Annotated in this window: 104 protein-coding genes and 1 pseudogene (1 of these 105 only partly in view); 59 read left to right on the top strand and 46 right to left on the bottom strand. The window is 60.1% G+C overall.

Translation table 11 applies throughout. The features are described from left to right. Positions 1 to 447: 447 nt before the first annotated feature. Together gltP and GXB78_RS21090 are read left to right on the top strand one after the other, a co-directional pair. Entirely contained in the window at positions 448 to 1,779 is a 1,332-nt protein-coding gene (gene gltP, locus GXB78_RS21095; RefSeq protein ID WP_329516831.1) for a glutamate/aspartate:proton symporter GltP, read from the top strand. A gap of 201 nt (positions 1,780 to 1,980) precedes the next feature. After that, positions 1,981 to 3,210 (top strand): nucleoside recognition domain-containing protein, encoded by a 1,230-nt coding sequence (locus GXB78_RS21090; protein ID WP_329516830.1) that lies wholly within the window; start codon positions 1,981 to 1,983, stop codon positions 3,208 to 3,210. Between the two features lie 115 nt (positions 3,211 to 3,325). Here GXB78_RS21090 and GXB78_RS21085 read toward each other — a convergent pair. The 10 genes and pseudogenes from GXB78_RS21085 to GXB78_RS21040 form a co-directional block, all read right to left on the bottom strand. Beyond that, positions 3,326 to 3,442: pseudogene (locus GXB78_RS21085) on the bottom strand (ABC-type transport auxiliary lipoprotein family protein); the annotation flags it as partial. A 189-nt stretch (positions 3,443 to 3,631) separates the two neighbouring features. Continuing rightward, a complete protein-coding gene (locus GXB78_RS21080; RefSeq protein ID WP_329516829.1) occupies positions 3,632 to 4,258 on the bottom strand; it encodes an ABC-type transport auxiliary lipoprotein family protein in 627 nt (208 codons plus the stop codon). Beyond that, the gene (locus GXB78_RS21075; protein ID WP_253497548.1) at positions 4,255 to 5,193 is read right to left on the bottom strand and encodes an MlaD family protein; all 939 of its coding nucleotides are present in this window, start codon (positions 5,191 to 5,193) and stop codon (positions 4,255 to 4,257) included. Before GXB78_RS21075 ends, GXB78_RS21080 begins: the two co-directional genes overlap by 4 nt. A gap of 1 nt (position 5,194) precedes the next feature. Next, positions 5,195 to 5,998, bottom strand: a complete 804-nt coding sequence (locus GXB78_RS21070) for an ABC transporter ATP-binding protein (protein ID WP_329516828.1) — start codon at positions 5,996 to 5,998, stop codon at positions 5,195 to 5,197. Continuing rightward, positions 5,995 to 7,143 (bottom strand): ABC transporter permease, encoded by a 1,149-nt coding sequence (locus tag GXB78_RS21065; RefSeq protein ID WP_329516827.1) that lies wholly within the window; start codon positions 7,141 to 7,143, stop codon positions 5,995 to 5,997. Before GXB78_RS21065 ends, GXB78_RS21070 begins: the two co-directional genes overlap by 4 nt. Before the next feature lie 54 nt (positions 7,144 to 7,197). Continuing rightward, positions 7,198 to 8,226 (bottom strand): DUF5924 family protein, encoded by a 1,029-nt coding sequence (locus GXB78_RS21060; RefSeq protein WP_329516826.1) that lies wholly within the window; start codon positions 8,224 to 8,226, stop codon positions 7,198 to 7,200. A 233-nt stretch (positions 8,227 to 8,459) separates the two neighbouring features. Next, complete coding sequence (locus GXB78_RS21055; RefSeq protein ID WP_329516825.1) at positions 8,460 to 9,854, bottom strand: M16 family metallopeptidase; 1,395 nt, start codon at positions 9,852 to 9,854, stop codon at positions 8,460 to 8,462. Positions 9,855 to 10,009: 155 nt separating this feature from the next. Then, positions 10,010 to 11,668, bottom strand: a complete 1,659-nt coding sequence (locus tag GXB78_RS21050) for a Na/Pi cotransporter family protein (protein WP_042608278.1) — start codon at positions 11,666 to 11,668, stop codon at positions 10,010 to 10,012. Between the two features lie 431 nt (positions 11,669 to 12,099). Further along, positions 12,100 to 12,867: a TerC family protein gene (locus GXB78_RS21045; protein WP_042608270.1), complete on the bottom strand. Its 768-nt coding sequence runs from the start codon at positions 12,865 to 12,867 to the stop codon at positions 12,100 to 12,102. 85 nt (positions 12,868 to 12,952) lie between these two features. Then, positions 12,953 to 14,260, bottom strand: a complete 1,308-nt coding sequence (locus GXB78_RS21040; protein ID WP_042608269.1) for a CitMHS family transporter — start codon at positions 14,258 to 14,260, stop codon at positions 12,953 to 12,955. Positions 14,261 to 14,588: 328 nt separating this feature from the next. Between GXB78_RS21040 and GXB78_RS21035 the strand changes: the two genes are divergently transcribed. Continuing rightward, positions 14,589 to 14,999: a GFA family protein gene (locus GXB78_RS21035; RefSeq protein WP_329516824.1), complete on the top strand. Its 411-nt coding sequence runs from the start codon at positions 14,589 to 14,591 to the stop codon at positions 14,997 to 14,999. On the opposite strand, the gene GXB78_RS21030 is transcribed toward GXB78_RS21035, so the two are convergent. Continuing rightward, on the bottom strand, positions 14,996 to 15,322 hold the full coding sequence (locus GXB78_RS21030) for a DOPA 4,5-dioxygenase family protein (RefSeq protein ID WP_042608267.1): 327 nt from the start codon (positions 15,320 to 15,322) through the stop codon (positions 14,996 to 14,998). The genes GXB78_RS21035 and GXB78_RS21030 overlap by 4 nt on opposite strands. An 81-nt stretch (positions 15,323 to 15,403) precedes the next feature. On the opposite strand from GXB78_RS21030, the gene GXB78_RS21025 reads away from it, so the two are divergent. Then, complete coding sequence (locus GXB78_RS21025) at positions 15,404 to 16,069, top strand: NAD(P)-dependent oxidoreductase (protein ID WP_329516823.1); 666 nt, start codon at positions 15,404 to 15,406, stop codon at positions 16,067 to 16,069. A 46-nt stretch (positions 16,070 to 16,115) separates the two neighbouring features. On the opposite strand, the gene GXB78_RS21020 is transcribed toward GXB78_RS21025, so the two are convergent. Then, entirely contained in the window at positions 16,116 to 17,066 is a 951-nt protein-coding gene (locus GXB78_RS21020) for a choline sulfate utilization transcriptional regulator (RefSeq protein ID WP_329516822.1), read from the bottom strand. 114 nt (positions 17,067 to 17,180) lie between these two features. On the opposite strand from GXB78_RS21020, the gene betC reads away from it, so the two are divergent. The 3 genes from betC (at position 17,181) to GXB78_RS21005 (ending at position 21,457) form a co-directional block, all read left to right on the top strand. Further along, entirely contained in the window at positions 17,181 to 18,695 is a 1,515-nt protein-coding gene (betC, locus tag GXB78_RS21015; RefSeq protein ID WP_329516821.1) for a choline-sulfatase, read from the top strand. Positions 18,696 to 18,711: 16 nt separating this feature from the next. Further along, positions 18,712 to 19,632 (top strand): choline ABC transporter substrate-binding protein, encoded by a 921-nt coding sequence (choX, locus tag GXB78_RS21010; RefSeq protein ID WP_329516820.1) that lies wholly within the window; start codon positions 18,712 to 18,714, stop codon positions 19,630 to 19,632. Positions 19,633 to 19,888: 256 nt separating this feature from the next. Next, positions 19,889 to 21,457 (top strand): SulP family inorganic anion transporter, encoded by a 1,569-nt coding sequence (locus tag GXB78_RS21005; protein WP_329516819.1) that lies wholly within the window; start codon positions 19,889 to 19,891, stop codon positions 21,455 to 21,457. A gap of 74 nt (positions 21,458 to 21,531) precedes the next feature. Here GXB78_RS21005 and aroE read toward each other — a convergent pair whose 3' ends face one another. Further along, positions 21,532 to 22,353 (bottom strand): shikimate dehydrogenase, encoded by an 822-nt coding sequence (gene aroE / locus GXB78_RS21000; RefSeq protein ID WP_329516818.1) that lies wholly within the window; start codon positions 22,351 to 22,353, stop codon positions 21,532 to 21,534. 9 nt (positions 22,354 to 22,362) lie between these two features. Next, positions 22,363 to 23,277 (bottom strand): oxygen-dependent coproporphyrinogen oxidase, encoded by a 915-nt coding sequence (gene hemF, locus GXB78_RS20995; protein ID WP_329516817.1) that lies wholly within the window; start codon positions 23,275 to 23,277, stop codon positions 22,363 to 22,365. Between the two features lie 150 nt (positions 23,278 to 23,427). Between hemF and GXB78_RS20990 the strand changes: the two genes are divergently transcribed. Beyond that, entirely contained in the window at positions 23,428 to 24,405 is a 978-nt protein-coding gene (locus GXB78_RS20990) for a quinone oxidoreductase family protein (protein ID WP_329516816.1), read from the top strand. Between the two features lie 179 nt (positions 24,406 to 24,584). Here GXB78_RS20990 and GXB78_RS20985 read toward each other — a convergent pair whose 3' ends face one another. The 4 genes from GXB78_RS20985 to GXB78_RS20970 all read right to left on the bottom strand — a co-directional run bounded on the left by GXB78_RS20985 (position 24,585) and on the right by GXB78_RS20970 (position 28,334). Beyond that, positions 24,585 to 25,352 (bottom strand): hypothetical protein, encoded by a 768-nt coding sequence (locus GXB78_RS20985; RefSeq protein ID WP_329516815.1) that lies wholly within the window; start codon positions 25,350 to 25,352, stop codon positions 24,585 to 24,587. Positions 25,353 to 25,513: 161 nt separating this feature from the next. Next, positions 25,514 to 26,071: an L-threonylcarbamoyladenylate synthase gene (locus GXB78_RS20980; RefSeq protein ID WP_329516814.1), complete on the bottom strand. Its 558-nt coding sequence runs from the start codon at positions 26,069 to 26,071 to the stop codon at positions 25,514 to 25,516. A gap of 55 nt (positions 26,072 to 26,126) precedes the next feature. Continuing rightward, positions 26,127 to 27,224, bottom strand: coding sequence for a DNA-processing protein DprA (gene dprA, locus GXB78_RS20975; RefSeq protein WP_329516813.1), 1,098 nt, complete (start codon positions 27,222 to 27,224; stop codon positions 26,127 to 26,129). Positions 27,225 to 27,308: 84 nt separating this feature from the next. Further along, positions 27,309 to 28,334 (bottom strand): LysM peptidoglycan-binding domain-containing protein, encoded by a 1,026-nt coding sequence (locus GXB78_RS20970; RefSeq protein WP_329516812.1) that lies wholly within the window; start codon positions 28,332 to 28,334, stop codon positions 27,309 to 27,311. A 158-nt stretch (positions 28,335 to 28,492) separates the two neighbouring features. Between GXB78_RS20970 and def the strand changes: the two genes are divergently transcribed. The 5 genes from def to GXB78_RS20945 all read left to right on the top strand — a co-directional run bounded on the left by def (position 28,493) and on the right by GXB78_RS20945 (position 33,185). After that, a complete protein-coding gene (gene def, locus GXB78_RS20965; RefSeq protein WP_042608254.1) occupies positions 28,493 to 28,999 on the top strand; it encodes a peptide deformylase in 507 nt (168 codons plus the stop codon). Positions 29,000 to 29,056: 57 nt separating this feature from the next. After that, positions 29,057 to 30,016, top strand: a complete 960-nt coding sequence (gene fmt / locus GXB78_RS20960; RefSeq protein WP_329516811.1) for a methionyl-tRNA formyltransferase — start codon at positions 29,057 to 29,059, stop codon at positions 30,014 to 30,016. After that, positions 30,013 to 31,323: a 16S rRNA (cytosine(967)-C(5))-methyltransferase RsmB gene (gene rsmB, locus GXB78_RS20955; RefSeq protein WP_329516810.1), complete on the top strand. Its 1,311-nt coding sequence runs from the start codon at positions 30,013 to 30,015 to the stop codon at positions 31,321 to 31,323. The genes fmt and rsmB overlap by 4 nt, the downstream gene beginning before the upstream one ends. 21 nt (positions 31,324 to 31,344) lie before the next feature. Continuing rightward, a complete protein-coding gene (gene trkA, locus GXB78_RS20950; RefSeq protein WP_329516809.1) occupies positions 31,345 to 32,721 on the top strand; it encodes a Trk system potassium transporter TrkA in 1,377 nt (458 codons plus the stop codon). Positions 32,722 to 32,870: 149 nt separating this feature from the next. Beyond that, positions 32,871 to 33,185, top strand: coding sequence for a tetratricopeptide repeat protein (locus GXB78_RS20945; RefSeq protein WP_329516808.1), 315 nt, complete (start codon positions 32,871 to 32,873; stop codon positions 33,183 to 33,185). A gap of 51 nt (positions 33,186 to 33,236) precedes the next feature. Here the strand turns inward: GXB78_RS20945 and GXB78_RS20940 are convergent, their stop codons facing one another. Then, on the bottom strand, positions 33,237 to 34,124 hold the full coding sequence (locus GXB78_RS20940) for a lysophospholipid acyltransferase (protein ID WP_024014955.1): 888 nt from the start codon (positions 34,122 to 34,124) through the stop codon (positions 33,237 to 33,239). Positions 34,125 to 34,165: 41 nt separating this feature from the next. Next, positions 34,166 to 34,723, bottom strand: a complete 558-nt coding sequence (gene tag, locus GXB78_RS20935) for a DNA-3-methyladenine glycosylase I (RefSeq protein ID WP_329516807.1) — start codon at positions 34,721 to 34,723, stop codon at positions 34,166 to 34,168. A gap of 81 nt (positions 34,724 to 34,804) precedes the next feature. On the opposite strand from tag, the gene glyQ reads away from it, so the two are divergent. From glyQ to GXB78_RS20915, 4 genes are all read left to right on the top strand, one after another. After that, the gene (gene glyQ, locus GXB78_RS20930; RefSeq protein ID WP_003187265.1) at positions 34,805 to 35,758 is read left to right on the top strand and encodes a glycine--tRNA ligase subunit alpha; all 954 of its coding nucleotides are present in this window, start codon (positions 34,805 to 34,807) and stop codon (positions 35,756 to 35,758) included. Then, positions 35,755 to 37,809 (top strand): glycine--tRNA ligase subunit beta, encoded by a 2,055-nt coding sequence (gene glyS / locus GXB78_RS20925; protein ID WP_329516806.1) that lies wholly within the window; start codon positions 35,755 to 35,757, stop codon positions 37,807 to 37,809. The genes glyQ and glyS overlap by 4 nt, the downstream gene beginning before the upstream one ends. Before the next feature lie 4 nt (positions 37,810 to 37,813). Then, positions 37,814 to 38,353, top strand: a complete 540-nt coding sequence (gene gmhB / locus GXB78_RS20920) for a D-glycero-beta-D-manno-heptose 1,7-bisphosphate 7-phosphatase (RefSeq protein WP_164488352.1) — start codon at positions 37,814 to 37,816, stop codon at positions 38,351 to 38,353. 83 nt (positions 38,354 to 38,436) lie between these two features. Next, complete coding sequence (locus GXB78_RS20915; RefSeq protein WP_329516805.1) at positions 38,437 to 39,216, top strand: lysophospholipid acyltransferase family protein; 780 nt, start codon at positions 38,437 to 38,439, stop codon at positions 39,214 to 39,216. Positions 39,217 to 39,383: 167 nt separating this feature from the next. On the opposite strand, the gene GXB78_RS20910 is transcribed toward GXB78_RS20915, so the two are convergent. Continuing rightward, complete coding sequence (locus tag GXB78_RS20910; protein ID WP_329516804.1) at positions 39,384 to 40,919, bottom strand: sensor histidine kinase; 1,536 nt, start codon at positions 40,917 to 40,919, stop codon at positions 39,384 to 39,386. A gap of 164 nt (positions 40,920 to 41,083) precedes the next feature. Here GXB78_RS20910 and GXB78_RS20905 point away from each other — a divergent pair, with 164 nt between their 5' ends. After that, entirely contained in the window at positions 41,084 to 41,803 is a 720-nt protein-coding gene (locus tag GXB78_RS20905; protein WP_329516803.1) for a response regulator transcription factor, read from the top strand. Continuing rightward, positions 41,800 to 43,041 carry a CgeB family protein gene (locus GXB78_RS20900; protein WP_329516802.1) on the top strand — a complete coding sequence of 414 codons (1,242 nt, stop codon included), beginning with the start codon at positions 41,800 to 41,802 and terminating at the stop codon, positions 43,039 to 43,041. The genes GXB78_RS20905 and GXB78_RS20900 overlap by 4 nt, the downstream gene beginning before the upstream one ends. Positions 43,042 to 43,113: 72 nt before the next feature. On the opposite strand, the gene gyrB is transcribed toward GXB78_RS20900, so the two are convergent. From gyrB to dnaA, 4 genes are read right to left on the bottom strand one after another with little or no spacing between them, the layout of a single operon-like run. Beyond that, entirely contained in the window at positions 43,114 to 45,531 is a 2,418-nt protein-coding gene (gene gyrB, locus GXB78_RS20895) for a DNA topoisomerase (ATP-hydrolyzing) subunit B (RefSeq protein ID WP_024014948.1), read from the bottom strand. A 5-nt stretch (positions 45,532 to 45,536) separates the two neighbouring features. Further along, complete coding sequence (recF, locus tag GXB78_RS20890; RefSeq protein WP_016772389.1) at positions 45,537 to 46,640, bottom strand: DNA replication/repair protein RecF; 1,104 nt, start codon at positions 46,638 to 46,640, stop codon at positions 45,537 to 45,539. Positions 46,641 to 46,654: 14 nt separating this feature from the next. Beyond that, positions 46,655 to 47,758: a DNA polymerase III subunit beta gene (dnaN, locus tag GXB78_RS20885; RefSeq protein WP_007911887.1), complete on the bottom strand. Its 1,104-nt coding sequence runs from the start codon at positions 47,756 to 47,758 to the stop codon at positions 46,655 to 46,657. A 39-nt stretch (positions 47,759 to 47,797) separates the two neighbouring features. Continuing rightward, entirely contained in the window at positions 47,798 to 49,321 is a 1,524-nt protein-coding gene (gene dnaA / locus GXB78_RS20880) for a chromosomal replication initiator protein DnaA (protein ID WP_329516801.1), read from the bottom strand. Between the two features lie 566 nt (positions 49,322 to 49,887). On the opposite strand from dnaA, the gene rpmH reads away from it, so the two are divergent. The 5 genes from rpmH to mnmE all read left to right on the top strand — a co-directional run bounded on the left by rpmH (position 49,888) and on the right by mnmE (position 53,812). Then, entirely contained in the window at positions 49,888 to 50,022 is a 135-nt protein-coding gene (rpmH, locus tag GXB78_RS20875) for a 50S ribosomal protein L34 (protein WP_003213577.1), read from the top strand. Between the two features lie 16 nt (positions 50,023 to 50,038). Beyond that, positions 50,039 to 50,440, top strand: coding sequence for a ribonuclease P protein component (gene rnpA, locus GXB78_RS20870; protein WP_024014946.1), 402 nt, complete (start codon positions 50,039 to 50,041; stop codon positions 50,438 to 50,440). Beyond that, positions 50,433 to 50,678 carry a membrane protein insertion efficiency factor YidD gene (gene yidD, locus GXB78_RS20865; protein ID WP_027901580.1) on the top strand — a complete coding sequence of 82 codons (246 nt, stop codon included), beginning with the start codon at positions 50,433 to 50,435 and terminating at the stop codon, positions 50,676 to 50,678. Before rnpA ends, yidD begins: the two co-directional genes overlap by 8 nt. Before the next feature lie 2 nt (positions 50,679 to 50,680). Beyond that, complete coding sequence (yidC, locus tag GXB78_RS20860) at positions 50,681 to 52,363, top strand: membrane protein insertase YidC (RefSeq protein WP_329516800.1); 1,683 nt, start codon at positions 50,681 to 50,683, stop codon at positions 52,361 to 52,363. An 81-nt stretch (positions 52,364 to 52,444) separates the two neighbouring features. Continuing rightward, positions 52,445 to 53,812, top strand: a complete 1,368-nt coding sequence (mnmE, locus tag GXB78_RS20855) for a tRNA uridine-5-carboxymethylaminomethyl(34) synthesis GTPase MnmE (RefSeq protein WP_329516799.1) — start codon at positions 52,445 to 52,447, stop codon at positions 53,810 to 53,812. Between the two features lie 42 nt (positions 53,813 to 53,854). Here mnmE and GXB78_RS20850 read toward each other — a convergent pair whose 3' ends face one another. The 3 genes from GXB78_RS20850 to GXB78_RS20840 form a co-directional block, all read right to left on the bottom strand. Next, positions 53,855 to 56,290: a TonB-dependent siderophore receptor gene (locus tag GXB78_RS20850; protein ID WP_329516798.1), complete on the bottom strand. Its 2,436-nt coding sequence runs from the start codon at positions 56,288 to 56,290 to the stop codon at positions 53,855 to 53,857. A gap of 119 nt (positions 56,291 to 56,409) precedes the next feature. Beyond that, positions 56,410 to 57,357, bottom strand: coding sequence for a FecR domain-containing protein (locus GXB78_RS20845; protein WP_329516797.1), 948 nt, complete (start codon positions 57,355 to 57,357; stop codon positions 56,410 to 56,412). After that, positions 57,357 to 57,863: a sigma-70 family RNA polymerase sigma factor gene (locus GXB78_RS20840; RefSeq protein WP_329516796.1), complete on the bottom strand. Its 507-nt coding sequence runs from the start codon at positions 57,861 to 57,863 to the stop codon at positions 57,357 to 57,359. The genes GXB78_RS20845 and GXB78_RS20840 overlap by 1 nt, the downstream gene beginning before the upstream one ends. Positions 57,864 to 58,432: 569 nt before the next feature. Here GXB78_RS20840 and mnmG point away from each other — a divergent pair. The 18 genes from mnmG (at position 58,433) to GXB78_RS20750 (ending at position 75,974) form a co-directional block, all read left to right on the top strand. Further along, a complete protein-coding gene (mnmG, locus tag GXB78_RS20835; RefSeq protein WP_122603541.1) occupies positions 58,433 to 60,331 on the top strand; it encodes a tRNA uridine-5-carboxymethylaminomethyl(34) synthesis enzyme MnmG in 1,899 nt (632 codons plus the stop codon). Beyond that, the gene (gene rsmG / locus GXB78_RS20830; RefSeq protein WP_329516795.1) at positions 60,328 to 60,972 is read left to right on the top strand and encodes a 16S rRNA (guanine(527)-N(7))-methyltransferase RsmG; all 645 of its coding nucleotides are present in this window, start codon (positions 60,328 to 60,330) and stop codon (positions 60,970 to 60,972) included. Before mnmG ends, rsmG begins: the two co-directional genes overlap by 4 nt. Before the next feature lie 18 nt (positions 60,973 to 60,990). Then, on the top strand, positions 60,991 to 61,788 hold the full coding sequence (locus GXB78_RS20825) for a ParA family protein (protein WP_016772400.1): 798 nt from the start codon (positions 60,991 to 60,993) through the stop codon (positions 61,786 to 61,788). A 9-nt stretch (positions 61,789 to 61,797) separates the two neighbouring features. Continuing rightward, on the top strand, positions 61,798 to 62,670 hold the full coding sequence (locus GXB78_RS20820; RefSeq protein WP_007960777.1) for a ParB/RepB/Spo0J family partition protein: 873 nt from the start codon (positions 61,798 to 61,800) through the stop codon (positions 62,668 to 62,670). A gap of 148 nt (positions 62,671 to 62,818) precedes the next feature. Next, a complete protein-coding gene (locus GXB78_RS20815) occupies positions 62,819 to 63,226 on the top strand; it encodes a F0F1 ATP synthase subunit I (RefSeq protein ID WP_008084411.1) in 408 nt (135 codons plus the stop codon). A gap of 16 nt (positions 63,227 to 63,242) precedes the next feature. Beyond that, complete coding sequence (gene atpB, locus GXB78_RS20810) at positions 63,243 to 64,112, top strand: F0F1 ATP synthase subunit A (RefSeq protein ID WP_016772402.1); 870 nt, start codon at positions 63,243 to 63,245, stop codon at positions 64,110 to 64,112. A gap of 133 nt (positions 64,113 to 64,245) precedes the next feature. Beyond that, positions 64,246 to 64,503, top strand: a complete 258-nt coding sequence (gene atpE, locus GXB78_RS20805; RefSeq protein ID WP_003097235.1) for a F0F1 ATP synthase subunit C — start codon at positions 64,246 to 64,248, stop codon at positions 64,501 to 64,503. A 58-nt stretch (positions 64,504 to 64,561) separates the two neighbouring features. After that, positions 64,562 to 65,032 (top strand): F0F1 ATP synthase subunit B, encoded by a 471-nt coding sequence (locus tag GXB78_RS20800; RefSeq protein WP_016772403.1) that lies wholly within the window; start codon positions 64,562 to 64,564, stop codon positions 65,030 to 65,032. Between the two features lie 12 nt (positions 65,033 to 65,044). After that, complete coding sequence (locus tag GXB78_RS20795) at positions 65,045 to 65,581, top strand: F0F1 ATP synthase subunit delta (protein WP_329516794.1); 537 nt, start codon at positions 65,045 to 65,047, stop codon at positions 65,579 to 65,581. Between the two features lie 21 nt (positions 65,582 to 65,602). Beyond that, positions 65,603 to 67,147, top strand: coding sequence for a F0F1 ATP synthase subunit alpha (atpA, locus tag GXB78_RS20790; RefSeq protein ID WP_016772405.1), 1,545 nt, complete (start codon positions 65,603 to 65,605; stop codon positions 67,145 to 67,147). A 50-nt stretch (positions 67,148 to 67,197) separates the two neighbouring features. Beyond that, positions 67,198 to 68,058: a F0F1 ATP synthase subunit gamma gene (gene atpG / locus GXB78_RS20785; protein WP_007911960.1), complete on the top strand. Its 861-nt coding sequence runs from the start codon at positions 67,198 to 67,200 to the stop codon at positions 68,056 to 68,058. 27 nt (positions 68,059 to 68,085) lie between these two features. Further along, positions 68,086 to 69,465, top strand: coding sequence for a F0F1 ATP synthase subunit beta (gene atpD / locus GXB78_RS20780; RefSeq protein WP_027610292.1), 1,380 nt, complete (start codon positions 68,086 to 68,088; stop codon positions 69,463 to 69,465). 45 nt (positions 69,466 to 69,510) lie between these two features. Next, on the top strand, positions 69,511 to 69,936 hold the full coding sequence (locus GXB78_RS20775) for a F0F1 ATP synthase subunit epsilon (protein ID WP_016772407.1): 426 nt from the start codon (positions 69,511 to 69,513) through the stop codon (positions 69,934 to 69,936). Between the two features lie 118 nt (positions 69,937 to 70,054). Next, on the top strand, positions 70,055 to 71,422 hold the full coding sequence (glmU, locus tag GXB78_RS20770) for a bifunctional UDP-N-acetylglucosamine diphosphorylase/glucosamine-1-phosphate N-acetyltransferase GlmU (RefSeq protein WP_329516793.1): 1,368 nt from the start codon (positions 70,055 to 70,057) through the stop codon (positions 71,420 to 71,422). Positions 71,423 to 71,629: 207 nt separating this feature from the next. Continuing rightward, complete coding sequence (locus GXB78_RS20765) at positions 71,630 to 72,406, top strand: DeoR/GlpR family DNA-binding transcription regulator (protein ID WP_329516792.1); 777 nt, start codon at positions 71,630 to 71,632, stop codon at positions 72,404 to 72,406. Positions 72,407 to 72,408: 2 nt separating this feature from the next. Then, the gene (gene glmS, locus GXB78_RS20760; RefSeq protein ID WP_329516791.1) at positions 72,409 to 74,241 is read left to right on the top strand and encodes a glutamine--fructose-6-phosphate transaminase (isomerizing); all 1,833 of its coding nucleotides are present in this window, start codon (positions 72,409 to 72,411) and stop codon (positions 74,239 to 74,241) included. A 75-nt stretch (positions 74,242 to 74,316) separates the two neighbouring features. After that, positions 74,317 to 75,243 carry a LysR family transcriptional regulator gene (locus GXB78_RS20755; RefSeq protein ID WP_329516790.1) on the top strand — a complete coding sequence of 309 codons (927 nt, stop codon included), beginning with the start codon at positions 74,317 to 74,319 and terminating at the stop codon, positions 75,241 to 75,243. 104 nt (positions 75,244 to 75,347) lie between these two features. Then, entirely contained in the window at positions 75,348 to 75,974 is a 627-nt protein-coding gene (locus tag GXB78_RS20750; RefSeq protein WP_329516789.1) for a glutathione S-transferase family protein, read from the top strand. A 10-nt stretch (positions 75,975 to 75,984) separates the two neighbouring features. Here the strand turns inward: GXB78_RS20750 and GXB78_RS20745 are convergent, their stop codons facing one another. Genes GXB78_RS20745 through GXB78_RS20710 form a run of 8 tightly spaced genes read right to left on the bottom strand, consistent with a single transcriptional unit; the run spans position 75,985 to position 84,973 of the window. Further along, positions 75,985 to 77,115, bottom strand: coding sequence for a glycosyltransferase family 4 protein (locus GXB78_RS20745; RefSeq protein ID WP_329516788.1), 1,131 nt, complete (start codon positions 77,113 to 77,115; stop codon positions 75,985 to 75,987). Next, positions 77,116 to 78,246, bottom strand: a complete 1,131-nt coding sequence (locus GXB78_RS20740; RefSeq protein WP_329516787.1) for a glycosyltransferase family 4 protein — start codon at positions 78,244 to 78,246, stop codon at positions 77,116 to 77,118. It lies immediately after the preceding gene. Continuing rightward, the gene (locus GXB78_RS20735) at positions 78,230 to 79,597 is read right to left on the bottom strand and encodes a glycosyltransferase family 4 protein (RefSeq protein WP_329516786.1); all 1,368 of its coding nucleotides are present in this window, start codon (positions 79,595 to 79,597) and stop codon (positions 78,230 to 78,232) included. Before GXB78_RS20735 ends, GXB78_RS20740 begins: the two co-directional genes overlap by 17 nt. After that, the gene (locus tag GXB78_RS20730; RefSeq protein ID WP_329516785.1) at positions 79,594 to 80,847 is read right to left on the bottom strand and encodes an ABC transporter ATP-binding protein; all 1,254 of its coding nucleotides are present in this window, start codon (positions 80,845 to 80,847) and stop codon (positions 79,594 to 79,596) included. The genes GXB78_RS20735 and GXB78_RS20730 overlap by 4 nt, the downstream gene beginning before the upstream one ends. Further along, entirely contained in the window at positions 80,847 to 81,644 is a 798-nt protein-coding gene (locus GXB78_RS20725) for an ABC transporter permease (protein WP_329516784.1), read from the bottom strand. Before GXB78_RS20725 ends, GXB78_RS20730 begins: the two co-directional genes overlap by 1 nt. Continuing rightward, positions 81,645 to 83,087, bottom strand: coding sequence for a mannose-1-phosphate guanylyltransferase/mannose-6-phosphate isomerase (locus tag GXB78_RS20720; protein ID WP_329516783.1), 1,443 nt, complete (start codon positions 83,085 to 83,087; stop codon positions 81,645 to 81,647). It abuts the gene before it with no gap. Positions 83,088 to 83,090: 3 nt separating this feature from the next. Next, positions 83,091 to 84,062, bottom strand: coding sequence for a GDP-mannose 4,6-dehydratase (gene gmd, locus GXB78_RS20715; protein ID WP_056791064.1), 972 nt, complete (start codon positions 84,060 to 84,062; stop codon positions 83,091 to 83,093). Next, on the bottom strand, positions 84,059 to 84,973 hold the full coding sequence (locus tag GXB78_RS20710; RefSeq protein ID WP_329516782.1) for a GDP-mannose 4,6-dehydratase: 915 nt from the start codon (positions 84,971 to 84,973) through the stop codon (positions 84,059 to 84,061). Before GXB78_RS20710 ends, gmd begins: the two co-directional genes overlap by 4 nt. Before the next feature lie 418 nt (positions 84,974 to 85,391). Here GXB78_RS20710 and GXB78_RS20705 point away from each other — a divergent pair, with 418 nt between their 5' ends. The 6 genes from GXB78_RS20705 (at position 85,392) to GXB78_RS20680 (ending at position 93,716) form a co-directional block, all read left to right on the top strand. Next, positions 85,392 to 86,972 carry a glycosyltransferase gene (locus tag GXB78_RS20705; RefSeq protein WP_329516781.1) on the top strand — a complete coding sequence of 527 codons (1,581 nt, stop codon included), beginning with the start codon at positions 85,392 to 85,394 and terminating at the stop codon, positions 86,970 to 86,972. Beyond that, positions 86,966 to 88,270 (top strand): glycosyltransferase, encoded by a 1,305-nt coding sequence (locus tag GXB78_RS20700; protein ID WP_329516780.1) that lies wholly within the window; start codon positions 86,966 to 86,968, stop codon positions 88,268 to 88,270. The genes GXB78_RS20705 and GXB78_RS20700 overlap by 7 nt, the downstream gene beginning before the upstream one ends. Then, on the top strand, positions 88,267 to 89,205 hold the full coding sequence (locus GXB78_RS20695) for a class I SAM-dependent methyltransferase (RefSeq protein ID WP_329516779.1): 939 nt from the start codon (positions 88,267 to 88,269) through the stop codon (positions 89,203 to 89,205). Before GXB78_RS20700 ends, GXB78_RS20695 begins: the two co-directional genes overlap by 4 nt. Continuing rightward, the gene (locus GXB78_RS20690) at positions 89,195 to 90,346 is read left to right on the top strand and encodes an acyltransferase family protein (RefSeq protein ID WP_329516778.1); all 1,152 of its coding nucleotides are present in this window, start codon (positions 89,195 to 89,197) and stop codon (positions 90,344 to 90,346) included. The genes GXB78_RS20695 and GXB78_RS20690 overlap by 11 nt, the downstream gene beginning before the upstream one ends. Positions 90,347 to 90,409: 63 nt before the next feature. Then, positions 90,410 to 91,594: a DUF3142 domain-containing protein gene (locus tag GXB78_RS20685; RefSeq protein ID WP_329516777.1), complete on the top strand. Its 1,185-nt coding sequence runs from the start codon at positions 90,410 to 90,412 to the stop codon at positions 91,592 to 91,594. Next, positions 91,581 to 93,716, top strand: a complete 2,136-nt coding sequence (locus tag GXB78_RS20680; RefSeq protein ID WP_329516776.1) for a hypothetical protein — start codon at positions 91,581 to 91,583, stop codon at positions 93,714 to 93,716. Before GXB78_RS20685 ends, GXB78_RS20680 begins: the two co-directional genes overlap by 14 nt. On the opposite strand, the gene GXB78_RS20675 is transcribed toward GXB78_RS20680, so the two are convergent. Further along, positions 93,713 to 94,342, bottom strand: a complete 630-nt coding sequence (locus GXB78_RS20675) for a LysE family translocator (RefSeq protein WP_329516775.1) — start codon at positions 94,340 to 94,342, stop codon at positions 93,713 to 93,715. The genes GXB78_RS20680 and GXB78_RS20675 overlap by 4 nt on opposite strands. A 145-nt stretch (positions 94,343 to 94,487) precedes the next feature. Here GXB78_RS20675 and GXB78_RS20670 point away from each other — a divergent pair, with 145 nt between their 5' ends. After that, positions 94,488 to 94,961 carry an Lrp/AsnC family transcriptional regulator gene (locus GXB78_RS20670; protein WP_056791036.1) on the top strand — a complete coding sequence of 158 codons (474 nt, stop codon included), beginning with the start codon at positions 94,488 to 94,490 and terminating at the stop codon, positions 94,959 to 94,961. A gap of 100 nt (positions 94,962 to 95,061) precedes the next feature. Here GXB78_RS20670 and lpdA read toward each other — a convergent pair whose 3' ends face one another. Then, a complete protein-coding gene (lpdA, locus tag GXB78_RS20665; RefSeq protein WP_329516774.1) occupies positions 95,062 to 96,462 on the bottom strand; it encodes a dihydrolipoyl dehydrogenase in 1,401 nt (466 codons plus the stop codon). A gap of 211 nt (positions 96,463 to 96,673) precedes the next feature. On the opposite strand from lpdA, the gene hflK (GXB78_RS20660) reads away from it, so the two are divergent. From hflK (GXB78_RS20660) to cfaB, 5 genes are all read left to right on the top strand, one after another. Next, positions 96,674 to 98,635, top strand: a complete 1,962-nt coding sequence (hflK, locus tag GXB78_RS20660) for a protease modulator HflK (protein WP_329516773.1) — start codon at positions 96,674 to 96,676, stop codon at positions 98,633 to 98,635. Further along, complete coding sequence (gene hflC / locus GXB78_RS20655; RefSeq protein WP_329516772.1) at positions 98,632 to 99,675, top strand: protease modulator HflC; 1,044 nt, start codon at positions 98,632 to 98,634, stop codon at positions 99,673 to 99,675. Before hflK (GXB78_RS20660) ends, hflC begins: the two co-directional genes overlap by 4 nt. Beyond that, the gene (gene hflK, locus GXB78_RS20650) at positions 99,672 to 100,721 is read left to right on the top strand and encodes a protease modulator HflK (protein WP_329516771.1); all 1,050 of its coding nucleotides are present in this window, start codon (positions 99,672 to 99,674) and stop codon (positions 100,719 to 100,721) included. The genes hflC and hflK (GXB78_RS20650) overlap by 4 nt, the downstream gene beginning before the upstream one ends. Continuing rightward, positions 100,718 to 102,628, top strand: coding sequence for a heavy metal translocating P-type ATPase (locus GXB78_RS20645; RefSeq protein WP_329516770.1), 1,911 nt, complete (start codon positions 100,718 to 100,720; stop codon positions 102,626 to 102,628). The genes hflK (GXB78_RS20650) and GXB78_RS20645 overlap by 4 nt, the downstream gene beginning before the upstream one ends. Positions 102,629 to 102,804: 176 nt before the next feature. Beyond that, positions 102,805 to 103,992, top strand: coding sequence for a C17 cyclopropane fatty acid synthase CfaB (gene cfaB, locus GXB78_RS20640; protein WP_329516769.1), 1,188 nt, complete (start codon positions 102,805 to 102,807; stop codon positions 103,990 to 103,992). Between the two features lie 11 nt (positions 103,993 to 104,003). Here the strand turns inward: cfaB and cls are convergent, their stop codons facing one another. Next, positions 104,004 to 105,443 (bottom strand): cardiolipin synthase, encoded by a 1,440-nt coding sequence (gene cls / locus GXB78_RS20635; RefSeq protein ID WP_329516768.1) that lies wholly within the window; start codon positions 105,441 to 105,443, stop codon positions 104,004 to 104,006. Positions 105,444 to 105,574: 131 nt separating this feature from the next. Between cls and GXB78_RS20630 the strand changes: the two genes are divergently transcribed. Continuing rightward, positions 105,575 to 106,093: a DUF3617 domain-containing protein gene (locus GXB78_RS20630; RefSeq protein ID WP_329516767.1), complete on the top strand. Its 519-nt coding sequence runs from the start codon at positions 105,575 to 105,577 to the stop codon at positions 106,091 to 106,093. Positions 106,094 to 106,175: 82 nt separating this feature from the next. Here the strand turns inward: GXB78_RS20630 and GXB78_RS20625 are convergent, their stop codons facing one another. The 5 genes from GXB78_RS20625 to GXB78_RS20605 all read right to left on the bottom strand — a co-directional run bounded on the left by GXB78_RS20625 (position 106,176) and on the right by GXB78_RS20605 (position 109,952). Then, positions 106,176 to 107,051, bottom strand: a complete 876-nt coding sequence (locus GXB78_RS20625; RefSeq protein WP_329516766.1) for a metal ABC transporter substrate-binding protein — start codon at positions 107,049 to 107,051, stop codon at positions 106,176 to 106,178. Positions 107,052 to 107,062: 11 nt separating this feature from the next. After that, positions 107,063 to 107,932: a metal ABC transporter permease gene (locus tag GXB78_RS20620; RefSeq protein WP_329516765.1), complete on the bottom strand. Its 870-nt coding sequence runs from the start codon at positions 107,930 to 107,932 to the stop codon at positions 107,063 to 107,065. After that, positions 107,932 to 108,600: a metal ABC transporter ATP-binding protein gene (locus GXB78_RS20615; RefSeq protein ID WP_329516764.1), complete on the bottom strand. Its 669-nt coding sequence runs from the start codon at positions 108,598 to 108,600 to the stop codon at positions 107,932 to 107,934. The genes GXB78_RS20620 and GXB78_RS20615 overlap by 1 nt, the downstream gene beginning before the upstream one ends. Then, complete coding sequence (gene folE2 / locus GXB78_RS20610) at positions 108,597 to 109,493, bottom strand: GTP cyclohydrolase FolE2 (RefSeq protein WP_329516763.1); 897 nt, start codon at positions 109,491 to 109,493, stop codon at positions 108,597 to 108,599. Before folE2 ends, GXB78_RS20615 begins: the two co-directional genes overlap by 4 nt. Positions 109,494 to 109,577: 84 nt before the next feature. Then, on the bottom strand, positions 109,578 to 109,952 hold the full coding sequence (locus GXB78_RS20605) for a glutamine synthetase (protein WP_329516762.1): 375 nt from the start codon (positions 109,950 to 109,952) through the stop codon (positions 109,578 to 109,580). Positions 109,953 to 110,163: 211 nt separating this feature from the next. Here GXB78_RS20605 and zigA point away from each other — a divergent pair, with 211 nt between their 5' ends. Both zigA and GXB78_RS20595 read left to right on the top strand, forming a co-directional pair. Then, complete coding sequence (zigA, locus tag GXB78_RS20600; RefSeq protein WP_329516761.1) at positions 110,164 to 111,369, top strand: zinc metallochaperone GTPase ZigA; 1,206 nt, start codon at positions 110,164 to 110,166, stop codon at positions 111,367 to 111,369. Further along, complete coding sequence (locus GXB78_RS20595; protein WP_329516760.1) at positions 111,369 to 112,019, top strand: DUF1826 domain-containing protein; 651 nt, start codon at positions 111,369 to 111,371, stop codon at positions 112,017 to 112,019. Before zigA ends, GXB78_RS20595 begins: the two co-directional genes overlap by 1 nt. A 3-nt stretch (positions 112,020 to 112,022) precedes the next feature. On the opposite strand, the gene GXB78_RS20590 is transcribed toward GXB78_RS20595, so the two are convergent. Further along, positions 112,023 to 112,379 carry an NADH:ubiquinone oxidoreductase gene (locus GXB78_RS20590; protein WP_329516759.1) on the bottom strand — a complete coding sequence of 119 codons (357 nt, stop codon included), beginning with the start codon at positions 112,377 to 112,379 and terminating at the stop codon, positions 112,023 to 112,025. 41 nt (positions 112,380 to 112,420) lie between these two features. On the opposite strand from GXB78_RS20590, the gene GXB78_RS20585 reads away from it, so the two are divergent. Further along, positions 112,421 to 113,386: a CobW family GTP-binding protein gene (locus GXB78_RS20585; RefSeq protein ID WP_329516758.1), complete on the top strand. Its 966-nt coding sequence runs from the start codon at positions 112,421 to 112,423 to the stop codon at positions 113,384 to 113,386. A 66-nt stretch (positions 113,387 to 113,452) separates the two neighbouring features. On the opposite strand, the gene GXB78_RS20580 is transcribed toward GXB78_RS20585, so the two are convergent. Then, the gene (locus GXB78_RS20580) at positions 113,453 to 113,866 is read right to left on the bottom strand and encodes a DUF3301 domain-containing protein (protein ID WP_329516757.1); all 414 of its coding nucleotides are present in this window, start codon (positions 113,864 to 113,866) and stop codon (positions 113,453 to 113,455) included. Positions 113,867 to 113,983: 117 nt separating this feature from the next. On the opposite strand from GXB78_RS20580, the gene pdxY reads away from it, so the two are divergent. Continuing rightward, positions 113,984 to 114,089, top strand: partial view of a pyridoxal kinase PdxY gene (gene pdxY, locus GXB78_RS20575; RefSeq protein ID WP_329516756.1) — the 5' portion only. It continues 767 nt past the right edge of the window; only the first 106 of its 873 coding nucleotides appear in the window; the start codon lies at positions 113,984 to 113,986; its stop codon lies beyond the right edge, outside the window.

Below are 114,089 nucleotides of genomic sequence, written 5' to 3'. Positions count from 1 at the left end.
AATCGTTCACACTGCGAGGAAAACATTTCGCGGTGTTTCCTGGCGACCGTATATCGACAAAGATCGCGCTCCTTCTACATGACTTCTAGTCTTGCGCCTCAGACTTTTTCGGGAAAATTCCGTCGATTTTACCTGTGCAAAATTTAACCAGCCTACGCTGTAATGGCCGGTTCACGGCACTTATGCCGGCTGAAATGTCACAATCGAACCGCTTGGGACGCCAGTTTCAATTGAAAAAGCTCATGCCGATTCGGCATAGGGTAGGCGTTTACGGCATTAGACGGCGCCACCTTGCATCGGAATAGTTGCGCCTTTTTTCGCCTGCCGAAGAGCCGCAAACACGCGCTTCGGGGCACCTTATACGGAGGCAGATGCACAGACTTTTCCGCTGATGAGCGTTCCAGTTCCTGCATGTGCCTGAGTCAAACGCAAGTAAGGGTAAAGATAATGAAGAAGGCAAAAATCAGCCTCGCCTGGCAGATCCTCATCGGTCTGGTTCTGGGGATTGCACTGGGTGCGTTGCTCAATCACTTCAGCGCCGAGAAGGCCTGGTGGATCAGCAACGTCCTGCAACCGGCAGGCGATATCTTTATCCGTCTGATCAAGATGATCGTGATCCCGATCGTCATTTCCTCGCTGATCGTCGGCATCGCCGGCGTCGGCGACGCCAAGAAGCTCGGGCGTATCGGCCTGAAGACCATCATCTATTTCGAGATCGTCACCACCATCGCCATCGTGGTCGGTCTGGTGCTGGCCAACGTGTTCCATCCGGGCACCGGCATCGACATGAGCACCCTGGGCACTGTGGATATCTCCAAGTACCAGGCGACCGCCGCCGAAGTGCAGCATGAACATGCGTTCATCGAGACCATCCTCAACCTGATCCCGTCGAACATCTTCGCGGCCATGGCCCGCGGCGAAATGCTGCCGATCATCTTCTTCTCCGTGCTGTTCGGTCTCGGTCTGTCGAGCCTGCAGTCGGACCTGCGCGAGCCGCTGGTGAAGATGTTCCAGGGCGTCTCGGAAAGCATGTTCAAAGTCACCCACATGATCATGAACTACGCCCCGATCGGCGTATTCGCCCTGATCGCAGTGACCGTGGCCAACTTCGGCTTCGCTTCGCTGTTGCCGCTGGCGAAACTGGTGATCCTGGTTTACGTCGCCATCGCCTTCTTCGCCTTCGTCGTGCTGGGCCTGATCGCCAGGCTGTTCGGCTTCTCGGTCCTGAAGCTGATGCGCATCTTCAAGGATGAGCTGGTACTGGCCTACTCCACCGCCTCCTCGGAAACCGTGCTGCCACGGGTAATCGAGAAGATGGAAGCCTACGGCGCGCCGAAAGCCATCTGCAGCTTCGTGGTGCCGACCGGTTACTCGTTCAACCTCGACGGCTCGACCCTGTACCAGTCGATCGCAGCGATCTTCATTGCCCAGCTGTACGGCATCGACCTGTCGATCAGCCAGCAACTGCTGCTGGTGCTGACCCTGATGGTCACCTCCAAAGGCATCGCCGGCGTACCGGGCGTGTCCTTCGTGGTGCTGCTGGCGACTCTGGGCAGCGTCGGCATTCCGCTGGAAGGCCTGGCGTTCATCGCCGGTGTCGACCGCATCATGGACATGGCCCGTACCGCACTGAACGTGATCGGTAATGCTCTGGCGGTGCTGGTTATCGCGCGCTGGGAAGGCATGTACGACGACGCCAAGGGCGAGCGCTACTGGAACTCCCTGCCGCACTGGCGCAGCAAGGAAAAACTGCCGGCAGGCGAAATCTCCAAGCCGTAATGCAAAACCCTGTGGGAGCGAGCCTGCTCGCGAAGACGGTTTATCAATCTACAGAGATGTTGAATGTGCCGGCCTCTTCGCGAGCAGGCTCGCTCCCACAGTGATTGATGCCAGCCCACCAACAAACCCCGGAGCAATCCGGGGTTTGTCGTTTCTGGCGACCCCGCTATCATTCGCCGCATTCTTCGGGGGATTTGACTGATGCTTAATGGCCTGTGGCTTGGCTTCTTCATCGTGGCAGCCGTGTCGGCGCTGGCGCAGTGGCTGATCGGCGGCAATGCCGGAATCTTCGCGGCGATGGTGGAGAGCATTTTCGCCATGGCCAAGCTCTCGGTCGAAGTCATGGTGCTGCTGTTCGGCACCCTCACCTTGTGGCTGGGCTTTCTGCGCATTGCCGAGAAAGCCGGGATCGTCGAGTGGCTGGCCAGGGTGCTCGGCCCGCTGTTTCTGCGGCTGATGCCGGAAGTCCCGGCCGGCCACCCTGCCCTTGGCTTGATCACGCTGAACTTCGCCGCCAATGGCCTGGGCCTGGACAACGCCGCCACGCCGATCGGCCTGAAAGCCATGAAAGCGCTGCAGGAGCTCAACCCCAGCGCCACCATCGCCAGCAATGCGCAGATCCTGTTTCTGGTGCTCAACGCCTCCTCGCTGACCCTGCTGCCCGTGACGATCTTCATGTACCGCGCCCAGCAAGGCGCGCCGGATCCGACGCTGGTGTTCCTGCCGATTCTGCTGGCGACCAGTTGCTCGACCATCGTCGGTTTCCTCTCCGTGGCCTTCATGCAACGGCTACGGATCTGGGACCCGGTGGTGCTGGCCTATCTGGTGCCCGGCGCGCTGATCCTCGGCGGCTTCATGGCCCTGCTCGGCACACTATCTGCAACGGCGCTGGCGGGATTGTCGTCGATCCTCGGCAATCTCACGCTGTTCGGCTTGATCATGCTGTTCCTGCTGATCGGCGCTTTAAAGAATGTGAAAGTCTACGAAGCGTTCGTCGAAGGCGCGAAAGAAGGCTTCGATGTGGCGAAAAATCTTCTGCCGTATCTGGTCGCGATGCTCTGTGCGGTTGGCGTACTGCGCGCCTCTGGAGCGCTGGATTTCGGTCTGGACGGCATTCGGCATCTGGTCGAGTGGGCCGGTTGGGATACGCGCTTCGTCGACGCATTGCCGACGGCGATGGTCAAACCGTTTTCCGGCAGCGCCGCGCGGGCAATGCTCATTGAAACCATGAAGACCTCAGGCGTCGACAGCTTCCCGGCACTGGTCGCCGCAACGATTCAGGGCAGTACCGAGACCACGTTCTATGTGCTGGCGGTGTACTTCGGCGCGGTGGGGATTCAGCGCGCTAGGCATGCGGTGGGCTGCGCGTTGCTGGCGGAGTTTGCTGGTGTGGTGGGCGCCATCGGGGTCTGCTACTGGTTCTTCGGCTGAGCAAAATTCCCATGTGGGAGCGAGCCTGCTCGCGAAGACGGAGTGTCAGTCAACGCTTAAGTGACTGATACACCGCTTTCGCGAGCAGGCTCGCTCCCACAGAGGTTGTAGGGTGTCAGCGCGGTTGTGGGGCCAGTTTCTGGCCTTGCTCGACGGTCCAGGCCACAACCCTGGCCGTAAGGCGATCACTGGCTTGGCCGAACCCGGCAACCACCGCCGGCACCTGCACATCATGGCTGCGCGTTGCTGGCGGAGTTTGCCGGCGTGGTTGGCGCTATCGGGGTCTGCTACTGGTTCTTCGGCTGAGCAAAATTCCCATGTGGGAGCGAGCCTGCTCGCGAAGACGGAGTGTCAGTCAACGCTTAAGTGACTGATACACCGCTTTCGCGAGCAGGCTCGCTCCCACAGAGGTTGTAGGGTGTCAGCGCGGTTGTGGGGCCAGTTTCTGGCCTTGCTCGACGGTCCAGGCCACAACCCTGGCCGTAAGGCGATCACTGGCCTGGCCAAACCCGGCAACCACCGCCGGCACCTGCACATCATTCAACGTCTGGCGCTCTTCAAAACGGCGGCTGGCGAGAATGCGCTGGTCGTAGCCACGCACCAGCAACGCATCGACCCGCACCACGACGCCGGCCTGGGTGCCCTGATATTCGGTCTGGAAGGCCTGCAGACTGCCGCCCAGCTCCAGATCCGCCTGGAAATTGCTGTCGTCGGTGCTCAGCAGCGTCACCCGGCCATCCCGTGCAAAGCCGTCGAGCAAGCGATTGCGCAGCAGCACCGGCGCCGGATCGCTCCAGCGCGAAGCCTTGTAGCTGCTGATCACATCGCCCTGCGGGATCACGGCAATGCTCGGCCGGTTCAGTGCTTCGCTGGCCTGCAATTTATTCAAGCGCAGCGACCACGACTGCGTCGCCGGCGGGCTAGCCGAGGCGGGCGCCGGTGCGGCGGGCAGGCGATAGACATCCGACGGTTCCGATTCGGGCAGGATCGAGCACGCGCCGATCAGGGTCAGGCCAGCGCCGAGCAGGGCGATTCGAGTCAGCTTCATGGGGTGAATTCCTTGTTCTTGTCGCTGCCCAGCAGGTAACCGCTGGGGTTGGCCTCGAGGCGTTGGGAAATGGCGCGCAGCGAGGTCAGCGTCTCGCGCAGTTCGCGAATCGCCGGGGCCAGGCCGTTGAGGCCTTGCATGCCGTTATCCAGCGAATTCTGGTTTTTGCTGAGCAGGCCATTGATGGTCACGCTGCTTTGCTCCAGTGACTTCATCGCCTGTTCGGCGCTGCCCAGGGCCTGTTTGCCCTGATCGTTGAGCAGACCGTTGGCGTTGCGCATCAACAGCGAAGTCTGCTCGAGCATGCTGCCGGCCTGTTTGCCCACCGTCGCCAGTTGCTGCATGGCTTGCTTGATGTCGCCGCGCTGGTCGTTGATGGTGCCGGTGGTCTGTTCCAGATGGGCAAGGGTCTTGCTCACGCGCTCGACGTTTTCCGCGGAGAACATATGGTTGGCGTTCTGCAGCAGGGCGCTGATGCCGGTCATCAAGTCGCTGCTGTCGTTGAGCAGGCGTGAAATAGGCGAGGGCGAAGCGATCAGTGTCGGCAACTGGCCGTCATGGCCGCGCAGTTTCGGGCTCTCCGGGGTGCCGCCGCTGAGCTGGATGATCGAGGTGCCGGTGATCCCGGTCAGTGCCAGTTTGGCCTGGGTGTCTTCCTTGACCGGCGTGTCGCCCGCCAGACGAATCCGCGCCAGCACCCGGCGCGGGTCCTGTGGGTCGAGGCGCAGGCTGACCACGTCACCGACCTTGATCCCGCTGTACTGCACCGAGCTGCCCTTGGACAGACCGCTGACCGCCTCGTTGAACACCACTTCGTAGTCCTTGAACTCGGTGTCGACGCTGGATTTGGCCAGAAACAGGCCGAAGAGCAGGGCGCCGGCCACGACGATCACCGTGAACAGGCCGATCAACACATGATGGGCTCGGGTTTCCATATCAGACCTCGTTGAGCAGTTTGGCGGCGTCCAGCGCCGAGCGGCCGCGCGGGCCGTGGAAGTATTCGTGGATCCACGCGTCGTCGGTTTCCGAGACCACGTCTATGGGGCCGGCAACCAGCACTTTCTTCTGCGCCAGCACCGCCACCCGATCGGTGATGGTGTACAGCGTGTCGAGATCGTGGGTGACCAGAAACACGCTCAGACCCAACGCATCGCGCAGGGTCAGGATCAGTTGATCGAATTGCGCCGCGCCAATTGGATCGAGGCCGGCGGTGGGTTCGTCGAGAAACAGGATGTCCGGGTCCAGCGCCAGGGCCCGCGCCAGCGCCGCACGCTTGATCATGCCGCCGGACAGCGACGCCGGGTATTTGTCCGCCGCCGACAGCGGCAACCCGGCCAGCGCCAGCTTCACCGCCGCCAGGTGCTCGGCGTCGTGGCGGCTGAGACCGGCGTGTTCAATAAGGGGCAGGGCGACGTTCTCGGTGACGGTCAGTGACGAAAACAGCGCGCCTTTCTGGAACAGCACGCCGAAGCGCCGTTCGATCAGCGAGCGTTCATGCTCGGGCAGACTGGGCAGGTTCTGGCCGAAGACTTTGACCATGCCTTCGCTGGGCCGATTCAGCCCGACGATGCTGCGCAGCAGCACCGATTTGCCGGTGCCGGAGCCGCCGACCACGGCGAGGATTTCGCCTTTGTACACGTCCAGGTCAAGGTTCTCGTGCACGCTCTGGCTGCCAAAGCGATTGCACAGGCCCCGGACTTCGATGACCGCCTGGGAGGGCGCGCGGGGTAGACGACTCACCAGCCCATCTCCATGAAAAACAGCGCGGCCACCGCATCAAGCACGATCACCACGAAAATCGACTGGACCACGCTGGAGGTGGTGTGGGCGCCGACCGATTCGGCACTGCCGCTGACCTTGAAGCCTTCCAGGCAGCCAATCGCCGCAATCAGGAAGGCGAAGATCGGTGCCTTCACCAGCCCGACCAGAAAATGCTGGATGCCGATGTCCGATTGCAGCAGCGAGAGGAACATCGCCGGCGAAATGTCCAGCGACACCGCGCAGACCACGCCACCACCGACGATCCCCGAGAGCATCGCCAGAAACGTCAGCATCGGCAGCGCCACCAGCAACGCCAGCACCCGCGGCACCACCAGCAATTCGATCGGATCGAGGCCAAGAGTGCGGATCGCGTCGATCTCTTCGTTGGCCTTCATCGAGCCGATCTGCGCGGTGAAGGCACTGGCGGTGCGCCCGGCCATCAGGATCGCGGTGAGCAGCACGCCGAATTCGCGCAGGAACGAGAAGCCGACCAGATCCACGGTAAAAATCGTTGCGCCGAAACTGGCCAGCACCGTGGCGCCGAGAAACGCCACCACCGCGCCAACCAGGAACGTCAGCAAAGCCACGATCGGCGCCGCGTCGAGGCCGGTCTGCTCGATGTGCGCGATCATCGGCGTGATGCGCCAGCGCTTGGGCCGCAGCAGGCCACGGGCGATGACTTCGAGAATCAGCCCGACGAAGCCGAGCAGCTGCATCGTGTCGTTCCAGACCTTGTCCACCGCGCGGCCAATGCGCGTCAGCAGTTGCACGCTGACGCTGACTTCCGGCTCCTTGATCGGCACGCAGAAATCGTTCAGCGAGCAATACACGGTTTGCAGCAACGCGCGGTCGGCCGTAGAAAGGGTGCAATCGGGGTGTTCAGCGGTCTTGCCCAGGCGTTCCGACCCGAGCAGTTCGACCAGCAACGAGGCGCCAGCGGTGTCGAGGGCACCGAGGCCGTTGAGGTCGATCGGGGTATTGGCGTCGTACTGGCCGTGGAGCTTTTCGCTCAGGTGCTTGAGCGCCGTGTAGTGGGCAAGCGTCCAGTCACCGGTGACCCGCAGGCGGGCAGGGCTGAGCGCGGTGTCCAGGTGGGCACTGCCGGGGGTTGGGCTGCTGGTCATAAGCTCCGTGCTTGTACGGCCGTTACGAGATCCTACGTAATAGCACGAACCGGATTACTTTTCTTTGGCCGGTGTGCTGTCGGTAATTGCGAAACGCAGCACGCCGATCAACTGGCCATCCTCGGTCAGCACCCGCACCTGCCACTTGCCCGCCGGGTTGCCGGGGAAATTCTGCTTGTGCGTCCACGCCCGGTAGCCTTCCTTGCGCCCGCCATGGATATCGAGGGCGATGCGGTCGACCTCTTTGCCGTTGAAGGTCCACACGTGATAAATCCGCTCGTCGAGACCGCGCGGCGCGTTGATCGCGGTGTAGGCGTAGAGCCCGCCGCTGCGGATCTGCTCGGCGCTGACGGTATCGAGGCTGGCGCCGGGGGTGCGATCCTGCAACTGCGTGCTGATCGCCACGTCGGTCATCCACAGCGTCGCCGGTGGCACCCACGAACGCAGCGCCCAACCGACGCCACCGATGCCGAAGGTGATGAACAGGATCGCCAGGGCGTTGCGCACAGTGCGTATCGGGAAGATCGTCGCCAGGCTCGGGAACGACAACAGCACGGCAATCCCCAGCGCCCATTTGAAACTCTGCGCAGTGGTCAGGTGCATGATCACCGGCAACGCGGTGAGCAGGGCGGCGAACAGGGTCAGCGTGTGCAGCGCAAGAAATGCCCAACGCCGTGGCGCCAGCCATTTGTAGTACAGCGGATCGACGATGGAGATCAGTGCGGCGACGCTGAGCAAACCTGTGAAGACCAACTGGCCGCTGTTCCAGGTGGTGGTGATGAAGAAAAACGGCAGGACGAAAAACAGGCTTTCCTGATGGATCATCTGCGTCGCGTAGCGCAGCAGCGGCTGGGGAATTTCGCGCTTGAAGATCCGCGTGAACAGCCCGGTCAGGGTGTTTTCCAGCATCAGCCAGATCCAGCTGAGCAGCATGATCACCGTGATCCAGCTCGCCAGCCCCTGTTGGCGATCGACGAGGATGAAACTGCCGACCCCGGAAATGAAACCACCCGCCGCAATCACCCCGGGGTAGCGCTTCATCAGCTCGAGAATGCGCTGGACCAGAAGGGTTAGTTTCGACATGTGGGCGCTTCACTGCAGGGTAAGGAAATACCCCGACAGAGTAGCGTCCGCCGGGCGTTGTGGCGAGGTTCACGGTTCGCAAACCCTACGGAGAACCTGTGGCGAGGGAGCTTGCTCCCGCTCGACTGCGCAGCAGGCGCAGGATTTGCGAACACGGTGTCACTGGAATGTTGAGTCGCCTGAATCGGGGCTGCTTCGCACCCCAGCGGGAGCAAGCTCCCTCGCCACAGTGATCAGGTGTTTCCCGCTGGGTTGCGGTGGCGATGCAAGCGCCAGCCGATCACGATCAGCAGCAACACCCCGACACCTCCCGCGACCAGCCACAACACCTGATCATCACTGATCAACGGTTTCTCGATCCTGATATACCCCGGCTGCAACAGCAGCTCGCGCATGGCTTTGTTCGCCGCTTCCAGCGTCACGCCTTGCAACTCCCGCGCGGGATTGGCGAAGCGGCCATCCTGATAGTCGGCCAGGGCGCTCCAGTAATAGTCCGCCAGTGCGCTGTTGCCCTGCACGGCCCAGGCCTGGTGGGCGATGGCGGCTTGTTTGATGCGGGCGAAGGTGTCTGCATCGAGGCCGTTTTTCAGCAGGTCGGCCTTGAGGTCTTCAAGCACCTGAACGGCTTCGTCGACGTCATCGCGATCCAGATCAGCGTTGAGGCTCATGAAACCGACACCGCCGAACACTTCGCGCTCGGCCCACGGCCCGTACGACAAGCCGTGGTTGAGGCGAATCTGCCGGTACAGCGCCCAGTCGAGGTAATCCTTGAGAATGTCGAAAGTCTGATCGTACTGATCGTCGAGCACCGGTTCCGGCACCAGCCAGTGCAGCTTGGCGCTGTCGCCAATGAAGCCGCGGGTGAGGGTGCGCTCATGGGCGGCGCTGGTGCGGATGTCCGGCAGCGCCCGGTGTTCGCTCGGTTCGACCGGCTCCAGATCGCCCCAGGTACGCTCGAGATAGGCCGGCAGCAGTTTGTCGAGTTCGCCGACGACGATCAGGGTCATGTTGTTCGGTGCGTACCAGGCCTTGCGGACCTTCTCCAATTGCTCTTGGGTCAGATGGCCGACTTCAGCGCGCTGCGGGCATTTCAGACCCAACTCGACAGCCAACTGATTGCTTGCGGTATGGCCGAGGTCCTGACGGTCGAGGAAACGTTGCAGCTTGGTGTAATGCCCGCCGTCCTCACGCTCGACTACCCGTTTGGCGGCGTTGATCGCGTTGTCGTCGATGCGTGTCTGGGTCAGCAGCGCGAGCAGCAGGTCGAGCACCTTGCGCTGGTTTTTCGCCGGGGCTTCAATGACGAAAGTAGTGTCGGCATTGCTGGTGAACGCATTCCAGTCCCCACCCAACGCCTGCATGCGCTCTTCCAGTCCGCCTTCCCCGGTGGCGTCGATGCCGCTGAACAGCAGGTGTTCGAGCAAATGCGGCAGCTCTTTTTCGTTGCAGTCGAAGTCATCGAGACCGACGCCGACCACCAGCCGGATCGCCACATGCCCGCGCTCGGTGCCGGGTTTGAGCATCAGTTGCAAACCGTTGGGCAGCGCATAGCCTTCGACCTGGAACCGATCCAGGGCGAAGGCGGGCAGGGAACCGAGCAACAGACAGGCGAACAACAGGCAACGCATAACAGGCTTCCATACGGCTGATTTGGAGATCCGTGTCGCTCATTCGCGAGCAGGCTCGCTCCCACAGAGGAATGCATTTCAAATGTGGGAGCGAGCCTGCTCGCGAAGATCTAAAGGCTGAACCACTGTAACTGACTGACCCCAGCCCCAGACGTTCAAGGCGAATGCGTGATGTCCGCCATGTCATCCACCGCCAGCGCGCCGGTGTCCGCTGTTTCCAGCACCACATAGGCGCTGCTGCAGAACAGCGAATTGAGCCGTTTCATATCGGCGATCAACTCCAGGTGCAGCGAACTGGTCTCCAGACTCTGGACGATCTTGCGTTGCAAACGGCTGACGTGCGCGTGGGCCAGACGCCGCTCCTGTGCACGAAAGCGACGTTTCTCCCGCAGCAGCTGCCGGGCGCTTTCGCGGTCGCCACTGAGAAACACCGACAGGCCCAAGCGCAGGTTGGCGATCAGTTGCTGTTGCAGCCCGGCGAGGTCTTCCAGGCCTTCTTCGGAAAACGAACGGCGCTGCGAGGTCTTCTGCTGCTGGATCTTGCGCAGCATGCGCTCGATCAGGTCGGCGGCGAGTTTCAGGTTGATTGCCAGTTCGATGATCTCGGCCCAGCGCCGACTGTCCTGCTCGCCGAGGTCCTCGCGGGGCATCTGCGCCAGGTACAGCTTGATCGCGCTGTACAGCGCTTCGACGTCGTCGGTCAGTCGGCGCATTTCCTGAGTGACGGCGGTCTGCTTGCCGCGCAGCACATCAAGGGAGGCGTCGAGCATGTTGTCGAGCAGATCGCCCATGCGCAGGGTTTCGCGTGCGGCATTGGCCAGCGCCAGGCTCGGCGTGACCAGCGCGGTCGGGTCGAGATGCCGCGGTTTGGCGGTGCCGTTGACCTCCGGCCGCTCCGGCAGCAGCCACGCACAAAGCCGCGCCATCGGCCCGACGCTCGGCAGCAGGATCAGGCAGCGCGCTGTGTTGTAGAGCAGGTGGAAGCCGATGACCATTTCCTGCGGGCTGAAATCGAGGCTGTCGATCCAGTGCACCAGCGGGTCGAGCACCGGGATGATCAGCAGCAGGCCGATCAGTTTGTACAACAGACTGCCCAGCGCCACTTGGCGTCCGGCGGCGTTCTGCATGCTGGTGCTCATGAAGGCGAGGATGCCGCTGCCGATGTTCGCGCCGATCACCAGACCGATCGCCACTGGCAGGCTGATCACCGCCGCGCCGGCCAAGGTGGCGGTGAGCAGCACGGCGGCGAGGCTGGAGTAGGAAATCATCGCGAACAACGCGCCGACCAGGGCATCGAGGAGGATGTCGCCGGTCAGCGAGGCAAAAATCACTTTCACCCCCTGTGCGTGAGTGATCGGCGCAGCAGCCTCGACGATCAATTGCAGGGCGAGAATGATCAGCCCCAGCCCGATCGACACCCGACCCATCTGCCCGAGCCGCGTCTGTTTGCGCGACAGAAAGAAAATCACCCCGAGGAAAATCAGCAGCGGCGACAGCCACGACAAATCAAACGTCAGCACCCGCGCCATCAACGCGGTACCGACATCGGCGCCGAGCATGGTCGCCAGCGCCGGGGTCAGCGCCATCAGGCCTTGGCCGACAAACGAGGTGACCAGCATCGCCGTGGCGTTGCTGCTTTGCACCATCGCGGTAACGAGAATACCGGCGATGAACGCCAGCCATTTCCTCGACATGTTCTGGCCGATCACATGTCGTAGATTGGTGCCGTAAACCCGCAGGATGCCGGTTCGGACGATGTGCGTGCCCCAGATCAGCAGGGCTACGGCGGATAGCAGATTGAGCAGGGTGAGCATGCAGACCCCCTGTAGTAGCAGCGCCCCAGAGGGGCAAGTGGACGGCACCGCGCGGTTTCTACGTTTTTGATACTTAAGCTGTAGTTGGCTAACGGTCTCGGCGCCAGCATTGCACAGCTAAAGAGTGGATTGAAACAAAAGTGTCATGAAAAGCGCTTCATACACTCCCATTTAAATCAACGCCGCCCCTGTGGGAGCTGGCTTGCCAGCGATGGCGTCGGCACAACCAACATTGATGTCGCCTGACATTCCGCTATCGCTGGCAAGCCAGCTCCCACAGGGTCCGCGGTGCCTGAATGCTGCACAAACAAATGTGGGAGCGAGCCTGCTCGCGAAAGCGGGGGATCAGCCAACATGGTTGTCGACTGACACTCCGTTTTCGCGAGCAGGCTCGCTCCCACAGGGGTATTGCCTGCGTCTGGATTACCCGGTTACTGGCCCGGCACATCCTTGCGCAGTTTCACCGGGTCCTGCTGTTGTTTCTTCTTGGCCATCGCGCCGCGAAGCTTGATGTTGATCGCTTCCACCGCCAGCGAGAACGCCATGGCGAAGTAGACGTAGCCCTTTGGCACATGCACGTCGAACGATTCGGCGATCAGCACGGTGCCGACCACCAGCAGGAACGACAGGGCGAGCATTTTCAGCGACGGGTGCTTGTCGATGAATTCGCTGATCTTGCCCGAGGCCAGCATCATCACCAGCACCGCCACGATGATCGCCGCGACCATCACCGGCACGTGGGAAACCATGCCCACCGCAGTGATCACCGAGTCCAGCGAGAAGACGATATCGATGATCGCGATCTGGATGATGGTGTAGAGGAAGTTGCCGCCCTTGCCCGAAGGCGCGTCGTCGCTTTCGTCTTCGCCTTCCAGTGCGTGGTACATCTCCTGCGAGCTTTTCCACAGCAAGAACAGGCCACCAAAGAACAGGATCAGGTCGCGACCGGAGATGCCTTGGCCGAACACTTCGAAGAGGTCGGCAGTGAGGCGCATGACCCAGGTGATCGACAGCAGCAACAGGATCCGCGTGACCATGGCCAGGCCAAGACCGAAGATCCGGGTGCGCTGCTGCATGTGCTTGGGCATGCGGCTGACCAGGATCGAAATCATGATGATGTTATCGATACCGAGGACGATTTCCAGGGCGGTCAGGGTAAAGAAGGCAACCCAGATTTCGGGGTTGGTCAGCCAATCCATGTGTATTCCTTTGAGCAATTGTTGAACCGAAAAAGGTCCTGGCTTCAAACCGCGAAGCCAGGACCCGCAACGGTGAGTCTTGGGCTTATAGAGTGCTGAACACCGGGAAAGTCCCCAACAGCAGTGCAGCAATCAGAATGCAGATACACACCAGAATCGCCCATTTCAGGGTGAAACGCTGGTGATCACCGAAATCGATGCCGGCCAGCGCCACCAACAGATAGGTCGACGGCACCAACGGGCTCAGCAAGTGGACGGGCTGGCCGACGATCGAGGCACGGGCCATTTCCACTGCAGTGATCCCATAGTGACTGGCCGCTTCGGCCAGCACCGGCAACACCCCATAGTAGAACGCGTCGTTGGACATGAAGAAGGTGAACGGCATGCTCACCAGCGCCGTGATCACTGCCAGGTACGGGCCGAGGAACTCCGGAATCACCGCCAACAGGCTTTTCGACATCGCATCGACCATGCCGGTGCCCGACAGGATACCGGTGAAGATACCGGCCGCAAAGATCAGCCCGACCACTGCCAGCACGCTGCCGGAATGCGCGGCGACGCGATCCTTCTGCATTTGCAGGCATGGGTAGTTGACGATCATGGCAATACTGAACGCCACCATGAACAGCACCGGCAACGGCAGCAGGCCGCCGATCAGCGTGCACATCAGGCCGAAAGTCAGTGCGGCGTTGAACCAGATCAGCTTCGGACGGCGTGCGTCGGGGAATTGCGAAACGCTGATCTCACTGTGATCGATCTCATCGCCGACCAGATGCAGTTCGCCGAGACGGGCACGCTCACGCTTGCCGTAGAAGTAGGCAATCAGCAGGATCGCCACGACACCGGCGGCCATCGCCGGGATCATCGGTACGAAAATGTCCGACGGATCGACATGCAACGCACTCGCGGCGCGGGCGGTCGGGCCGCCCCACGGGGTCATGTTCATCACGCCGCCGGCGAGGATGATCAGACCGGCCATGATCCGCGGGCTCATGCCGATGCGGCTGTACAGCGGCAGCATCGCGGCCACACAGATCATGTAAGTGGTCGCGCCGTCACCATCGAGGGAAACGACGAGCGCCAGAACGGCGGTGCCGACCGAAACTTTCAGCGGATCGCCCTTGACCAGTTTGAGGATCTTGCGCACGGCCGGGTCGAAGAGGCCGGAGTCGATCATCAGGGCAAAATACAAAATGGCGAACATCAACATCACGCCGGTCGGCGCCAGTTTGGTAATGCCCTCGAGCATCATCGGACCGATCTTCGGCGCGAAACCGCCGAACAGGGCGAACAGAATCGGGATGATGATCAGAGCGATCAGCGCGGACAGGCGCTTGGTCATGATCAGGAACATGAACGTGATGACCATGGCGAAGCCAAGGAAAGTCAGCATGGGAATACTCCAGGCGTAGCGCGGCTAATGGAATGAGCGGATCGGGCGGGATCAGCGCAGAACGGGAAGCACGAGGCGGACGGGCGGAGTGACCAGCAGGAAGCGGGAGAAACGGCGGGTTGCAGAGGACATCAGAATCACCATTGTTGTTGTTAATTGGGCCGGGCCTGTGGAGAAAACACGGGTCTTGGGCCAACCGGTCTATTGCCGGGAGTGGGGCGATCCTAATCGGGGAAGCTTTCAGCTACCTTTCGCTGATGAAAGCGATGAATGAACGGTCAACCGGCGGTCGGATGCAGCGAGAGCCAGTAAATACGGGAGAAGAGCGTTGGAAACCAACCAGGCACATAACGGCGGCTGTCACTGCGGACACATCCGCTATCAGTTCAGCGCAGCGCTGCATGATATCGCTCACTGTCATTGTTCGATCTGCCGCAAGGTCAGCGGCGGCATCGTCACCACCTGGATAACCGTGCCAGCGGCGAGTTTCCAATGGCTGGCCGGGACGCCGGCACGCTATGACTCGTCGACCAGTTGCGCACGGTTCTTCTGCGCAAACTGCGGTGCGCAACTGGCGCTGGTGACTTCGCTCAGCCCAGACAGCATCGACGTGACCATCGCTACGCTGGATCACCCGGAAACCACGCCGGCCGAGCGGCATATCTGGACCGACAGCCGCTTACCCTGGCTGCATCTGGATGAGCATCTGCCGGGCGAAGCCGAAGAAACCCTCGATTAGAACACCGACAGATTCAGCGGCCGCACCGCGCCCATCCAGATCGCGTGTTCGGTGTGATCGAGCAAATCATCGCCAGTGTCCGGGTGCAGGAACACCACCAGGCCTTTGCGGTTGAGCGCCAGCCATGGCAGCACCTCGCCGATCAGCTCGGGGCCGAAGGCCAGTTGGCAGCTCCAGTCGGGGTGCGGTCCCACCGGGCGTTCGTGCACGCGGCCCATTTTCAGCGCAAACAACTGCGCGGCCTGTTCGCACAAGGCCCGCGCCTGGTCGATGGTTTTCGCGTCGAAATAGACATGGGCGTGATAGCCCTTGATCCCTTGCATCGTGTCGCCTCTCAATCGGTTCGAACCCTTGGCTGTTTCCACCGTCACAGGCCATATAGGACAACTATAAGGAAAACAGCCATGAAAAATGCCGAAACCCCAGTGGTGAAAGTGGTGCTCTATGGTGCCATGGCCAGCCTGGGCGGTGCGTTGATGGCTGAATTGCTGCGCCGCCAACACGAAGTCATCGCCATTCTCGACGATCTGACGGCGCTGGCGCCGCGTCCGGGGTTGCGCACCAAGACCGGCGATCTGTTCGATGCCGAGCGGGTCAATCAGAGCGTCGCCGGCAGTTCGGCGGTGATTTGTCTGCTGGATGCGCCGGGGCTACCGTTCAGCAGCGACCATGTCGAACGTTCGGTGACTCTCGGTCCGGTCGAGCAGGTGCTGGCAGTCGACGCACTGGTCGAAGGTTTGCAACTGGCCAGCGTGCCGCGCCTGTTTCTGGTCGGCAACTTCGGTGTGCTCGACGAGCCGGACAATGATGAGCGTCTGCAACGCCACGCCGCCGAAGAAATCCTCGAGGCAGTGCAAAGCAGCTCACTACGCTGGACCCTGGTCAATGCTCCGCATGGCGTTGCCGGGTTGACCATCGAGCACTTCAGTCAGGTTGGCGGCAATCTCGAGCCGGGGCTGGCCGAACCACTGGAGCGCTTGAATCGCGTGGCGGTTGGGATTGCCGATGAGCTGCGGCTGAATCTGCATGTCGGCGAGCATGTGAATTTTGTGGCGGCTTCAGATTCGTAAAAGATCGCACCTGTAGGAGCTGTCGAAGGCTGCGATCTTTTGCTCTTCATACCGCAATAGAAGGCAACGCCAACCCGTTCAACGATTGCGCACTGCTCGCCTGCTCGGCCATCAACCAGTCAACGAACTGTTGAATCAGCGCACCCCGGCGCTTGCGTTGCGGCAGCACCACGTAATACCCCAGTCGCGACAACGTGGTTTGCGCCAGTGGCCGGCACAGCAAACCTTGCACCAGCAAGTTATCCACAAGGTGCCGCCAACCGATCGCCACGCCTTGCCCGCCGATCGCCGCTTGAATCAACAAGGTGTAATTGTCGAAGCGCAACTGCCCCGGCGCTGGCGGCGTGGTCAGGCCCAGTTGGCGGAACAGCCCGCTCCAGTCGAACCAGTTGCTGCTGTTTTCGCCGCGCAAATGCAGCAGAGGAAATTCCAGCAGAGCCTGCGCGGGCAGCGGCGGTGAGCGGTCCTTGAGCAGCAGCGGACTGCACACCGGGAACACTTCTTCGCTGAATAGCCAATGGCTCTCGCCCTGCTTGAAGCGACCGTCGCCAAACAGAATCGCCACGTCGATGTCGGTGCGCAGCATGTTGTGATTGCGCTCGCTGGTGACCAGGCTGACATCGATATGCGGATTGGCTTCGTGGAAGCGGTGCAGGCGCGGCATCAGCCAATAGGCGGCGAAAGCGAAATCCGTGGCTACCTGGAGCACTTCATGTTGCTGCTGCGTGCTGATCGCGCTCAAACCTGCGTCGATGTTCTGCAAACCGAGGGCAACTTGCTCGAAGAGCAGGGCGCCGACCTCCGTCAACTCGATGCCCCGATAAATGCGATCGAACAGACGCGTACCCAGCCGTTCTTCCAGACGTTTTATCTGCTGGCTGATCGCCGGTTGCGTGGTCCCGAGCTCTACCGCAGCAGCGGTAAAACTGCGATGGCGGGCCGCCGCCTCGAAGGCACGCAGCAGATCGAGGGACAGGTCACCAAGGGCATCATACATAAGCTGTGCTTATCCTAGTCATTGTCTGGCGCGGGCTTTACCGAAACAGGCATGGACTCCATGCTCGATCGCAGCACTCTCGCATAAATATTCAACATGGAATGCCGCGATCACATGAAGCGCAAGAACATTCTTTTCATCATGGCCGATCAAATGGCCGCGCCAATGTTGCCGTTCTACGGCCCATCGCCCATCAAACTGCCGAATCTGTCCCGCCTCGCCGCCCAGGGCGTGGTCTTTGATGCCGCGTATTGCAATAGCCCGCTGTGCGCGCCGTCGCGTTTTACCCTGGTCAGCGGTCAGTTGCCGAGCAAGATCGGCGCCTACGACAACGCCGCCGATTTCCCTGCCGATATCCCGACTTATGCGCATTACCTGCGGCGTCTCGGTTACCGCACCGCGCTGTCGGGCAAGATGCATTTCTGCGGGCCGGATCAGCTGCACGGTTATGAAGAACGCCTGACCAGCGATATTTATCCGGCCGATTACGGCTGGGCGGTGAACTGGGACGAGCCCGATGTGCGGCCGAGCTGGTATCACAACATGTCATCGGTGCTGCAGGCCGGGCCGTGTGTGCGCACCAATCAGCTGGATTTCGACGAAGAGGTGGTGTTCAAGGCCCAGCAATATCTGTTCGATCACATCCGCGAGGACGGCGAGCAGCCGTTCTGCCTGACTGTGTCGATGACCCATCCGCACGATCCGTACACGATTCCCAGGGCTTTCTGGGATCTGTATGACGATGCCGATATCCCGTTGCCTACAGCCTTGAACCAGGACGAACTCGATCCGCACTCGCAACGGCTGCTCAAGGTTTATGACCTGTGGGACAAGCCACTGCCTGTGGATAAAATCCGCGATGCGCGCCGCGCCTACTTTGGCGCTTGCAGTTATATCGACGCCAATGTCGGCAAACTCCTGCAAACCCTCGAAGAAACCGGACTGCTCGACGACACCATCATCGTCTTCTCCGGTGACCACGGCGACATGCTGGGCGAGAAGGGCCTCTGGTACAAAATGCACTGGTTTGAAATGGCCGCGCGGGTGCCGCTGCTGATCAGCGCACCGGGCCAGTTCGAGGCGGGCCGGGTCAGCGCCGCCGTCTCCACCGCCGACCTGCTGCCGACGTTCGTTGACCTGGCCGGTGGCACGCTTGAGCCGGGCTTGCCGCTGGATGGCCGTTCGTTGCTGCCGCACCTGCAAGGGCAGGGCGGGCACGACGAGGTGTTCGGCGAATACATGGCCGAAGGCACTGTCAGCCCGCTCATGATGATCCGCCGCGGCGCCTACAAATTTATCTACAGCGAAAGCGACCCGTGCCTACTCTTCGATGTGGATAACGATCCGCGCGAAGAAGAAGAGCTGAGCCAGTCGCCGCAACATCGTCAGCTGTTCGTAGAGTTTCTCGCTGAAGCACGGGCCAAGTGGGATATCCCGGCAATCCATCGGGACGTACTGGCCAGCCAGCGCCGACGCCGTTTCGTCGCTGACGCGTTAACCATCGGCAAGCTGAAGAGCTGGGATCACCAGCCGCTGGTCGATGCCAGTCAGCAGTACATGCGCAACCACATCGACCTTGATGATCTGGAGCGCAAGGCCCGTTATCCACAACCCTGCCAAAACCAATAACGTTAAGGGGAAGTCCATGCGCAAGTTATCCACAGCTGTCACCGTTGGCCTGTTCGCATTGAGCAGCGCCTCGGCCTTTGCCGAGCAAGGCTGCGAAACCGTGAAGATGGCCGATCCGGGCTGGAGCGACATCGCCGCAACCAATGCCATCACCGGATTTCTGCTGGACGGCATGGGCTACAAGGCCAAGGTTGACACCCTCGCGGTGCCGATCACCTTTGGCGGTTTGAAGGATGGCCAGGTTGACGTGTTCCTCGGCAACTGGATGCCAGCGCAGCAGGGCTTCTACGACAAGTTCGTCGCCACCGGCGATGTGACGCAATTGGCGAAGAACCTCGAAGGCACCGAATTCACCCTCGCCGTGCCCGACTATGTCTGGGAGGCAGGTGTGCATGATTTTGCCGACCTGAACAAATTCGCCGAGAAGTTCGACAAGAAGATCTACGGCATCGGCTCGGGCGCGCCAGCGAACATTTCGCTGCAGGAAATCATCAAGAAGAACGACTTCAACATGGGTCAGTGGAAGCTGATCGAATCCAGCGAGCAGGCGATGCTCGCCGAAGTGTCTCGAGCGGTGAAGAAACAGAAATTCGTCACCTTCCTCGGCTGGACCCCGCACCCGATGAACGTGCAACTGAAAATGCGCTACCTGAAGGGCGGCGAAAAATACTTTGGCGATACCGGCAACGTTTTCACCCTGACCCGCAAGGGCTACGCCGAGGCCTGCCCGAATGTGGGCAAGTTGCTGACCAATCTGGCATTCACTCAGGACATGGAGAACAGCATCATGGCCGAGGTGGTGAACAAGAAGATCAGCAATGCCGAGGCGGCGAAGGCGTGGATCAAGGCCAATCCGGCGGTGCTGGACAAGTGGCTCGATGGCGTGAAGACCGTGGATGGCAAGGATGCGTTGGTGGCGGTGAAGGCGAAGCTTTGATCTCAGGGTTGCTGGAATAGCGTTTGGCTGGAGATTTTTGCCCCCTCACCCCAGCCCTCTCCCCCAAGGGGGCGAGGGGGAAAGGGGGCCGATCTTCATCGCTGCCAGAATCTGAGTTCGACGCTGTTTTTTCAGGTCGATGTATCCAGCTCAAACACCGCGGTCAGTCCCCTCTCCCTCCGGGAGAGGGTTAGGGTGAGGGGCTTTTCCACCTGACACCCTGATACCCTGAACAAAACCCCAACCGCGAGGACCCATGGCCTTTCCCAGCCGTCATTCACTATTCCCTTTCCTGACCTGGTTACCGCGGCAAACCCGCGCCAGCGTCGGCCGGGACCTGATCGTCGGCCTCAGCGGTGCGATTCTCGCCTTACCCCAGTCGATTGCCTACGCACTGATTGCCGGGCTGCCACCGGAATACGGCCTGTACGCGGCGATCATCCCGGTATTGATCGCGTGCCTGTGGGGTTCGTCATGGCATCTGATCTGTGGCCCCACCGCAGCGATTTCGATTGTGCTGTACGCCAGTGTCAGCCCGCTCGCGGTGCCCGCGTCCGAGGACTACATCACCCTGATCCTGCTGCTGACGTTCCTCGCCGGGATTTTCCAGTGGCTGCTCGGTCTGCTGCGCTTCGGCGCGCTGGTGAATTTCGTTTCGCATTCGGTGGTGCTCGGCTTCACGCTCGGTGCCGCCGTGGTGATCGCCATCGGCCAATTGCCCAATCTGCTTGGGCTGGAGTTGCCGGCCAACACCACAGCGCTCGCCAGCCTGATGGACCTGTTGCGGCATCTTGGGGCTGTGGATAAACCTTCGCTGATCCTCGGCGTCGCCACGGTAATCGTCGGCGTGGCGCTGAAAAAACTTCTGCCGCGCTGGCCGACGCTGTTGATCACCCTGGTGCTGGCCAGCCTGCTGGTGTGGATCTGGCCAGGGATGTTCGGCCATGTGCATCTGGTCAGCGCTTTCGTCGGGCGCTTGCCGCCGTTCAGCACTTTGCCGCTGGATCTTGAAGTGATCCTGCGCCTGCTGCCGAGCGCCGTGGCGGTGGGCATGCTCGGGCTGGTTACCAGTCTGTCGATCGCCCGCTCGATTTCGGCGCGCTCGCAACAGTTGCTCGACGCCAATCAGGAAGTCCGCGCACAGGGTCTGTCGAACATCGTCGGTGCGTTCTTTTCCGGGTCGCTCTCGGCCGGATCGTTTACCCGCTCGGGATTGAGTTACGAGGCGGGTGCCTGCTCGCCGCTGGCCGGGGTGTTCTCGGCGATCTGGGTGGCGCTGTTCGCAGTGTTCGGCGCAGGGCTGATCGCGCACATTCCGATCCCGGCCATGGCCGGCAGCATTCTGCTGATCGCCTGGGGGCTGGTCGATCACCGCGGCATTCGCGCCTTGCTGCGGGTCAGTCGCGCCGAGTTTGTGGTGATGGCGTTGACCTGCCTGGCGACCTTGCTGCTGGAACTGCAGACGGCGATCTACGCCGGGGTGCTGGCGTCGCTGTTCTTCTACCTCAAACGCACTTCGCAGCCACGGGTGCAGCATTGGCGCGACGGTGACGACGATGTGCTGCGGGTGGGCGGCTCGATCTTTTTCGGCGCCAGCCATTACCTGCAAGTGCGCCTGCAACGTCTGCATGGCGCGCGGGTAGTGATCGAGGCGCAGCAGATCAACTTTATCGATTACTCGGGTGTGGAGATGCTGCACCAGGAAGCGCGGCGCCTGCTGGGCCAGGGTCGCAGCCTGACCTTGCGGCGCGCGCGGCCGCCGGTGGTGGAGGAGTTGAGGAAGCTGGAAGGGGCGCAGAAGTGCCCGATCAGGTTTGAGGATTGATCTGATATCGCGGTGATGCGATTCGCGAGCAGGCTCGCTCCCACATTGGTCGCATTTCAATGTGGGAGCAAAGCTTAAAGGGCCAACTGGCGGCGCAGCTCGGCTAGCACTGGCGCGGTATCCGGGCGCACACCGCGCCACAGCCAGAACGCCTCGGCCGCCTGTTCGGCGAGCATGCCCAGACCATCCATCGCCAGCGCCGCGCCGTGCTCAGTGGCCCAGCGGCAGAACGCGGTCGGTTCCTTGCCGTACATCATGTCGTAGCACAGGGTCTGGCCCGGCTCGATCAGGCTTGGCGCGATCGGCGGCACGTCACCGGTGAGGCTGGCGGAGGTGGCGTTGATGATCACGTCCACCGGCTCGCGCAGCCAGTCGAAACCACTGGCCGACACTGGCCCCAGATCGCAGAACAATTCCGCCAGCAGCTCAACCTTGGCCACCGTGCGATTGGCGATGATCACCGAGGCCGGTTTCTCCGCCAGCAACGGCTCCAGCGCACCCCGCACCGCGCCACCGGCGCCAAGCAAAAGGATACGTTTACCGGTCAGGCTGAACCCGGCATTCACCGTCAGATCGCGCACCAGTCCGGCGCCGTCGGTGTTGTCGCCGAGCAGTGAGCCGTCGTCCAGTTTGCTCAAGGTGTTCACCGCACCGGCGCGCTGAGCGCGGGCGGTCAGGCTGTTGGCCAGACGATAAGCGTCTTCCTTGAACGGCACCGTCACGTTGGCGCCGCGCCCCTCTCGAAAGAACGCGGTGGCGCAGCCAGCAAAATCGTCGAGCGGCGCCAGCAGCGTGCTGTAATCGAGGCGCTGACCGGTCTGCGCGGCGAACAGTTGGTGAATCATCGGCGACTTGCTGTGGCCAATCGGGTTACCGAAAACGACGTAACGATCCATCACCCGTCCTCAGGCCTCGGCCAGCCAGTCGCGATCCTGCAGGAAGTACTCGGTCAGGCGCGCTTCTGCGCTGCCCGGTTCAGCCTTCCAGTCATAACCCCAGCGCACTTGCGGCGGCAGCGACATCAGAATCGATTCGGTACGCCCGCCAGATTGCAGGCCGAACAGGGTGCCACGGTCGTAAACCAGGTTGAACTCGACGTAGCGGCCACGGCGGAATTCCTGGAATTCGCGCTGCTGAGCGGTGAAGGCGTCGTTCTTGCGCCGTTGCACAATCGGCAAATATGCCTCGATGTAGGCGTCGCCGATGGCGCGCATGAAAGCGAAACTGGTATCGAAATCCCACTCGTTCAGATCGTCGAAGAACAGACCGCCAATGCCACGTGGCTCATGACGATGTTTGATATGGAAGTAGCTATCGCACCAGGCCTTGTAGCGTGGATAGACGTCCGCACCGAACGGCGCACAGGCTTGCTCGGCGACGCGGTGCCAGTGAATGCAATCTTCCTCAACGCCGTAATACGGGGTCAGGTCGAAACCGCCGCCGAACCACCAGACCGCTTCTTCGCCTTCTTTTTCAGCAATGAAAAAGCGCACGTTGGCGTGGGAGGTCGGCACATGCGGGTTGTGCGGGTGAATCACCAGCGACACGCCGAGCGCCTCGAAACCACGCCCGGCCAGTTCCGGCCGATGGGCGCTGGCCGATGGCGGCAGGCCGCTGCCAAACACGTGGGAGAAGTTGACGCCGCCCTTTTCGATCAGCGTGCCGTTTTCCAGCACACGGGTGCGCCCGCCACCGCCCGCCGGCCGGGTCCAGGCGTCTTCGACGAAGCATTTTCCGCCGTCTTCGGTTTCCAGCGCAGCGCAGATACGGTCTTGCAGATCGAGCAGATAGGCCTTTACGGCGTCGGTGCGGGTCGTCATGGCTTCACCTTGAATCGGGCGGCGCCCCGGCAGGCGGGCGGCGCAAATGGGCGCACAGCATACCATCGCAGACCGGCGCGCCGCAGTTGACGAAGATCAACCAGCGGAGTTGGATAGAGGGCTTAGCGACGATCCAAGGAGAGCAGGCAGATGGCAAAGCGTATCCAGTTCCGCGCCCACGGCGGTCCCGAAGTGCTCGAATATGTTGACTACGAACCCGCCGCGCCCGGACCGAATCAGGTGCGCGTGGCCAACCAGGCGATCGGCCTGAATTTCATCGACACCTATTACCGCAGCGGTCTTTATCCGCCACCGGCGTTGCCGTCTGGCCTGGGTTCGGAAGGCGCCGGCACCGTCGAGGCAGTGGGCAGCGACGTCACCCGTTTTAAAGTCGGCGATCGCGTGGCATACGGCAGCGGCCCACTCGGCGCCTACAGCCAGGTACATGTTCTGCCGCAGGACAATCTGGTGCACCTGCCCGATGAAATCAGTTTCGAAACCGCCGCCGGGGTCATGCTCAAGGGCCTGACCGTGCAGTACCTGCTGCGCCAGACCTACGAACTGCAGGGCGGCGAAACCATTCTGTTCCACGCCGCAGCGGGCGGCGTCGGCTCGCTGGCCTGTCAATGGGCCAAGGCGCTCGGCGTGAAGCTGATCGGTACCGTCAGCTCGAAGGAAAAAGCCGAACTGGCCAAGGCCAACGGCGCCTGGGCCACCATCGATTACAGCCATGAAAACGTGGCCGAGCGCGTGCTGGCCCTGACTGACGGCAAGAAAGTCCCGGTGGTGTATGACGGCGTCGGCAAGGATACCTGGCTCACGTCCCTGGACAGCGTGGCGCCGCGTGGCCTGCTGGTGAGTTTTGGCAATGCTTCGGGCGCGGTCGACGGCGTCAATCTGGGCATTCTTGCCGCGAAGGGCTCGCTGTACGTCACCCGGCCGACGCTGGCGACCTACGCCAACAATGCCGAGAATCTGCAACGCATGGCCGACGAGGTGTTCGAGATGATCATCAGCGGCAAACTGAAGGTCGACATCAGCCAGCGCCATGCATTGGCCGATGCGGCGAAAGCCCAAACCGAACTGTCGGCACGGCGCACTACCGGCTCCACGATTCTGCTGCCATAACGCTTGAAGTTGCTACCCGGCGAACTCTTCCATGAGTTCGCCGAGTATCTTCCCGCTATATCAAGTACATCTTTCGATGAAGTTTCTTCGAGGCCGGCCGACGGTTGGCAAACTTCCTGCGCAACTTCTTCGACTCAAGGACCAGCCACTTCTCAGCCCACTCATCGATGATCGGCGGATCAATACTGACGGTTATATTCATCACGATACTCCGGCTGATGTGCGTTGATGTTTACAGGATGATCAAGGGCCATGAGTATTTGTCGCCACTCGGCAGACAACAGCCAATAATCGCCACGGGCGCGTTGTTCGAGATGCATCGCGTGCGAAGCGATCGGTGTCAGGCCGAAACGCTGGAACAGCTGCCGCTGCGGCGATCTGCACAAAGCCGTCACCCCTTGATATCCGCGATCGATCGCCCACTCGGCAGCAGTGGCGAGCAGACCATTGATCGACACGGGCCGATGCTGCTGGGAATGGGTAATCAGGCGGCTGAACTCGACATGCCGCGCCAATGCCATGGTGGGCGAGACATGATGCTGCGCCAGTGAGGCCCACTCGAACGGCGCCGGAGTTGCCCGCAACACCGCAATGAGTTGGTCACGCTGGTAGAGCAAAAAGTGCGTACTGCGCGAAGTGAGCGCCAAGCGGTTTTCCAGCGCCCGGGCTCTTGAGGTGAGCATGTAATGCTGCAATCGCAGGCGAAACTGCCGGCCAATGAAACGCTCGAATTCTCCGGCGTCCGATCCCGCCTCAAGAATGGCCACACGATAATCGACCTGTTGGTTCTTGAGTGTTTCCTGAAAGCCCTGCAGATAATCCTTTAGGTGTAAATCCGTAATATCCATTACTTCTCCGCAGCCATTAACATTTCGAAGTTGTTTCAAGCACATTGAAAGAATGGATGCTTTTGGAAATCTCGCCACTGCACGCGTTCTGATAATCACGTGGGAAAACTTACAGATATTGCAGACTCAAAGATTCGTCTGACGCATGAAAGAACAATAGCGACGGATAAACGTTAAACGGATGCAGGAATAGTGCAGGCATGCGTAGAACTCCTCGGCGATACCGCCGAGGAGTCCGCAAAAACACAGAAGAACCGGGGTCAGTCAGGACGAATCACGTCACCGCTGGCCAGGTCGCGAATCACGCTGGGGTTCTTGCGTCCGCCAAGGCTGCCGCCCAGCACCAGGTCAACCTGCCCACGGAAATACTGCTCGACCCGCAAGCGCGTGCGTGCCGGCGGTCGCCCCTGCGGGTTGGCCGACGTCGAGATCAGCGGCCCGACCAGCGAGCACAAGTCGCGCACTTGCGGGTGATCACTGACCCGCAGCGCCACGGTGTCATGCACACCTGTCACCCATTCCGGCAACAGGTTCTGGTGCGGCACCAGCCAGGTGTTCGGCCCCGGCCAGGTGCTGGCCATGCGGTCGATCCAGTCCTGCGGGAAGTCCTCGAACAGGAAATCGAACTGGCGGATATTGTCGGCGACCAGGATCAGCCCTTTGCTCACCGAGCGATTCTTGATCGCCAGCAAGCGGTCCACTGCGTCTTCATTCCACGGGTCGCAACCCAGCCCCCAGACGGCTTCGGTTGGATAGGCAATCACCGCGCCGGCGCGAACTTCACGCGCGGCTTGTTGCACACGCCAACTGTTGACCATGAAAAAACTCTCCACAAACAGGTTTCGCGCAGTTTACCGATCTTCCTCGTAAAACCTAGCTTGACCGCGCCAACCAGCGGCCGTTTTCGCATACCGCACGGCCCTCGATCTCCAGCTCGGTCAGCGCTGCCAGCACTTTCGGCAGCGCCCAGCCACAGCTCGCGGCCAGGGCTTCACTGGTATGCGGCGCAGCGTGCAGCAGCGCAAGCAAAGGGTGGTCAGCCTGGGTTGGCGTTGTGGATAACAGCGGCTGTTGCCAGCCGCGCAGGGCTTCGAGGATGTGTTCGATGGTTTCCACCAGCACCGCGCCGTCGCGAATCAACTGGTGACAGCCCCGTGCGCCGGGGTGATGGATCGAGCCAGGAATCGCGTAAACCTCGCGCCCTTGCTCCGCCGCCAGCCGCGCGGTAATCAATGAACCACTGGCAACGCTGGCCTCGACCACCAACACACCGAGGGACAAACCGCTGATGATGCGGTTGCGCCGGGGAAAGTTGCTTGCGCTCGGCCCGGCGTCCAGCGGAAATTCGGAAAGCACCGCGCTGCCCGAGGCAACCATTGCCTCAGCCAGGCGTTTATTGCGTTGTGGATAAAAATTTTCCAGCCCCGTGCCGAGCACACCCACGGTCAAGCCGCCGATGTCCAGCGCGGCCTGATGCGCAGCGGCATCGATGCCCAGCGCCAGACCACTGGTGATGACAAAACCGGCACCGGCCAGACTGCGGGAAAATGCCGCCGCCGTGTCCATCCCGGGACGCGAGGCGCGGCGGCTGCCGACCATAGCCAGCTGCGGTTTCTCCAGAATCGACGGATCGCCGGCGACGAATAACAGCGGTGGTGGATCGGGAATTTGCGCCAGCAACGCTGGGTAATCCGCTTGATCCCACATCAGCAAATGCTGGTCGGGATGCTCTAGCCAGCGCATTGCGTGGCTGGCGCCGTCGCGCACGGTCGGACAGCGCCGCGCCTCGGCACAGGCGGCCGGCAACCCCAGCGAGCGCCAGGCACTGGCCGGCGCGCTGATGGCTTTCGACGCCGAGCCAAAGGCTTCAAGCAATTTGGCAAAACGTTTTGGGCCGATATCCGGCAGGCGATGCAGGCGCAGGCGCGCCTCCAGTTCTGCCGGAGAAACGGCCGTACTGACAGACAACATGAATGGATCATCCTTGATCGTTCTATGCTCCGAACCATTCGGAACAAGCTGTGGATAACTCTGTTGGTAACTTGTTAAGCAAGCTTACGGATTTCGCACCTTGTCGAGCACCGCCAGCGAGCGTGACGCGTTGAGCACCAGGCCGTAACTGAGCTTGTCGTAGGTGCGGAACACCATCAGCAGGCCGGCGCGTTCATCGGGAATCTTCAGCGGCTGGCCGGTGATGCGGTCACGCACGGTTTCACCGGTTTTCATCACCGCCAGGACATTGCCTTCGGCCAGACCATCGCGCTTGCCCTTGTTCAGGGTGACCACGTCCATCACGCCGATCTGCGTGACGCCGCGCGGCACATCGATGATCACGCCGTCGATGGAACGCTTCGGCGCGCTGGGCATGAAGGTCGAATTGATCGAGCGTTCTTCACCGCCGAACAGGCGGTCACCGAGGCGCACTTCCTGGGTGGTGCGCTGCAGGGCGAGAGTGGCGACGTCGCCTTCGGTGGCAACAATCTCGCCGCCACCGATATCGTCGGCATTGATGCCAAGAAACTCCTTGGTCTGCGGGTCGGTGTAGACCTTGCCCTGGCGGAAGATACCGTACACCGGTTGCTCCGGATCGAAATGGCCGCGGGCGAAAATGCGATCACCGGTACCGCTGAGCACCCGTTCGGCATCGCCGGCAACGATATATGGCGCCTTGTCGAAGTCTTCAGCCTTGTCGACGATGCGGTTGCTCAGCAGAAAGCTGTTGATCGATTTCAGTGGAATGCTCGGAATCGCCTCGGCCACCGGGCTGGTGCGGATCCGTGGCGAGAGCTTGATGGTGCCGCGCGACTCGCCACGGTTGACCGTCAGTTGCGGCTGGCCGTTGACGTAGCTGAGGGTCAGCGTGTCGCCGGGGTAGATCAGGTTGGGGTTTTCGATCTGCGGGTTGGCCCGCCACAGTTGTGGCCATTGCCAGGGCTCGCGCAGGTATTTGCCGGAAATGTCCCAGAGGGTGTCCCCGGAAACCACCTTGTATTGCTGTGGAAAACCATCCCTGAGTTGCACTTGCCCTTGAGCGCCGCCGGCCGCAGCCAGAAGCAGCAGGGCGAGTAGTGTTTTCCTCATGCAGTGAATCCCTTTATCATGTGCATTCGCGTGAATCGTCAGAGCCCCCGTGGCTCGCTTCTGTTTTCGGAAGCTACGCTTCACAACGGTAGCCTGCATCTTCGGACCCGCCAGGCCATCGACCCGACTTTACTCAACGTGTGCAGCAATCGAAGCCTATGGCCATTTTAAACATCCTCGAATTTCCGGACCCACGTCTGCGCACTATCGCCAAACCAGTGGCCGTAGTGGACGACGAAGTGCGTCAGTTGGTCGACGACATGTTTGAAACAATGTATGAAGCGCCGGGCATCGGCCTCGCCGCGACCCAAGTCAACGTGCACAAACGTATCGTCGTGATGGACCTGTCCGAAGACCGAACCGAGCCACGGGTGTTCATCAACCCCGAGTTCGAACCGCTGACCGACGACATGGACCAGTACCAGGAAGGCTGCCTCTCGGTACCGGGCTTCTACGAAAACGTCGACCGCCCGCAGAAGGTCAAAATCAAGGCGCTGGACCGCGACGGCAAGCCCTATGAGCTGATCGCCGAAGGCCTGCTCGCGGTGTGCATCCAGCACGAATGCGACCACCTCAACGGCAAATTGTTCGTTGATTACCTGTCCACGCTCAAACGCGACCGGATCAAGAAGAAGCTGGAAAAGCTGCACCGCCAGAACGCTTGATGCCCCTCTTCAAAGGCTTGCTGCGGCAAGCCTTTTTCTTTTTATGAGACGCCTTTCATGACTGAGCCACTGCGCATTGTTTTTGCCGGTACCCCGGAATTTGCCGCCGAACACCTCAAGGCCCTGCTGAGCAGCCCGTACGAGATCGTCGCGGTCTACACCCAGCCGGATCGCCCGGCCGGCCGTGGGCAAAAACTGATGCCGAGCCCGGTCAAACAACTCGCGTTGGAAAATAATATCCAGGTGTTGCAACCGCCGACCTTGCGCAATGCCGACGCTCAGGCAGAACTGGCCGCGCTGAAACCGGATTTGATGGTAGTGGTCGCCTACGGTCTGATCCTGCCGCAGGCGGTGCTGGATATTCCGCGTCTGGGCTGCATCAACAGCCATGCCTCGCTGCTGCCGCGCTGGCGTGGTGCGGCGCCGATCCAGCGCGCGGTCGAACACGGCGATGCCGAAAGCGGCGTGACAGTGATGCGCATGGAAGCCGGTCTCGACACCGGGCCGATGCTGCTCAAGGTCGTCACGCCGATCAGCGCGCAAGACACTGGCGGCACTCTGCATGATCGCCTCGCCGAAATGGGTCCGCCCGCTGTGGTACAGGCGATTGCCGGTCTGGCTGCCGGCACCCTGCAAGGCGAAGTGCAGAACGACGAACTCGCCACCTATGCGCACAAACTCAACAAAGACGAAGCGCGCATCGACTGGAGCCGTCCGGCGGTTGAGCTGGAACGCCTGGTGCGCGCCTTCAATCCATGGCCGATCACCCACAGCACGCTCAATGGCGAAGCGTTGAAAGTGCTGGCCGCGACCGTGGCCGAAGGCACTGGCGCACCGGGGGAAATCCTCAGCGCCAGCAAGGATGGCCTGATCGTCGCCTGCGGTGCGCAAGCGCTGTGCCTCACCCGGCTGCAATTGCCCGGCGGCAAGGCGCTGAACTTCAGCGACCTGTTCAACAGCCGTCGCGAGAAATTCGCCGTCGGCAGCGTGCTCGGCGCAGCGGTGGACGCGCAATGAACCCGCGTCTGGCCGCCGCCAAGGCTCTCGCCGCTGTGCTCAGCGGCAAGGCTTCGCTGAACAGCTCTCTGCCGACGCAACTGGACAAGGTCGAGGATCGCGATCGCGGCTTCACTCAGGATCTGGCCTTCGGCACCGCGCGCTGGCAGCCACGTCTTTCCGCGCTGGCGGAAAAACTGCTGCAGAAACCGTTCAAAGCCGCCGACGCCGATGTCGAGGCGTTGCTGCTGGTTGGTCTGTATCAACTGCTCTACACCCGCGTGCCAGCCCACGCCGCCATCGGCGAAACTGTCGGTTGCGCCGACAAGCTGAAAAAGCCGTGGGCCAAAGGCCTGCTCAACGCCGTGTTGCGCAATGCCCAGCGCGAAAGCGAAGCGATTTTCGCCGAACTGGAACGTGATCCGGTGGTGCGTACTGCTCATCCGCGCTGGCTGCAAAAATCCCTGAAAGCCTTCTGGCCGGAACAATGGGAAGCGATCTGTGCAGCGAACAACGCGCATCCGCCGATGATCCTGCGGGTCAACCGCCGCCATCACAGTCGCGACGCTTATCTCGCGCTGCTGGGCGAAGCCGGGATCGCCGCGACACCTTGCGTGTACAGCCGCGACGGCATCGTCCTCGAAGCCGCCGCCGACGTGCGCAGTCTCCCGGGTTTCGCCGAAGGCTGGATCAGCGTGCAGGACGAAGCTGCGCAACTGGCCGCCGACCTGCTCGATCTGGCGCCCGGCCAACGGGTGCTCGACGCCTGCTGCGCACCCGGCGGCAAGACCTGCCATATCCTCGAAGCCGAACCGGCGCTGGCCGGCGTGGTGGCGGTGGATCTGGAAGCCAAGCGTCTGGTGCGGGTGAAGGAAAACCTTGAGCGCCTCGGCCTCAACGCGGAACTGATCGCTGCCGACGGTCGCGATATCGATAAGTGGTGGGACGGCAAACCGTTCCAGCGCATCCTCCTCGATGCACCTTGCTCGGCCACCGGGGTGATCCGCCGCCATCCGGACATCAAGCTGACCCGCCAGGCCGACGACATCGTCGCCCTCGCGCACCTGCAAGGCGAGCTGCTCGATGCCATGTGGAAGACCCTCGAAGTCGGCGGCATCCTGCTCTACGCCACCTGCTCGACGCTGCCGACGGAAAACACCGAAGTCATCGCCGCGTTCCTTGAGCGTACCCCCGGTGCCCGCGAACTGGACCTGGCCACAGCGGCCGGGATCAGGCAACCCCATGGTCGCCAGTTGCTGGCCCAGCAGGGCGGGCATGACGGTTTCTACTACGCCAAGCTGATCAAGATCGCTGCCGTGCGCGGCTAAACGGATTCATGGAGTGACTGGATGAAAATCATCATCCTCGGTGCGGGACAGGTCGGCGGTTCGCTGGCCGAACATCTGGCCAGCGAGGCCAACGACATCACCGTGGTCGACACCGATGGCGAGCGCCTGCGCGACCTCGGCGACCGCCTCGACATCCGCACGGTGCAGGGCCGGGGCTCGCTGCCGTCGGTGCTGCGTCAGGCCGGCGCCGACGACGCCGACATGCTGGTCGCCGTAACCAACAGCGACGAGACCAATATGGTCGCCTGTCAGGTCGCGCATACGCTGTTCCACACACCGACCAAGATCGCCCGCGTGCGCGAAGCGTCCTATCTCAACCGCGAGGAACAACTGTTCCAGAACGAAGCGATTCCGGTCGACGTGCTGATCAGCCCCGAGCAGGTCGTGACAAACTACATCAAGCGCCTGATCCAGCATCCCGGCGCCCTGCAGGTGATCGACTTCGCCGAAGGCGCGGCGCAACTGGTGGCGGTGCGCGCCTATTACGGCGGGCCGCTGGTAGGCCAGCAACTGCGCCAATTGCGCGAGCACATGCCGAACGTCGAAACCCGCGTCGCGGCGATCTTCCGCCGTGACCGGCCGATCCTGCCGCAGGGCGACACGGTCATCGAGGCCGATGACGAGGTGTTCTTCATCGCCGCCCGCGAGGACATTCGCGCGGTGATGAGCGAAATGCGCCGCCTCGACGAAACCTACAAACGCATCGTCATCGCCGGTGGCGGGCAGATCGGCGAGCGCTTGGCCGAGGCCATCGAAAGCCGTTATCAGGTGAAGATCATCGAGATGAGCCCGACGCGCTGCCGCTACCTCTCCGATACCCTCGACAGCACCGTGGTCTTGCAAGGCAGTGCCTCGGACCGCGATCTGCTGCTGGAGGAGAACATCGCCGACGCCGATATCTTCCTCGCCCTGACCAATGACGATGAAGCCAACATCATGTCCTCGCTACTGGCCAAACGGCTGGGGGCGAAGAAGGTCATGACGATCATCAACAACCCGGCCTATGTCGACCTGATCCAGGGTGGCGACATCGACATCGCCATCAGCCCGCAACTGGCGACCATCGGCACCTTGCTCGCCCACGTGCGCCGCGGCGATATCGTCAGCGTGCACTCACTGCGACGGGGCGCGGCGGAAGCGATCGAAGCGATAGCCCACGGTGATGCGAAATCCAGCAAGGTAATCGGCAAGCCAATCGAAAAGATCGGCCTGCCGCCGGGCACTACCATCGGCGCGGTGATCCGCAACGAGAAAGTGATCATCGCCCACGACCACACGGTGATCGAAGCGGGCGACCATGTGATTCTGTTCCTTGTGGATAAAAAACATATTCGCGATGTGGAGAAGCTGTTTCATGTGGGGCTGAGCTTTTTCTGACCTGAAGACAACGCTGCCCGTGATGGCCCCTTCGCGAGCAGGCTCGCTCCCACAGGGGAATGCATTCCAAATGTGGGAGCGAGCCTGCTCGCGAAAGCGGTCTGACAGACTCGCAGGTTCTCTGACGAACGATAGAAAGGAATCCACCAATGCTCGAATCCCTGGAAAAAATGCTCGCCAAGGGTGTCGATAACGCTCTTTTGCGCTTCGGCCTGGGCAAGGGTTTTCTGGATCTGGGCGACAGCGCCAAGGCTGCCGAGCATTTCCAGCGCTGCGTCGCGTTTGACCCGAAATACTCGGCAGCGTGGAAATTGCTGGGCAAGGCGCACTTGGCGCTAGGCGATCACGCCGCTGCGCGTCAGGCCTGGGAACAGGGCCTGGAAGCGGCCCGCACCCATGGTGACAAACAGGCGGAAAAGGAGATGACGGTGTTCTTGAAGAAGCTTGAGCGGCAGGCTCCTTGAGCTACAGACAGCGCAAGGCGTCTGCACTGACCGTCACCAGATCGCATTCGCTCAGTACCAGCGCGCCTCTCCCGGCGGACGCTTCTTGAAGCGTTTCATGCTCCACATGTACTGGCTCGGATACGCCGCGACGTAGCGCTCGACCACTTTGCTCATCGCCGCGCAGGACTCGGCGGTATCGGTGCTGTACATCGCTTCTGGCGCGGCTTCGAGGATCACTTTGTAGCCGGAGCCATCCGGCAGGCGCAGGGCATGCAGAAACACGCCGACCGCCTTGCCGCCGGCCAACATGTTCGGCACGAATTTGCTGGTCAGCGCCTGGGTGGCGAAAAACGGCACGAAGATCCCGGCGGATTCGGCCGGTTCCGGGTCGGCGGGGATGCCCACCGCACCACCTTTGCGCACTTCCTTGATGACACTGAGAATGCCTTCCTTGGTTGATGCGGCGACCTTGTTGCCCAATTGCACGCGCTGCTTGCGCAGCAATTCATCCACAGCCTTGAGCTTCGGCGGACGATAGAAAATGATCGGTTTGCACTGGCTGCAATAGAAATGATTGAGCACTTCCCAGTTGCCCAGGTGGCTGGTGATGCCGACCACGCCTTTGCCCGAAGCCAGCGCATCCTTGAGCACATCGAGGCCTTCGACTTCGCGAACCAGATCGATCGAGCGCTGCGCCGGCCAGATCCACGCGCAGGCGCTTTCGGTCAGCGACTTGCCGATGTCCTTGAGGCTCTGCCCGACCAGACGCTCGCGCTCGGCTGCATCCATCTGTGGAAAACATTTGGCGAGGTTGATCCGCACCACGTCGCGAGAACGGTTGGGGGTTTTCCACATGATCCAGCCGATCGCCGAACCCACGGCCTGCACGGCCCGCCATGGCAGCAGGGCAAACAGCCGCAGAGCGCCTACCAGCAAGGCGCCTTTAAACTTTTCCACAGGTCACTCCTGATCTTTGTGCTGTGCGCGAGGCGGGCATTCTAACCGCCGTTGGCAAGCTGCGCGTAGCGGTCGCAATCGCGGGTGTGGTCCATGACCATGCCCGAGGCCTGCATCAGCGCGTAGCAAATGGTCGGGCCGACGAAGGTGAATCCGGCTTTTTTCAGCGCTTTGCTCATCGCCAGCGCTTCGGGGGTGATCGCCGGGACTTCGCTGCGATCCTTGAAATGGTTGATGATCGGCTGGTCGCCAACGAACGACCAGAGAAACGCCACCGGGTCCTCCAGCGCCAGCCAGGCCTGGGCGTTGCGCCGGGCGGCGTTGAGTTTCAGGCGGTTGCGGATGATGCCGGGGTCGAGCATCAGCTCGTCGATCTCGGCGTCGCTCATTTGCGCCACGCGCTGCACGTCGAAGCCGAACAGCACCTGACCATAACGCTCGCGTTTGCGCAGCACGGTGATCCACGACAGCCCGGCCTGGAACCCTTCGAGCAAAAGCAACTCGAACAAACCCTGCGCATCGCGTAGCGGCGTGCCCCACTCCTGATCGTGATAAGCCATGTACAGCGGATCTTCGGTACACCAAAAGCAGCGTGGCATAAGGCTCCAGGGGGCGTGCGCAGCAACGAATCGGGTATACTCCCGCTCTTTAAATCGCAGCCCAAGAAACAGGTGAATTTCGTGAGCCAGCCTACGCCAGCCGTGCGTACCTTCCAAGACTTGATCCTCGCGCTCCAGCAATACTGGGCCGAGCAAGGTTGTGTGGTACTTCAGCCCTACGATATGGAAGTAGGCGCCGGCACTTTCCACACCGCGACCTTCCTGCGCGCCATCGGCCCGGAAACCTGGAACGCCGCGTACGTGCAGCCAAGCCGCCGTCCGACTGACGGCCGTTACGGCGAAAACCCGAACCGTCTGCAGCACTACTACCAGTTTCAGGTTGTCCTGAAGCCTAACCCGGACAACTTCCAGGAACTGTACCTGGGCTCGCTCAAGCATGTCGGTCTCGACCCGCTGGTCCACGACATCCGCTTCGTTGAAGACAACTGGGAATCGCCGACCCTCGGCGCCTGGGGTCTGGGCTGGGAAGTCTGGCTCAACGGTATGGAAGTCACCCAGTTCACCTACTTCCAGCAGGCCGGCGGCATCGAGTGCTACCCGGTCACCGGCGAGATCACCTACGGTCTCGAGCGCCTGGCGATGTACCTGCAAGGCGTCGATTCGGTCTACGACCTGGTCTGGGCTGACGGCCCGTTCGGCAAAGTCACCTACGGCGACGTGTTCCACCAGAACGAGGTGGAGCAGTCCACCTACAACTTCGAACACGCCAACGTCGACAAGCTGTTCGAGCTGTTCGACTTCTATGAAAGCGAAGCCAAGCGCCTGATCGAGCTCGACCAGCCGCTGCCGTTGCCAAGCTACGAAATGGTGCTGAAGGCTTCGCACACCTTCAACCTGCTGGATGCGCGCCGGGCGATCTCGGTGACCGCGCGTCAGCAATACATTCTGCGCGTGCGCACCCTGGCGCGTTCCGTTGCGCAAGCCTACCTGCTGGCACGCGCCAAGCTGGGCTTCCCGATGGCGACCCCGGACCTGCGTGACGAAGTACTGGCCAAGCTGGAGGCTGCACAATGAGTGCGCAAGATTTTCTGGTTGAACTGGGCACCGAAGAACTGCCACCCAAAGCCCTCAACACGTTGGCTGACGCGTTCCTCGCCGGTATCGACAAGGGCCTGCAAGCCGCCGGCCTGAACTACGAAAGCAAAACCGTGTATGCCGCGCCGCGTCGTCTGGCTGTGCTGATCACGGCGCTGGCCACTCAGCAGCCGGATCGCAGCATCAATCTCGACGGCCCGCCACGTCAGGCCGCGTTCGACGCTGACGGCAATCCGACTCAGGCCGCCCTCGGCTTCGCCAAGAAGTGCGGCGTCGACTTGAGCGAAATCGACCAGAGCGGTCCAAAACTGCGCTACAGCCAGAACATCGCCGGCAAGCCGACCGCAAGCCTGCTGCCGACTATCGTCGAAGATTCGCTGAACGACCTGCCGATCCCGAAACGCATGCGTTGGGGTGCGCGCAAGGAAGAGTTCGTGCGTCCGACCCAGTGGCTGGTGATGTTGCTCGGTGATCAGGTCATCGACTGCACGATCCTCGCGCAGAAGGCTGGCCGTGATTCCCGTGGTCACCGTTTCCACCATCCGGAAGCCGTGCGCATCGGTTCGCCGTCGAGCTACCTCGCCGACCTGCGTGCCGCGTATGTGTTGGCCGACGCCAACGAGCGTCGCGAGATCATCAGCAAGCGCACCGAAGAACTGGCCACGCGCCAGGAAGGCACCGCAATCGTGCCACCGACGCTGCTCGACGAAGTGACCGCGCTGGTCGAATGGCCGGTGCCACTGGTGTGCTCGTTCGAGGAACGTTTCCTCGACGTGCCGCAGGAAGCGCTGATCACCACCATGCAGGACAACCAGAAGTACTTCTGCCTGCTGGATGCCGACGGCAAGTTGCTGCCACGTTTCATCACTGTGGCCAACATCGAAAGCAAAGACCCGCAGCAGATCATCGCCGGTAACGAGAAAGTGGTGCGCCCACGTCTGACCGACGCCGAGTTCTTCTTCAAGCAGGACAAGAAGCAGAAGCTCGAAGCGTTCAACCTGCGCCTGCAGAACGTGGTGTTCCAGGAAAAACTCGGCAGCGTCTACGACAAGGCCGAGCGCGTATCGAAACTGGCCGCGTACATTGCCGCCCGCATCGGCGGCAACGCCTCGTGGGCTGCCCGCGCAGGCTTGCTGTCGAAGTGCGACCTGGCCACCGAAATGGTCGGCGAGTTCCCGGAGATGCAAGGCGTCGCCGGTTACTACTACGCGCTCAATGACGGCGAGCCGCAGGACGTCGCGCTGGCGCTGAACGAGCAGTACATGCCACGCGGTGCCGGTGCGGAATTGCCGGCGACCCTGACCGGTGCAGCCGTGGCGATCGCCGACAAGCTCGACACCCTGGTCGGTATCTTCGGTATCGGCATGCTGCCGACCGGCAGCAAAGACCCGTATGCCCTGCGCCGCGCGGCACTGGGTGTGCTGCGTATCCTGATCGAAAAGAAACTGGATCTCGACCTGAACGACGCCGTCGCTTTCGCGGTGAATGCGTTCGGCGGCAAGGTCAAGGCTGCCGGCCTCAACGAGGCGGTGCTGGAGTTCATCTTCGACCGTCTGCGGGCGCGCTATGAAGACGAAGGCGTCGATGTCGCCACTTACCTGTCGGTACGTGCACTGAAGCCGGGTTCGGCGCTGGACTTCGACCAGCGTGTACAAGCGGTGCAGGCCTTCCGAAAACTGCCGGAAGCGGCAGCGCTGGCGGCGGTGAACAAGCGTGTGTCGAACCTGTTGAGCAAAGTCGAAGGCTCGGTACCGACCGTGGTCGAGGCCAAGTACTTCGACAATGCCAACGAGTTCTCGCTGTACTCGGCGATCCAGCAAGCGGATCAGGCTGTGCAGCCGATGGCCGCGGCGCGTCAGTACAACGAATCGCTGGCCCGCCTGGCGGCACTGCGCGAGCCGGTGGACGCGTTCTTCGATGCGGTGATGGTCAATGCCGACGACGCCAATGTGCGGGCCAACCGTTACGCGCTGCTGGCGCGTCTGCGTGGTCTGTTCCTCGGTGTTGCCGACATTTCGCTGCTGGGTTGAGGGGTTGCTGTTGAAACTGCTGATTCTCGATCGTGACGGGGTGATCAATTACGACTCCGATGCCTACATCAAGTCGGTGGAGGAGTGGATTCCGCTGCCCGGCTCGATCGAAGCGATTGCGCAGTTGAGCAAGGCCGGCTGGACGGTGGCGGTGGCCACCAACCAGTCGGGCATTGCTCGCGGCTATTACGACCTCGCCACCCTCGAGGCCATGCACGCGCGCCTGCGCGAGCTGGTCGCGGAGCAGGGCGGCGAAGTCGGTTTGATCGTGTACTGCCCGCATGGCCCGGACGAAGGTTGCGATTGCCGCAAACCGAAACCGGGGATGCTGAAAACCATCGCCGAGCATTACACGGTGCCGTTGACCAACGTCTGGTTCGTCGGCGACAGCCTTGGTGACCTGGAGGCCGCCAAAGCCGTCGATTCACAGCCAGTTTTGGTGAAGACCGGAAAAGGCGAGAAGACTCAGGGCAAGACCCTGCCGGTTGGCACTCTGATTTTTGACGATCTGGCGGCGATTGCCGCAGAACTTATCCACAACTAGAGTACTTCTGAATTTCCTGGCCAGGGATTGCTCGGGAGTGCGCTTGAACAGTCGGGCATTGCCCCGTAACGGTAACCGTCGCCATGTCGATACTGCGGGCCTTCAGAATCTTCGTTTTTTATCTGCTGCTGGGCACAACAGCGTTGCTGTGGTGCAGCCTGAGCTTTTTCATCGCGCCCTTTCTGTCCTTCAAGGCGCGCTATCGTTTTATCAACGTGTACTGGTGCCGGTGCGCCCTGTGGCTGACCAAGGTGTTTCTCGGTATCCGCTACGAAATCAAAGGCGCGGAGAACGTGCCGGACCGGCCCTGTGTGATTCAATCGAATCACCAGAGCACTTGGGAGACGTTCTTCCTCTCGGCTTATTTCTCGCCCTTGAGCCAAGTGCTCAAGCGCGAATTGCTCTACGTGCCATTCTTCGGCTGGGCCATGGCCATGCTGCGCCCGATCGCCATCGACCGCGACAACCCGAAGGCTGCGCTCAAACAGGTCGCAGCCAAGGGCGACGAGCTGCTCAAGGACAACGTCTGGGTGCTGATCTTCCCGGAAGGCACACGAGTCCCATACGGCACCGTCGGAAAGTTCTCCCGCAGTGGCAGCGCTCTGGCGGTGAATGCGGCGCTTCCAGTGCTGCCGATTGCACACAATGCCGGCAAATTCTGGCCGAAAATCGGCTGGGGCAAACAGTCCGGAGTGATCACCGTGGTCATCGGCGAACCGATGTATGCCGAAGGCAGCGGGCCGCGCGCCATTGCTGATCTGAATGACCGTGTGCAGGCGTGGAACGAGAGAACCCAGCGCGAAATGGGCTCGCTGCCACCGGCGCCACAGGCCCCCGCTGCAAGTGATCAACTGGCTGTCTGAAATTTGTGGATAACCTGTGTACGCTTTCGCTTGAAAAGACCGTAATCGACCTATAACTCGTTGATTTTGCTATATATTTCAAAATCGTTAAATTCAACGGAATCCGTGCATAAGTTTTATTCGGATGTAAAAAAACCGGCTGTTATAGCCGGCTTTTTTGTACCCGCTCATTCAGCAATCAGCGGCAACTCGATGCGGAATGTGGTTCCCGCATCGACTACGCTGTGACACTCGATCGTGCCGCCATGATGATCAATAACGGCTTTGACCATCGACAGACCCAGACCCACGCCGTCGATGCCTTGGGCAGAGGAGAAACGCCGGTACTGGCTGAACAGGTCAGGCAATTCATCGGCAGCTATCCCCTTGCCCTGATCCGTCAATTCGCAGCGCAGCCACTGCCCGTGACAACTGACCTTCAGTTGCACAGCGGTGTCTGCCGGGCTGTACTTGATCGCGTTCTCCAGCAGGTTGAACAGGGCGCGCGTCAGTAATCCCTGGTCGGCCAAAAGCAGGCGCTCCTGGCAGTCTTCATCGACATGGTTGAGCAGCTCAATGCGTTTTTGCTGAGCGATAGGCAAGGCCTGATCCAGCACGTCCAATACCAGCATCGCGAATAACGTCGGGCGGAACTGGTAGGTCTCGGACTCAGCTCGCGCCAACAGGACGAAACCATCGGTCAGATCCAGCGCGCGGCGCACTTGACGCTCGATCTGCTCGAACAGCGGCGCATTACCGCCCGCCTGATGGCGATGCACATCGAGCAAGGCGAGGATGGCCGAATGTGGCGCGCGCAGATCATGGGAGAGAAAGCGCAGCAGAACGCCGCGCTGCTCCTCGGCCGCACGCTCGGCACTCAAGTCAGTCAGGCTGAGCAACCAGCCGATCGGCGTATCGCCATCGACCGGCAGCAGCGCCGCTCTTTCCAGGCGCAGACTGCGTTCCTTGTGATCGCGAAATTCCAGCAGCGCCAGCGTGGCCAGCGGCGGTTGCGGCGCTGTGGATAATTCCGGATAGCCGAGTCGTGCCAATTGGTCGAGTACGTCGTCGCCCACCAGCGGATCCTCGAACAACTCGCGTGCCTTGCGATTGCCCAGCAGGATCTTGCCCTGCGGATCACTGATCAGTGTCGCCACCGGCAGGTATTCCAGGCCATCGGCAATAAAGCGCCGGGTATCGCGGGTGCGGCTCATGGCTTGTTCGAGCGCCATGATCTGGCCTTGCAACTCATCGGCACCGGTGAAGCGGGTCCGGCGTCGTTCCGGGAAGACTTTCGGTTCACTGTCCAGGCGCGCCAGCTCCCAGCCGAAGTAGGTCAGCACCACACTCAGGCGCCGCCAGTTCCAGATCAGGTAACCGAACAACATGCCCAGCGTGGCAGACGTCGGCGACCACCAATAGCGGATCTCGGCGAGTATGGCGCTGGCGATCAGCGCACACGCCATGCCGACCAAGGTGACCCACAGCGCCCAACGCGGCCGCCAGAGCAATAACCCCAGGACACAGGCGACCATTGCCACCGATAGCAGCGCGCCGAGCACAGGCGACGGGTTGTGCAGATTGATCTGGGCGCGGTAAGACAGCAAAGCAGTCAGCGGCAATAGCACTAGACTTATCCACAACCACTCGCGCACCAATCGTCGGAACAGACGCTGGACCTGGCTCGGCTCACGACTTTCACGCCGACGTTGAGTGTTATGCATGAGGCAAGGGGCAGGGCAGTGGGAATGGTTTCATAGGGCTCAGGTCTGAGGCGTAGACCTGAAGAATCATAGCGGACGTCGACCACCGACGGGCCGCTTCTTTCATCGCGGCCGGGGAGTCGCTATTGTCGACATCCCAGCCCCAGCGACAAGGAACACCGCCGATGCGCGTTGCCATTCTGGACGACGAACCCGCCGAACTGCGCCGGGTCGAGCAAACCCTGGAACAAATGGCTGAAGCTGGCGAACAGCCTTGGTCACTGCACAGTTTCGAGCGCGGCGAAGACTTGTTGCGCCAGTTGCGCCGGGAGACTTTCGACCTGCTGATCCTCGACTGGCAACTACCGGACCTGACCGGCCTGGCGCTGCTGCGCTGGACCCGCGAACACATGGACGCGCCACCCGCTGCAATCATGCTCACCAGTCGCGATGGCGAGAACGATATCGTTCAAGCCTTGAATGCCGGCGCCGATGACTATGTCAGCAAGCCATTTCGCCCCAACGAGTTGAAGGCGCGGGTGGCGGCGGTATTGCGTCGGCACAGCCAACCACGCAGCCCGGCAGGTGAAGTGCAGACGTTCCACGATCTGACTTTCGACGACGCCGAACTGACCGTCACCCGTGAAGGCAAACCGATCCTCATGACCGAGCGCGAATACCGCCTGGCGCGGTGTCTGTTCAGCAATCTGGGTCGGCCGCTATCGCGGGATTATCTGTATGAGCGCTTCTGGCCGAACGAAGAGACCACTTCCTCGCGGCCGCTGGACACGCATATCTACCGCCTGCGCAACAAGCTCGGGCTGACAGCGGATCGCGGTTGGCAGTTGTTGACGATTTATGGCTATGGGTATCGGTTGGAGAGTGTGGCGACCGGAAATGAGTGAGCCACTGCCAACGGAAAATTATCAAAGATGAAAAAGGTCTGTGGGAATTGACTGCGTATTCCGAACAATCAAAAACCGCTGCCTCCATTGTAGTGTTCGAGGCCACCGTTATCTCGGGTGACTGTGCCGAGGCCCTGCAGAACCTGGGTTTCAGTGTGACGACTCTGGCGCTGAACGAAGACAGCGTCATGGGGCTGATGAGCACGCGACCCGACTATGTGCTGACCGTCAATTTCAATCAGTACATCAGTGAAGTCTGCGAGCTGCTGAAAATCCCTTACCTGGCCTGGGTGATCGATACACCGTGCTACCCGATCTACGACAAGTCCATCAATCATTCGCACAGCTTTACCTTCATCTACGACGCGGCAGTGGCGCGGCGGTTGAGGCAGAGCGGGGTGCGCCAGGTTTATCATCTTCCGGTCGCGGCGAACCTGGAGCGCATCGGTCAGGTCGATTTTCATGCTCATGATTCGCTCGCGGAAGATGACATCAGTTTCGTTGGGAATCTGACCCGCACTGAATATCGAACCTCGATATTGCCGCATCTGTCGGCGCGGACTCGCGAAGGTAGTAAGCGCCTGATCGACTCGCTGAATCGGCCCGACGGTTTCTTGAACCTGTCTGCGCAACTGGGTGCTGAGCTCGTCAGTGCTATCAAGCAGGAGTCGGGCTACCCGCTGGCGGGTGATCACTATCTTTTGGTGACGGAGAAACTGGCTTATCTGCTGGGCAGAGAGCATTCGTGGCAGGAACGCATTGACGTCATCCAACGGCTTGAAGAACGCTTTAGCGTTGCGGTCTACGGAAATGAGGAATGGCGGGCTCAGATAGCCGGCTACGCGGGACATGCCGACCACTTCACTGAGATGCCAAGAATCTTCCAGCGCTCGAAAATCAACCTCAATATCATTCGCTCGTTCGTCGAATCCGGCCTGCCGATGCGCGTGTTCGATGTACTCAGCTGTGGCGGCTTCCTTGTCACCAACGACAAGGAGGATCTGCGCAGGCTGTTCACCGACGGCAAGGATCTGGTGACCTACCGCGACACTCAGGATCTGATTGAGATCTGCGGCTATTACCTCGAGCATGACCAAGAGCGCAGGGCGATTGCCCAGCAGGGCAGGGCGACAATTGCGCAAAACCATACCTTCGTGCAGCGCATGACCGACATGCTTTCCACGGTGCAGAGTGAGCTGCGCGGAGAGCCGGGGGCGTTCAGCCGCTGGTATCGCTGAACTCGTTGTTTCAGACATAAAAAACCCCGGCGCGCTGGCCGGGGTTTTTCATGAGCGGGCAAACAACCGGGGTCAGAAATCCAGGTTGGAAACCGCCAAGGCGTTGCTTTCGATGAAGTCCCGGCGAGGTTCGACCGCATCACCCATCAGGGTGTTGAAGATCTGATCTGCGCCGATGGCGTCTTCGATAGTGACTTTCAGCATGCGCCGCACGCTCGGGTCCATGGTGGTTTCCCACAGCTGATCCGGGTTCATTTCGCCCAGACCTTTGTAGCGCTGGATAGTGTGGCGCTTGGTGCTTTCGGCCATCAACCAATCAAGAGCTTCCTTGAACTCGGTAACGGCCTTCTTGCGTTCGCCACGCTGGATGTACGCACCTTCGTCGAGCAGGGTGCTGAGTTGCGCGCCCAGGGTGACCACGGTTTTGTAGTCGTTGCTGCCGAAGAAGTCGCGGTTGAAGGTGACGTAATTCGACAGGCCGTGGGAGATCAGCTCGACCTCCGGCAGCCACACTCCACGTTCACGGTCTTCGCGCAGGCTGGCCTTGTAGACCAGGCCGGACTTCTCGTTGGTACGCAGGCGCACTTCGTACTGGGCCAGCCACTCTTGCATTGCGGCATGGTCGCCAAGGGTTTCCAGGCTGACGGCTGGCAGGTAAATGAAGTGCTCGGTCAGTTCCTGCGGGTACAGGCGCGACAGACGCTTGAGGGTCTTCATGACCATGCGGAAGTCATTTACCAGACGCTCCAGCGCTTCACCGGAAATGCCCGGGGCTTCTTCGTTCAGGTGCAGGCTCGCATCTTCCAGGGCCGACTGCGTCATGTACTCTTCCATGGCGTCGTCGTCTTTGATGTATTGCTCTTGCTTGCCTTTCTTGACCTTGTACAGCGGCGGCTGGGCGATGTAGATGTAGCCGCGCTCGATCAGCTCCGGCAACTGACGGAAGAAGAAGGTCAGCAGCAGGGTACGGATGTGCGAACCGTCGACGTCAGCATCGGTCATGATGATGATGTTGTGATAGCGCAGCTTGTCGATGTTGTACTCTTCGCGACCGATGCCGCAGCCCAGCGCGGTGATCAGCGTGCCCACTTCCTGGGACGAGATCATCTTGTCGAAGCGGGCCTTCTCGACGTTGAGGATCTTGCCCTTCAACGGCAGGATTGCCTGGGTCTTGCGGTTACGACCCTGCTTGGCAGAACCGCCCGCGGAGTCACCTTCCACCAGGTACAGTTCGGACAGCGCCGGGTCTTTTTCCTGGCAATCAGCAAGCTTGCCCGGCAGGCCGGCGATGTCCAGCGCGCCTTTGCGGCGGGTCATCTCACGAGCCTTGCGCGCCGCTTCACGGGCACGGGCGGCGTCGATCATCTTGCCCACCACCAGCTTGGCTTCGTTCGGGTTTTCCAGGAGGAAGTCGGAGAAGTACTTGCCCATCTCCTGCTCAACCGCAGTCTTCACTTCGGAAGACACCAGCTTGTCCTTGGTCTGCGAGCTGAACTTCGGATCCGGCACTTTCACCGAAATGATCGCGGTCAGGCCTTCACGGGCATCGTCACCGGTGGTGGCGACTTTATGCTTCTTCGCCAGACCTTCCTGCTCGATGTAGTTGTTGAGGTTACGCGTCAGCGCGGAACGGAAGCCCACCAGGTGAGTACCGCCGTCGCGCTGTGGAATGTTGTTGGTGAAGCACAACAGATTCTCGTTGAAGCTGTCGTTCCACTGCAGGGCGATTTCTACGCCGATGCCGTCTTCACGCTGGATGTTGAAGTGGAACACCTGGTTGACCGCGGTCTTGTTGGTGTTCAGGTATTCAACGAACGCGCGCAGGCCGCCTTCATACTTGAACAGTTCTTCCTTGCCGCTGCGCTCGTCCTTGAGGACGATGCCGACACCGGAGTTGAGGAAGGACAGTTCACGAATGCGCTTGGCGAGGATGTCCCAGCTGAAGTGAATGTTCTTGAAGGTTTCGCTGGAAGCCTTGAAGTGGATCTGGGTACCGGTGGTTTCGCTGTCGCCAACGATGGCCATCGGTGCCTGAGGTACGCCGTGGACGTAGGTCTGTTCCCAGATCTTGCCGCTGCGGCGTACCGTCAGGACCAGTTCCTCGGACAGTGCGTTCACTACCGACACACCTACACCGTGCAGACCGCCGGATACCTTGTAGGAGTTGTCGTCGAACTTACCGCCCGCGTGGAGGACGGTCATGATGACCTCGGCGGCGGAAACGCCTTCCTCTTTATGCACGTCTACCGGGATGCCACGACCGTTGTCTTTAACGGTGATGGATTCGTCCGGATGGATGATGATGCTGATGTCGTCGCAATGGCCGGCGAGGGCTTCGTCGATCGAATTGTCGACCACCTCGAACACCATGTGGTGCAGACCGCTGCCATCGTCGGTGTCACCAATGTACATACCGGGACGTTTGCGTACGGCATCCAGGCCTTTCAGCACTTTAATGCTCGTTGAGTCGTACGTATTTTCTTCGCTCAATGCCTTCACTCCCGATGGTCGTGGGTCTGGGTGATACGGCCCTGTTCCACGTGGAACAAAGCGACTGGCGTTTCCGTCTGCCAGCCTTCCCTCAGTAATTCGTGATCTACACAGGTGATGAACACCTGGCAGCGTAAGTCTTCCAGCAAGCGGCACAGCGCGCGACGATGGCTCTCGTCCAGTTCGGACGGCAAGTCATCCACCAGATAAATACACTGACCGCGGCGGGCCTGGCTGACCAGGTGGCCTTGGGCAATCCGCAGCGCACAGACCACCAGCTTCTGCTGACCCCGGGACAAGATGTCCGCGGCGTTGTGTGCGCCCAATCTGAGACGCAAATCAGCTCGTTGCGGCCCGGCCTGGGTGTGCCCCATCTGCTGGTCCCGTTGCACGGAACCGGCGAGTACGGCGCTCAATTCGCGGTCCTTGTCCCAGCCTCGGTAATAGCTGAGCGTCAAACCCTCAAGCTCAACCAGTTCGCTCAAGGTCTGTTCGAAGACCGGTTTCAAGGCTGTGATGTAAGCGCGGCGGTATTCATCGATTTCAGCGCTGGCCTGGCACAGTTCCCTGTCCCAAACCGCTTGCGAAACGGCGTCAAGTGTACCATGCCGCAGCCAGGAGTTTCTCTGGCGCAAGGCCTTCTGCAAACGCTGCCAGGTCGCCATGAACCGCGGTTCGACGTGGAATACACCCCAGTCGAGAAACTGCCGGCGAATCTTCGGCGCACCTTCCAGCAGACGGAAGCTGTCCGGGTTGATCAACTGCAGTGGCAGGATCTCTGCCAGTTGCGCAGCGCTGCGGGCATTCTGCCCGTCGATGCGAATCTGGAACTCGCCTTGACGGTCACGGGAAATCCCCAAGGCACTGTGCCCGCCTTCAGCCAGTTCAACCTGACCGAATACAGTGCAGGCGAGTTGTTCGTACTGGATGACCGGCAACAGCCGCGTGCTACGAAACGAACGGGCAAGCCCCAGCAAGTGAATGGCTTCCAGCACGCTGGTTTTGCCGCTGCCGTTGGCGCCGTAAAGAATGTTGATGCGGGGGGAGGGGGAGAAGGTCACCGGGTGCAGATTGCGCACCGCGGTGACCGAAACACGACTTAACGACATTCAGGATCAGCTGATTACAGACGCATCGGCATGACAACGTAAGCCGAATCGTCATTGTCGGACTCCTGCACCAGCGCACTGCTGTTGGAGTCGGACAGGATCAAGCGAACCTGCTCGGTGGTCATCACGCCCAGCACGTCGAGCAGATAGCTGACGTTGAAGCCGATTTCCAGCGAGCCGCCGTTGTATTCAACGCCCACTTCTTCTTCCGCTTCTTCCTGCTCCGGGTTATTGGCCTGGATCTTCAGCTGACCGGAGGCGAGTTGCAGACGGATACCGCGGTACTTCTCGTTGGACAGAATCGCGGTACGGCTGAACGCTTCACGCAGAGCCTGACGATCGCCGAGTACCAGCTTGTCGCCACCTTTCGGCAGAACGCGCTCGTAATCCGGGAATTTACCGTCGACCAGTTTCGAGGTGAAAGTGAATTCGCCGGTGGTAGCACGGATGTGATGCTGGCCGAGGACGATGCTGACGTTGCCATCCGGCTCGGTGAGCAGACGCGCCAACTCCAGAATCCCCTTGCGCGGCACGATCACCTGATGGCGATCAGGCTGGCCGATATCGGCTTTCATCGAGCACATGGCCAGACGGTGACCGTCGGTGGCTACCGCGCGGATGATGCCTTCAGAAACTTCCAGCAGCATGCCGTTGAGGTAGTAACGCACGTCCTGCTGGGCCATGGCGAAGCTGGTGCGCTCGATCAGACGACGCAGTTTGCTCTGCTCCAGGCTGCAGGTCAGCGAGCCCGGGCCTTCTTCGACGGTCGGGAAGTCGTTGGCCGGCAGGGTCGACAGAGTGAAACGGCTACGCCCGGCCTTGACCACCAGCTTCTGCTCGTCGACTTTGATGTCGATCAGCGCATCGTTGGGCAGGCTCTTGCAGATGTCCATCAGCTTGCGCGCCGGCACGGTGATGGAGCCAGTTTCGGCCGGCTCTTCAAGTTGCACACGACCGACCAGTTCGACTTCCAGGTCGGTACCGGTCAGCGACAGCTGCTGGCCTTCGACGACCAGCAGCACGTTGGACAGTACCGGCAAGGTCTGTCGGCGCTCGACGACGCCTGCGACCAGTTGCAGGGGTTTCAACAGGGCTTCGCGTTGAATGGTGAAATGCATGGTCTCGTCCCTTGCCTTAATAAGCTGCGCTGGTGTTCATCAAGTGGTCAGTGTACGCAGCAGGTTCTTGTAGTCCTCGCGGATGTCCGCGTCGGATTCCTTAAGTTCGTTGATCTTGCGGCAGGCGTGCAACACGGTGGTGTGGTCGCGGCCGCCAAACACATCGCCGATTTCCGGCAGGCTGTGGTTGGTCAGTTCCTTGGACAACGCCATGGCCACCTGACGCGGACGTGCCACCGAGCGCGAACGGCGCTTGGACAGCAGGTCGGAAATCTTGATCTTGTAATACTCGGCGACGGTGCGCTGAATGTTATCCACAGAGACCAGTTTGTCCTGCAATGCCAACAGGTCTTTCAGGGATTCGCGAATCAGCTCGATGGTGATGTCGCGGCCCATGAAGTGCGAGTGGGCGATCACGCGTTTCAGCGCGCCTTCCAGCTCACGGACGTTGGAACGAATGCGCTGGGCAATGAAGAATGCGGCGTCATGGGGCAACTCGACTTTGGCCTGGTCGGCCTTCTTCATCAGGATCGCCACGCGGGTTTCCAGCTCAGGCGGCTCGACGGCAACCGTCAGGCCCCAGCCGAAGCGGGATTTGAGGCGCTCTTCAAGGCCTTCGATTTCTTTCGGGTAGCGGTCACTGGTGAGAATGACCTGCTGTCCGCCTTCAAGCAGGGCGTTGAAGGTATGAAAAAACTCTTCCTGGGAGCGCTCCTTGCGGGCGAAGAACTGAATGTCGTCGATGAGCAACGCGTCCACCGAGCGGTAGAACCGCTTGAATTCATTGATCGCGTTCAGTTGCAGCGCCTTGACCATATCGGCCACGAAACGCTCGGAATGCAGGTACACGACCTTGGCATTCGGATTCTTCTTTAATAGATGGTTGCCCACCGCGTGCATCAAGTGGGTCTTACCCAGGCCGACGCCACCATAAAGGAACAGCGGGTTGTACCCGTGCTTGGGATTGTCCGCCACCTGCCAGGCCGCCGCACGGGCGAGCTGGTTGGATTTACCTTCAACGAAATTCTCGAAAGTGAACGTGCGGTTCAGGTAACTGGTGTGCTTGAGCGCACCTTCTACCTGCACGGTGCGCTGCTCGGCGCGAACCGGGGCCTGCTGCGAAGCAGCACCCGCCATCGGGTCGAAGCTGTCGCGGGACGGCTCCTCACTGACTTCTGCGGTTTTTTGCGTGGAACGCTTCGCCGGAGCAGGTGCTGGCGCCGGTGCCGGGTTGTTGGTCGGCACGTTGTTGGCCTGCGCCTGGGAAACCTGCGCAGCCGCCAATGGCGCATTCGGTGCGGCACGGGGGGCCGAGCTGCGTTTGCTGCCTATTAACAAGGACAGCGCGGGCGTCGAGCCATTGCCGTGCTCGTCGAGCAATTCAAGGACGCGGCCCAGGTACTTTTCGTTGACCCAGTCCAGCACGAAACGATTCGGTGCGTATACGCGCAACTCGTCGCCTTCGGCTTCGACCTGTAGTGGACGGATCCAGGTGTTGAATTGTTGGGCAGGCAGCTCTTCGCGCAAAAGCTCTACGCACTGCTGCCAAAGTTCCACTGACACGGATATCCCCTAAGTTGAAAGCCGGTGAGGCAAAAACAAGCGGCCATTGTAGCGGCGAGCCGTTCACTTATCCACATGCAGGTAGAGCCATCACCATCATTTATCAATGCGTTAACGCCTTGAAAGGCGACCAACGGCATGTGAATAAGCCCTGTGGATAACCGCCTCTGAGGGCACTGGACAACTGGGGGCGAAACTCTGAGGATAACCTGCCTGTGGATAACACACCATTCCACACACAGCTTATCCGATAGCGCAGCACAGGCTGAACACGGTTTTCCACTGTAGTTGTCATTCTCTGTACACCACACAGAATAAGGCCTGGTAGCAGTTATCCACAGAAGATGGTGGGTCTAGCTTTTACAAGCTTTACAGAAAAGCTTTAAATAATTCCCTTCTTTATTTTTATATCTGGCTGACAGGCTTTCGAGCTCAGACCCTGTGCAGATCTATTTATAAGGAAACGCTGGTTGGAAATTGACCTGAGGGCTTGCTTTCTCTAGAATCCCCGGTCTCTTAAAACGGGGGCCATTCCGGCCCGTTGTGGACGAACCAGGTAACACGACATGAAACGTACTTTCCAACCAAGCACTATCAAACGCGCTCGTACCCACGGTTTCCGTGCTCGCATGGCTACCAAGAACGGCCGCGCAGTCCTGTCGCGTCGTCGCGCCAAAGGTCGTGCGCGTCTGGCAGTTTGATAATCCGGTACTGGAGGTGAGTCAGGACTTCAGTCGGGAAAAGCGTCTGCTTACACCCCGGCATTTCAAGGCAGTCTTTGACTCCCCTACCGGCAAGGTTCCGGGGAAAAATCTCCTGCTCCTTGCACGCAACAACGATCTTGATCACCCCCGTCTCGGGCTGGTTATCGGGAAAAAGAGCGTAAAGCTCTCCGTTGAGCGCAATCGCCTCAAACGTCTGATGCGCGAATCGTTCCGTCTGCACCAGGATTCACTGGTCGGCTGGGACATCGTTATCGTCGCGCGCAAAGGTTTGGGTGATGTAGAAAACCCCGAATTGATTCAGCATTTCGGCAAACTCTGGAAGCGTCTGGCGCGCAACAAGCCCGTTCCGGCAGTCAAAACCGAAACTGTAGGGGTAGACAGTACCGATGCGTAAACTGGCCCTCGTTCCGATCCAGTTTTATCGCTATGCCATTAGTCCTTTAATGGCCAGCCACTGTCGCTTCTACCCCAGTTGTTCCTGCTACGCGTATGAAGCCATTGAAAATCATGGCCTTCTGCGCGGTGGCTGGCTGACCTTTCGTCGTTTAGGTCGCTGTCATCCGTGGAATCCCGGTGGTTATGACCCGGTTCCACCTGTCCCTACCTCCCGTTCTTCTTCGATGGCCGAGTAATCATGGATATCAAACGCACGATCCTGATCGTCGCCCTGGCAATCGTGTCCTACGTCATGGTTCTTAAATGGAACCAGGATTATGGCCAGGCTGCCCTGCCGACTCAGAATGTTGCTTCCAGTACGACTACATCCGGTTTGCCGGACACCGCCACTGGCACCAATGCTGCCGCCAGTGACGATATTCCGCGCGCCGCCAGCGATACCAGCGCACCAGCCGAAACGCCGGTCGCCGCCAGCAAGGACCTGATTCAGGTCAAGACCGATGTGCTCGATCTGGCGATCGATCCACAGGGTGGCGATGTTGCGCAACTGACTCTGCCTCTGTATCCACGTCGTCAGGATCGCCCTGATGTGCCGTTCCAGCTGTTCGATAACGGTGGCGAACGTGTTTATCTGGCGCAAAGCGGTCTGATCGGTACCAACGGCCCGGATGCAAACCCGGCCGGTCGTCCGGTTTATTCCTCGGAGAAGAAGGTTTACCAACTGGCTGACGGTCAGGATCAACTCGTGGTTGACCTGAAGTTCAGCAAGGACGGCGTCAACTACATCAAGCGTTTCACCGTGAAACGTGGCCTGTACGACGTTGCCGTTTCCTACATTGTGGATAACCAGAGCGCTCAGCCCTGGAACGGCGCAATGTTTGCCCAGTTGAAGCGCGACGCCAGCGCTGATCCGTCGTCGACCACTGCTACCGGCACCGCGACTTACCTGGGCGCTGCCCTGTGGACAAGTTCCGAGCCGTACAAGAAAGTGTCGATGAAGGACATGGACAAGGCGCAGCTCAAGGAAACCGTCACCGGTGGCTGGGTGGCCTGGCTGCAGCACTACTTCGTGACCGCATGGATTCCGGCCAAGGGCGAAAACAACATCGTCCAGACCCGTAAAGACAGCAAAGGCAACTACATCATCGGTTACACCGGTCCAACTCTGACCGCTGCTCCAGGTGCGAAAGTTGAAACCAGCGCTGTGCTGTACGCCGGTCCGAAAAGTCAGGCCGTGCTGAAAGAGTTGTCTCCAGGTCTGGAATTGACCGTCGACTACGGCATCCTGTGGTTCATTGCCCAGCCGATCTTCTGGTTGCTGCAACACATCCACGCCATTGTCGGTAACTGGGGCTGGTCGATCATTTTTCTGACCATGCTGATCAAAGGGATTTTCTTCCCGCTGTCGGCCGCCAGCTACAAATCCATGGCGCGCATGCGTGCTGTGGCGCCGAAACTGGCTGCGCTGAAAGAGCAACATGGCGATGACCGGCAGAAAATGTCGCAAGCCATGATGGAGCTGTACAAGAAAGAGAAGATCAATCCACTGGGCGGCTGCTTGCCGATCCTCGTGCAGATGCCGGTCTTCCTGTCGCTGTACTGGGTTCTGCTGGAAAGCGTGGAAATGCGTCAGGCGCCGTTCATGCTGTGGATCACTGACCTGTCGATCAAGGATCCGTTCTTCATTCTGCCGATCATCATGGGCGCAACCATGTTCATCCAGCAGCAGTTGAACCCGACGCCTCCGGATCCGATGCAGGCGAAGGTCATGAAAATGATGCCAATCATCTTCACCTTCTTCTTCCTGTGGTTCCCGGCGGGTCTGGTGCTGTACTGGGTTGTGAACAACTGCCTGTCGATTGCACAACAGTGGTACATCACGCGTAAGATCGAAGCGGCGACGAAAAAAGCCGAGGCGTAACTTGCACTGTGGATAACACCACTCAAAACGCCCCCTAGTGGGGCGTTTTGCTATCTGCCACTTTTGTCTGGATGCCGCTTTATGAGCACACCGCGTGAAACCATCGCCGCTGTCGCCACCGCTCAAGGTCGCGGCGGTGTGGGCATCGTCCGTATTTCCGGGCCGCTGGCCAGCGTGGCGGCAAAAGCCATCAGCGGCCGCGATCTGAAACCGCGTTACGCCCACTACGGGCCGTTTTTCAGTGACGACCAACAGGTGCTGGATGAAGGCCTGGCCTTGTATTTCCCGGGGCCGAACTCGTTTACCGGCGAAGATGTTCTGGAATTGCAGGGCCACGGCGGCCCGATCGTATTGGACATGTTGCTCAAGCGTTGCCTGGAACTGGGCTGCCGCCTCGCTCGGCCAGGTGAATTCAGCGAGCGCGCCTTCCTCAATGACAAACTCGATCTGGCCCAGGCCGAGGCGATTGCCGATTTGATCGAAGCCAGTTCTGCACAGGCTGCGCGCAATGCCTTGCGTTCATTGCAAGGGGCGTTTTCCCAGCGTGTGCATAACTTGACCGAACAGTTGATCGGCCTGCGTATCTACGTCGAAGCCGCGATCGACTTTCCGGAAGAAGAAATCGACTTTCTCGCCGATGGCCATGTGCTGAGCATGCTCGACAAAGTGCGTAACGAGTTATCCACAGTGCTTCGTGAAGCCGGACAGGGTGCGTTGTTGCGCGATGGCATGACCGTCGTTATCGCCGGCCGACCCAATGCCGGCAAATCCAGCCTGTTGAATGCACTGGCGGGGCGCGAAGCCGCCATCGTCACCGAGATTGCCGGCACCACGCGGGATATCCTCCGTGAACATATCCACATCGACGGCATGCCGTTGCACGTGGTCGATACTGCGGGCCTGCGCGACACCGATGACCATGTGGAAAAGATCGGCGTGGAGCGGGCGTTGAAAGCCATTGGTGAAGCGGATCGGGTCCTGCTTGTCGTCGATGCGACGGCACCGGAGGCACTCGACCCGTTTGCGTTGTGGCCGGAATTCCTCGAAACCCGACCGGATCCGGCAAAAGTAACGCTGATCCGTAACAAGGCCGACCTCTCTGGCGAAGCGATCACCCTGGAAACCAGTGAGGACGGCCACGTGACCATCAGTCTCAGCGCCAAGTCCGCCGAAGGCCTCGACCTGCTGCGTGATCACCTCAAAGCGTGCATGGGTTACGAGCAGACGTCGGAAAGCAGCTTCAGCGCACGTCGCCGGCATCTGGAAGCACTGCGCCACGCCAGCGCGGCGCTGGAACACGGCCGCGCCCAACTGACCTTGGCCGGGGCTGGCGAATTGCTCGCCGAAGATTTGCGCCAGGCTCAACATTCCCTGGGGGAAATTACCGGGGCATTCAGCTCAGATGATTTGCTCGGCAGGATTTTCTCCAGCTTCTGCATCGGCAAATAAACAAAAGGGGCTGTGGATAATTCATCCACAGCCCCTTTCTGTTCACCAGTTATAGGACACCGTACCGAGCAGCGTGCGGTCCTCGCCCCAGTAGCAGCGGCCGGCATCGTTGCATCCCGACACATATTCCTTGTCGAACAGGTTTTTCGCGTTCAGATCGACACTCCAGTGTGTATCGATCTGGTAGCCCACAGCCGCATCCACCAACGTCACGTCGCCGGCATCCAGCTTTCCGTATAGCGAAGGCGAGGTGTAGGCAAACGCACTATCGAAATACCGCACACCGCCCGCCACGTACAAGCCTTTCAGACCGCTGTCGAGGAAACGATATTTCGCCCAGACCGAAGCCTGGTTGCGCGGCACTCCGGTCATTTGATGGCCTTTGACCAACGACGTCGGCGCATCCTTGGTGATTTTTGCATCGGTGTAGGTATAAGCCGCTGTGACGTTGAGGTTCTGCGTCAGATTGCTGTTGAGTTCCAGTTCCACACCCTTGGCGCGGCTTTCACCCACCTGGCGGTAGGTCGACGTCGATGCGTCGAAGTAGGTGTCGTCCTTTTTGCGCAGGTCATACACCGACGCGGTGAAGGCGGTATCCCAGCCGATCGGTTGGTATTTGAGACCCACTTCGTATTGGCTGCTGGTGATTGGATCGAGCGGCGCGCCAGCATTGGAAATCTGCTGCACCGGAACGAACGCCGTGGAATAGCTGACATACGGCGTCATGCCGTTGTCGAACTGATACATCACGCCGCCCTGATAGGTGAACTTCTTGTCCTCGGAGCTGATGTTGCTGCCTCTGGCCACCTTGTCGCGGAAGTCACTGTGGACCCAGTCCTGACGCCCGCCGAGCAGGAACAGCCAGTGGTCGTACTTGCTCTGGATCTGTGCATAAACACCCTTCATCTGCTGCTCGAGCAAGGTGTTTTGCACGGCAATCGGCGTGGTCGGATCACGCAGGTAGACCGGGTTATACACATCGATCGGTCCGACAAGGCCGGCATTCCAGTCCTGATTGAACGAGGTGCGATCGTAGCTGGCGCCAAACAGCACGGTATTTTCCAGATTGCCTGCGTGGAATTTTCCTTCCAGCTGGTTATCCAGCGAATACACCATGGATTTGTTGAAGCGATCATAGGCGGTCATGTTCACGCGCGTGCCGAAGCCGGCGTTGTTCAGATTGCCCGGCCAGGTTTCGTGGCGGGTGATACGCGACTGCATGTAGCGCGAGTTCTGGCGGAACTGCCAGTCATCGTTGAACGAGTGGCTGAACTCGTAGCCAGTGCTCCAGGTTTCCCGTTCGAAGGTATTCCAGTCCGGGTCGCCGAGCATGGTGTCTTTGGACAGCTTGCCGTTGGGATTGCTCAGCAACGTGCCGGCGGCCGGCAGGCCAAGCTCCATATTGGTGTGGTCTTTCTGGTAGTTGGCCAGCAGGGTCAGCGTATTGAAATCGTCGAAATTGAGGGTCAGCGAAGGGGCGATATAAATGCGGTCGTCAGGAACGTGCTCGGTCTGGGTATCGGATTTGCGCCCCAGCATCACCACACGCCCGAGAACATTACCGCTGTCATTGAGCGGGCCGGAGACGTCGACGCCGATCTGCCGGCGATTGTTCGAGCCATAGCCCAATTGCACTTCGCCTTGCGGCGCGGCTGTCGGACGCTTGCTGACCAGATTGACCAGTCCGCCCGGCGCGTTTTCGCCATACAGCAGCGAAGACGGGCCACGGAATACCTCGACCCGTTCGAGTCCGTACGGCTCGGTACTGGTGTCATAGCGATTGCCCTGCACGCGCAGTCCATCCCGGAGCAGACCATAGCCGTAATCGGTGGCGTTGAAACCGCGGATGTAAAACAGATCGCCGGCCAGACTGTCGCCGGCGGCGAACGGTGGGGCAAAGATCCCCGGCACGTAGCCGAGGATGTCGGTGAGTGTCTGAGATTTCTGATCCTTGATGCGTTGTCCGGTTACCACTGACACCGAACGCGGTGTTTCCGACAGCGGTGTGCTGGTTTTCGTACCGATCCGGCTGTTTTGCGCCTTGTAGCCAACGTCGGCGGTGTAATCCAGATCCATTGGATTGGCCAACTGCGCATTGATATTGGTCGGCGCCAGTTCCAGAGAATCTCCGTCAGGCACGGTTTGCAGAATGTAACTGCCGGGTGCTTGCGGCACTGCCTGTAAACCGGAGCCTTGCAGCAGCTGAGCGAAGCCTTGTTCGACGCTGAAGTCGCCGTTCAACCCGGCACTGCGCAGGCGGCTGGTCTGTTGCGGCGAGAACGACAGAATCACATTCGCCGCGGAGGCGAACTGACTCAACGCATTGTCCAATGGGCCGGCGGCGATGGCATAGCGCTGCGACGCTGTTGCCGCGAAGGCGCTATGGCTGATCAGCAGACAGGACGCAGCGCTGCTCATCAATAAGCTGTAGGCAATGCAGTGAGGAGAAAAACGCTGGCGGAACGTGGGAAGACGCATGTGTGGATTAGCCCTGAAGGTGGCGAAGAGCCGCGTTGATCGCGATTACCTGTAGGGCCGGGTCAGGACGAAAAAAGATAACCCTGTTTGCAATTATTTTTCCCCAGGCCTTGTTTAAGTCAAACGCTGTGGCTGATCGACACCCAGTATCGGCTGAAATAGCGTACGTTGATCGGCAACGAAGCCTGAAGGTTGGCCAGCACCGCGTCGGTCGAATCGAGCCGGAAGGTCCCGGAGACCCGCAGATCCCTTGCGCGGCGATCGCAGTGCAATACGCCGCTGCGGTAGCGACCCAATTCTTCGATGACATCGCCCAGGCGCGCATCGAGAACGATCAACTGGCCGTTGGTCCATGCCACTCCTGCTGGGTGGAAGGGATGAATGAGACCCATATGCCGACTATCGAAATCCGCGCCTTCGCCTGCTTTCAGGATGAGCGGGGCAGCGGATGACCGCGCAGGTTGAATGCTGATTCGATCTTCCAGCACCCCTACCCGGGTGGAGCTCGACAGCTGATGCACCGAGAACCGGGTGCCCAATGCCTGAATCCGCCCGTCACGGGTTTGCACATAGAACGGCCGCTGATCACCGAGCTTGCCGGTTTGAACGAGGATTTCACCCCCGCGCAGTCGAATCAGGCGTTGCGCTGCATCGAAAGAAACATTGATCGCGGAGTCGGTATTGAGCTGGATCTGGCTGCCATCAGCCAGGCTGATGGTGCGACGCTGGCCCACCCCGGTTTTATAGTCGGCCCAGACATTGCCCAAGGATGTGTGTCGTTGCGCATGCCAGCCAACGAAGCCTGTACCCGCGGCAAGCAGCAACAGCTTGAGTACCTGGCGTCGGTGCTGGCCACTGTTGAGCGCACGTCGTTTCAGATCCTGCGGCAGGGTACCGAGTTGACGCTGCAATTGTTCCATCTGGTTCCACGCCGCCAAATGCGCCGGATCGCTGTCTATCCACAGCTGCCAGGCTTTTTGTTCGGCAAGGCTCGGTGGCTGGGATTGAAACTGCACATACCAGCTGGCGGCAGTTTCGAATACCTGGCGGTTCGCAGCGACCGGCATTATTGCTGCGCCATGATCAGGGCGCATTCAGTCAGGGCGCGAATCATGTGTTTCTTTACCGTGGTCAGCGAAACCTTCAACTGAACCCCGATCTGTTGATAAGTCAGTCCTTCGACTTGCGAAAGCATGAAGATCTGCCGAGTTCGCGCGCCTAGGCCGGCCAGTGCCTTATCCACAGAAATCAGGGTTTCAATGATCAGCGCTCTGTCTTCTTCGCTGATGACCGTTGCTTGCGGCCGCGCTGCGAGGGTCTGCAGATAAGCGGTTTCAATGGCACACCGTCTATATCGATCAATGACCAGGCCGCGCGCAATGGTCGCCAGGTAATCCCTCGGCTCCCGAATATGAGCTGCATTGCGCGCCGCAAGAATTCTCAGAAACGTGTCATGTGCCACATCGGCTGCATCGCTGGTGTTGTGCAGTTTGCCCTTGAGCCAGCCATACAGCCACGAGTGGTGTTGCTCGTAGATTTGCTCGATCGCAGCGGTGTGGGCAGGTAGGGACATGGGGGAAACTGGTCAGTTAATGATAATGGCTATTATTAGCCTCTGTTACGTGGTCTCACAATAGCCTTTGCACTTCCTGCCAATGGCTTCCCAGGCGTCGCCGATTCTTCGCTGGCGCTTTTTTTGCGCCTGGAAAACGCCATCCGAGCGATTTTCTGGGGATTAAGCCCTGTGAGTAACTGGCGCTAAGGCCAGTTGATAACAGGGCCTGAAAACTGGATATAACCTGCCCTGTGGATAAGCAGCGCTTTAATCCACAGGCTTACACCGGTTATCCAAGGGCCTCATTGCAACCTGAGCACAGGGTTTTGAATCTCTGTACATACCGTAAAATAACGCTTGCAGAGACATATCCACAGAAACGTGCCTCAGTAAGAATAAACATAAAAACAAAGGTTTTATAAATTTCTCTCTTTTTTATTCTTTTAACCTCGAGTTCTCCACAGCTGGTTAAATTTTGTGCAAAGGGTTCTTTAGAAAGGGCGAAGTCCCTATACTTGCCGACCAGGTCCAGAAACCTGATTTCAATATTTCCTGAATGACCTACTTAAGCAGGCACGAGGTGCGTGGTGGATTTCCCTTCCCGTTTTGAAGTGATCGTCATCGGCGGCGGTCATGCCGGTACCGAGGCAGCACTGGCGTCAGCACGCATGGGCGCAAAAACCCTGCTACTGACGCATAACGTGGAAACCCTCGGTGCCATGAGTTGCAACCCGGCCATCGGTGGCATCGGCAAAAGCCATCTGGTCAAGGAAATCGATGCCCTCGGCGGCGCGATGGCCATGGCTACCGATAAGGGCGGCATCCAGTTTCGTGTATTGAACAGCCGCAAAGGCCCGGCCGTACGGGCCACCCGTGCGCAAGCCGACCGGATTTTGTATAAGGCGGCGGTCCGCGAAATCCTCGAAAACCAGCCGAACCTGTGGATATTTCAACAAGCCGCCGACGACCTGATCGTCGAGCAGGAGCAAGTCCGTGGTGTCGTCACACAAATGGGTCTGCGCTTCTTCGCCGATTCCGTTGTGCTGACCACCGGTACGTTCCTCGGCGGACTTATCCACATTGGTTTGCAGAATTTCTCCGGCGGTCGTGCCGGTGATCCGCCGTCAATCGCGCTGGCTCATCGTTTGCGTGAACTGCCACTGCGTGTCGGTCGCCTGAAAACCGGTACGCCACCGCGTATCGACGGCAAGTCTGTGGATTTCTCGGTGATGACCGAGCAACCGGGTGACACTCCGATCCCGGTGATGTCGTTCATGGGCAACAAGGAACAGCATCCGCGCCAGGTCAGTTGCTGGATTACCCATACCAATGCGCGTACCCACGAAATCATCGCGGCGAACCTCGATCGCTCGCCGATGTATTCCGCTGCCGGTGAAATCGAAGGCGTCGGCCCGCGTTATTGCCCGTCGATCGAAGACAAGATCCACCGCTTTGCCGACAAGGAAAGCCATCAGGTGTTCATCGAACCGGAAGGTCTGACCACCCATGAGCTGTACCCGAACGGGATATCCACAAGCCTGCCGTTCGACGTGCAATTGCAGATCGTGCAGTCGATCCGCGGCATGGAAAACGCACACATCGTGCGTCCGGGTTATGCGATCGAGTACGACTACTTCGATCCGCGCGATCTGAAGTACAGCCTGGAAACCAAAGTCATCGGCGGTCTGTTCTTCGCCGGGCAGATCAACGGCACCACCGGTTACGAAGAAGCTGGCGCTCAAGGTTTGCTCGCCGGTGCCAACGCTGCCCTGCGTGCCAAGGGCAAAGAAGCCTGGTGCCCACGTCGCGACGAGGCGTATATCGGCGTTCTGGTCGACGACCTGATCACTCTCGGCACCCAAGAGCCGTACCGCATGTTCACTTCCCGTGCCGAGTACCGCTTGATTCTGCGCGAAGACAACGCCGACCTGCGTCTTACCGAAAAAGGTCGCGAGCTCGGTCTGGTCGATGACGCGCGCTGGGCGGCCTTCTGCAAGAAACGCGAAAGCATCGAGCTTGAAGAACAGCGCCTGAAAAGCACCTGGGTACGGCCGAACACCCCGCAGGGTGATGCGATTGCCGAAAAATTCGGCACGCCGCTGACCCACGAATACAATTTGCTCAACCTGTTGAGCCGCCCGGAAATAGACTACGCCGGTCTGGTCGAAGTGACCGGGCAGGGCGCAGAAGATCCACAGGTTGCCGAGCAGGTTGAAATCAAGACCAAATACGCCGGTTACATCGACCGCCAACAGGACGAAATTGCCCGTCTGCGCGCCAGCGAAGACACGAAATTGCCTGTGGATATCGATTACACCAACATTTCCGGTCTGTCCAAGGAGATCCAGAGCAAGCTCGGCGCCACACGTCCTGAAACGCTGGGCCAGGCTTCGCGGATCCCGGGCGTGACCCCGGCAGCGATTTCGCTGTTGATGATTCATTTGAAAAAACGCGGCGCGGGCCGTCAGTTGGAGCAAAGCGCTTGAGTGCCAAGGTCACTTCGCAACACGCCGAAGAGTTATCCACAGGAGCCCGCGCGCTGGGTGTCAAGCTCACGGAAACCCAGCACGAGTTGCTGTTGGGTTATCTGGCCCTGTTGATCAAATGGAACCAGGCGTACAACCTGACCGCCGTGCGTGATCCGGACGAAATGGTTTCGCGTCATTTGCTCGACAGCCTGAGCGTGATGTCGTTCATCGAAAACGGTCGCTGGCTTGACGTTGGCAGTGGCGGTGGCATGCCGGGGATTCCGCTGGCGATCCTGTTTCCGGACTCGCAAGTGACCTGTCTGGACAGCAACGGCAAGAAAACCCGCTTCCTGACCCAGGTGAAACTCGAACTGAAGCTGGAAAACCTGCAAGTTATCCACAGCCGCGTCGAAGCATTCCAGCCTGCCCAGCCATTCAACGGGATCATTTCCCGGGCATTCAGCAGCATGGAAAACTTCACCAACTGGACTCGCCACCTCGGCGATGCCGATACACGCTGGCTGGCAATGAAGGGCGTTCATCCGGCCGATGAGCTGGTAGCATTGCCGGCAGATTTCAAACTCGATAGCGAATACGCCCTGGCCGTCCCCGGTTGCCAAGGCCAACGCCATCTGCTGATACTGCGCCGCACGGCATGATTGGGAACACAAGCAAGAATGGCTAAGGTATTCGCGATAGCGAACCAGAAGGGTGGTGTGGGCAAGACCACCACCTGCATCAACCTCGCAGCATCCCTGGTCGCGACCAAGCGACGGGTGCTGTTGATCGATCTCGATCCACAGGGCAACGCCACCATGGGTAGCGGTGTGGATAAACATGGTCTGGAAAACTCGGTCTACGATCTGCTGATCGGTGAATGCGACCTGGGCCAGGCCATGCACTTCTCCGAGCACGGCGGTTATCAACTGCTGCCGGCCAACCGCGACCTGACCGCTGCGGAAGTGGTGTTACTGGAAATGCAGATGAAGGAAAGCCGTCTGCGCAGTGCGCTGGCGCCAATCCGTGACAACTACGATTACATTCTGATCGACTGCCCACCGTCGCTGTCGATGCTCACGCTCAACGCACTGGTCGCCGCTGACGGGGTGATTATCCCGATGCAGTGCGAATACTTTGCGCTCGAAGGTTTGAGCGACCTTGTGGATAACATCAAGCGCATCGCCGAACTGCTCAATCCGAACCTGAAAGTCGAAGGCCTGCTACGGACCATGTACGACCCGCGCCTGAGCCTGATGAACGATGTCTCGGCGCAGCTCAAGGAACACTTCGGCGATCAGTTGTACGACACGGTGATCCCGCGCAACATCCGCCTGGCCGAAGCACCGAGCTACGGCATGCCGGCGCTGGCTTACGACAAGCAATCGCGTGGCGCACTGGCCTATCTGGCTCTGGCGGGCGAAATGGTTCGCCGTCAGCGCAAAAATTCACGCATTGCTGCTGCTCAGCCAACTTAAGGAATCCCCATGGCCGTCAAGAAACGAGGTCTCGGACGTGGACTGGATGCTCTGCTGAGTGGTCCGACGGTCAGCGCGCTGGAAGAACAAGCCGCGCAGGCTGACACCCGCGAACTGCAACATCTGCCGCTGGACCTGCTGCAGCGCGGCAAATATCAGCCGCGCCGCGACATGGACCCGCAGGCCCTGGAAGAGCTGGCGCAATCGATCAAGGCGCAAGGCGTGATGCAGCCGATCGTGGTGCGCCCGATTGGTGGCGGCCGCTTCGAGATCATCGCCGGTGAACGCCGCTGGCGCGCCAGTCAGCAGGCCGGGCAGGAAACCATCCCGGCCATGGTCCGCGATGTGCCGGATGAAACCGCCATCGCGATTGCGTTGATTGAGAACATCCAGCGCGAAGACCTCAATCCGATCGAAGAAGCGGTGGCTTTGCAGCGCTTGCAGCAGGAATTCCAGCTGACCCAGCAACAGGTTGCAGAGGCTGTGGGTAAGTCGCGGGTGACTGTGGCTAACCTGTTGCGACTTATTGCACTGCCCGAAGTCATCAAAACCATGCTGTCGCACGGTGACCTGGAAATGGGTCATGCACGTGCCTTGCTCGGTCTGCCGGACAATCAGCAGGTCGAAGGGGCGCGACATGTTGTCGCACGAGGGCTGACCGTGCGCCAAACCGAGGCACTGGTTCGTCAGTGGTTGAGCGGCAAACCGGAGCCGGTCGAAGCTGCAAAACCCGACCCGGACATCGCTCGCCTCGAGCAGCGCCTGGCCGAGCGGCTGGGCTCTGCGGTGCAGATTCGCCACGGCAAGAAGGGCAAAGGCCAACTGGTGATCGGTTATAACTCGCTCGACGAGCTTCAAGGTGTGCTCGCACACATCCGCTGAAACATTTCCTCATGTAGCGCGCAGTCGGAAATCACTACCTGACAGTTGAATAGGGGCAGAACCGCCCCTATACTCTGCGCGCATTTTGTCGGCACAAATTATGCCAAGTTATTGAATTCTGGCAGCCGACCATTGGAGAGCAAACGTGATGGAAACCCGCAAGCCAAACCGCCTGCCCTTCCATCGCCTGGCAGTTTTTCCGGTGTTGATGGCTCAATTTGTCATTTTGCTCATTGCCGCTTTGGCGCTCTGGCAATGGCATGGAGTCGTTGCCGGATACTCGGGACTTTGCGGAGGCCTGATAGCCTTGCTGCCCAATGTTTATTTCGCTCACAAGGCATTTCGGTTTTCCGGCGCCCGAGCAGCCCAGTCCATCGTCCGGTCTTTTTATGCCGGCGAGGCAGGCAAACTTATTTTGACGGCAGTGCTGTTTGCACTGGTGTTTGCAGGTGTGAAGCCACTGGCGCCGATTGCAGTATTCGGCGTGTTCGTGCTGACGCAGTCGGTCAGCTGGTTCGCTCCCCTGCTGATGAGAACAAGACTTTCGAGACCTTAGGGCGTTTGAGGCAACCATGGCAGAGACAACCGCTTCGGGCTATATCCAGCACCACTTGCAGAACCTGACTTTCGGTCAGCTACCCAACGGCGGCTGGGGCTTTGCCCACACCGCAGCAGAGGCCAAGGAAATGGGCTTCTGGGCTTTCCACGTCGATACTCTCGGCTGGTCGGTCGCCCTGGGTCTGATCTTCGTTCTTCTTTTCCGCATGGCGGCAAAGAAAGCGACTTCGGGTCAGCCGGGTGCCTTGCAGAACTTCGTTGAAGTATTGGTCGAATTCGTCGATGGCAGCGTGAAAGACAGCTTCCATGGCCGTAGCCCGGTGATTGCACCGCTGGCACTGACCATCTTCGTCTGGGTGTTCCTGATGAACGCCGTCGACCTGGTACCGGTCGACTGGATTCCTCAGCTGGCCATCCTGATCTCCGGCGATGCACACATCCCGTTCCGCGCCGTGTCGACCACCGACCCGAACGCGACCCTGGGCATGGCGTTCTCGGTGTTCGCACTGATCATTTTCTACAGCATCAAGGTCAAGGGCATCGGCGGCTTCATCGGCGAACTGACCCTGCACCCGTTCGGCAGCAAGAACATCTTCGTTCAGGCGCTGCTGATTCCGGTGAACTTCCTGCTGGAATTCGTCACCCTGATCGCCAAGCCGATCTCTCTGGCTCTGCGTCTGTTCGGCAACATGTATGCCGGCGAGCTGGTGTTCATTCTGATCGCTGTGATGTTCGGCAGCGGCCTGCTCTGGCTCAGCGGCCTGGGCGTTGTTCTGCAGTGGGCGTGGGCGGTGTTCCACATCCTGATCATCACCCTGCAGGCGTTCATCTTCATGATGCTGACCATCGTCTACCTGTCGATGGCGCACGAAGAAAACCATTAAGACCAGTCTCGACTAGTCTGATGTCCTTCCCGGTAAAACGGGAAGGGGCTCCTTGCGGGGCATCTGAAACGATTTGTTTTACCGCTTTAATCTAAAAAACCTAAACCATACGACGTAAAAGTCGGGAGGAAAGATGGAAACTGTAGTTGGTCTAACCGCTATCGCTGTTGCACTGTTGATCGGCCTGGGCGCACTGGGTACCGCAATTGGTTTCGGCCTGCTGGGCGGCAAGTTCCTGGAAGGCGCAGCGCGTCAGCCAGAAATGGTTCCAATGCTGCAAGTAAAAATGTTCATCGTTGCCGGTCTGCTCGACGCCGTAACCATGATCGGTGTTGGTATCGCTCTGTTCTTCACCTTTGCGAACCCGTTCGTTGGTCAGATCGCTGGCTGATTACTCGGATCTTCCGGGTAATTTGGTGTGATGGACAACGTAACTGCGAGGTGTTGGCGTGAACATTAATGCGACCCTGATTGGCCAGTCCGTTGCGTTCCTGATTTTTGTACTGTTCTGCATGAAGTATGTATGGCCTCCGGTCATCGCTGCTCTGCACGAACGTCAAAAGAAGATCGCTGATGGTCTGGACGCTGCCAGCCGTGCAGCTCGCGACCTGGAGTTGGCCCAAGAGAAAGCGGGTCAGCAACTGCGCGAAGCGAAAGCTCAGGCAGCTGAAATCATCGAGCAAGCCAAGAAACGCGGTAACCAGATCGTCGAAGAGGCTGTTGAAAAAGCCCGTATCGACGCTGACCGTGTGAAGGTTCAGGCTCAAGCCGAGATCGAACAGGAACTGAACAGCGTCAAAGACAAGCTGCGTGCCCAAGTGGGCTTGCTGGCTGTTGGCGGCGCCGAGAAGATCCTGGGTGCCACAATCGATCAAAACGCGCACGCAGAGCTGGTTAACCAACTGGCTGCTGAAATCTAAGCGAGGGCGATCATGGCAGAACTGACCACGTTGGCCCGACCTTACGCTAAGGCGGCCTTCGAGCACGCTCAGGCCCACCAGCAACTGGCCAATTGGTCAGCCATGCTCGGCCTGGCAGCAGCGGTGTCGCAAGACGACACCCTGCAGCGCGTGCTCAAGGCCCCGCGACTGACGAGCGCAGAAAAGGCCGCCACGTTCATTGACGTGTGCGGCGACAAGTTTGATGAAAAGGCACGCAATTTCATCAGCGTCGTTGCCGAGAACGACCGTCTCCTGCTTCTGCCGGAGATCGCCGCTCTGTTCGACCTGTACAAGGCCGAACAAGAGAAATCGGTAGACGTTGAAGTAACCAGTGCATTTGCATTGAACCAAGAACAGCAAGACAAACTCGCCAAGGTTCTCAGTGCACGACTCAACCGGGAAGTGCGCCTGCAAGTTGCGGAGGACGCTGCCTTGATTGGTGGTGTCGTGATCCGCGCCGGCGACCTGGTTATCGATGGCTCGATTCGCGGCAAAATCGCGAAACTTGCCGAAGCATTGAAATCTTGAGTTTGAAGGGGCAGCAGAGCAATGCAGCAACTCAATCCTTCCGAAATAAGTGAAATTATCAAGGGCCGCATCGACAAGCTCGATGTAACCTCCCAAGCCCGTAACGAAGGCACTGTCGTCAGCGTATCTGACGGCATCGTGCGGATTCACGGTCTGGCCGACGTCATGTACGGCGAGATGATCGAGTTTCCGGGCGGCGTCTACGGTATGGCCCTCAACCTGGAGCAGGACTCCGTAGGTGCCGTGGTATTGGGCTCCTACCAGTCGCTGGCTGAAGGCATGAGCGCCAAGTGCACCGGCCGCATCCTCGAAGTTCCTGTTGGTAAGGAACTGCTGGGCCGCGTAGTCGATGCTCTGGGTAACCCTGTTGACGGCAAAGGTCCACTGGGCAACACCGAGACCGACGCGGTCGAGAAAGTTGCTCCAGGCGTGATCTGGCGTAAGTCGGTAGACCAGCCTGTACAGACTGGCTACAAGGCTGTCGATGCGATGATCCCTGTCGGCCGTGGTCAGCGTGAGCTGATCATCGGTGACCGTCAGATCGGTAAGACCGCTCTGGCGATCGACGCGATCATCAACCAGAAAGACAGCGGCATTTTCTGCGTCTACGTAGCCATCGGTCAGAAGCAATCGACCATCGCCAACGTGGTTCGCAAGCTGGAAGAAAACGGCGCCCTGGCCAACACGATCATCGTGGCTGCCAGTGCTTCGGAATCTCCTGCGCTGCAATTCCTGGCACCGTACTCCGGTTGCACCATGGGTGAATTCTTCCGCGACCGCGGTGAAGACGCGCTGATCGTTTATGACGATCTGTCCAAGCAGGCAGTGGCTTACCGCCAGATTTCCCTGCTGCTGCGCCGTCCACCAGGCCGTGAAGCGTACCCAGGCGACGTGTTCTATCTCCACTCCCGTCTGCTGGAGCGCGCATCCCGCGTTTCGGAAGAATACGTAGAGAAGTTCACCAACGGCGCAGTGACCGGCAAAACTGGTTCCCTGACCGCACTGCCGATCATCGAAACCCAGGCTGGCGACGTTTCCGCGTTCGTTCCGACCAACGTGATTTCCATCACCGACGGTCAGATCTTCCTGGAATCGGCCATGTTCAACTCGGGCATCCGCCCTGCAGTGAACGCCGGTGTTTCGGTATCCCGTGTGGGTGGTGCCGCTCAGACCAAGATCATCAAGAAGCTCTCCGGTGGTATCCGTACCGCTCTGGCTCAGTACCGTGAACTGGCGGCATTCGCCCAGTTCGCTTCTGACCTGGACGAAGCGACCCGCAAGCAACTTGAGCATGGTCAGCGCGTTACCGAGCTGATGAAGCAGAAGCAATACGCACCAATGTCGATCGCTGACATGGCGCTGTCGCTGTATGCCGCTGAGCGTGGGTTCCTGACTGACATTGAAATCGCCAAGGTCGGCAGCTTCGAACAAGCGCTGATCGCTTTCTTCAACCGCGATCACGCCGATTTGATGGCCAAGATCAACGTTAAAGGTGACTTCAATGACGAAATCGACGCTGGCATGAAAGCCGGTATCGAGAAGTTCAAGGCCACCCAAACCTGGTAAGCCGCAGCGGGAGCCGCGAGGCTCCCGCTTGCTAACCTGATAGGTGTTACATGGCAGGCGCAAAAGAGATTCGCAGTAAGATTGCGAGCATCAAAAGCACGCAAAAGATTACCAGCGCCATGGAAAAAGTGGCGGTCAGCAAAATGCGCAAGGCACAAATGCGCATGGCTGCTAGCCGTCCTTATGCGGAGCGTATCCGCCAGGTAATTGGGCATCTGGCCAACGCCAACCCGGAATACCGCCACCCGTTCATGATCGACCGCGAAATCAAGCGCGTCGGTTATGTCGTCGTGAGCAGTGACCGTGGTCTGTGCGGCGGCTTGAACACCAACCTGTTCAAGGCCCTGGTCAAGGACATGGCGGTAAACCGCGAAAACGGCGTCGAGATTGATCTGTGTGTAGTCGGTAGCAAGGGTGCGGCCTTTTTCCGCAACTTCGGCGGTAACGTCGTTGCAGCTATCAGCCACCTGGGTGAAGAGCCGTCGATCAATGATCTGATCGGCAGCGTCAAGGTGATGCTGGATGCCTACCTGGACGGCCGTATCGACCGCCTGTCCGTGGTGTCCAACAAGTTCATCAACACCATGACGCAACAGCCTACCGTGGAGCAGTTGATTCCACTGGTGGCAACCCCGGATCAGGATCTCAAGCACCACTGGGACTATCTCTACGAACCGGACGCCAAAGAGCTGCTTGACGGCTTGATGGTCCGTTACGTCGAGTCGCAGGTCTACCAGGCGGTGGTCGAGAACAACGCGGCTGAACAGGCTGCGCGGATGATCGCGATGAAGAACGCTACCGACAACGCCGGTGATTTGATCAGCGATTTGCAGCTGATCTACAACAAGGCGCGTCAGGCTGCGATCACCCAAGAGATCTCGGAAATCGTCGGCGGCGCTGCCGCGGTTTAACGGTTCAAATATTCAGAGGATCCAGCTATGAGTAGCGGACGTATCGTTCAAATCATCGGCGCCGTTATCGACGTGGAATTTCCACGCGACAGCGTACCGAGCATCTACAACGCGCTGAAAGTAGTGAGCGCGGCTGAAACCACTCTGGAAGTTCAGCAACAGCTGGGCGACGGCGTGGTTCGTACCATTGCGATGGGTTCCACCGAGGGCTTGAAGCGCGGTCTGGAAGTCACCGACTCTGGCGCAGCCATCTCCGTACCGGTCGGTAAAGCGACCCTGGGCCGGATCATGGACGTCCTCGGTAACCCGATCGACGAAGCTGGCCCGATCGACACCGAAGAGCGCTGGGGCATTCACCGCGCAGCACCTTCGTTCGCCGAGCAAGCAGGCGGCAACGATCTGCTGGAAACCGGCATCAAGGTTATCGACCTGGTCTGCCCGTTCGCCAAAGGCGGTAAAGTCGGTCTGTTCGGTGGTGCCGGTGTAGGCAAAACCGTAAACATGATGGAACTGATCCGTAACATCGCCATCGAGCACAGCGGTTATTCCGTGTTCGCAGGTGTTGGTGAGCGTACTCGTGAGGGTAACGACTTCTACCACGAGATGAAGGACTCCAACGTTCTGGACAAAGTGGCACTGGTTTACGGTCAGATGAACGAGCCGCCGGGAAACCGTCTGCGCGTAGCACTGACCGGCCTGACCATGGCCGAGAAGTTCCGTGACGAAGGTAACGACGTTCTGCTGTTCGTCGACAACATCTATCGTTACACCCTGGCCGGTACCGAAGTATCCGCACTGCTGGGCCGTATGCCTTCGGCAGTAGGTTACCAGCCGACCCTGGCTGAAGAGATGGGCGTTCTGCAGGAACGTATCACTTCGACCAAGGAAGGTTCGATCACCTCGATCCAGGCGGTATACGTACCGGCGGACGACTTGACCGACCCGTCGCCAGCGACCACTTTCGCCCACTTGGACGCCACCGTCGTTCTGTCCCGTGACATCGCTTCCCTGGGTATCTACCCGGCGGTAGATCCACTGGATTCGACTTCGCGCCAGCTGGACCCGAACGTGATCGGCCAGGACCACTACGACACCGCTCGCGGCGTCCAGTATGTTCTGCAGCGTTACAAAGAGCTGAAAGACATCATCGCGATCCTGGGTATGGACGAGCTGTCGGAAGCCGACAAGCAGTTGGTTAACCGTGCTCGCAAGATCCAGCGCTTCTTGTCGCAGCCGTTCTTCGTGGCTGAAGTCTTCACCGGTGCTTCGGGTAAATACGTTTCCCTGAAAGACACCATTGCTGGCTTCAAAGGCATCCTCAACGGTGACTACGACCACCTGCCAGAACAAGCGTTCTACATGGTTGGCGGCATCGAAGAAGCGATCGAGAAAGCCAAGAAACTGTAATCCCGGCGCCCGGCAACGGGCGCTAATTTAGGTTGAGGCAATCAGATGGCTATGACAGTCCATTGCGATATCGTCAGCGCGGAAGGGGAAATCTTTTCCGGCCTGGTCGAGATGGTGATTGCGCACGGTGCACTGGGTGATCTTGGTATCGCTCTGGGTCACGCGCCGCTGATCACTAATCTCAAGCCGGGTCCGATCCGCCTGATCAAGCAAGGCGGGGAAGCCGAGGTGTTCTACATCTCCGGTGGTTTCCTCGAGGTTCAGCCGAACATGGTCAAGGTACTTGCCGATACCGTGCAACGTGCCGCCGACCTTGATGAAGCTCAGGCTCAGGCAGCTCTCAAGGCTGCCGAGAATGCCCTGAACGAAAAAGGCGCGGACTTCGATTACGGCGCCGCTGCCACACGTCTGGCCGAGGCTGCAGCCCAGCTGCGCACCGTCCAGCAGATCCGCAAGAAGTTTGGCGGTTAATCCGTCAGCCGCTTGTTGTGCGATTGATAAAAAAGGGTAGCCTCGGCTACCCTTTTTTCTTTTCCGAACTCCCAGAAACCGGTCGCAGTTGCTGACCACCCAGGATTGGTAGCCAGTCATGTCTCTCGAAATCGTTATCCTCGCGGCCGGTCAAGGCACCCGTATGCGTTCGGCACTGCCGAAAGTGCTGCATCCGATTGCCGGCAACTCCATGCTCGGCCATGTTATCCACAGCGCCCGGCAACTCGACCCACAACGCATTCATGTGGTGATCGGTCACGGTGCCGATGTGGTACGTGAGCGCCTGGCAGCTGATGACCTGAATTTCGTGCTGCAGGACAAACAGCTCGGTACTGGCCATGCCACCGCTCAGGCCGTGCCGTTCATTACTGCCGACACCGTGCTGATCCTTTACGGTGACGTGCCACTGATCGAAGTCGAGACCCTGCAGCGTCTGCTCAAGCATGTGGTGCCAGGCCAGATGGGGTTGCTCACTGTCGAGCTGGACGATCCGACTGGCTACGGCCGTATCGTGCGCGATGCCGACGGCAAGGTTGCCGCGATCGTCGAGCACAAAGACGCCAGCGAAGCGCAACGCGCGATCAGCGAAGGCAACACCGGCATCCTCGCTGTGCCGGCCAATCGTCTGGCGGACTGGATGAGTCGCCTGTCGAACAACAACGCGCAGGGCGAGTACTACCTCACCGACGTGATCGAAATGGCGGTCAGCGATGGTCTGGTGGTGGCTACCGAACAACCGCACGACCCCATGGAAGTGCAGGGCGCCAATGATCGCAAGCAATTGGCCGAACTCGAGCGCCATTACCAATTGCGCGCCGGCCGTCGCCTGATGGCTCAAGGCGTGACCCTGCGTGACCCGGCGCGTTTCGATGTACGCGGTGAAGTTAGCGTGGGCCGCGATGTGCTGATCGACATCAACGTGATCCTCGAAGGCAAGGTGATCATCGAAGATGACGTAGAGATCGGTCCGAACTGCGTGATCAAGGACAGCACCCTGCGCAAAGGCGTAGTGATCAAGGCCAACAGTCATATCGAAGGCGCCATTCTCGGTGAAGGCAGCGACGCCGGTCCTTTCGCGCGTTTGCGCCCGGGCACGGTGCTCGAGGCTCGCGCCCATGTGGGCAACTTTGTTGAGCTCAAAAACGCCCATATGGGCGAGGGTGCCAAGGCTGGCCACCTGACCTACCTGGGCGATGCCGAAATCGGAGCACGCACCAACATCGGCGCCGGCACCATCACCTGCAACTACGATGGCGCCAACAAGTGGAAAACCGTGTTGGGCGCTGACGTGTTCATTGGCTCGAACAACTCGCTGGTTGCGCCTGTGGATATCTCCAACGGTGCGACCACCGCGGCCGGCTCGACCATCACGCAAAATGTGGATAACGCCCAGCTGGCGGTTGGCCGAGCGCGTCAGAAGAACATCGACGGCTGGAAGCGTCCGGAAAAAATCAAAAAATCCTGATTTATCCACAATCCCCTGTGGGAGCGAGCCTGCTCGCGAATGCGGTCTGTCAGTCACGTCTTCAGTGGCTGATACTACCCCTTTCGCGAACAGGCTCGCTCCCACAGTCATTTCAGCTTTCTGAATTTTTCTCCTCGCGTCTTGACGGCAACCTTTCGATAGAGTTTCATTGCTTACGTTATCTTTCGAATCGAAACTTAAGCCGCCATGTCCAAGCGCAACACTCCCCAGCGTCGCCATAACATCCTCGCCTTGCTCAACGAGCAGGGCGAAGTCAGTGTCGATGAGCTGGCCAAACGTTTCGAAACCTCCGAAGTTACGATTCGCAAGGATCTCGCTGCGCTGGAAACCCATGGTCTGTTGCTGCGTCGTTACGGCGGAGCGATCACCATGCCGCAAGAGCTGGTCGCAGAAACGGCGCAGAGTATTTCCAAGTACAAGCAGGCGATTGCCCGCGCGGCAGTCAAACGCATCCGCGAGCACGCGCGCATCATCATCGACAGCGGCAGCACCACCGCCGCGATGATTCCCGAACTGGGCCAGCAACCTGGCCTGGTGGTGATGACCAACTCGCTGCATGTCGCCAACGCCTTGAGCGAACTGGAACACGAGCCGGTGCTGCTGATGACCGGCGGCACCTGGGATCCGCATTCGGAATCCTTCCAGGGCCAGGTCGCCGAGCAGGTACTGCGCTCTTACGACTTCGACCAACTGTTCATTGGCGCCGACGGCATCGATCTGGTGCGCGGCACCACCACTTTCAACGAACTGCTCGGCCTTAGCCGGGTAATGGCCGACGTCGCACGGGAAGTCATCGTGATGGTCGAGGCCGACAAGATCGGCCGCAAGATTCCCAATCTGGAGCTGCCCTGGAGCAGCATCCATACCCTCATTACCGATGATCGCCTGCCCCTCGAGGCACGCGATCAGCTTCAGGCCCGCGGGATCACCTTGATCTGTGCGGCTGTCAGTCAGGAGAAATAACCATGTGTGGCATTGTCGGCGCTGTAGCTGAACGTAATATCACCGCCATCCTTCTCGAAGGCCTGAAGCGCCTCGAATACCGCGGCTATGACAGCGCTGGTGTGGCGGTTTATACCAACGACGAAACCCTGGAGCGCATGCGCCGTCCGGGCAAGGTCAGCGAACTGGAAACCGCACTGGCCGAGCACCCGCTGGCCGGCCGTCTCGGTATCGCCCACACCCGTTGGGCCACCCATGGTGCGCCGTGCGAGCGCAATGCTCACCCGCATTTTTCCGGCGATATCGCGGTGGTGCACAACGGGATCATCGAGAACCATGAAGCCCTGCGTGAGCAACTCAAAGCCTTGGGTTACTCGTTCAGCTCGGACACCGACACTGAAGTCATCGCCCACCTGCTGACCCACAAGCTCAAGGAACAACCGGACCTGACTGCCGCGCTCAAAGCGACCGTCAAGGAGCTGCACGGGGCCTACGGTCTGGCAGTGATCAATGCCCAGCAACCGGATCGTCTGGTCGCCGCACGCAGTGGCAGCCCGCTGGTGATCGGCCTCGGTCTGGGTGAGAACTTCCTCGCTTCCGACCAATTGGCCCTGCGCCAGGTCACTGACCGCTTCATGTACCTGGAAGAAGGCGATATCGCTGAAATCCGTCGCGACAGCGTGCAGATCTGGGCCGTGAACGGCAACGCTGTCGAGCGCCAGACCGTGCAGTACACCGATGGTGCCGAAGCCGCCGACAAGGGCGAGTTCCGCCACTACATGCTCAAGGAAATCCACGAGCAACCGACCGTGGTTCAGCGCACTCTCGAAGGTCGCCTGGGCAACAATCAGGTGCTGGTTGAGGCCTTCGGTCCGCAAGCCGCCGAGCTGTTTGCCAAAGTACGCAACGTGCAGATCGTTGCCTGCGGGACCAGCTATCACGCCGGCATGGTCGCGCGTTACTGGCTCGAAGAACTGGCCGGTATTCCGTGCCAGGTCGAAGTCGCCAGCGAATTCCGTTATCGCAAAGTGGTGGTGCAGCCGGACACGCTGTTCGTGACCATCTCCCAGTCCGGCGAAACCGCTGACACCCTCGCGGCCCTGCGCAATGCCAAGGAACTGGGCTTCCTCGCCAGCCTGGCGATCTGCAACGTCGGCATCAGTTCGCTGGTACGCGAATCCGACCTGACCCTGCTGACCCAGGCCGGCCGCGAAATCGGCGTAGCCTCGACCAAAGCCTTCACCACGCAACTGGTTGGCCTGCTGTTGCTGACTTTGTCGCTGGGTCAGGTGCGCGGCACTCTGGCCGACGGCGTTGAATCCACGCTGGTCGAAGAGCTGCGTCGTCTGCCGACTCGCCTCGGCGAAGCATTGGCGATGGACAGCACGGTGGAAAAAATCGCCGAACTGTTCGCCGAGAAAAACCACACCCTGTTCCTCGGCCGTGGCGCGCAATTCCCGGTAGCAATGGAAGGTGCCTTGAAGCTCAAGGAAATCTCCTACATTCACGCTGAAGCCTATCCGGCCGGTGAGCTGAAACACGGCCCGCTGGCACTTGTGGATAACGACATGCCGGTGGTTACTGTCGCGCCGAACAACGAACTGCTGGAAAAGCTCAAATCCAACCTGCAGGAAGTCCGCGCCCGTGGCGGTGAGCTGATCGTGTTTGCCGACGTCAAGGCCGCGATGACCAATGGCGAGGGCACTCACGTCGTGCAGATGCCGCATATCCACGACATCCTCTCGCCGATTCTCTACACCATCCCGCTGCAACTGCTGTCGTACTACGTGGCTGTGCTCAAGGGCACTGACGTCGACCAGCCGCGTAACTTGGCGAAATCGGTGACCGTGGAATAAGTTATCCACAGATGATCTACGCTTCCCCAATCGCAGCTTCGGCTGCGATTGTCGTATTCGCCGCCGAGGAATCCCATGGACCGCTTTCAGGAAATGCAGATCTTCGTTGTCGTCGCCCAGGAGCAAGGCTTTTCGGCGGCGTCGCGGCGTCTGGGTTTGTCGGCGGCGAGTGTCACCCGCGCGGTGGCGGCGCTGGAGCAGCATATCGGTACGCAGCTGCTGGTGCGTACTACGCGCACCGTTCATCTGACCGAAGCCGGGCAACGTTACTGCGATGACTGTCGGCGGATCCTTGCCGAGGTGCAGGAGGCCGAGGATTCGGCGGCAGGCAGCCATGCCTTGCCGCGCGGGCAGTTGACGATTACTGCGCCGGTGTTGTTCGGCGATTTGTTCGTCACGCCGGTGATGGCCGATTACCTTTGTCGCTATCCGGACGTGTCGATCAACGCGCTGTTGCTCGACCGGGTGGTCAACATGGTCGAGGAGGGCATTGATGTTGCGGTGCGCATCGGGGAGCTGCCCGACAGCAATCAGCATGCGATTCGTGTTGGCGAAGTGCGGCGGGTGATCTGCGCTTCGCCGGATTTTCTGGCTGAGCATGGCCGACCCGAGCATCCGCAGGCCTTGGCTGGGCTGCCGGTGGTGGCGACGTCGGCGATCGGCCAGCAACGCAACTGGCCGTTTCTCGACGGCGGTGAAGCACTCAGCGTGCGCACCGAACCGCGCCTCACCGTTACGGCTAATCAGTCGGCGATCACCGCCGCACGCAAAGGCTTGGGCCTGACGCGCGTGCTGTCCTATCAAGTGGCGGACAAGGTTGCGGCAGGCGAACTGGAAATCGTCCTTGCCGAATTTGAATTGCCGCCGCTGCCGATCCATGTGGTCTACCAGGGCGGCCGCAAGGCGCCGGCGCGAATTCGCAGCTTTGTCGACTTCGCCGTGAAGGCTCTACGCGAGCATCCGGCCTTGAACGCTGCGGTGTTATTGCAGCCAGTGAAATAATCGATTGCATTGCCTGGTGATTCTTTAGTTTCGCCGATCCGTGGAAGATGACCCCATCGGCGCGCTCTTCCTCGTAGCGACGTCACTTTCCAGCGGAGTCGACCATGCAAGCGATCAAACTCTACAACTTCCCCCGTTCCGGCCACGCCCACCGCGTCGAGTTAATGCTGTCGTTGCTGCAGCTACCGACCGAGCTGATCTTCGTCGACCTGGCCAAGGGTGAGCACAAGCAGCCGCAGTACCTGGCGATCAACAGTTTCGGTCAGGTGCCGGCGATTGATGACGGCGGCGTGGTACTGGCCGATTCCAACGCGATTCTGGTGTATCTGGCGCAGAAGTATGGCAACGGTCGCTGGCTGCCGACCGATCCGGTCGGCGCGGCGCACGTGCAGCGCTGGTTGTCGGCAGCGGCGGGGCCGATTGCATTCGGCCCGGCGGCGGCGCGCCTGATCACGGTGTTTGGTGCGCAACTGAATGCCGAGGAAGCCATTGGCCGTGCGCACAGTCTGCTCAAGGTCATGGAGCTCGAGTTGGGCAAAACAGCATATCTGGCGGGCGAAGAGCCGACCATCGCTGACGTGTCTGCCTACAGCTACATCGCGCATGCGCCGGAGGGCAATGTCTCGCTGGATGACTACGGCAACGTTCGCGCCTGGCTGGCACGGATCGAAGCGTTGCCGGGTTTCGTGGCGATGCCGCGTACGGTGGCGGGGTTGCAGAAGACCGCGTGATGTCCTGCGCTCAAGCGTAGGACAGGGCCTTTTCTGCCAGCAGATCCTGATACAACTCAGTCCACTTGCGGCCCATCTCATCGGCGGTGAATAACTGCCGGTAACGCGCTTCGGCTTTGACGCCCATCTCGGCGGCACGCTCGGGGTTTTCCCAGAGCATGCGCATGGCTTCACGAAATGCCTGTGGATTGCTCGGTGGCACCACCAGCCCGGTTTCGTTGTGGATATTGATGAAACTGGTGCCGGTGCCGATTTCGCTGGAAATCATCGGTTTGCCATACATTGCGCCTTCGAGCAACGAAATACCGAAAGCCTCGGAACGCAGGTGCGAAGGGAAGACAATCGCGTAGCTCAATTGCAGCAGCGCCACTTTGTCCTCGTCACTCAGACGTCCGAGGAAATGGATATTGCGCAGGCCCAGCGCGGCGGCCTGTGCATGCAGCTCCTGCTCCAGCGGACCGGCACCGACAATCACCACCGGATAATCCACGTCTTTGAGCGCGTCGAGGAGGATATGCAAACCCTTGTAGTAACGCATCACTCCGACGAACAGAAAAAACTTGTCCCCAAGCTGCTGGCGCCAGCGGTTCATCCGTTCAGTATCGGGCTGTGGATAACCTGCTTTGTTCAGGCCATAAGGGATGACCCGGGTCTTGTCCTGAAACTGCTGCAACACATCGCTGGTGTGCAGATAGTTCGGCGATGCAGCCACTATGCGGTCGGCGCTGGCGAGAAAGCGGTTCATCAATGGCCGGTATAGCTTGAGCAAATGCTTCTGGCGAATGATGTCCGAGTGATAGGTGACTACGCTCGGCTTATTCACCGCGCTGGCGAAATGCACGAGGTCCATGAACGGCCAGGGGAAGTGATAGTTGATCACGTCGGCTTCGGCGGCCAGCTCGCGGAACCGCTTGAACACGCTCCAGGAAAAGCCGGTCGAGGCGAACTGGATATCCAGCTTCGCCCGATGTACTTCGTGCTGACCCAGTTGCACCACGGGCGGTGTCGGGTCTGTGCTCAAGGTCAGCACTTGCGCGTCGATGCCGTGCTGGGCGCCGCTTTCGCACAACTGAAAGATGACTTGTTCGATGCCGCCGACCGAGTCGGGCAGATATGTCTTGAAGAAATGAAGAACGCGCATTCAACCTCCCATGGCCTGGCGGTAGGCATCGGCCGTAGCCTGTGCACAACGCTTCCAGGAAAAAAGCCCCGCCTGCTGCAATCCTGCCTCGCGGCAGGCCTGCCAATGCAGCGAGTCGTCAATCAGACGGCTCATTGCCTCACGCAGGCCCTCGGCATCGTCCGCTTCAATATAGTTGCCAGCCGCGCCAGCGACCTCCGGCATTGCCGAAGAGCGGGTGGTCACCACCGGCGTGCCACTGGCCATGGCTTCCAGCACCGGCAAGCCAAAGCCCTCATACAACGATGGAAATATCAGCGCCCGGGCGCCTGCCAGCAGTTGCGCCAGTTGCTCATCGGGCAGATAGCCGAGCAGGCACACGTGGCCGCTGGCCAATGCCTGGCGCAACGGCTCGTTGAACTGCTCACGCTGCCAACCGGCCATGCCCGCAATCAGCAAGGGAAAGCGCTGGCGCACCGCATCCGGAAGCAGGGCGTGAGCCTGCAGCGCAAGACTCAGGTTCTTGCGCGGCTCCAGGGTGCCGACACACAGGAAATACTCCCGTGCCTGAACGGCATGGGCCTTGAGCACGCTATCGATTTCCTCGGCTTGCCGCGGGCGGAATCGCGCGGCCACGCCCAATGGCGCCACCACGAATCGATGCGCAGGAAGACTGAAGTGAGCCTGCGCCTCGTCGGCGATTGCCTGTGAATCGGTCAGAATTACCTGCGCCTGCTCGATGCCGGCGGCCAGACGACGCTCGATCTCCCGCAGACGCGCCGGCGGCTGGGTTTCGGGAAAGTGCAGGTGCGTCAGGTCATGCAGGGTGATCACGGTCGGGCCGTCGAAGGCCAGCGGCCACAGGCTCGGCTCGTGATAGAGGTCGATCCCTCGTGCCCGGCCCTGATCGAAACGTTTCTGCTCCAGCCAGCGCCGTGCCTGATAGGCCCCGGGTATCTGCCGCAGCAATGGCGTCATCCGCGAATAGCCGGGCATGGCTGCGTCCGGCAAGGCAGAGCTCCAGCCCCAGCCGTGAAACAATGTCACGTCTACCTCGGGTTCGCTGCGCAAGGCGTTGACCAGTTCGGCGACGTAGTGGCCAATCCCGGTGCGCGGCGCCTGCAGGATGCGAGCGTTAACAGCTATGCGCATACGGCCTCGCTTGCATGCGCGGGGCCTGCTGAACATGACGAAGGCTGCGTGATGCCAATTGTTCGCTGGCTTCGCGCCAGCCGATCCAGCGCCAGTCAGCGACGTCGCGGGCGGCGGGAAATCGCCCGCTGCGTTGATAGGCTTCAATCAGATCGGCAAGGCTGCGTGGATCCTGCAGGTCGAAGTAGGCCATGAAGTCGCTGCCAATCTCGCGAAACACAGCGATGTCGCTGCCCATTGCCGGCAAACCGCGCTGCATGGCTTCCACCAGCGGCAGGCCGAAGCCCTCGACGAATGAGGGGAAGACCAGCGCACTGGCCTGCGCGTAGGCGTAATCGAGACTGGTGTCGCTCAGGTCATTGAACATGAACAGACGCCGATTCAGTTCCGGATGATTGCGAATCCGCTCAAGCAGTGCGTCGCACTTCCAGCCAATCCGTCCGGCGATGCACAAGCGTGCCGTCGAGCCATCGGCCCAGGCGCGTTCGAAAGCGTCGAGCAGGTACCCATGATTCTTGCGCGGCTCAATGGTGCTGACCATCAGAAAAACCGCTTCGGGCGCTGTGAACAGGTCTCTCAAGCGCGGTTCGACCGTGGCTTCGCTGTGCTGCAGATCGAGCTCGGAACCCAGATGAAAGTAATCGAACCAGTGCTTTTCAGTCTGCTCGGCACCGATCCTGCGCTGCAATTCGTCACGCACCTGATCGCGCACCGTAGCGGAAATCGCCATGTAGCCGTCAGCCGTGCGCGTGATCCAGTCGAACCATTCGTTGAAAACCTCGACCAGACGCGTGTCGTAAAACTGCGGATGTGTCAGCGGAATCAGGTCGTAGATCACCGCGATCATGCCGACGCCGTCGCGTTTGAGCTGCTCGACATGGGCGAAAAAGTCCGAGTGCCAGGATGAATCCAGCAACACCAGTTGATCGCCCGGCTGGTGTTGAAGCGGCGAGCAACGTTTAAGCAGCTGCCTGCGATTGATCCGCCGGACCAGCCGAATCGGCAGGCCGAGCACTGCAAACTGGGTCAACCGATAGCTCACATACAGCAGCCGCCGCGCCAGTTTCGACGTGCATAGCACATCGCGGCGCTGATGCCATTGCCAGAAGCGGTGGGCGAGGCGCTCCAGGCGCTCACCGAAGGTTTCGAGGCTGTTCCAGAAAGGTGTATCGAGTGGCGCCAGTTGCAGCACGCGGTAGAGCTGGCCATTGATCACCACCACCGGCATGCACTCGACGCCTTCAGCGCTGGCGGGCAGCTGCTTGATGACGTTGCGCACCACGCGCTGGATCCCCGAATTGACCTTCGGATGTTTGAATACGTGGGTGCACTCGACCAGCAGGCGGGTCATGGTGTGTGCTCGACGTGGCTGACTTCGGTATGACGACTGATCGTGGTCTGTGCGTTCAGCCATGAGCAGCCGACGAAATCCTCGCGTCGATTGTTGATGACATGAAACACCAGACCGAAGTCGCGCCATTCGTAGTTTCTATCCAGGTGCGAGTCCAGCCTCGACAGGCTCAGGGCAACGGAATAGTTACCTTTTCCCAGCCCCATCACGAATGCAAAACGATAGGTAATGCGCTCACCGGCGCGCAAGTTTTCCAGGGCCTGGTTCTGGCGATGGGTATTGATCCCGTACATGGGCTGGCCGAGACGATCCTTGATCATGAAACCCAGCACCAGTCGTTCGATGTCCTGACGAACCTCGACCTCCACTGCCAGGACCACTGGCTGGCCAACTTCGGCGGCCTCGATCGAGCGCTCGGATTCGTCGAGCAGACGCACCCGCACAATACCGGCTTCACCGGTTCCCGACACGGTCTGCACATGGCCGCCACCGAGCATTTCCTGGCGTACGGTCTGGCCTTCGCGCTCGGCGAGCAGCGCGTTGTAGTAATCCATGACGGCTTCAGGCCTGTCGTGCATGGCCAGGCGGCCGCCGTCGAGCAGGATCGCGGTATCGCAGATCGACTGGATCGCCGAGCGGTCGTGGGACACGATCAGCAGGGTCGTGCCAGCCTCGCGGAAGCTGCGGATGCGCTCGAAGCTCTTGTGCTGGAAATAGGCATCTCCGACAGACAATGCTTCGTCGACGATCAGAATATCGGGACGGCGCGCGGTGGCGACGCTGAACGCCAGACGCATCTGCATCCCACTGGAGTAAGTGCGCACTGGCTGATCGATCGCTTCGCCGATTTCCGCGAAGCTTTCGATCTGCGGCATCAAGGCGTTGATTTCTTCAAGTTGCATGCCGAGCAATTGCCCGGCCATGACAACGTTCTGCCGGCCGGTAAAGTCAGGATGAAAGCCCATGCCCAGCTCCAGCAGCGCCGCGACCCGGCCGGTAAGCTCAATGGTGCCGCAGGTCTGTCGTGAAGTGCCGGTGATCATCTTCAGCAGCGTACTCTTGCCTGCGCCGTTGACGCCGACGATGCCCACGGCCTGGCCGGCAGGGATTTCGAAGCTCAGGTCCTGCAATACCCAATGCTGGTTGTGCCGCAATCGGGAAAAGGGAATCAGCCATTCGGCCAGACGACTCCAGCGGCTGGGATATTGTTTATAGGCTTTGCCCAGCCCGGTAACACGGATATGTCCCATCAGAGTTCATCCACCATTTCACCGACCCGCTGGCGGAACAGGTGCAGGCCAATAACGCAGAACGCTGCGCCGATCACGAATGCCGGCAAGAGTGAACTCCAGGCTGGCCACTGACCGTAGAGAAAAACATTCTGATAGCTGGCGATCAGGTTCGTCAGCGGATTGAATCGCAGCAGGCTCTGCAGCCACTCCGGCAAGATCGTGATGGGATAGACGATCGGCGTCAGCCAGAACCAGAACTGCAGGCAGATACCGAACAACTGGCCGACATCGCGAAAGAACACATTCAACACGCCCAGGACCATGCCCAGCCCGGCGCAGAACATCATTTGCAGAGCAATCAGCGGGATCAGCGCCAGCAGAGCCATCCCCGGCCAGCGGCCGGTGACCAGCAGAAACCCGAGAAACAGGCTGATGATGATGGCGAAATTGATCCCTGCGTTGATCAGCACAATCACCGGCAGGCAGATCCTCGGGAAGCTGATTTTCTTCAGCAGGTTGGCGTTGTCGAGAAACATGTTCTGGCTGCGCAGGGTGATTTCCGAAAACAACCCCCACGCCAGCAGACCGGCGCACAGGTAGATGCTGTAGGCCATGCCGTCATCCACGCCGGGCAAACGGGCGCGCATGATGTGGGAAAAAATCACCGTGTAAACGATGATCATCGACAGCGGATTGAAGATCGGCCACAGCGCGCCGAGCAGCGAATTGCGATAACGCGACTGAAACTCTCGCTGCACGCTGCCGAGGATGAATCCACGGTAGCTGTGTAGCGAGCGGTACAGGGAAAGCAGCATTCAGACCGTCCTGCCGTATTGATCTTCGAAGCGAACGATATCGTCCTCGCCCAGGTATTCGCCGCTCTGCACCTCGATGATCACCAGATCGATCACCCCTGGGTTCTCCAGGCGATGCTTGTGGCCGGCGGCAATGAATGTCGATTCGTTCTTGGCCACCAGCGTTGTGCCGGAACCGTTGTTGGTGACCTTGGCCATGCCTTCGACCACGACCCAATGCTCGTTGCGGTGATGGTGCATCTGCAACGACAACTTGCCACCGGGTTTGACCACGATGCGCTTGATCTTGAAACGCGGGCCTTCCTCCAGAACGGTGTAGGTGCCCCACGGACGACTGACCGTACGATGCAGGCGATAGGCTTCGTGGGACTTGTCCTTGAGCTGCTTCGCCACGCGGCGTACATCCTGCGCACGGTCGGCATGGGCCACCAGCACCGCGTCGGCGGTATCGACAATGATCAGGTTATCCACACCGACGGTCGCCACCAGCCGGCCTTCGCTCTGCACGAAGTTGTTGTGGCTATCGATGAAGATCGCTTCGCCGCTGGCGCGGTTGTTATCGGCATCGGCGGGAATCAGCGCAGCGACAGCGTTCCACGAACCGATGTCGCTCCAGTCGAAACCAGCGGGCACCACCACGACTTTTTCCGAGCGTTCCATCAATGCGTAATCAATGGAGATGTCAGTGATTTCGGCAAACAGCGCCGGCGACAGCTCCTGTTGCAGGCAGCCAACCGTTTCGATCGGCGCGCTGACGGCCATGCAGGCGCGGGTCTGTTCCAGCAACTCGGGTGCGTGCAGTTGCAGTTCGGCAATCAGCGTCGCGGTGGTGAAGCAGAACATTCCCGAATTCCACAGGAAGTTGCCGCTCTCCAGGTAATGCGTGGCGGTTTGCCGGTCGGGTTTCTCGACGAAGCGTTGCACCTTGGCCGCACCTTTGGCATCCAGCGGTGCACCGGTTTCGATATAGCCGAAGCCGGTTTCCGGAGCAGTCGGGATCACGCCGAAGGTCACCAGATAACCATCCTTGGCCAGATAGACTGCGTGTTCCACCGCGCTTTTCAATGCGTCCTGATTGACGATCAAGTGATCTGCCGGCATCACTACCATGATCGCGTCATCGCCATGCAGCGCCTGCAACGACAGCGCGGCCGCCGCGATCGCCGGTGCGGTGTTGCGCCCGCTCGGCTCAAGCAAAAAGTGTCCGCGATGGCGCGACACCTGCGCCGCGCAATAGTGATCCTTGCTCTGGAAGTAGTACTCGCGGTTGGTCACCGTGACGATGTCGCCCCAGCCGTCGAGCAACGCCGCTGCGCGCTGGTAGGTCTTGCCCAGCAACGACTGGCCATCGGGCAAGGTCATGAACGGTTTGGGGTGGCCCTCGCGGGACACCGGCCACAAACGGGTGCCGGCACCGCCGGACAGGATCACTGGAATCAGCATGGCCTACTCCTTGGCAACGCGTTTCATGTCCGCATCCATCATCATGCGGATCAAGGTATCCAGGTCGGTTTTCGGTTTCCAGCCCAGCACACGCTGGGCCTTGGCCGGGTTGCCGAGCAGCACTTCGACTTCTGCCGGGCGGAAGAACGCCGGGTCGATTTTCACGTAATCGCGGTAGTTCAGGCCGACGTGGTCGAAGGCGATGCGGCACATTTCGCGCACCGTGGTGGTAACACCCGTGGCGACTACGAAGTCGTCCGGTTTGTCCTGTTGCAGCATCAGCCACATCGCTTCGACATAGTCACCGGCAAAGCCCCAATCGCGTTTCGCATCGATGTTGCCCAGTGCCAAGTCCTGCTGTTTGCCCTGCTTGATGCGCGCGGCGGCGTCAGTGACCTTGCGGGTGACGAACTCGATGCCGCGCAGCGGTGATTCATGGTTGAAGAGGATGCCGCTGCTGGCGTGCAGGTTGAAGCTTTCGCGGTAGTTGACGGTGATCCAGTGGCCGTAGAGCTTGGCCACGCCGTAAGGGCTGCGCGGGTAGAACGGCGTGTTCTCGTCCTGCTGCTCAGCCTGGATCAGGCCGAACATTTCGCTGGTCGAGGCCTGATAGAAACGCGTGTGCGGGCTGAACTGGCGGATCGCTTCGAGCAGATGCGTGACGCCCAGCCCATCGACGATGCCCGTGGTCACTGGTTGATCCCACGAGGCGGCGACGAAACTCTGCGCGGCGAGGTTATAGACTTCGTCCGGTGCCGATTTGATTACCGCACGCTGCACCGAGCAGGCATCGGCCATGTCACCGTCGAGATAGACGATATCGGCTTCGACGCCCATCTCGCGCAGGCGCCAGCGCGAGTCGCTGCTGCGTCGGGCGACCAGGCCGTGGACCTTGTAACCCTTGTCCAGCAGCAGTTTGGCCAGATAGGCGCCGTCCTGGCCGGTGATCCCGGTAATCAATGCACTTTTTGTCATTCTTGGCGTACTCGCATCTCCCAGTCGGACAGGATCGCCCGCAGGGATTGTTGTGTGGTGATGGCTGGCGCCCATCCTGTGGCGTTGGCCAGTTTTGCGTGACTGCCGCAGACGCGGCGCTGGTCGGCACGCCGCATGCGCGCCGGGTCCTGCACCAGCTCTACGTCGACTTCAGCCAGACCGGCCAGTTGCTCGATCAGGCTGCGGATGCTTTGCTCGCGGCCCGAGCAGATGTTGTAGACCTGCCCCGGTGTACCGTTTTCCAGCAGTGCGAAGTAGGCGCCAATCACGTCGCTGACATCGAGAAAATCCCGCGTTACGTCGATATCGCCGACTTGCAGTTGCGGCGCTTGCAGGTCTTGTTTGATGCGGCAGATCTGCCGGGCGGCGCTGGCAATGACAAAGCTGTCTTTCTGCGCGGTGCCGATGTGGTTGAAGGGGCGCGCGACCAGTACTGGCCAGCCTTCGCTCAGGCCCCATTGCAGACTGAGAAATTCTGCTGAAAGTTTGCTGACTGCGTAGGGATTGCGCGGCAGCGGCGGTTGTTGCTCGGTGATCGGCAGATGCTCTTCGGCTACTTGCCCGTAAACGTCGCCGGAGCTGACATACAGAAAAGTGCCGGCAAAGCCGCGAGCCTTGAGTGCCTGCAACAGATTGAGAGTGCCGAAGAGATTGATGTCGAGGGTGCGGGCCGGGTCACGGAAAGATTCCGGCACGAAGGTCTGACCGGCCAGATGAATGACTGCATCCGGCAATTGCGGCCATAGGTCGGCGAGGCTGTCGGCGTCCGTGAGGTCGTAGGCCGATGCGGCAGGCAGCAGTTGCCACGGCGAATCCGGCGAAGCCAGACGAGCCTGAATATGTTGTCCCACGAAGCCGTTGAGGCCCGTGACGAACAGACGTTTTTTCAAACAGCGACCCCTTGGTCATGACTTTGCGCCCGATTCCCACATGCTTTGTGGATAAGTCTGTCAGACCGGAGGAAATATCCGGGGAAACAGCAGGCGAAGCCGTTGTTGTAGTTGTTTGGTTGCCAATCTGTGCCAATTGCTCGGCAATTTCAACAGGGCAGATCGTGACCAGTCAGTTCTCGTCAGCGTAGCCCGAATTATTCTCACCGGGCGGTTCCCGGAGTCGCGACGGATGTGTTTAGAATGGCCCTCGTCACGATCGCCAGGGATGTTCTGGCTCATTGTGCGAAAAGGTGAAACCGACCACTAAAACAAGAACAAGACGTGACTTGAGACGAAGAACCGCCACCGATCCGGTTCGACGCTTGGCCGTCACTAGTATGAAGCTGCCGGAAAGGCGGGTTCATTGTGGAAAGCCATGAATTTCATTCTTTATTCGGACATCAACGAACATTCCATCAGGGAAAGTCTCGGCCATCCCGACGCCAGTTATTACTTCGTATTGAAGGCTTACCGTTCGTTGCTCGAAACGGTCGGGCAAGTCCACGTAGTGAGCAGTGTCGCAGAGGTCGATCCGCTATTTCGGCAATTACACGATGCCGGCGAGGAGAGCGTGTTCCTCTCGTTCACCCGACCGCAGAAAACGGCGATCGACCTCCAATGCCCGACCGTTTGCGTCGTGACCTGGGAGTACGATTCGATCCCCGATGAACAATGGAGCGATGATCCCCGCCAGGACTGGACGCACATGCTGGCAAGGCATGGTCGTGTGATCACACTGTCCAGCCACACCGCCCGAGCGATTCGTCGCTCGATGGGAGAGGATTTCCCGGTGTTGGTATTGCCCGCCCCACTCGATGAGCGCCTTGCGTCCATCCGCGAGCAGCACCGCAGCGCACCGGTCAATCCGGGTACGACGTTGACACTCAAAGGGTGCATTTTCGATTCCCGCCAGATGAACCTGCATCCGGATAATCTGCTGCCCAAGCCCCTTACCGCCGAAGAGCTGGCGGAAATCGAAGCTCAGCTGGAGGCCTCGCGACCACCACCGCTGACGTTGAAACGACGCTTCGTCATCGCAAAGCATTACCTGCGCTTGTGGCTGCTGAATGCCGGCCATGACCAGACACCCCCGGTGCCGCGGGTGAGGTTTTTGCAGCATTGGTACTGGGAGGGGATCCGCGACTTGCTTGGACAGTCCTGGCAAGACTGGCTCGCCAGGCATCTGCCCGGCATCGCCGGCCCTCAACCTTTGCCGGAGTCAGTGCAACCGCCACCGCGAGATATGCCGGACACCTCATTACCGGTTCAAACCGAGGTCGACGGTGTGGTCTACGCGTCGGTGTTCCGCCCCGCGGATGGGCGCAAGAACTGGCTACAGATCCTTACCGCGTTCTGCGCAGCCTTTCGTGACACTCCCGATGCCACCCTGGTGATGAAATTTACCCAGAGCGATCTGGCGGCCGTCTACGCGCATTTGATGACGCCGCTGGCGCAACTCGCGCCGTTTTCCTGCCGGGTCGTGATGATTCACGGTTACATGGACGATACGCAATACACGCGGCTTTACCAGTCGGCGAGTTTTTACGTCAACGCTTCGCATTGTGAAGGTCTGTGTCTGCCACTGATGGAGTTCATGGCCTGCGGCAAACCGGCGATCGCTCCCGGCCATACGGCGATGCAGGACTATGTCGATGCGTCCGTGGCGTTCGTGGTCGACTCCAGCGTTGAGGCATGCACTTGGCCACATGACCCGCGCATGCTGTTTCGCGCGCACCGTCATCGACCAGACTGGGGCTCCTTGAAAAAAGCCTACGAAGACAGTTACCGGATGGCCACGACACAGCCTCAGGATTATCAGCGGATGTCCTTGGATGCTGCGCAGCGCATGGCGGATTTCAGCGCGATCGCGGTTCTGCAAAAACGTGTCGAGGATTTTTTCGGGCTTGAGCCGCAGGCCGCTCATGCAAGCCAGGTTACGGATAGCACGCCATGCTGATCATCATCCATTCGGAAACCAACCAGCACACCATCAGCCGCAACCTGGGGCGCTCGGAGTACAGCTATTACTTCGTGCTCAAGGAATATCGGCCGGTGCTCGAACGCCTCGGTCGGGTGATCGAGGTCATGGACCCGAACGGCGAAGTCGACGCGTTGTACGCAGAGTGCCAGGCACATGGCGAACCTTGCGTATTTCTGTCGTTCTCGCCACCGCACCGCACGCCGGTGCATCTGGCCTGTCCGACCTTGCCGGTGTTTGCCTGGGAGTTCAGCACGATTCCCGACGAGCCATTCGCCGGCGATCCGCTGAACGACTGGCGCACCGTGCTTGCCGCCTGCGGTGCCGCGATCACCCACTCCAGTTACACGGTGGATGCCGTACGCAAGGCGATGACTGCCGATTACCCGATAGTCGCCGTTCCCGCGCCGGTCTGGGATCGGTTTGCCGCGCGTGGTGTTCAGTTGCAGGGGCAGCCGGCCGTCGATTCAGTCCGGCTGAAGATCAAAGGGCTGGTGGTCGACAGTCGCGCGATCGACTTGAATGCTTTCGCTCCAGTGCCGTTGCGCCGTGGGCGGGGAATCGATTTCCTCGCGCCGGTCACGGAGCAGGAGCTGGTGCTTGACGGTGTGGTGTACACCTCGGTGTTCAACCCCCGCGACGGGCGCAAGAACTGGGAGGACATGATCAGCGCTTTCTGCGCCGCCATGCGCGAAAACGCTGACGCAACCCTGGTGCTGAAACTTACCCATCACGATGCCGAAGAAGCGCTCACCGACATCCTCCATCATCTGTACAAGAACCAGCCTTATCGCTGCCGCATCGTACTCATCTATGGCTACCTGGCAGATGCGGATTACGAACGTCTGGTGCAGGCGACCCGCTACGTCGTCAACACTTCCTACGGCGAGGGCCAGTGTCTACCGCTGATGGAATTCATGTCATGCGGCAAGCCGGCGGTGGCGCCATGCACGACGGCGATGATCGACTATATGAATGCCGATAACGCCTTTCTGATCGAGGCAAGCGAGCAATTCACCGCCTGGCCTCATGACCCGCGTTCGGCCTATCGAACCTTGCGCTACGCAACGAGTTGGGCGTCGATCTGTGCCGCCTACGCAGCCAGTTACGACGTCGCGAAAAACAATCCCGGGCGTTACGCGTCCATGTCGGCACAGGCTGTCGACAGTCTGCGAGCGTTTTGCAGTCAAGCGGTTGCCGAGCAGCGTTTACGGACGTTTCTGGCGAAACTGCTGCAAGCCCGCGGCGTAATTGCGACGGAGGTCAGCGGCACATGATTCGCAGATTGCTTCATCGATTTTTTTCAGAGGCGCAATCTTCGCAGCCGCCGGCAGTGGCTGCACCGCTAGTGGAGCCGGCCCCTGAACCGACGCCTGACGCCGAACCCGAGCCTCTATTCGTCTGGTCGCCCCGCGATGTCGGTTTGCGTGACGCGGTGCTGGATGGCTGGTTTCTCAATGACAGTGGCGAATTGCTCAAGGGCTTTGCCATCACGCCTGACGACACTTTGCTCGACGTTGGTTGTGGCGAGGGCGCCGCGACGTTGTTTGCCGTCCGCCAGGGCGCTTCGGTGATTTTTACCGATAGCGAATACGACAAAGTGTGCGAACTGGCCCGTCAGGTCGAAGCCCGTAGCACTCGAGCGAATCTGGGTCTGGTCAGCAACACTTTGCCGTTACCGTTGGCTGATGGCTGCGCCAGCCGGGTCGTGTGCATGGAGGTGCTGGAGCATGTCGACGAACCCGAAGCGTTCATGGCCGAACTGGCGCGCATGGGGCGCCCCGGTGCGTTGTACCTGCTCAGTGTGCCGGCCCCGGTTGGCGAGCATCTGCAAAAAGGTATCGCTCCGCAGAGTTATTACCAGTCGCCCAACCATGTGCAGATCTTCAGCCCCGAGCGCTTTGCCGCGCTGGTCGAAGACACCGGACTGATCATTGAGCATCGGCAGGCGACGGGGTTTTTCTGGGTGATGGGGATGATCTTTTTCTGGGCCAGCGAGAAAGCCGCCGGCAAGGATCCGGGCGGTGCGGTGCGTGATCGCATTCATGCGCCCTTTCCCCATCTGATGGGTGGATGGGCGCGAACCTGGGAAGAGATGCTCGACCGCCCCGACGGACTTGCGATCAAACAGGTGCTTGATCAGTTCATGCCTAAAAGCCAGGTAATCATTGCCCGCAAACCGACGGATGCGGAGATGCCGGATGAGCAGTAAACGGATCATGGACATCGAGGTGCTGCGCGCCGTGGCCGTGCTGGGTGTGTTGTTCCATCACCTGGCCGGCAATCTGTTCCGCGATCCGGTGCCACTGCTCGAAGCCATTCATGCCTGGGCGCAACCGTGGTGGGGCGTGGACCTGTTTTTCGCCATTTCCGGATTCGTCATCGCCCGCAGTCTGATTCCTGCGTTGCGTGATTGCAGCAGCCGTCAGCAGTACTGGGAGCAGACGCGCAATTTCTGGTTGCGCCGCGCTTTTCGCCTGCTGCCCTCGGCTTGGTTGTGGCTGGCCCTGGTGCTGCTGTTGTGCATTTTCTTCAATCGCTCCGGGGCGTTCGGCACGATACAGGCCAATCTGCAAGCGACGCTCGCGGGAGTATTGCACTACGCCAATTTCCGCTTTGCCGATGCGTTCTTCCGATACGAATACGGCAGCAGTTTCGTCTACTGGAGTCTGGCCCTGGAGGAACAGTTTTACCTGTTGTTTCCGTTGCTGATCCTGGTCTGCCGCAGACATCTGGTCTGGGTGCTATTGGCGCTGGTTGCCGTGCAACTGCTGATGGTGCGCACGCCACTGCTGATGGTCGTTCGCACCGACGCGCTGGCCCTTGGCGTGCTCTTGGCAATGTGGAGTACCCAACCAGGTTATCAGCGCTGGCATCCGCGGTTCCTGAGTCGGCCGGGGGCCGGAATTTCGGCACTGATCGTCGTTGGGTTGCTGATGAGTTACCTGGCCACCGATGCTTTTGCCGCCAGCCACTTTCGCATTGGCGCCATCGCTTTATTGAGTGCCTTGCTGGTGTGGATCGCCTCGTACAATCAGGACTACCTGTTATCGGCCGGGCGCTTGCAGCAATTGATGGGATGGGTGGGAAGTCGTTCCTACGGCATCTACCTGATTCACATTCCTGTGTATTTCCTGGTGCGGGAAGTGATTTTTCGTTTACAGGAAGCGGGCCTGCCGAGTCCGGCAGGCCATCCATTCGTCACGTTGCTGTCGGCATTCGGTTTGATTGCCCTGCTCAGCGAATTGAATTACCGCTGCATCGAAATGCCTATGCGCAACCGGGGTACCGCGCTGGTGCAGCGTCTTGGTACGTCTCGAACACCTGCTGCGTCTGCTGAAGCCGCAGTCTGATCGACTCGCTCACGTCGGGTTTTGTGTAACCTTGCAGCCCGGTGATCGAGGGATTTTCAAGGTATGCGGTTTGTTATGGGTCTGTTTCTGGGCGTCTTGCTTGCGGGTTGCGAGAAACATGTCGCGCCTGCCCTCGACCAGCAACTCTACGTCTGGCAACGCCAATGGACGCCGGCACATGAACCGGCATTGCGCGACAGCCACGACGACTTTTCAACGCTGCGCGTGCTGGCATTGCAGGGTTTTCCGGGCGCGCGGTGGAGCAGGGCCCAGGTCGATCCTGCGTTGTTGAAAGCGGATGGCCGCCCTTTGGTCGCGGTGATTCGCCTCGATGGTCAGCTTCAATCGCTGGATCAGCAGCAGGTCACCGCGCAGATTCTGCAAGTCATTGCCGATTGGCAGGCGCGAGGCCTCACGCTGAGTGGCGTCGAGATCGACCACGATGCCGGCAATGCGCGCCTGCCCGCGTACGCTGAATTCCTGAAGCATTTACGCTCCGTCTTGCCATCATCTCTGACTCTGAGCATCACCGCGCTGCCGGCCTGGCTCGGCAGTGCGCAATTGCCGGCACTTTTGCAGAGCGTCGACAGCAGCGTGCTGCAAGTTCACGCCGTGAGCGATCCGCGACGCGGTCTGTTCGATTCCGGACAGGCGTTGAAGTGGGCCAAGGCCTGGGCTCGTATCAGCGACAAACCGTTCTATCTGGCGCTGCCAGCTTATGGCGTTGCGCTGTTGGGCGATGACGGTGGCGCGCCGGTAGTGGAAAGCGAAGTGCAACTCGAGCGCGGCGGACAGCGCCGGGAGTTGCTCGCCGATCCGCTGCAACTCAGCCAATTGGCCAAGACCTTGCGCGACGAGCCGCCCGAGCATCTCGCCGGGCTGATCTGGTTTCGTCTGCCGCTGGCCAACGACCGTCGCGCCTGGAGCCTGACGACTTTACGCGCCGTGGCTCAAGGCGATTTGCTCAGCAGTCATCTGGGCCTGTCGTTCAAAGAGCAGGGCGGACTCTATGACATCCAGCTCGAAAACCGCGGCAATCTAGACAGCCCGTGGCCCGCGCAAATCACGCTGAAGGCGCAGGATTGTGCAGGCGCCGATGCGCTCGCCGGTTACTCGTTGCAACAAAGTGCCAATCTGCTTACCTTCAGCCGCCTGCGTGACGGCCGCTTGCCGGCGGGCGGGCAGCGCGCTGTCGGTTGGGCGCGCTGTGCACATATTGATCAAGGAGGTTCGCATGTTGACCCGTAACTGGCCCCGCCATCTGCTTTGCCTGAGCCTCAGCCTGCCGCTGGGTTCGGCGCTGGCCTGCGGTCCGGACTTCCCGATGCGCCTGCTCGATGATCGCGCGCAGACCCTGGCCGATCTGCCCGAAGGCAGCTTCAGCTTCGAAATCAGTCGTCTCGGTAAAACCATCGCCGGGCTGAAGAACGTCACTGCTGCGACCCATAACCCCAACGATTACGCCGAAGACAACGCGTCTGAGCTGGCGCGCGACCAGGCTGAGCAGGTGGGCCTGAGCGCTGAGCAATACGCCGTGGTCAAGCGACTGCGCGGGCTCAGCGATGCGCATCAGGCTGACGAGCAGGGCGCCAGTCTGCCAGCGGAAATCCGTTTGTATGTCGCCGGCGCGGTGGCCTTTGCCACCGGCGATCATCAAATGGCCACGGAGTATTTCAATAAAGTGCTGGCGCTGCCGGCAGAGCAACGTCCGTTGCGCAGTACCTGGGCGGCGTATTCTCTGGGGCGCATTGCCTTCGCCATGAGCACCGAGGCGCATGACCGCATCGAAGCGCTGGAGCAGGCGCGCGATGCCTTTCGCCAGGCTCGGCAGTTGAGCATCGATGGCTTCAGCGATCCGCTGGAACTGGGCGTCGCCAGCCTCGGTGAAGAGGCGCGCGTATTGCGCAGCGTGGGTGACTGGAGCGGCGCCATCGAACTGTACGAAGCACAGAACCTGCATGGTTCGGCCGTCGGTTACACCTCGCTCAAGCAGTTGATGAACGAACTGGCCGAACTGCCCGAGGCCCAACTCGCGAAACTGCTACAGCAGCCGGCGGTGCAGCAACTGGTCACGGCGTCGCTGGTCAGCCGTCAGGGCTGGTCATTTGGTGAACAGCCGCCGAATGAAAAGAAACTGGTGACGCTGTTGCAGAACAGCACCCGTGGCAGCCTCGACAATGCCGATCGACTGGCGGCAATGAGTTATCAACAGGGCGACTACGGGTCTGCCAAGGCCTTCCTTGAGAATGCCGGGGACGGCGGGCTCGCTTGGTGGTTGCGGGCAAAACTGGCGGTGCGTGATGGCGACAAGACTGCCGCTGCCGCCGCCTACGCAAAGGCCGCACAGGCGTTCCCGCAGAACGAAGACTGGGGTTATCGCCGCACGCCGGACTGGGCGTTTGAAACGGTGCAGCCGAAATGCCGTGTCGAGGGCGAAAGCGCAATCCTGGCGCTGCAACGCGGCGAATACCTGCAAGCGTTCGTGCAGCTGTATCGCAGCAACAGCATTTACTGGTTCGATGCCGCCACCGTCGCCGAGCGGGTGTTGACGGTCGATGAGCTCAAACAGTATGTCGATGAGAACGTGCCGGCGCCGCCGCCCTTGACTCAGCAGGAGCGCGACAATTACGTGCCGCTGTCGGTGGCCGCCAATCTGCGCAATCTGCTCGGTCGGCGATTGTTGCGTGAGGGGCGTTACGAGGAAGCGGTCAGTTACTTTGCCAGTGACGATCTGCAGCACAAGGCCCGGCTCTATGGCGAGCAACGGCTCAAGGCCGAGTCGGCATGGTGGCCGAGCAAACGCGCCAGTGCGTTGTACAACGCCGCGTGGACAGCCCGGGAGTGGGGCATGGACATCCTCGGTTATGAAATGGCGCCTGATTACGCCACATTCGGCGGCAGCTACACGCTGGAGAGCACGAAGCTGGATGTCGGCCCGCTGATTTCCGCAGCGGAAGTCCAGCGCCAGCAGGGCAGCGCCGCACAACCGGATCAGCGTTATCACTATCGTTTTGTCGCCACGGCACTGGCCAGTCGCGCCGCCGATCACCTGCCGCACACCAGCCAGGCATTTGCCGCGGTACTGTGCAACGCTGCCGGCTGGAACAGCAGCCTTGCAGACCAGAGCGCGCTGTATCAGCGCTACGTCAAGGAAGGTCCTTACGTGCCGTGGGCGCAAGACTTCGGCAATCAATGCCCATACCCGGACTTCGAGAATGCCGACAAGCGCTATGTCACGCAGGTGACCGATGCCGTGCGGGCCGCACTGCGCCCATACAAGTGGCCAGTGCAGATTGGCGTGGTGGTGCTTGTCGCTGTTGCTGCGTTCCTGATGATCACTCGTCGCCAGCGCAAGGTGCGCAAAGGCTAGGCCTGTTGAATGAAGGTCAGGCGTACGGCGAAGCCGATCAACAGGCTGCCGAACAGCCATTGTTGAACGCGCTGGGCCGTTGGACTGTGTTGCAGCCAACGACCCAGTGCCGCGCCGGTCAGGGCGACAACGCTGTCGAACAAGAGGCCGATGCTGACCAGCACTACGCCGAGTACGGCGAACTGGGCCAACACCGGCGCGCCTTGATCGACGATGAATTGCGGCAGCAGCACCGAGCAGAACAGCAAGGCCTTGGGGTTGAGCAGGTTGGTCAGCAGGCCCCGACGGATCGCGTCGCGCCATTGGCCGTGGGCAGACGCTTGCTCTTGGGTTTGCAGGCTCGGCACCAAAGAGCTGCGAAAACATTGAATACCGATCCACAGCAGGTATGCCGCACCAGCGATGCGCACCACGTCAAACGTCCACGGTGCCGTTTTGAACAGCGCCGCCAGGCCCAATGCTGCCAGTGCCACATGGCAGGCGCGGGCGATGGCCAAACCCAACGCCGTGGCCAGCGCCGCGGCGCGACCCTGTCGCGCACCGGTTTGCAAGAGCAGGATCATGTCCGGCCCCGGCAATAGCAGAACCACAGCCAGGGTCAGGATAAACAGCCAGAGACTTGCCACGTCACGCCCTCTTTCGTTGGTGATTTGCACGCGCCAGTCTAGAGCGAGAAGGCAGGGCAGGTGCTTGCGTAGTCAGCTTCAAAACTTCATGCGTTTGGCATAACCTGATGGTTTTCCAGGCTTTGACTATTGGGATCTGCCAAAAATGAAACTCGACGCCTACGACCGCAAGATTCTCGCCGCGCTGCAACGCAACGGCCGCCTGAGCAATGTCGAGCTGGCGGAGCAAATCGGCCTGTCGGCCTCGCCATGTCTACGGCGGGTGCGCATGCTTGAAGAAGCAGGAGTGATCCGCGGCTACCAGGCCAATCTGGATCGCGATGAAGTCGGGCTGGGGCTGACGGTGTTTGTCGGCGTCAAAGTCGAGCGGCATAACGAAGAGCGGGCCGAGGCTTTTTATGCGGCCGTCACTGCGCTACCCGAGGTGGTCTCAGCGTTTCTGGTGTCCGGCGAATCGGATTTCCTGTTGCAAGTGGTGGTGCCGGATCTGCGTGCATATGACCGCTTTGTCAGTGGCCATCTGCTGAAGCTGCCGGGGGTGAGTGATATCCGCAGCAATTTTGCCATTCATACGGTGAAGGCGCCGGGGGCGTTGCCGTTGGGGCATCTTCCGCTGTAGACCGGGTGGCGCCATTCGCGAACAGGCTCGCTCCCACAGGTCTAACGCATTTCAAAGTGGGAGCGAGCCTGCTCGCGAAGACGGCGGCAAGGTTTTGAACCTACATCTGCGTCGCCATCCCCTCGACATTCATCGCTGCCTGACGCAACGCTTCCGAACGCGTCGGATGCGGATGGCAGGTCAGGGCGATGTCCTCGGCTGACGCGCTGAATTCCATCGCCACGCAAAACTCACCGATCATCTCGCTCACGCTCGGCCCGACCAAGTGCACGCCCAGCACTTCGTCCGTGCGCTCGTCGGCGAGGACTTTGGCAAAGCCTTCCGTTTCATGATTGATCTTCGCCCGGCTGTTGGCGGTGAAGGGAAACTTTCCGACCTTGTAGGCGCGGCCCTCGGCCTTGAGCTGCTCTTCGGTCTGGCCGACGCTGGCCAGTTCCGGCTGGGTGTAAATGACGTTGGGAATCAACGCGTAATTGACCTCACCGGCCTTGCCGTGGATCTGCTCGACGCAGGCCATGGCTTCGTCTTCAGCCTTGTGCGCAAGCATCGGTCCGGAGGTGACGTCACCGATCACCCAGACCCCGGCGGCTTCGGTGCGATGTTGCTTGTTCGCCAGCATGCCGCGTTTGTCGGTGCTCAGGCCGACATTCTCCAGACCCAGACCCTGGGTGTACGGCCGGCGCCCGATGGCCACCAGCACATAATCAGCTTCAATCAGCTCGGCAGCGCCGCCAGCGGCAGGCTCGACGCTGAGCTGCACGCCGCTAGCGGAGCTGGTGGCGCTGGTGACCTTCGAGCCCAATTTGAAGGCGATGCCTTGTTTGCTCAGCGCGCGTTGCAGGGTCTTGCCGGCCTCGCCATCGACGCCGGGGCAGATGCGATCAAGGTATTCGACCACGGTGACCTGCGCGCCAAGCCGCCGCCATACCGAACCCAGCTCCAGGCCGATCACCCCGGCGCCGATCACCACCAGGTGCCTGGGCACTTCACCGAGCGACAGCGCGCCGGTGGAATCGAGGATGCGCTGGTTGTCGATCTCGACGCCGGGCAACGGTGTGGGCTCGGAGCCGGTGGCGATGATGATGTCCTTGGCGCTGAGCTCGGTCTTGTTACCCTGAGCGTCGGTCACCGAGACTTTGCCCGGGCCGTCGATGTGGCCCCAGCCTTTGATCCAGTCGACCTTGTTCTTGCGAAACAGAAACTCGATGCCTTTGGTCAGGCCAGCAACGCTTTCGTCTTTCTGTTTCATCATCTGCGCCAGGTTCAGCGTCGGTTTGACTTCGATGCCGAGGTTGGCGAACTCGGTGCCCACCGCAGCGGCATAGAGCTCGGAGGCGTGCAACAAGGCTTTGGACGGCATGCAACCAACGTTCAGGCAGGTGCCGCCAAGGGTCGAACGCCCTTCGACACAAGCAGCCTTGAGGCCGAGCTGCCCGGCGCGGATCGCTGCGTTATACCCGCCGGGGCCGCCGCCCAGAATCACCACGTCATAGTTGCTCATGCGCTTGCTCCATATTGCTCGATGGGGGACAGCCAAGATTAGTCGCGATAAAAATTACGTGCGTAATATGAGCTTCGCCGAACATTTCGGTCAAGGCTTCAGGCAAGCGACAGCTGCGGCGTCTTTGAATAAGGGCAATTGTGTACGAATATTTCACAGTTTGCGTTATATCGTAACGCTATGAACGCAGAGCCTACATTTTCGGGGTGTTATGCAAGTCGATCTTGAGTTGGACGCCACGCCAGTCACCGGGCTGCCGCGCTTTCAGCAGGCAGCCGCGCAGTCACGCAAATTGCGTCGGTTGGCGTATGGACTCGGGGCAGTGGCCGCGTCGGGCTGGGTGCTGGCGTTTTTCGTCGGCCTTTTTGCGCCGCAATCGCTGTGGTTGCCGTTGTTGGTCAATCAAAGCGCAGCTTTGCTGGTGCTGGTCGCCAGTGTGCAATCAGCCTGGTGGGTGACGCAATGGCGCGCACGGGTGATGCATCCGCCCGTGTCGCAAACGGCAGTCGCGGAGGAGGGCGCCGCAGTTGATGGCTGGTACGAAAGGCTTCTGGAGCGCTTGAGCCAGCGCAGCTGCCATCTGCTCGGGCAGATCGGCGCGCCGACGTTATGGCTCGGCGGCTGGGCGTTGCTGGTGATACTCAGTATTGAGCAGGTGTGGAGCCTCACTTTACCTGGAACGGCGTTGGGTCTGTCGGGCGGCGTCGGTGCGGCCTTGGCGTTGTTGCTGGCGTTTGCCTTGCTGGTGCTGGAACGGCAGCTGGCCCAGGAGCTGCCGGCGCAATGGCCGGAAGCGGCGATACTGGCGCAACTGACCCGGGTGGCGATCATCACCCTTCTGATCGGCGCACTGTGCCTGTTGTTTGCCAGCGAAAGCGCAGTCTGGCCGGTTCGCATCGCGGTGCTCAGTGCCATCCTGCCGATGTTGGTTGCCATCGAACTGTTGTTGCGCGCGGTGTTGGCTGTCTTCAGCCCGCGCCGCGAACAACTGGAACCGACCCTACTGGCGCGCAGTTTTATCGCCGATATGCTGCGCTGGCCACCGCAGCCGTTGCTCGCGTTGCAGGATGAAATGCACAACCGCTTTGGCATCGATCTGCGCCAGATCTGGGCGTTCAGTTACATGCGCCGAGCCTTGTTGCCCGTGTTGGCAATGGTCGTCCTGATCGGATGGCTGCTGACCGGCGTACATGAAATTCCCCTGCAAGCGCGTGGCATCTACGAGCGCTTCGGTAAGCCGCAACAGGTGTTCGGTCCAGGCTTGCACAGCGGTCTGCCCTGGCCGCTGGGTCGCGTACTCACTGTTGAAAACGGCGTAGTTCACGAGCTGGCAACCAGCGTTGGCGACAAGCCGTCAGCCGTGCCGACAGATTCTGCTGAAGGCCCGGCGCCGCTGACCGCCAACCGTTTGTGGGATGCAAGCCACGTCAACGACAAATCCCAGGTCATCGCCAGCAGCCGCGGTGCGCAACAAAGTCTGCAAATCGTCAACATGGACGTGCGCTTTGTTTATCGCATCGGGTTGGACGACGAGGCGGCGCTCGCCGCGACCTATAACAGCGCCGATGTACCGGCGCTGATTAGCAGCACTGCCAGCCGCATCCTGGTTCACGATTTCGCCTCGCGCACCCTCGACGGTTTGCTCGGCGACGACAGGGCAGGGCTGGCAGAAGAAATCGGTCGCGCGGTGCAAACCGATCTGAACAGACTGAACAGTGGTGTGGAAATCCTCGCCACCGTTGTCGAAGCGATTCATCCCCCGGCCGGCGCGGCGAATGCCTATCACAGTGTGCAAGCGGCGCAGATTGGCGCGCAGGCGTTGATCGCTCGCGAGCGCGGGGCGGCTGCGCAGGCCAGCAACGAGGCGCAGTTGCAGGCAAGCACGGCGGGCGATCAGGCAACCGCAAATGCGCGGGAGATCAATGCCGCCGCGCAAACCGCCGACCTGAAATTCAGTGCCGAACAGAAAGCCTTCGCCAGTGCCGGTCAGGCCTTCGTGCTGGAGCAGTACTTCGATCAGCTCCATCAGGGCTTGCGTAAGGCCAGGTTGCTGGTACTCGACCATCGACTCGGCGGCAACGCAAATGCGCCAACCATCGATCTGCGTACTTTCACGCTGCCGACTGATCCGTCGTCCGCACGTACCACCGCGCAACCAGGAGCCACCCATTGAGCCAGTCGTCTGTTCATGACGTTCACGACCACAGCGGCCACGACTACCGCCACGGCGACCATCACCATCATCATGGTCATCATCACCATCACGGCGATCCGCAAGAGGCCGGACCCTTTCCTTGGCGACGTATGAGCTGGGCTGTGTTGCTGGTTGCGTTCGCCATCGCCGCCGCGAGTCTGGTGCAAGTGCGCTCCGGTGAAGCCACGGTCATCACCCGTTTCGGAAATCCGTCGCGGGTCTTGCTCGATCCCGGTCTGAGCTGGCGCTGGCCGGCACCGTTCGAAGCGGCGATCCCGGTAGATTTGCGTCTACGTACCACCTCAAGTGGTTTGCAGGACGTCGGCACCCGGGACGGTTTGCGCATCATCGTTCAGGCCTACGTCGCGTGGCAGGTGCAGGGTGATCCTGAACATGTGCAGCGTTTCATGCGTGCCGTGCAGAATCAGCCGGACGAAGCGGCGCGGCAGATTCGCACCTTTGTCGGCTCAGCCCTGGAGACCACGGCCAGCAGTTTTGACCTGGCCAATCTGGTCAACACTGATGCGAAACAAGTGCGCATCGCCGATTTTGAAGCGCAGTTGCGTCAGCAGATCGAACAACAGTTGCTCGCCACGTATGGCGTGCGCGTGGTGCAGGTCGGTATCGAGCGGCTGACTTTGCCGTCGGTCACGCTTAGCGCCACGGTCGATCGCATGCGCGCCGAGCGTGAAACCATTGCCACCGAACGTACAGCAATCGGCAAGCGCGAAGCGGCGCAAATCCGGTCCGCTGCTGAACGCGATGCACGAATCGTCCAGGCCGACGCGACGGTGAAAGCCGCCAACATCGAAGCGCAGTCCCGGGTCGAGGCTGCGCAAATTTATGGTCGCGCCTACGCCAGCTCGCCGCAGTTGTACAACCTGCTGCGCTCGCTCGATACCCTCGGCACCATCGTCACGCCGGAAACCAAGCTGATTCTGCGCACCGATGCCGCGCCGTTCCGCGTGCTGGTCGATGGCCCGCCGAGTCTCGACAGCAAATCCGGATCGCAACCATGAATCAACAAGTTCCACGTGGAACACATGCGTTGAACAGTCCGTGGATTCAGGCAGGGCGTCTGGCGTTTATCGCCCTTTACGCGGTCACCGTGTTGGCCGCCTTGGCGTGGGCGTTCTCGAATGTGCGCCAGATCGATCCGCAGAACCGCGCCGTGGTGCTGCAGTTCGGGGCGCTGGATCGCGTGCAGAATGCCGGACTGTTATGGGCATGGCCGCAACCCTTTGAACAGGTAGTGCTGTTGCCAGCGGCGGATCGGATAATCGAGCGCCGGGTGGAAAATCTGTTGCGCAGTGACGAGGCGCTGAAGGCTGATCGTGTGGCTTCTTTCGCCACACCATTGAGCGATGCCATCGCCGGCTCTGGTTATTTATTGACCGGTGACGCCGGCGCCGTGCAACTCGACGTGCGAGTGTTCTACAGAGTCGCCGATCCCTATGAGTTTGTATTGCAGGGCGAGCATGTGCTGCCGGCCCTTGATCGGTTGGTAACGCGCAGCGCTGTAGCGCTGACTGCCGCGCGCGATCTCGACACCATTCTTGTTGCGCGCCCGGAACTGATGGGCGCCGACAACCAGGCCGCGGAGCGCCGCGAGCGATTGCGCGGTGATTTGGTGCAAGGCATCAACGGGCGTCTCGCTGAACTGAAGGCGAGCGGCCAAGGCATCGGCATCGAGGTGTCGCGGGTGGATGTGCAATCAAGTCTGCCAGAGCCGGCGGTCAGTGCCTTCAATGCGGTTCTGACCGCCAGTCAGCAAGCCGATAAAGCGGTGGCCAATGCGCGCACCGAGGCGGAAAAACTCACTCAGTCGGCCAACGAACAGGCTGACCGCACGTTGCAGGTGGCTCACGCGCAGGCTGGCGAGCGACTTGCGAAAGCCTCGGCCGATACCGCTACCGTCTCGAGTCTGGCCAAGTCTGCTGACCCGCAAATGCTCCTGCGTCTGTATCGCGAACGCATACCGAAGATTCTCGGTCAGGCCGGCTCGGTCACCACCGTCAACCCGAAAGACGATTCCCGGTTGATCATTCAAGGAGCCAGTCAATGACGGCGACCACCGCTGCTCCAGGCCTGTTGTCCTCGGCCGAACAACGTCGCGCCGCGCGCCAATTGACCTTGGCGATGCTTGCGCTCGGGCTGCTGGGTCTGGGGCTGGTCTGGCGCTGGATACTCCCGGAGCAAATCGGTGTCAGCCAGTTGCTGCTCGGTTTCGCCTCGTTGCTGGTGGCGGTTCCAGTGATGCGTTCGGCGTGGTACAGCCTGCGCTACCCAAGCCTGCACGGCATCACCGATCAGTTGATCGCACTGGCCATGCTGGGTGCGTGGGCGACCGGCGATCTGCTCACCGCCGCGTTGCTGCCGATCATCATGATCTTCGGCCATGTGCTGGAAGAGCGCAGTGTCATCGGTTCTCAGGAAGCGATTAACGCGCTCGGCCAGTTGACCCGCAGCCATGCACGCAAGCTGCAAGCAGACGGCGCGATTATCGAAGTGGACAACGGCACGCTCAGCGCCGGCGATATTGTCGAGGTGCGGGCCGGCGATCGGGTCCCGGCGGACGGGCGGGTGATATCGGGTCAGGCAAGTCTCGACACCGCGTCGATTACCGGTGAGTCGGTTCCAGTGGAAGCTGGCCTCGGCATGCCGGTGTTCGGTGGGACAATCAACCTCGATGGATTGCTGCGCATCGAAGTCACCCGCACCGGCGACGAATCCACCTTGGGCAAAGTCATCGCCCTGATGCAAAACGCCGAGCGCTCCAAGCCGCCGATCACAAGATTGCTTGAGCGTTACGCCGGTAGTTACATGGTGCTGGTGTTGCTGCTGGCGGCGGTGACCTGGTTCGTCACCAACGATGCGCAAGCAATGCTCGCGGTGTTGGTGGCGGCGTGTCCATGTGCACTGGTGCTGTCGGCCCCGGCCACGGCGATTGCCGGTGTCGCCGTCGCCGCGCGTCACGGGATTCTGATTCGCAGCTCGGCGTTTCTCGAAGAACTCGCCGATCTGACCTCGCTGGTGGTCGACAAGACCGGCACGCTGACTTACGGCACCTTGCGTTTGCAGTCGATCGACAGCCTCAGCGCGCACACCGAAGAAGTGCAGGCGCTGGCCGCCAGTCTTGGCGCGGCGAGCAGTCATCCGGTCAGTCGTGCACTCTCGGGGCTGGTTCATCAGGACGCCTATTGGCCGTTGTCAGATATCCATGAGCGCCAAGGCCTTGGTGTAGTAGCGGTGACGGAGAAGGGCGAGGCGGCGCTCGGTCGGCCAGAGTTGTTCGCGCAGCTGGGCGTCATCACGACTGTAGTTCCTGAACACGACGGCCCGATCGCCGGGTTGGCCCTGAACGGTGAATTCCTCGCCTGGCTGTTGCTCGCCGACAGCGTCAAACCCGAAGCACGCTTTGCCCTGAGCGAACTATGCGTATTGGGTCTGGGCCGACAACTGCTGCTGACCGGTGATCGTCACAGTGTGGCCCGAACCCTGGCGCAAGAAGTCGGGCTGAACGAAGTCCACGCGCAAGCCTTACCCGAAGACAAACTCAATCGGGTGCTAAAGGAAATCGAACACGGCTTTCGCCCGATGGTGGTGGGCGACGGCATCAATGATTCCCTGGCGCTCAAGGCCGGCGTGGTCGGTGTGGCGATGGGCGCCGGCGGTGCCGACATTGCCCTGGCGTCAGCCGACATCGTCTTGATCGGCAGTGACTTGCGTCGCCTCGGTACCTGCGTGCGCCTGAGTCGTCAGTGCCGGCGCACTTTGCAGGTCAATGTGGTGATCGGTCTCGGCTGGACCCTGGCCATTGTCGTCTTCGCGGCTTTCGGCTGGCTCGGCGCCGCCGGTGCGATGATCGCAGCGTTGCTGCACAATCTCAGCACTCTGCTGGTCTTGGGCAACGCCGGGCGTTTACTGCGCTTTCAAGAACCGTTGCTCAAGCTCAGTGCTGAAGAAAAATGAAAGAAAATTCATGAACCGCGGGCTGAGCAGGCAGTCATTTATCGTAAGGCGCGTGTTATCGGCGGTTCAGCCGAGGCGCCGGTGATGATAGACCAGGCCAATCGAATCGATAGCCTGCTATTTTTCAAGGTTGGTCTACCCTCAGATCAGACGTCTGAAACAAGGGGGGATTTTCCATGCTCGCGCAACTTCCACCGGCCTTACAGAATCTGCAGTTACCGCTGCGCCTGCGACTCTGGGACGGCCACGAGTTCAATCTGGGCCCGGCGCCCAGCGTAACCATCGTGGTCAAGGACCCGCAGATGGTCTCTCAATTTACCCACCCGAGCCTGGATGCGCTGGGTGCGGCATTCGTCGAGGGCAAACTGGAACTGGAGGGCTCGATCAGCGAGGTCATCCGCGTCTGCGACGAGTTGAGCAGTGCACTGCTCGACGAAGATGAAGGCAGTCAGCCGGTGCGAGCGCATCACGACAAGGACACCGACGCCAAAGCCATCTCCTACCATTACGACCTGTCGAACGCGTTTTACCAGCTGTGGCTGGACAGCGACATGGCCTATTCCTGTGCCTATTTCGAAACCGGCAGCGAAACCCTCGAACAGGCGCAGCAAGCCAAATTCCGCCATTTATGCCGCAAGCTGCGCTTGCAGCCGGGCGAGTATCTGCTGGACGTCGGCTGCGGTTGGGGCGGTCTTGCGCGCTATGCGGCGCGAGAATTTGGCGTGAAGGTGTTCGGTATCACCTTGAGTAAAGAACAACTGGCGCTGGCGCAGGAGCGGGTCAAAGCCGAAGGCCTGGAAGATCAGGTCGAACTACAGTTGCTCGATTATCGCGATCTGCCGCAGGACGGTCGTTTTGACAAAGTCGTTAGCGTTGGCATGTTCGAACACGTCGGCCACGCCAATCTCGCCGAGTACTGCAAAACCCTGTTCGGTGCGGTGAAGGAGGGCGGCCTGGTGATGAACCACGGCATCACCGCCAAGCACACCGATGGCCGCCCGGTTGGACGCGGTGCGGGGGAATTCATCGAGAAGTACGTATTCCCCAACGGCGAGTTGCCGCACCTGGCAATGATCTCTGCCGAGATCAGTGAAGCGGGGCTGGAGATCGTCGATGTCGAAAGCCTGCGCCTGCATTACGCGCGCACCCTTGATCATTGGAGCGAGCGGTTGGAGGACAACCTCGAAACTGCGGCGAAACTGGTGCCTGAGCAAGCGCTGCGTATCTGGCGCCTGTACCTGGCCGGCTGTGCGTATGCCTTCGCCCGGGGCTGGATCAACCTGCATCAGATCCTCGCCGTGAAAGCGCACCCGGATGGCAGCCACGAACTGCCGTGGACCCGCGACGACATCTACAACCCCTGATAACAGGGCGTTCATAGAATCGGCGAAATCAGCCGGGCGATCCGCATGCCGACCTGTTGCAGGCGGTGGATCTCCCGGCTTTCTTCTTTGGCCACTTCGTCGGCCTGGGCGAAATCATCATTGAGCATGTGTTCCACAGCGGCAGCGAATTCACTGTCGACGGTGAGCAGCATGACTTCGAAATTCAGGCGGAACGAGCGGTTATCCAGATTGGCGCTGCCGATGGCGCTGATCTCGCTGTCGATCAACACCACTTTCTGATGCAGGAAGCCCGGTCGATAGCGGAACACCCGAACGCCGGCGCGCACCGCTTCAAACGCATACAGGCTGGACGCTGCATAGACGATTCGGTGATCCGGCCGCGACGGCAATAGCAGGCGCACATCGACCCCTCGTAACACTGCCAGCCTCAGCGCGGCGAATACGGCCTCGTCAGGCACGAAGTACGGGCTGGTGATCCATACCCGCTGCGTCGCCGCGTGAATGGCTTCGACGAAAAACAGCGAGCAGGTTTCGTAGGCATCGGCCGGGCCGCTGGCGAGCAATTGGCAGAGCACGCCGTCCGCGGGGTACTCATCCGGCAATATCAACGGCGGCAGAGTGCGTGCGGCCCAGAACCAGTCTTCGGCAAACGACTCCTGCATGCATGCCACCACCGGCCCGCGTACTTTGACATGGGTATCGCGCCAAGGCGCCAGTGGCGGTTTCTCACCCATGTATTCGTCGCCGACGTTATGCCCGCCGACAAACCCGACCACGCCATCGACCACGACGATTTTACGGTGGTTACGGAAGTTGACTTGAAAGCGGTTCAGCCAGCCACTGCGCGTAGCGAAAGCTTTGACTTCGACGCCGGCCTCGCGCAATGCCTGTACATACTTATGGGGCAGGGCATGGCTGCCGATTCGGTCGTAGAGCAGATGAATGGACACGCCTTCGGCGGCTTTCTTCAACAGCAAATCACGCAAGCGCTGGCCGAGCCGATCGTCATGGATGATGAAGAACTGGATCAGCACGGCTTCCCGGGCTTGCTCGATCGCCTGAAAAATCGCATCAAAGGTCGCGGTGCCGTTCACCAGCAGTTGCACCTCGTTGTTCGCCAGGCACGGCATGCGTCCCAGTTTCGGCATCGCGCGCAGTGAGGCGTAGGCACTCGAAGCGCGGGCGGTCAGGGCTTCTTCCACCCACGGGCGCCAGTTCAATTCGGAAATCGCCAGGCGCATCTGCTCGTTGGCCTGGCGCCGGGCCTTGATGTAGCCATCGAAGGTGCTGCGGCCGAATACCAGATACGGAATAAGCGTGAGGTAGGGAATGAAGATCAGCGACAATGCCCAGGCAATCGAACCCTGCGCGGTGCGCACGGTGAGCACCGCATGGATCGCAGCGATCGAACCGAGTGTGTGCAACAGGGCGATCAGGTAGCCGAAAATGTGCGGTCCGAAAAAATCCATGGGGCAGCCTTGCTCCGCGAGATGCAATGCTTAACAGACCATGTTCTGCTGCGAATGTCTCTATTTAATCGGTGCATGAACCGACGCAACCGGCCGGCGTCTAACGGCCACAACTGATCAGGAGTTTCTCGATGAACGTTCGTCTGCTGGGTTTGGCGCTGGGCCTGGGTTTGGCATTGCCGGTGGTTGCGCAGGCGCAAATGCTGCAGCCGGGGTTGTGGGAGATGACTTCAAGCAATCTGAAGGTCGATGACCAGGCCATGGACGTGCAATCGATCCTTGGCCAGATTCAGGGCCAGATCACCCCGCAGCAGCGCGCGGCACTGGAAAAGAACGGCATCAACATCGGCGGCAAGGGCATCCGCGCCTGCCTGACGCCTCAGCAAGTGGCGACCAACGATATCCCGCTGGCCGACCCGCAATCGGGCTGCAAGCAGCAGATCACCGAGCGCACCGGCAACCAATGGAAATTCCGCTTCAGCTGCCCGAAAGCCCAAGGCTCCGGGATAGCAACCTTCCTCAGTGACCGCGAATTCACCACCGTCGCCAATGGCACCTTCAACGCTATCGGCATCAACCAGAAGGGCAGCCTGGAAACCCGTGCGGTGTGGCTGGGTCAGGATTGCGGCACGGTAAAACCCCGCGCTTGAAACCTTCGCAGCGCTCCCACAGTTGAAATCCGTTTCACTGTGGGAGCGAGCCTCCTCGCGAATCGCCATAACACCACGCAACTCATGGCTGGCTCAACGCCTTGTAAAGCGTGTCGAGGTTGTATTCGAACAGACCGGTGAACGTGCTCGCCGGTCCGCTGGAAGCCAGTGCATCCGAATACAGCGTGCCGCCGATGTGGGCGCCGCTTTCATCCGCGATCTGCTTGAGCAGGCGCGCGTCCTTGATATTTTCCATGAACACCGCCTTCACCTTGGCTTGGCGAATCTGCGTGATCAGCGCAGCGACTTCGGCGGCGGACGGTTCGCGTTCGGTGGACAAACCCTGTGGCGCGATAAAGTCGATGCCATAGGCCTGACCGAGGTAGCCGAAAGCGTCATGACTGGTGACGATCCTGCGATTGCCAGGCGGCAGCGCACCGAGTTTGCTCTTGGCTTCGGCGAGCAGGGCGTAGATCTGCTTGAGATAGGTTTGGCTGTTGCGCTCGTAGTCAGCCTTGTTGGCCGGGTCGGCGGCGATCAGTGCCTTGGTGATGTTGGCGACGTACAACTCGGCGTTCGCCAGATTGTGCCAGGCGTGGGGATCCGCAACGGTTTCGCCGTCTTCATCGAGCGAACGTGGAATCACACCGCGACTGGCACTGATCACCGTGGCCTTGCTGTCGGTGCTGGTCACCAGACGATCCAGCCAAGGCTCGAAACCGAGGCCGTTCTTGATGATCACTTTGGCCTTGAGCAACGCCTTGGCATCGTCCGGGGTCGGCTCGTAGGTGTGCGCATCGGCGTCCGGGCCAACCATGTTGGTCACTTGCACATGCTCGCCGCCGACCTGATGAACCATGTCGGCAAGGATGCTGAAGCTGGTGACCACTGGCAGTTTTTCGGCCGCCGACAACGACATCGACAGCATCAGGCTGAACAGCACGAGTAGAACGCGCATCGTGAAACACCTCATTGGGATGTGAGCAAAGGCGGGCGGCGCAGCAAACCGTGGACCGGTCCGAACACCACCGACAGCAGATAGCCGACTCCAGCGACCAACACGATGGCCGGGCCGCTGGGCAGCGAGTAGTAGAACGACAGCAGCAAACCCAGCCACACAGACACGCAGCCCATGACGGCGGCGACGGCAATCAGTATCGGCAGACGACGACTCCAGAATCTCGACGCGGCAGCCGGAAGCATCATCAATCCCATCACCATCAGCGCACCGATCGCCTGAAAACCGATCACCAGATTCAGCACGACGAGGGTAAGAAACACACCGTGGGCCAGCGGCCCGAGACGGCTGACCGTGCGCAAGAACAACGGGTCGAGTGTGTCCAACAGCAGTGGTTTGTAGATCGCGGCCATGGCCACTAGGCTGAACGCCGAGACCCAAAGCATGCCGGTCAGCGTCGGCCCGTCCACAGCCAACGCTGAGCCGAACAGCAAATGCAGAAGGTCGAGGCGTTTGCCGGCGATGCCGAGAATCAGCACGCCGCTGGCCAGTGAGATCGGATAGATTGCGGCGAGACTGGCATCCTCTCGCAGGCCCGTACGCCGGGTGATCCAGGCCGCGAGGCCGGCCATGCTCAGACCGGCGCCCAAGCCTCCGAATGTGAGCGCAGGGAGACTCAAACCGGCGAACCAGAATCCCAATGCGGCACCGGGGAGAATCCCGTGGGCCACCGCGTCACCGATCAGACTCATACGCCTGAGAATCAGAAATACGCCCAAGGGCGCCGTGCTGCATGCCAGCACCAAGCCGCCGAGCAAGGCGCGGCGCATGAACACGAATTCGCTGAACGGCTGCCAGAGATGGTTGACGGTGGCGAGCATCAGGCCACCCGCATAGAGGGTGTCGGTCGGATCAGTTCGCGGCTGGTTCCGTACACGCAGTGGCCGTTTTTGATCAGCAGCGTATCCGGAATATGCTGTCGCACCGCGGCCAGGTCGTGGCAGACCACGACCAGTGTTCTGCCTTCGGCATGCCAGTGGTGAATATGCTGCCAGAGCAATTGCTGGCCGAGTTCATCGAGTGCGGCGTGAGGTTCATCCAGCAACAACACCGGGGCGTCAGCGAGACTCAAGCGCGCGAGCAGGGCACGTTGTAACTCACCGCCGGACAGGGCCATCAAAGGACGCTGTTCAAGTCCACTCAAATGCCAGTCTTCCAGGGCGTGTTTCAGTCGCTGCGTGCGCAGTTGTATCGACAGCCGCCGGCCCCAGAAACCTGCTGCGATGAGCTCTTCGAGGCTGATCGGAAACTGTCGATCCAAGTGTTGCTGTTGCGGCAGAAAGGAAATACCGCTTTGCCGTGGAACAGCCATCTCCACCTTGCCAGCCAAGGGCTTTTGCAATCCGGCGATGACTTTCAACAGACTGCTTTTCCCGCAGCCGTTGGCGCCGATGACGGCGGTCAGGCTGGCGCTTTCGAGCTCCAGGCTCAGAGGTATCGTCAGCGGTTGCCCGGGCGCGCCCCAGACCAGCGATTGGCAGCGGATCATGGTTGCTCCCGTTGCCAGCTGCTCTCGGCGACGGCGTCATGGGCATGCAGGCTTTCGGCGTGGATCACGCGGATGTGGCATTGGTTGATGCCCGGCGTGCGTTGCAGCGCCAGGTTGAGGCGGCGGGCGGCGTCTTCGCAGAACATCAGGTTTTGCCCATTGGCGAGAGCGAAGGCCTGCTCGTCCGGGCGTTTTACGGCGGTCTGGACAGCGGTGCCAAGGGCGGCTTCGGCGTCATTGATGATCGCGGTCAGCGGTAGCTCATCAATGAAGTCATCGAGATGCAGGTGCAGTTGCGCATAGCTGCGTTGGCTGTGCGGGGTCGCTACGATTCCTCTGGTTGAGCCGAGCCATGCCAAAACATCCGCGTGTTGCAGAGACTTGTTGGCGAAATCATCGACGAACTGCTGCTGGATCAACTGCCTTGCCAAGGCTGCGGAGCAGGGGCATGTGGAGGAGTAGGGCACTTCGATTTTTAGTTCCACGTGGAACATTTGCTGTTTCAGGCTGGCTGAAATGGTTGTCGGATAGGATTTCCAGCCTGCCAGGGGACTGATCAGCGCGGGTCGTTTCAGTAGCAAGTCAGTATGAATGTGCAGATATGCGCAGTCGGACAGACCTTGATGACTGGCCAGAAAACGCTTGAGCAATTCCTGCAACAGGGCGGGAGAAAGGCTTCGCTGTTCGAGCGTATCGAGTGCCAAGTACAACCGCGACATGTGAATACCGCGCGCTTCACCCTCATCTAAGCTCACGCCAGCGTCTACTTTTGCACTGAGGCGTTGGCCTTCGAGCAAAATGGGTAGGGCAATCCCGCGCATGCCTACCCAATCGAGTGGCAATGCCTGGCGCGCTGATTGGGCAGCGATATCCGGGAGGAAAAGTGAATTCATGGTTGAGACCGTCGGTGTTGATCGCTTTTAACGTTACATTATAACAATCCATTCAGCGACGCTTTTTTCATGAAAAGGTTTTCACTAGCAGCCCGTCATCCGGCTGCAAGTGAATTTTGCGCTGCCACCCGAGCTTGAGAAGCGGTTGATGGTTGTCCAGCCGACACGACGGGTATAGCCAACCCAAGCCTCGCCATCGGAGGCGACGCCGGTAAAAAAGGTCAATTGGCCGAACCGGCTATTGGTTTGCGCCCAATAGCGATTTCCATCCTTCTCGAAACCCCTCAGATACAGCGTGGTGCCGACCGTATTGACGCTATAGGCGTTGCCTTCGGCGTCCACGCAAGCCAGCAGGTTAGCGCTACGTGTGCAGTGCGCGAGACCGGGAACTTGCGCTTCGGCTTGGCCGGCGAGCGCCATGCCGAAACCCAAAAGCAGATATTTCAGCGGATTCTTCATTGCGCTTTTCCAGGTTCTTTGGCGAGACGAATCGCGGAATTCTTCCGCGACAGGCTAGTACGATTCGGGTGTTATACTATAACATTCAATGCAAGCCAGCCTGATCTGCCGATAACAACCGTTGCCTTCATCAACCCCACTGCATGAAGCGCAAATAAGCCAAGCGCGATCAAAAAAGCGCAAGTCGGCCGCCATTAATGAGGATTATCCAATGTCAGCCAAATTACCCGTTACCGTACTTTCAGGATTTCTCGGTGCTGGAAAAAGTACGCTTTTGAATTACGTACTACGTAACCGCGAAGGTCTGCGCGTTGCGGTAATCGTCAACGATATGAGCGAAATCAATATTGATGGTAGCGAAGTTCAGCGCGATGTCAGCTTGAATCGCGCAGAAGAAAAACTCGTTGAAATGAGCAACGGCTGTATCTGCTGTACGTTACGTGAAGACCTCCTTGAAGAGGTCAGCAAGCTCGCAAGGGAAGGACGTTTCGATTACCTGCTGATCGAATCCACGGGCATCTCCGAGCCGCTTCCCATCGCCGAAACCTTCACCTTCCGGGATGAGCAAGGGCAAAGTCTCGCCGATGTCGCTCGCCTCGACACCATGGTCACAGTGGTCGACGGTGTGAATTTCCTGCTCGATTACCAGGCCGCCGAAAGTCTGGCCTCTCGCGGCGAAACGCTCGGTGAAGAAGACGAGCGTTCCATCACCGATCTGTTGATCGAACAGATCGAATTTGCCGACGTCCTGCTGATCAGCAAAATCGACCTGATCAGCCAGCATGAGCGCGAAGAACTCATCGCTATCCTCAAGCGCCTCAATGCCCACGCTGAAATCATCCCAATGGTGATGGGCGAGGTGCCGCTGGAGAAAATCCTCAACAGCGGTCGTTTCGATTTCGACAAAGCCGCGCAAGCGCCCGGCTGGCTCAAGGAATTGCGCGGCGCACACATTCCGGAGACCGACGAGTACGGCATCGCCTCGACTGCCTACCGCGCGCGCCGGCCATTTCACCCACAACGCTTTTTCAGCTTCATCGACCGGCCATGGCTGAACGGCAAGCTGCTGCGCTCCAAAGGCTTCTTCTGGCTCGCCAGCAAATCCACCGACGCGGGTAGCTGGTCGCAGGCCGGCGGCCTGATGCGCCATGGATTTGCCGGTCGCTGGTGGCGTTTCGTGCCAAAGAATCAATGGCCGCAGGATCAGGAAAGTGTTCAGGCGATCATGGAAAACTGGGCGTCCAGCGTAGGAGATTGCCGCCAGGAACTGGTTTTCATCGGTCAGAACATCGATTTCCTGCAGCTCGCAGCCGAGCTGGATGCCTGTCTGCTGACTGATGAAGAAATGGCAATGGGTGTAGAAGGCTGGCGCTTGCTGCCTGATCCATTCGGCCCTTGGCACGAAGAGGCCGCCTGATGCTCGCACTCAAAGATCATCCGCACCTTACTCGTCAGCAACATCACGGCCTGACGCCGGAGACGCTGACGCGAATCCTTGAAGACCAGACCAATCTCGCCGTCTGGCAACGCCAGCTGCCGTTGCACATCGCCGATTTTGCGCAGTTGGCGCTGTCGCTCAACGAGCCCTTGGCCGAGTCGCTTTGCCTGGAATTACCTGATGAAGACGCCGAACCGGATCTCGCCGGGCTAGCTTCAGGGCTGCGTGATCTGCAAGGTTACGAAGGTTTCATGAGCGATCTCAAATGGCTGATCAGTGCTTTCGCCTGTCTGCTCGGCGCCCGGCGTATCGGCGTGCGTCTGCGCGTGCTGGACAAGGCCATGTGCCCGCGCTTCCACGTCGATCACGTGCCGGTGCGCCTGATCACAACCTATGCCGGGGTCGGTAGCCAATGGCTGGAAGAGGGCGCGATGGATCGCACGCAACTTGGCCAGGCCAATGCCGAACCGCTAGATTCAGCGTCGATTCGCCAGCTCAACAGTGGCGACGTCGCGCTGCTCAAAGGCGAAAAGTGGCATGGAAACGAAGGCTTCGGCCTGATCCATCGTTCGCCGCAACCGACACCCGGTGAGCGCCGCTTGCTCCTGACCCTCGACTGGCTCGGCTGACACTCAGGGCTTGCGCCAGGTGCCCTGGCTCTGCCCTTCGCAGTACGGCTTGAGATACGCCGCATCAGTGGCCACGCCGTAATAGTGGATATCCTGGCGATAAGGCATATTGACGACTTGCGCGTTGCTGCACACGCCGAAAGCCCCGCTCGGACACTGATCGACGTATTGCACCTCGACCTTCTGTCCGGCCAGCGTCGGTTGGCAGAAGCCGTCATTGAATATTTTCTGCGGAATCGTCCTGTTCTGCTGACAGACTTTGACGTCGAGCCGTTCGCCCTGTGTGTGCACCACGCAGGCCTGGGCCCACGCTTCACTCGACAGCAGCGTCAACAGCAACGACCATCCCCACCAGCGCATCTTCAGTCTCCTCAATAACTGTCCGCAGAAAAGTACCCGCCATGTTGCAGAACATTCCGACCCACGTCATCGCCGGCCCGTTGGGCGCCGGCAAGACCAGCCTGATTCGCCACTTGCTGGCGCAACGGCCGGCCGATGAACGCTGGGCGGTGCTGATCAACGAGTTCGGCCAGATCGGTCTGGATGCCGCATTGCTGGCTCGCGAAGCCAATGGTATCGCACTGGGTGAGGTGGCCGGGGGCTGCCTGTGTTGCGTTAATGGCGCGCCGTTCCAGATCGGCCTCGGCCGCTTGCTGCGCAAGGCCAGACCGGATCGACTGTTTATCGAGCCATCCGGGCTGGGCCATCCGGCGCAGTTGCTCAAGCAATTGAACGAGGCGCCGTGGCTGGGCGTGCTGGCGGTGCAGCCGTGTGTTCTGGTTCTGGACGCTCAGGCATTGCAAGCGGGCAAAGCCTTGCCGCACGCTCAGCAGCAAGCATTGGCCAGCGCGGGGTTGCTGCTGTTGAACAAGGCAGAAAATCTGGATGAAACGGCTCGAGAGAAAATCACCCGCCAGTTGCCGCCCGTCAGGCTGATCTGGACGCAGCATGCGCAGTTGCCTCTGAGTGAACTGCCGGGGCTGCGAGTAAGGGCAATCGAATGCGAGGGCAATCTGCCGCTGCCCACGGGGTTGGCACAGCTGCCAGCGCTCTGGAGCGATCCCAGCGTGCCGATCTGCCTGAGTCAGGCGCAGGAGGGCGGTTGGAGTATCGGTTGGCGCTGGCATCCGGCGCAGGTATTTGATCAAGCACGCATCGCCGATTGGCTGAGCGCGCTCGACTGGAAGCGGGCGAAACTGGTTATCCACAGCATGGATGGCTGGGTTTCGGCAAATGCGCTGGAGAATGCCGAGCTGGAATGGCAGGCAAGTGAATGGCGGAGAGATTCGCGGATCGAGCTGATTTTCAGTGATATTGAAGAACCAGGAGTGCTTCAGCAGGGGCTGGCTGCTTGCCGCAAGCTTTAGATGCAAAAGATCGCAGCCTTCGGCAGCTCCTACAAAGCCTGCATCAAGGCTGCGATATCCGGTCTCTCAAGGCTTCCACTTGGTATGTTCCTGGCGCCACTGGCTCAACTCGATGACTTCCGCGCGAGGCTTGTGCACTTCGACCACCGGCGGCGTATCGTCGAACGGCGCCGGATAGGGTGCCAGCTCAATCTGCGCACTGTGCGCGCCGAATTGGGTGACGGTGCCGTTGTGGCGGCTTTCGCCAGTCACGGTGAACTCGAAGTTGTAGACCCGCGCCAGTCGTCGGCGACCGTTGGCGTCCTTGATCACACCGATCTTCTTCAGCGCGACGTTACCGTCGAGCAATTCCACGCCAACGTTGGTGCAATGTTGCTTGACCCGCTCCAGCGCGCGCTCGCGCAAGCCGTGGTTGTGCCATAGCCAGGCACCAGCGGCGGCGAACAGCATCAGCACGAAGATGTTTTCCAGGGTCAGCATCTACATCGAACTCCAAAAGATGGCGTCAGCTTAACTGTCTCGCCGGTCTGTCGTACAGGCTGTGTTTCGTCGCATACTGCGCGGCTTGAATTTCAATCGTTTTACGGAATGACCCGAATGAAACGTACGCCTCATCTGCTCGCCATCCAGTCCCACGTGGTGTTTGGCCACGCCGGCAACAGCGCTGCGGTTTTTCCGATGCAGCGCGTCGGGGTCAATGTCT

Origin of the sequence: Pseudomonas moraviensis subsp. stanleyae (genome assembly GCF_036283065.1) — a bacterium.
GTDB lineage: Bacteria > Pseudomonadota > Gammaproteobacteria > Pseudomonadales > Pseudomonadaceae > Aquipseudomonas > Aquipseudomonas stanleyae.
Note: the sequence above shows the minus strand (reverse complement) of the source record. Positions and strands in the feature narration are given on the sequence as shown.

What these genes read in the sequence shown, in the direction of transcription:
- gltP (WP_329516831.1), top strand. Translation starts at nt 448, where the DNA reads ATGAAGAAGGCAAAAATCAGCCTCGCCTGGCAGATCCTCATCGGTCTG.
- GXB78_RS21090 (WP_329516830.1), top strand. Translation starts at nt 1,981, where the DNA reads ATGCTTAATGGCCTGTGGCTTGGCTTCTTCATCGTGGCAGCCGTGTCG.
- GXB78_RS21080 (WP_329516829.1), bottom strand. Translation starts at nt 4,258, where the DNA reads ATGAAGCTGACTCGAATCGCCCTGCTCGGCGCTGGCCTGACCCTGATC.
- GXB78_RS21075 (WP_253497548.1), bottom strand. Translation starts at nt 5,193, where the DNA reads ATGGAAACCCGAGCCCATCATGTGTTGATCGGCCTGTTCACGGTGATC.
- GXB78_RS21065 (WP_329516827.1), bottom strand. Translation starts at nt 7,143, where the DNA reads ATGACCAGCAGCCCAACCCCCGGCAGTGCCCACCTGGACACCGCGCTC.
- GXB78_RS21060 (WP_329516826.1), bottom strand. Translation starts at nt 8,226, where the DNA reads ATGTCGAAACTAACCCTTCTGGTCCAGCGCATTCTCGAGCTGATGAAG.
- GXB78_RS21055 (WP_329516825.1), bottom strand. Translation starts at nt 9,854, where the DNA reads ATGCGTTGCCTGTTGTTCGCCTGTCTGTTGCTCGGTTCCCTGCCCGCC.
- GXB78_RS21050 (WP_042608278.1), bottom strand. Translation starts at nt 11,668, where the DNA reads ATGCTCACCCTGCTCAATCTGCTATCCGCCGTAGCCCTGCTGATCTGG.
- GXB78_RS21045 (WP_042608270.1), bottom strand. Translation starts at nt 12,867, where the DNA reads ATGGATTGGCTGACCAACCCCGAAATCTGGGTTGCCTTCTTTACCCTG.
- GXB78_RS21040 (WP_042608269.1), bottom strand. Translation starts at nt 14,260, where the DNA reads ATGCTGACTTTCCTTGGCTTCGCCATGGTCATCACGTTCATGTTCCTG.
- GXB78_RS21030 (WP_042608267.1), bottom strand. Translation starts at nt 15,322, where the DNA reads ATGCAAGGGATCAAGGGCTATCACGCCCATGTCTATTTCGACGCGAAA.
- GXB78_RS21025 (WP_329516823.1), top strand. Translation starts at nt 15,404, where the DNA reads ATGAAAAATGCCGAAACCCCAGTGGTGAAAGTGGTGCTCTATGGTGCC.
- GXB78_RS21020 (WP_329516822.1), bottom strand. Translation starts at nt 17,066, where the DNA reads ATGTATGATGCCCTTGGTGACCTGTCCCTCGATCTGCTGCGTGCCTTC.
- betC (WP_329516821.1), top strand. Translation starts at nt 17,181, where the DNA reads ATGAAGCGCAAGAACATTCTTTTCATCATGGCCGATCAAATGGCCGCG.
- choX (WP_329516820.1), top strand. Translation starts at nt 18,712, where the DNA reads ATGCGCAAGTTATCCACAGCTGTCACCGTTGGCCTGTTCGCATTGAGC.
- GXB78_RS21005 (WP_329516819.1), top strand. Translation starts at nt 19,889, where the DNA reads ATGGCCTTTCCCAGCCGTCATTCACTATTCCCTTTCCTGACCTGGTTA.
- aroE (WP_329516818.1), bottom strand. Translation starts at nt 22,353, where the DNA reads ATGGATCGTTACGTCGTTTTCGGTAACCCGATTGGCCACAGCAAGTCG.
- hemF (WP_329516817.1), bottom strand. Translation starts at nt 23,277, where the DNA reads ATGACGACCCGCACCGACGCCGTAAAGGCCTATCTGCTCGATCTGCAA.
- GXB78_RS20990 (WP_329516816.1), top strand. Translation starts at nt 23,428, where the DNA reads ATGGCAAAGCGTATCCAGTTCCGCGCCCACGGCGGTCCCGAAGTGCTC.
- GXB78_RS20980 (WP_329516814.1), bottom strand. Translation starts at nt 26,071, where the DNA reads ATGGTCAACAGTTGGCGTGTGCAACAAGCCGCGCGTGAAGTTCGCGCC.
- dprA (WP_329516813.1), bottom strand. Translation starts at nt 27,224, where the DNA reads ATGTTGTCTGTCAGTACGGCCGTTTCTCCGGCAGAACTGGAGGCGCGC.
- GXB78_RS20970 (WP_329516812.1), bottom strand. Translation starts at nt 28,334, where the DNA reads ATGAGGAAAACACTACTCGCCCTGCTGCTTCTGGCTGCGGCCGGCGGC.
- def (WP_042608254.1), top strand. Translation starts at nt 28,493, where the DNA reads ATGGCCATTTTAAACATCCTCGAATTTCCGGACCCACGTCTGCGCACT.
- fmt (WP_329516811.1), top strand. Translation starts at nt 29,057, where the DNA reads ATGACTGAGCCACTGCGCATTGTTTTTGCCGGTACCCCGGAATTTGCC.
- rsmB (WP_329516810.1), top strand. Translation starts at nt 30,013, where the DNA reads ATGAACCCGCGTCTGGCCGCCGCCAAGGCTCTCGCCGCTGTGCTCAGC.
- trkA (WP_329516809.1), top strand. Translation starts at nt 31,345, where the DNA reads ATGAAAATCATCATCCTCGGTGCGGGACAGGTCGGCGGTTCGCTGGCC.
- GXB78_RS20945 (WP_329516808.1), top strand. Translation starts at nt 32,871, where the DNA reads ATGCTCGAATCCCTGGAAAAAATGCTCGCCAAGGGTGTCGATAACGCT.
- tag (WP_329516807.1), bottom strand. Translation starts at nt 34,723, where the DNA reads ATGCCACGCTGCTTTTGGTGTACCGAAGATCCGCTGTACATGGCTTAT.
- glyS (WP_329516806.1), top strand. Translation starts at nt 35,755, where the DNA reads ATGAGTGCGCAAGATTTTCTGGTTGAACTGGGCACCGAAGAACTGCCA.
- GXB78_RS20915 (WP_329516805.1), top strand. Translation starts at nt 38,437, where the DNA reads ATGTCGATACTGCGGGCCTTCAGAATCTTCGTTTTTTATCTGCTGCTG.
- GXB78_RS20910 (WP_329516804.1), bottom strand. Translation starts at nt 40,919, where the DNA reads ATGCATAACACTCAACGTCGGCGTGAAAGTCGTGAGCCGAGCCAGGTC.
- GXB78_RS20905 (WP_329516803.1), top strand. Translation starts at nt 41,084, where the DNA reads ATGCGCGTTGCCATTCTGGACGACGAACCCGCCGAACTGCGCCGGGTC.
- recF (WP_016772389.1), bottom strand. Translation starts at nt 46,640, where the DNA reads ATGTCGTTAAGTCGTGTTTCGGTCACCGCGGTGCGCAATCTGCACCCG.
- dnaN (WP_007911887.1), bottom strand. Translation starts at nt 47,758, where the DNA reads ATGCATTTCACCATTCAACGCGAAGCCCTGTTGAAACCCCTGCAACTG.
- rpmH (WP_003213577.1), top strand. Translation starts at nt 49,888, where the DNA reads ATGAAACGTACTTTCCAACCAAGCACTATCAAACGCGCTCGTACCCAC.
- yidD (WP_027901580.1), top strand. Translation starts at nt 50,433, where the DNA reads ATGCGTAAACTGGCCCTCGTTCCGATCCAGTTTTATCGCTATGCCATT.
- yidC (WP_329516800.1), top strand. Translation starts at nt 50,681, where the DNA reads ATGGATATCAAACGCACGATCCTGATCGTCGCCCTGGCAATCGTGTCC.
- mnmE (WP_329516799.1), top strand. Translation starts at nt 52,445, where the DNA reads ATGAGCACACCGCGTGAAACCATCGCCGCTGTCGCCACCGCTCAAGGT.
- GXB78_RS20850 (WP_329516798.1), bottom strand. Translation starts at nt 56,290, where the DNA reads ATGCGTCTTCCCACGTTCCGCCAGCGTTTTTCTCCTCACTGCATTGCC.
- GXB78_RS20845 (WP_329516797.1), bottom strand. Translation starts at nt 57,357, where the DNA reads ATGCCGGTCGCTGCGAACCGCCAGGTATTCGAAACTGCCGCCAGCTGG.
- GXB78_RS20840 (WP_329516796.1), bottom strand. Translation starts at nt 57,863, where the DNA reads ATGTCCCTACCTGCCCACACCGCTGCGATCGAGCAAATCTACGAGCAA.
- GXB78_RS20825 (WP_016772400.1), top strand. Translation starts at nt 60,991, where the DNA reads ATGGCTAAGGTATTCGCGATAGCGAACCAGAAGGGTGGTGTGGGCAAG.
- GXB78_RS20820 (WP_007960777.1), top strand. Translation starts at nt 61,798, where the DNA reads ATGGCCGTCAAGAAACGAGGTCTCGGACGTGGACTGGATGCTCTGCTG.
- GXB78_RS20815 (WP_008084411.1), top strand. Translation starts at nt 62,819, where the DNA reads ATGGAAACCCGCAAGCCAAACCGCCTGCCCTTCCATCGCCTGGCAGTT.
- atpB (WP_016772402.1), top strand. Translation starts at nt 63,243, where the DNA reads ATGGCAGAGACAACCGCTTCGGGCTATATCCAGCACCACTTGCAGAAC.
- atpE (WP_003097235.1), top strand. Translation starts at nt 64,246, where the DNA reads ATGGAAACTGTAGTTGGTCTAACCGCTATCGCTGTTGCACTGTTGATC.
- GXB78_RS20795 (WP_329516794.1), top strand. Translation starts at nt 65,045, where the DNA reads ATGGCAGAACTGACCACGTTGGCCCGACCTTACGCTAAGGCGGCCTTC.
- atpA (WP_016772405.1), top strand. Translation starts at nt 65,603, where the DNA reads ATGCAGCAACTCAATCCTTCCGAAATAAGTGAAATTATCAAGGGCCGC.
- atpG (WP_007911960.1), top strand. Translation starts at nt 67,198, where the DNA reads ATGGCAGGCGCAAAAGAGATTCGCAGTAAGATTGCGAGCATCAAAAGC.
- atpD (WP_027610292.1), top strand. Translation starts at nt 68,086, where the DNA reads ATGAGTAGCGGACGTATCGTTCAAATCATCGGCGCCGTTATCGACGTG.
- GXB78_RS20775 (WP_016772407.1), top strand. Translation starts at nt 69,511, where the DNA reads ATGGCTATGACAGTCCATTGCGATATCGTCAGCGCGGAAGGGGAAATC.
- glmU (WP_329516793.1), top strand. Translation starts at nt 70,055, where the DNA reads ATGTCTCTCGAAATCGTTATCCTCGCGGCCGGTCAAGGCACCCGTATG.
- GXB78_RS20765 (WP_329516792.1), top strand. Translation starts at nt 71,630, where the DNA reads ATGTCCAAGCGCAACACTCCCCAGCGTCGCCATAACATCCTCGCCTTG.
- glmS (WP_329516791.1), top strand. Translation starts at nt 72,409, where the DNA reads ATGTGTGGCATTGTCGGCGCTGTAGCTGAACGTAATATCACCGCCATC.
- GXB78_RS20755 (WP_329516790.1), top strand. Translation starts at nt 74,317, where the DNA reads ATGGACCGCTTTCAGGAAATGCAGATCTTCGTTGTCGTCGCCCAGGAG.
- GXB78_RS20750 (WP_329516789.1), top strand. Translation starts at nt 75,348, where the DNA reads ATGCAAGCGATCAAACTCTACAACTTCCCCCGTTCCGGCCACGCCCAC.
- GXB78_RS20745 (WP_329516788.1), bottom strand. Translation starts at nt 77,115, where the DNA reads ATGCGCGTTCTTCATTTCTTCAAGACATATCTGCCCGACTCGGTCGGC.
- GXB78_RS20740 (WP_329516787.1), bottom strand. Translation starts at nt 78,246, where the DNA reads ATGCGCATAGCTGTTAACGCTCGCATCCTGCAGGCGCCGCGCACCGGG.
- GXB78_RS20735 (WP_329516786.1), bottom strand. Translation starts at nt 79,597, where the DNA reads ATGACCCGCCTGCTGGTCGAGTGCACCCACGTATTCAAACATCCGAAG.
- GXB78_RS20730 (WP_329516785.1), bottom strand. Translation starts at nt 80,847, where the DNA reads ATGGGACATATCCGTGTTACCGGGCTGGGCAAAGCCTATAAACAATAT.
- GXB78_RS20725 (WP_329516784.1), bottom strand. Translation starts at nt 81,644, where the DNA reads ATGCTGCTTTCCCTGTACCGCTCGCTACACAGCTACCGTGGATTCATC.
- GXB78_RS20720 (WP_329516783.1), bottom strand. Translation starts at nt 83,087, where the DNA reads ATGCTGATTCCAGTGATCCTGTCCGGCGGTGCCGGCACCCGTTTGTGG.
- gmd (WP_056791064.1), bottom strand. Translation starts at nt 84,062, where the DNA reads ATGACAAAAAGTGCATTGATTACCGGGATCACCGGCCAGGACGGCGCC.
- GXB78_RS20705 (WP_329516781.1), top strand. Translation starts at nt 85,392, where the DNA reads ATGAATTTCATTCTTTATTCGGACATCAACGAACATTCCATCAGGGAA.
- GXB78_RS20700 (WP_329516780.1), top strand. Translation starts at nt 86,966, where the DNA reads ATGCTGATCATCATCCATTCGGAAACCAACCAGCACACCATCAGCCGC.
- GXB78_RS20695 (WP_329516779.1), top strand. Translation starts at nt 88,267, where the DNA reads ATGATTCGCAGATTGCTTCATCGATTTTTTTCAGAGGCGCAATCTTCG.
- GXB78_RS20690 (WP_329516778.1), top strand. Translation starts at nt 89,195, where the DNA reads ATGAGCAGTAAACGGATCATGGACATCGAGGTGCTGCGCGCCGTGGCC.
- GXB78_RS20685 (WP_329516777.1), top strand. Translation starts at nt 90,410, where the DNA reads ATGCGGTTTGTTATGGGTCTGTTTCTGGGCGTCTTGCTTGCGGGTTGC.
- GXB78_RS20680 (WP_329516776.1), top strand. Translation starts at nt 91,581, where the DNA reads ATGTTGACCCGTAACTGGCCCCGCCATCTGCTTTGCCTGAGCCTCAGC.
- GXB78_RS20670 (WP_056791036.1), top strand. Translation starts at nt 94,488, where the DNA reads ATGAAACTCGACGCCTACGACCGCAAGATTCTCGCCGCGCTGCAACGC.
- lpdA (WP_329516774.1), bottom strand. Translation starts at nt 96,462, where the DNA reads ATGAGCAACTATGACGTGGTGATTCTGGGCGGCGGCCCCGGCGGGTAT.
- hflK (WP_329516773.1), top strand. Translation starts at nt 96,674, where the DNA reads ATGCAAGTCGATCTTGAGTTGGACGCCACGCCAGTCACCGGGCTGCCG.
- hflK (WP_329516771.1), top strand. Translation starts at nt 99,672, where the DNA reads ATGAATCAACAAGTTCCACGTGGAACACATGCGTTGAACAGTCCGTGG.
- GXB78_RS20645 (WP_329516770.1), top strand. Translation starts at nt 100,718, where the DNA reads ATGACGGCGACCACCGCTGCTCCAGGCCTGTTGTCCTCGGCCGAACAA.
- cfaB (WP_329516769.1), top strand. Translation starts at nt 102,805, where the DNA reads ATGCTCGCGCAACTTCCACCGGCCTTACAGAATCTGCAGTTACCGCTG.
- cls (WP_329516768.1), bottom strand. Translation starts at nt 105,443, where the DNA reads ATGGATTTTTTCGGACCGCACATTTTCGGCTACCTGATCGCCCTGTTG.
- GXB78_RS20630 (WP_329516767.1), top strand. Translation starts at nt 105,575, where the DNA reads ATGAACGTTCGTCTGCTGGGTTTGGCGCTGGGCCTGGGTTTGGCATTG.
- GXB78_RS20625 (WP_329516766.1), bottom strand. Translation starts at nt 107,051, where the DNA reads ATGCGCGTTCTACTCGTGCTGTTCAGCCTGATGCTGTCGATGTCGTTG.
- GXB78_RS20620 (WP_329516765.1), bottom strand. Translation starts at nt 107,932, where the DNA reads ATGCTCGCCACCGTCAACCATCTCTGGCAGCCGTTCAGCGAATTCGTG.
- GXB78_RS20615 (WP_329516764.1), bottom strand. Translation starts at nt 108,600, where the DNA reads ATGATCCGCTGCCAATCGCTGGTCTGGGGCGCGCCCGGGCAACCGCTG.
- folE2 (WP_329516763.1), bottom strand. Translation starts at nt 109,493, where the DNA reads ATGAATTCACTTTTCCTCCCGGATATCGCTGCCCAATCAGCGCGCCAG.
- GXB78_RS20605 (WP_329516762.1), bottom strand. Translation starts at nt 109,952, where the DNA reads ATGAAGAATCCGCTGAAATATCTGCTTTTGGGTTTCGGCATGGCGCTC.
- zigA (WP_329516761.1), top strand. Translation starts at nt 110,164, where the DNA reads ATGTCAGCCAAATTACCCGTTACCGTACTTTCAGGATTTCTCGGTGCT.
- GXB78_RS20595 (WP_329516760.1), top strand. Translation starts at nt 111,369, where the DNA reads ATGCTCGCACTCAAAGATCATCCGCACCTTACTCGTCAGCAACATCAC.
- GXB78_RS20590 (WP_329516759.1), bottom strand. Translation starts at nt 112,379, where the DNA reads ATGCGCTGGTGGGGATGGTCGTTGCTGTTGACGCTGCTGTCGAGTGAA.
- GXB78_RS20585 (WP_329516758.1), top strand. Translation starts at nt 112,421, where the DNA reads ATGTTGCAGAACATTCCGACCCACGTCATCGCCGGCCCGTTGGGCGCC.
- GXB78_RS20580 (WP_329516757.1), bottom strand. Translation starts at nt 113,866, where the DNA reads ATGCTGACCCTGGAAAACATCTTCGTGCTGATGCTGTTCGCCGCCGCT.